Here is a 115343-nt window from a genome sequence, read left to right on the forward strand (position 1 = left end):
GCAGTGGCAGGACGACGTCCGGGTGGTGCTGTTCGTGCGCCTCAAGGACGGCGTAACGCTGGACGAGGCACTGCAACAGCAGATCCGCCAGGTGATCCGCGCCAACACCACACCGCGCCATGTACCGGCGAAGATTGTCGCGGTCACCGATATTCCGCGCACCATCAGCGGCAAAGTGGTGGAGCTGGCCGTACGCAATGTGGTGCACGGCGAGCCGGTGAAAAACACCGATGCGCTGGCCAATCCGCAAGCGCTTGAGCAGTTTCGCAATCGGGTCGAACTTCGCGACTGAAGCCTGTCAGTCCATCAGTCCCCACTCGCCGGTCGATGGCGGTGGGGACGGCATGGTGTCGGCATGCAGCTTCAGGCGCAGGCGCAGGTTATTCACCGAATCTGCGTTTTTCAGGGCTTCGTCTTCATCGATCACCCCTTCTGCTACCAGCGCGAACAGTGCAGCGTCAAAGGTCTGCATGCCCAGTTCCGCCGATTTTTCCATGATGGTTTTCAGCTCGCCAAAGTCATTGCGCCGGATCAGGTCGGCAATCGTCGGCGTACCGAGCATCACCTCGGCGGCGGCCCGTCGCTGACCGTCCCGGGTTCGCACCAGACGCTGGGAGACGAACGCCTTGAGGTGGTTGCCCAAGGCATGCAGCAATTGCGGCCGACGCTCTTCGGGGAAGAAATTGATGATCCGGTCCAGCGCCTGATTGGCGTTGTTGGCGTGCAACGTCGACAACACCAGATGCCCGGTTTCGGCGAAGGCCAGCGCATGCTCCATGGTCTCGCGATCACGGATCTCCCCAATCAGCACCACGTCTGGTGCCTGGCGCAGAGTGTTCTTGAGCGCAGCGTGAAAGCTGCGGGTATCGACCCCGACTTCTCGCTGGTTGATGATCGATTTTTTGTGGCGATGGATGTATTCCACCGGATCCTCGATGGTGATGATGTGCCCGCTGCTGTGGCGATTACGATGGTCGATCAGCGCCGCCAGCGACGTGGACTTTCCCGAGTCGGTGGCGCCGACGAACAGGATCAGGCCTTGCTTGAGCATCACCGATTCGAGCAATACCGACGGTAGCTTCAGGTCTTCGAACCGGGGAATGTCGAGTTTGACGTTGCGGATCACGATCGAAACGTCGTTGCGCTGCTTGAAGATGTTGACCCGAAAGCGGCCGATCCCGGTACGGGAAATCGCCAGGTTCATTTCCAGATCCCGGTCGAACTCCCGGCGCTGCTCGGCGTCCATCAGGGAAGCGGCTACAGTCGCCACTTCGCCTGGCTTGAACGGATGTTCGCTCAGGGGCATCAGCACGCCGTCAAACCGCGCACTCGGCGGTGCGCCCGTGGACAGGAACAGATCCGAACCGTGACGGCTCGCCAATTGTTTGAGCAATGCGTCGATTTCCATGGCCAAAAGCACCTGCGAAGCTTTCAATGAACTTAAGACCGTGCGTCGTGACGCGACGGGCCTTACAGCGTCTACCGCACTAGGATAGTAGACGCCGCCTCACCGACCGACGCCCAGGATTGATGTGATGAACGCTGTACCGAACACCAACGACGCCCAGACCTTGATCGCCCGAACCGACTGGAACCGCAGTCCGCTCGGCAGCGCCGATACCTGGCCGCAGAGCCTGCGCACCGCGGTGGATATCGTGATTCACTCGCCGATGCCAATGCTGCTGTTGTGGGGCCCGCAGCTCACCCAGATCTACAACAACGGCTTCGCGGTGCTGGCCGGCAACAAGCATCCGCACGCTTTCGGACAGCCGGCGCACCAGATATGGCCGGAACTTCGAGACTTTACCGACCCGATTTACAGCGCCGTCCTACAAGGCCAGGTACGAACCTACAGCGAACGCCGCTTCACCCTGCAACGGGACGGCAAGGATTCCGATTTCTGGCTCGACTTGACCTACAGCCCGATCCGCGATGAAAGCGCGCAAGTGGCCGGGATTCTGGTTACCGCCATCGAAACCAACGAACGCCGACGCATCGCACTGGAACTCAAGCAGCGTTCCGAAGAAAGCCTCAAGGCGCAAAAACAGACCGAAGAACGGCTGCAACTGGCACTGGCGGCTACCGACGCGGTTGGCACCTGGGACTGGGATATCGGCCAGGACCGTTTCATCGCCGACGCGCATTTTGCCCAATCGCATGGTGTCGATCCGGCAATGGCCAGTCAGTTGCCGATCAGTGAATACCTGCAAGGCGTGCACCCTGAAGACCGCGCACTGATCGCCCGCAGCATCAAACACTGCATCACCCATGGCACCGAATACGCCGAGGAATATCGCCTGCTGCAAGCCGATGGCGAAGTGCGCTGGGTGTTCGCCCGGGGACGCTGCTACAAGGATCATCACGGACGGCCGATGCGTTTCCTCGGCGCGGCGCTGGACCTGACCGAGCGCAAGCACACCGAGCAGGCGCTGCGACAGAGCCAGACCGAGCTGCAACTGATCATCAACGCCATGCCGATCCTGATAAGCTACGTCGACCACGAAGAACGCTTTCGCCTGAACAACGCCGCCTACCTGGACTGGTACGGGCTGACCCCGCAGGAGCTGTACGGTCGCACGATCCGCGAAGTGATCGGCGAAGAGGCCTATTTCCTGCGGGCGCCGTACATCGCCGAAGCCCTGGCCGGCCGCTCCTGCTCGTTCAGCCTGTACACCCCACACCGCGACGGCAGCCAGCGCCATGCCCTGATGAATTACCTGCCGCGTCACGGCGCGGACGGCGCGGTAAACGGTTTCTATATCTTCGTGATCGACGAGACCGAACGTAAAAAGACCGAAGAAGCCCTGCGCAATCTCAATGAAACCCTTGAGGAGCGCGTGAGTGCACGCACCGAGCAACTGGCCCAGGCCAACCAGCGTTTGCAGAACGAAATGTTCGAACGCGAACGCGCCGAAGATGCCTTGCGCCACGCGCAGAAAATGGAAGCGGTCGGCCAGCTCACCGGCGGCATCGCCCATGACTTCAACAACATGCTGACCGGGATCATCGGCAGCCTCGACCTGATGCAGCGCTACATCGCCAGTGGCCGCGCCGATGAGATCGGCCGCTTCACCGACGCAGCCGTGTCCTCGGCCAACCGCGCAGCGGCGCTGACCCACCGCCTGCTGGCGTTCTCCCGGCGTCAGTCGCTGGATCGCAAGACCCTCGACGTCAACGAGTTGATCCACTCGCTGGAAGACCTGATCCGCCGCACCAAAGGTGATCCGATCGAGCTCAGGTTGCGCCTGGCCGACAACGTCTGGCCGGTCAGCACCGATGTCAGCCAACTGGAAAACGCCCTGCTCAACCTGGTGATCAACGCCCGCGATGCCATGCCCGACGGCGGCGAACTGCTGATCGAAACGGCCAACGTCTACCTCGACGGCAACGACATCACCACCCTCGAACCGGTCAAGGCCGGGGATTACCTGATGCTCGCGGTGAGCGACAACGGCACCGGCATGACGCCCTCGGTACGTTCCAAGGCGTTCGATCCGTTCTTCACCACCAAACCGATCGGCCAGGGCACCGGGCTCGGGTTGTCGATGATTTACGGCTTTGCCCAGCAATCGGGTGGGCACGTCAGCCTCGACAGCCTGCCGGGTCAGGGCACCTGCGTGCGCCTTTACCTGCCCCGTTTGTATGCACTGGAACCGGAGCGGCCAGTCATCGAAACGGTCACCGAGACCCCGGCTGTCGCAACCGGCGAAACCGTGGTGGTGGTCGAGGACGATCCGGCGGTGCGCATGCTGGTCATGGACCTGCTCAAGGAGCTGGGTTATCGCGCCCATGAAGCCGAAGACGCCAAGGGTGCCTTGCCATTGCTCGAATCCGACCTGCGGGTTGACCTGCTGGTGACGGATGTCGGTCTGCCGGGCATGAACGGCCGGCAATTGGCGGAGATCGCCCGTCAGCATCGTCCGGGGCTCAAAGTGTTGTTCATGACCGGTTACGCGCAGAAAGCCGCCGAGCGTCAGGGCTTCCTCGAGGACGGCATGGACATGGTAGCCAAGCCGTTTTCCATCGAGCAACTGGCCGGCAAGATCCGCACGATGCTCAGCCAAACCCCGTGACTTGAGGCATAATCCGCGCCCCGCCGTCACCCCGCTACAGGTATTGCACGATGAAAGCCCAAGCCCGCCACATTCTGGTCAAGACTGCCGATGAGGCTGAAAAACTCAAACAACGCATCGCCAACGGTGAAGCGTTCGATGTGCTGGCGAAGAAATTTTCCACCTGCCCGTCCGGCAAGCGCGGCGGCGATCTGGGTGAAGTGCGGCCAGGGCAGATGGTCGGCGCGATCGACGCGGTGATCTTCAAGAAACCGCTGCGCACGGTGCACGGGCCGATCAAGAGCAAGTTCGGCTATCACTTGGTGCAGGTGTTTTACCGCGACTGAAGGTCTGGCTTGCCCGCGGACCGATTGCGCAGCAATCGGCCATCCGCCACTTATCTCGGGATCAGCGCTCCAGGCACTTGAATCACCTGGCTCGCTAACAGATGCCCGGCCTGCGCCGCTTCTATCGGGCTCCCCCCAAGCAAGCGACTCGCCAGATAAGCCGCACTGAACGAATCCCCCGCCGCCGTGGTGTCCACTACCTTCTCGACCTTCTGTGCCGGCACTTCGAACGCTTCCCCGTCACAACGGATCAGACAGGCTTCGGCACCACGCTTGAGCACCACTTCCGGCGTACCGATCTGCGCGTACGCTGCAAACACCGCATCACAGTCCTCGAAATGGAACAGCGCCTGCTCGTCGTCCACCGTCAGCAACGCCAGATCGACATGGGGCAACACGCTGCGATACGCCGCTCGCGCCACCTCCACTGAAGCCCACAAGCGTGGCCGATAGTTGTTGTCGAAAACGATCCGCGCGTCACGCTGGCGGGCTTGGATCAAGGTCTCGATCAGTCTCTCCCGACCCTGAACGCCGAGCACCGCCAGCGTGATACCGCTGAAATACAGCACGTCGTAATCCGGCAGCGCCGCCAGAATCGGCGCGGCCGCCGGCGTGGTGAAGCAGTCGCGCACAGCGGCTTCGTTACGCCAGTAAAGGAAGCGACGCTCCCCGGCAGCATCGGTCTGGATGCAATACAGGCCCGGCAGGCGACCGGGCAAGCGCTGAACCAGATCCAGGCCAATGTTTTCATCGACCCAACTGCGGCACATGGCGTCACTGAAGCTGTCGTCGCCCAGCGCAGTCACGTAATCGACCTGCGCCTTGTCGCCCATGGCGCGGGCCAGATAGACCGCCGTGTTCAGCGTGTCACCGCCGAAGCTCTGTTGCAGACTGCCATCGGCACGTTGCTGGAGTTCGATCATGCATTCGCCGATCAGAGCGATGCGCGGGGTGTTCGGACCCAAGGCACTGAGCATGTTCATCAGAAACAGGTTTCCATGGTTTCGATCACCGACAGTTGTTCATCCACCAGCAGCCCAACGCGCCACTTGTCAAAGGTCAGGCACGGGTGCGAAGTGCCGAAGGAAATAATGTCGCCGACGCGCAATTCCACGCCCGGTGCCACGGTCATGAACGCGTGCTGGTCCATCACCGCCGTCACCTTGCAGGCGCCGACATCGTCGCCCACTGCTGGCAGCACGCCGGTCTTGTAACGCAGCAAGGGCACCGGCATCCCGGCATCGAACGCCACGTCACGCTTGCCCAGGGCAATCACCGCAAAGCCCGGCTCCGGCAGCGACTGCACGTGGGCCCAGACTTCCAGCGCCGGGCGCAGGCCTTCGTGCAGGTCGCTGCGACGGTCGAGCACGCAGCACTGCGCCTCTTTATAGATGCCATGGTCGTGAGCCACATAACTGCCTGGGCGCAACACGCTGAGGAAACGACCGCCCGCGTTTTGCGCTTCGAACGATTCGGCGATCAGGTCGTACCACGCCGAACCCGATGCGGTGATGATCGGTTTGGCGATGGCGAACGCGCCGCTGTCCTGCAACTGCACCGCCAGTCGCACCAAAGAGGCCGCAAATTCACGGATACCGCTGACCGCATGATCGCCGTGGATCACGCCTTCGTAACCTTCGATGCCGGTCAGGGCCAGCGCCGGTTGCGCGCCGATGGCCTTGGCCAGTTCGATGACTTCCTGTTCGCTGCGGCAACCGCAACGGCCACCGACCACGCCGTACTCGATCATCACGTTCAGCCGCACGCCACGGGACGCAAAGTAAGCGCCCAGATCGGCGACGTTGTCCGGGTGATCGACCATGCAATAGAAATCGAAGCCCGAATCGGCCGCCAGCAGATCGGCAATCAACGCCATGTTCGACGTGCCGACCAGTTGGTTGGCCATCAGCACCCGGCGTACGCCGTGAGCGTAAGCGGCGCGGGTCTGGGTGGCGCTGGCCAGGGTGATGCCCCAGGCGCCGGCGTCGAGCTGACGACGAAACAGCGCCGGGGTCATGCTGGTCTTGCCGTGGGGCGCGAGTTCGGCGCCGCTGTCGCTGACGAATTTCTGCATCCAGCGGATGTTGTGCTCCAGCGCTTCGCGGTGCAGCACCAGCGCCGGCAGGCTGATGTCACGCACCAGTTGTGCGCCGAGGGCGGCATCGCCCTTTTCCACGGCAGCAGTGTTGTTGGCAGTCGTCATGGTCGAACTCTCCTCACAGTCGCGCCCGCAGGCAGGCGCGGTTATTCGTTGATTCGCCGGGCGAGGCTGTTGGCGCTCTCGATCAAGACCCGGCGATAGTCGTTGTAATGGGTCTTGGCATCGGCGCGCGGGGCGACGATGCACAGGGTGCAGATGGCAACGCCTTGAGGGTCTTTGACCGGGGCGGCGAAGCAATGGGTGAAGGTGTCGGCGACACTGTCGAAGGAGAAGAAACCGTCGATGCCGGCCTGACGGATTTCCGCCAGAAACGTTTCCATCGGCAGGCGTTCGCCACCGGGCAGGATGAAGTCGTCGGGGTCGATCAGGTCGCTGATCTGCTGATCGCTCAAGTGCGCCAGCAGCAGACGTCCGGAGGCGGTCCACGGGATCGGCGCGTTTTCGCCGATATCGGAAGAAATGCGGAAATGCCGCTCGCCCTCCTTCATCAGCGCCACCGTGTATTTGCGCCCGTTGAGCAGGCACATTTGCGCGGTTTCCCGGGTCTGGCTGACGATCTCCTGCAAGGCGTGATCGGCCTCGCGACTGAGGTCGAAATGACGCAAATGCGCCTGGCCAAGGAAGTACAGCTGACGACCGAGATAGACGTGACCGTCCTTGCCCACCGGTTCCAGAATTCGTCGTTCGAGCAACGAGGCCACCAGTTCGTAGACCGTGGATTTCGGGCTGCCGATACCGTTGGCGATATCGTTCGGACGCAGTGGCTGGCCGATTTCCTTGAGGAAATCGAGGATATCGAACGCCCGGTCCAGACCGCGTGCCCGGCGCTTGATGGTGTCTTCGGTCATTTCTGTGGTTCCCATAAAAGATGCCGGGATGGTAACTGGCCCTTGGCGTTGTGTCAGTTGGATCGCAGCCCTCACCCCCCGCCCTCTCCCGGAGGGAGAGGGCGCCTGGCCGCATCGCTGCATGACTAGCTGACAAACGATGGACTCTGCATCGATAGAGATCAGTCCCCTCTCCTGGGGGAGAGGGCTAGGGTGAGGGGGCTACGGCCTCAGCAACGCCACATCTCTCAAGCCTTTTTCTTGTACGCAATGCAGTCGATCTCGACCTTGCAGTCGACCATCATGCTCGCCTGCACACAGGCCCTGGCCGGCGCGTGTTCAGGCTTGAAGTACTCGCCGAAGACCTTGTTGAAACTGCTGAAATCCCGCGGATCGTCCAACCACACGCCGGCGCGTACCACGTCTTCCAGGCCATAACCGGCCTCTTCGAGAATCGCGATCAGGTTCTTCATGGTCTGGTGGGTCTGCTCGACGATACCGCCCACAATGATCTCGCCATCCACCGCCGGCACCTGCCCGGAAACATGCAGCCAGCCATCGGCCTCGACAGCGCGGGCGAATGGGCGCGGCTGGCCGCCAGCGGCGGTGCTGCCGGTGCCGTAACGAGTAATGCTCATGGGTGTTTCTCCTGATTGAAAAAGTGAAAAGTCAGAACCGCGTGCTTTTGAGAAATTCTGCCAGCCGCGGCGATTGCGGACGCTCGAACAGTTCCTTGGGAGGCCCCTGCTCTTCGATGCGCCCCTGATTCATGAAAACGATCTTGTCCGAGACCTCGAAGGCAAAACGCATTTCGTGGGTCACCAGCAACATGGTCATGCCGTCCTCGGCCAGGCCCTTGATCACATTCAGCACCTCGCCGACCAGCTCCGGGTCGAGGGCCGAGGTGACTTCGTCGAACAGCATCAGGCTCGGGTTCATCGCAATCGCCCGGGCAATCGCCACGCGCTGCTGCTGACCGCCGGACAACTGCCCGGGAAAGTGATTGCGCCGCTCCAGCAGGCCGACCCGCTCCAGCCATTTCTCGGCCAGGACCACGGCTTCGTCCTTGTGCATCTTTTTGACTTTCAGCAGGCCGAGCGTGACGTTTTGCAACGCGGTGAGGTGCGGGAACAGGTTGAATTGCTGGAACGCCATGCCGGTCATCGCACGATGACGGGCGATGACTTTTTCCGGGTGGCGCACGCGCTTGCCGTTGAGTTCGTCATAGCCGATGGATTCGCCGTCGAGCAGGATCTGCCCGCCCTGGAACTCCTCGAGCATGTTCACGCAGCGCAGCAGCGTGGTCTTGCCCGAGCCGCTGGAGCCGATCAATGTCACCACGTTGCCGCGCTGCATGCTCAGATCGACGCCCTTGAGCACTTCGACCGCGCCGTATTGTTTATGGAGGCCACGGATGTCCAGCAAGGGCTGAGCGTTCTGGACGTTGGAAACTTGAGCTTGAGTCATGGCAGGGCCACCCGCTTTTCAATGTGCCGGCCGAGTAATTCGATGCCGTAGTTGATGACGAAGAACAGAAAACCGGCGAACAGGTAAAACTCCAGGGTCATGAACGTCCGGGCGATGATCTGCTGGGTGCTGAGCAACAGCTCGGCCACGCCGATCACCGACAGCAAGGTCGAAGCCTTGACGATTTCCGTGGACGAGTTGACCCAGGTCGGCAGGATCTGCCGCAGCGCCTGAGGCAACAGCACGTAACCGAGGGACTGATAGAACGTCAGGCCGATGGCCTTGCTGGCTTCCATCTGCCCGCGTGGCAACGCCTGCAATGCGCCGCGCACAATCTCGGCGACGTGGGAGCCGCAAAACAGCGTCAGACCCAAGGCACCCGCCTGAAATGCGCTGATCTGCCAACCGAGCGCCGGCGCCATGTAGAAGCAGGCCAGCACCAGCACGAACACCGGGGTGCCGCGAATCAGGTCGACGTAAAAGCGGAACGGGGCGCGCATCCAGAACTTGCCGTAGGTCAGTACGAGACCGGCAAACACACCGATGACCGTGCCGAACAGGATGGCCAGCGCCGACACCTGCACGCTGGTCAGAAAGCCTTGCCACAAGGCTTCGCGGGCAATCCACAACTCATGCAACCAACTGGGGGATTCGTACATCGCAGCCTCCTATCGGCGAATTGCCAGACGCTGCTCCAGGTAACGCAGCAGCATGGCAATGAGGTAACAGGCCGCGACATACAACGCCGTGGTCACCAGCCAGGTTTCGATCACCCGGTAGCTTTCGACGTTGATCTTGCGCGCGTAATAGGTCAGCTCGGGCACCGCAATCGCAGCGGCCAGCGAGGTGTCCTTGAACAGCGAAATGAAGTTGTTCGACAGCGCCGGCAGCACGTTGCGCAACATCACCGGCACGGTGACGTAGGCCTTCACCTGCCACTCGCCCAGACCAATGGCCAGCCCCGCTTCACGCTGGCCCTTGGGAATGCTCAACAGGCCACCGCGGAACACTTCGGTCAGGTAGGCCCCGGCATACAGCGACAGGGTGATGATGAACGACGGGATCTTGTCCAGCCGGATCCCCAGGCTCGGCAGCGCAAAGTAGATCAACAGAATCAACACCAGAATCGGCGTGTTACGGATCACCGTCACATACACCGATGCCAGCACCCGCAAGGCGCGATGCCTGGACAGCAAGGCAAACGCCATCAGCAGGCCGATCACGCAGCCGATGGCGATCGACACCAGCGCCAGTTCCAGGCCCAGACCGAGCCCCGCCAGCAAGGTGTCGAAATCGCGCCACACGGCGGCAAAGTTCAACTGATAGTTCATGGTCGGCAGTACCTTGAGCGGGGCGCATCAGGGCGCCCCGCTCTCACGGGATCATTTGAATTCGACAGGGAAACCGATGGCGGGCGATGGCAGATCCACGCCGAACCATTGCTTGAACGACGCGGCGTAGGTCGGGAATTCAACGCCGGTCATGGCTTCATGCAGGGTGGTGTTGACGAAGTTCAGCCAGTCCTGATCGCCGCGTTTGACGGCGCACGCGTAGGTTTGCGGGCTCCAGGCGTAGGTCGGGCTGCGATAGCGGCCAGGGTTCTGCACCATCAGGTATTTGACCGATGACTGGTCAGTGGCGGCAGCATCGGCGCGGCCGGAATTCACTGCCTGATACATCAGATCGACGCTGTCGTACTGATCGACCTTGGCCTTGGGCAGCGCCTGATGCACCAGCTCTTCGGCGTACACGTTCTGCAGCACCGCGACGGTCACGCTGTCGCCGGCGGCCTGCAAGTCTTCGATTTCCTTGTACTTGCTGTTGTTCGGCAGCAGCAGACCGACGCCCTCGCGATAGTAAGGCAGGGTGAACGCCACTTGCTGCGCACGGCTGGCGGTGACGGTAATGAACTGGCAGCTCATGTCGACCTTGTCGGTCAGCAGGTTGGGAATCCGCGCATCGGACGACTGCACCACGAACTCGACCTTGCTCGGGTCATTGAACAGACCTTTGGCCACCATCCGGGCGATGTCGATATCAAAGCCCTGCAACTTGCCGTCCGCGCCCTGGAAGTGCCACGGCGCATTGGTGCTGCCGGTGCCCACAATCAGTTTTCCACGGGCCAGGACGCTGTCGAGCTTGCTGTCGGCCGCCTGGGCCATACCCATGACAGCGGACGAAGCCGCGAGAACAAAAACACACGCTTTGAACAAGGAAGGTCGGCGATGCATGGCAAGCACTCCAGGAAGTTGTTTATTCCGCTATACCGGAACTCGGTTTGTTACTACGGAATAGACAGCAGAAAGTGTGCCACAGGATTCAAGGGGAATCTGCAAAGGATTGAATTGTGTTTTGAATCAAAGGGATGGAAGAAACCTGCGAAACGCTGCAACGAACATTGATTAATCACTTCGCTACTTTGCGCCACACATGGCGGGTATCCGGGCCACATCCTGGTGCGCGATGCACGATTGGGCGCGGGCTGCACCTGTCAACTCTGACAGTTGCAGCAACGGTCGCGACTCCCCTAACGTCGTACTGTCCAGCACATCGAATAAAGGAGGTTCCGATGACGACACCGACTCGATATTCAGCATTGCCTCCGACGTACCGGAAGGTCTTGAAAGCCCGGCGCCTCGTCGTCCTGTATTTCTTCAACGAGCACTGCGGTGCCTGCGTGTCTTCCGGCCCGGTTTTTCTCGAGATCGCCAAGCCCTTTCGGCCCTGGATGGATATCTTCATGCTCGATACCGCACAGTCGTGTCGACATCCGGATGTCACGGGCACACCGACCGTGTTGTTCTACAAGGAAGGCGTTCTGGTCAAAAAACTGAAAGGCATCGGTTCGGAAGAATCCCTCCTTCAAGACTTCACCCAATTCCTCGGCAAAACCAGACACTTCGCTGTACCGCGCAAATCGGCCCATGACCTGAACTGGCTGCGTCACACCCTCCGCACCCTCTGCACCGTCCACCGCGCAAAACGGTGGAACCTTTCCTCAAAGTGCCGTCAGGCCTCACGCACCAGCAACACCCGCGTCACGCGACGCTCTTCGACCGCCATCACGGTCATGCCCCAGCCTTCATGCTCCAGTCGATCACCTTTCATCGGCAGGCGATCCAGCAGGCTCATCACCAGCCCGGCCAAGGTCTGGTAATCCTCGGTCGGCTCGGCGCAAAAACCGGTGTGTTCGCGGATGCGGGTCAGGTTCAACGCACCGTTGACGATGAACCCGCCCTGCTCCTCGACCACATCGGGGCCGGCGATTTCACTGGCGTCCGGCAGTTCACCGGCAATCGATTCGAGAATGTCGGTCATGGTCAATACGCCGACGAAGTCACCGAATTCGTTGACCACAAACGCGATGTGGGTCGACGCCGCACGCATTTGCTCCAACGCATTGAGGATCGAATAGCTGTCCAGCAGATTGACGGTCTTGCGCACCAGGTGTTCAAGGTTCGGCTCGTTGCCGGCCAGATACTCCTTGAGCAGCTCCTTTTTGTGAACGAAGCCCAACGGCTCATCCACCGCACCGTTGCGAATCAACGGCAGACGAGAGTAGGACGAATGCATCAGTCGCGTACGAATCGCCGCAGCGTCGTCCGCCAGATCAATGTGATCGACATCCGCACGGACGGTCATCAGTGTGCGGATTGACCGCTCGGCCAGTTGCAGCACGCCGCTGATCATCACCCGTTCGCGACGGTCGAACAGCTCCGCGCTTGGCGCCTGACCATCGTCCAGCAAGTCGGAAATCTCCTCGCCCACCTCTTCCACCGCCAGTTTACGGCCACCCAACAGACGCATCACCGCGTGCGCCGTACGCTCACGCATCGGGCGCAAGCCTTGCATCGAGCGCTTGCGGCGAGCACGGGCGATCTGGTTGAACACCTCGATCAGGATCGAGAAACCAATCGCGGCGTACAGATAACCTTTCGGGATGTGGAAACCCAGGCCTTCGGCAGTCAGGGCGAAACCGATCATCATCAGGAAGCCCAGGCACAGCATGATCACTGTCGGGTGTGCGTTGACGAAGCGGGTCAGCGGCTTGCTGGCAACGATCATCAGGCCGATGGAAATGATCACCGCAATCATCATCACCGCCAGTTCATCGACCATGCCCACGGCAGTAATCACCGCATCGAGGGAGAACACCGCATCGAGCACGACAATCTGCGCCACGATGGGCCAGAACAGCGCATAAGCGGTGTTGGTCGAACGCTCGCCGACGTGGCCCTCAAGCCGTTCGTGCAGTTCCATGGTCGCCTTGAACAACAGGAACACGCCACCGAACAGCATGATCAGGTCACGGCCGGAGAAGCTCTTGCCGAACACTTCGAACAACGGTGCCGTGAGGGTGACCAGCCAGGAAATACTCGCCAGCAGGCCAAGACGCATGATCAGCGCCAGGCTCAAGCCGATGATTCGCGCACGATCGCGCTGATGCGGCGGCAGCTTGTCCGCCAGGATCGCGATGAACACCAGGTTGTCGATACCCAGCACCAGTTCCAGCACGATCAGTGTCAACAAGCCCAGCCACGCCGTGGGATCCGCTAACCATTCCATATTCTGTCTCTATCTCTCTTCAGTGATTTCAGGCTGCCGGGCACGGCAAAGTGCGGCGCGAAAGCTCGAAGGCTGCGCCATCAACGATAGTCGGGAGTCGGAAGACTGGATGCTGCGAGTGCGTCAAGACCGCGCCATGGCGCGAAGGGAACGTTGTTCTTTGAGTAGAACTGGGAGGCTCCGAGAGGGTATTCATGCAAATCCTGAATGAAAAAAGGCCTTGAAGCGTACAGGCTCAGATGACTTTTCCTACAGCTGGAAATCATTTCAAAATCTGTACGCCTTCGCCGTCGCCTCAGGATTCCGGGTAGATCGCGGCGAGAACCCGTTCGGCATTCGCACCGCAACTCATGCCTTCGGGCCTGGATTGAATACTGTCGATCACCTCCAGCAGCCGCGCCTTGCTTTGGGCCAGATGCTGCTGCATGACTTCGATCTGCTCGACCTTGCGCGTCAGGCCTTCCACCAATTCTTCGTGCTTGAATTCACCGGTTCCGGCGGCTGGCAGCAACTGCTTGAGTTCTTCCAGGGAAAATCCGGCCTGCTGGGCACTGCGGATAATGTTCAGGGTTTGCAGCACTTGCGGCGGGTAACGCCGGTAGCCATTGCCCAGCCGCTCCACTTTCGGAATCAGGCCCTGGGCCTCGTAGAAGCGAATGCTCGAAGCGCTCAGCCCGCTCCGTTGCGCCAATTCACCGATTTTCATTTCAGCCTCGATTTGCCTGCTTGACATTAAAGTTGACTTTAAGCTTAGCCTTTCTCCATCACTGATGAGGAGTCAAGCAATGTCGCCCTTCCAGATTTTGAAACTGCCCAACGGTCAGACCGTCGGCAACCGTATCGCCAAAGCCGCCATGGAAGAAAACCTCGCCGATCGTGACCAGGCTCCCTCCCGCGAACTGTTTCGCCTGTATCAAGCCTGGGCCGACGGCGGCGCCGGCTTGCTGCTGACCGGTAATGTCATGATCGACCGCCGCGCCATGACCGGCCCTGGTGGCGTGGTGCTCGAAGACGAGCGGCATCTGGACCGTTTCCGTCAATGGGCCGAAATCGCCCGCAGTGGAGGCGCACAAGTCTGGGTTCAGCTCAACCATCCCGGCCGCCAGACCTTCGCCAATATGGGCCAGCAAGCGCTGGCGCCGTCGGCGGTGGCATTGGAAATGGGCTCGTTCTCGAAGCTGTTCGCCGAGCCCAAGCCAATGACCGAGGACGACATTGAAGAGGTCATTCAACGTTTCGCCAGGAGTGCCGCGCTTGCCGAGAAAGCCGGTTTCAGCGGTATCCAGATCCACGCTGCCCACGGCTATTTGCTCAGTCAGTTTCTCTCGCCACTGACCAACCGCCGCACCGACCGCTGGGGCGGTTCGCTGGAAAACCGTGTGCGCCTGCTGCTGTCGGTGATCGAGGCTGTGCGTCAGGCCGTTTCACCACAGTTTTGCGTGGCGGTGAAACTCAACTCCGCGGATTTCCAGCGCGGCGGCTTCGACACGGACGATGCCCGTCAGGTGATCGAATGGCTCAACGAACAGCCAATCGACCTGCTCGAGCTGTCCGGTGGCAGCTACGAAGCGCCGGCGATGCAAGGCGAAGCCCGCGACGGACGCACCCTGGCCCGTGAGGCGTTCTTTCTGGAGATGGCCAGTGAACTGGCCAGAGTGGCCCGCATGCCAGTGATGGTCACCGGCGGTATCCGGCGCCTGCCCATCGTCGAACAAGTGCTCGACAGCGGTATCGCCATGGCCGGCATCGCCACTGCGCTGGCCATCGAACCGAGTCTGGTCAAACACTGGCGCGAAGGCCGCCACAGCGAACCACAACTGCCGCCGATCCGCTGGAAACGCAAACCGCTGGCCGCACTGGCGAACATGGCCGTGGTGCGTTTCCAGATGGCCCGCCTGAGCCGGGGTCGCCAGCCGCATCCCGAAGTGTCGGCACTCTGGGCGCTGATTCGCGACCGGTTGTATCTCAGTCGCCGCACCCGGCAGTACCGTCAGGCGATGGATGTATAAACCCTAGCGTCCGGCAAACCGCAGGCGAGACAGCTGACGCAAATCCCCTTCGACGTAATAGTCGTTGGTCCAGCTGTCATTCGCCGCCAGCGGCTGCACCTGCTTCAACGCCAGTTTTTTCGCGAAATAGCGGAAGCGGTAATGCTCGTAGAAGCGCAGCAGCTCAAGGCCGTAACGGTCCGCCAGTTCGGTGTCGCCGCGAATGATCAGGTAGTTCTCGTCATTACCGTTGCTGGCCGAGGTGCTGAGGTTGTGGCTGCCGCTGATGATGGTCGGGCTGTCGCTGGTGAAGTCGGTGACGATCGCCTTGGTGTGCACCAGCAGGTTGCCTTTCTGGCCTTTCATGTTCTCTTTCAGCCAGCCCTCCAGCCCGGTGTTCAGCAGCGCGGTGGCGGCGAACTCAGCGGTTCGGTCAGCGTGAAACCCGGTGATGCGGCTGACCGTGTTTTGCAGGCCGTAACGCAGGATGTCGTCGTGAGGCTGACCGAGCAATGCGTTGAGGATCGCGTCGGGCAAGGCGAATGCCGTGACGAACAGCACGTCTTTCCTCGCCGCGTTAATGATGTCGACGAACTCGCGCAGATCGGCACCACCACTGCGCGGCGAGAACCCGGCAAACAGCGGTTGCGCCGGGTTCATCGGGTTGTGCTGGGTGATCCAGTCCCGGGTGGCACCGACATCCGCCGGCGTTGCCCAGACCTGCTCGAACGTCTGCAGATAGCTGGCCGCGACAACGGTGTCGTCCAGCACATGCACCACGTTGGCCTGACGATAAACACCGTTGGCGGTGAAGTTGGTGCTGCCGCAAAGCACGGCCTGGGGCTGCCGCTCACCGCCGGCGATGCGACTGAGGACGATGAACTTGTTATGGAAAATGTCGTGGGTGACCCGGCCGCGTTTGCTGGTTTCCGGCAATTTGACGAGGCTGGCCTCGTTCATCGTGGTGTCTTCGTCATCGGGCCGGGCGTGATACAGCACCCGCACCTGTACGCCGCGATCGAAGGCGGCGTTCACCGTGTCGATGATGGCTTGCAGTTGATACTCGTAGATCGCGATGTCCAGCGCCCATTCGCCATCGGTCGCACGTTCGATGAAACCCTGCAGCCGTCCGAGAAGACCGTTCTCCAGCCATTGCCGCGCCGCATCGGGCCAGGCTTCGATCGGCATGTTCTTGTTGGCGCTGATCTGTGCATCGAGATCGGGAAACTTGCGCTGGAACGCCTGACTGGCAGCCACGGCGCGGTTGAAGATCACGCTCTGGTTGGTCGGGTGTCCGTCATCCGAGGTGATGCTCAGCTCAAGTGACTCCCCCAGCACCGGCGCATCGGCCGTGCCGTAGGCCAGGTGCACGCGGTAATGCATGGTTGTGCCCGGATTGACCGCGTAATCGGCCCAGCGAAATTTCTGCAGCGGCGCGATGTCACTGGGCGTGGCGTGAAACTGCGCGAAGGTGTGTTCCTTACCGGGAAAGGTCAGGCTGTTGAACAGAAACTGCCACGGCCTGTCGCCCTGCTGCTTCTCGATGGCAAACCCCAGCAGGCCTTTGCGGCGGGGTTCGGCAAGATCCATTGCCAGCAGCACGCCGTTGGTGCCGGCGTAAGCCTTTACGCGAAAATCGTCCTGAGGATTGGCAACCAGTACGCGCATGATTCACTCCTTGTGATGTGGGCTGGATGCAGCATAGACCTCAGACAGACAGCAGGTCGTCGATATGCCGGTAATCCGCTTCCAGTGCAGTCGCCAACTGCTTCGCCCTGCCCAGCCTGATCGGCCCGCGTTCGATATCGATCAACAGGCCCGGACAGGCCAGCACCGGCAACCCCGACCATTCTTTCAAGCGCCCATCGGTCAATACCAGTAGACGCTGTTGTTCGGCCGGGAACCGCTTGCGGCGTACCGTCAGCCAGTGCTCGGCCTCGTTCAGCGCCGCCAGCAATGGCGTGCCGCCTCCCGCTCCCAAGTCATCGAGCCACACACGCAGTCCGCTGGAAGCTTTCAAACCCTGCACCTGCCATTTCGGCGCCGCGCCACTGGCAGTCAGCAAGGCGAGTCGCGCCCGTTGCCGGTAAGCATCATCGAACAATTGCGCGAGCACGCCTTTGGCATCGCTCAATGCTTGATGACGTCGGGTCGAGGCCGAGGCGTCGACGATCACCAGCCACAGCTCATGGGGTGTGCGGGTGCGCAGTTGGAACAGCAGATCCGCGCGCACTTTCGGGCGGCCATTGAGCAATGTTCCCGGCCAGTTCACCGAACCGCTGCGAGCGGCATGACGTTTGCCCTGTCGGCCGTTATCGAGGCGCCCGGCGCGAGGTCTGGCATTCGCCCCCGCGTCGGATCGGGGGCGAATGCCTAAGGCTTTTTTTGTAGGTGTGGCGGCCAGGTCGGCACTTCGCGGCGCGCACCGGTGGTGAGGGCCGGCGCCGGCATTTCACCCCATTGCCCCTGCCCTTCACTCGGCTCGAGCTGAGTGCCGGATGGCGATTGAGCCGGTGGTTGCGCATTGGGCGAAGACTGTTCCCGGCGACGATGACGCAAGGCAAATTCAGCGACGGCATCGATGTCCTGCTCGCCGATGGCTTCGGCCCCGCGCCAGGCCGCATGCGCCCGGGCGGCACGCAGCCAGACCAGATCGGCACGCAAACCGTCAACGCCTGCCGCAAAGCAGCGCTCGGTAATCTGTGCCAGCGCTTGATCGTCAAGAGGAATGTTTGCCAACGCATTGCGAGCGTTTTCGCAACGCTCGCGCAGGGCGTGTTGCTCGGTTTCCCACTGCCCGCAGAAAGCCTGCGGGTCGCTGTCGAAATCCAGCCGACGGCGAATGATCTGCCCGCGCTCGACCGGCGCCGTGTGACCGCTCAGGGCGACGTTCAGACCAAAGCGATCGAGTAATTGCGGCCGCAGTTCGCCTTCTTCCGGGTTCATCGTGCCGATCAGCACGAACTTCGCCGAATGCCGATGGGAAATACCGTCACGTTCGATCAGGTTGGTGCCGCTGGCCGCCACATCGAGCAGCAGGTCCACCAGATGATCCGGCAGCAGATTCACTTCATCGACATACAGCACACCGCCGTCAGCCTTGGCCAGTACGCCCGGGGAAAACTGCGCACGACCGTCGCTCAACGCCGCATCCAGATCCAGCGTGCCAACCAGCCGCTCTTCCGTCGCCCCCAACGGCAAGGTGACGAACTGACCGCTGGCCAGCAAATCCGCAAGGCCCCGGGCCAGAGTCGACTTGGCCATGCCGCGGGGGCCTTCGATCAGCACGCCGCCGATTTTCGGGTCGATGGCCGTCAGGTACAACGCCAGCTTCAGATCCTCGGCGCCGACCACGGCGGAGAGCGGGAAATGCGGGGTGTCGGTCATGTTCAGTCTCAGCTCTCTTCTTCTATATCCAGCAGCAGATTTTCCAGCGCTTCCTTGTAAGCACCGGGTTCCTGCCACATCCCGCGCTGCTGCGCTTCGAGCATGCGCTCGGTCATGTCGCGCAGCGCGTGGGGATTATGCTCGCGCACGAACTCGCGGGTCGCCGGGTCCAGCAGATAGGCATCGGCCAGCAACGCGTACTGGTGATCGTCGATCAATTGCGTGGTGGCGTCGAAGGCAAACAGGTTGTCGACCGTCGCCGCCAATTCGAACGCGCCTTTATAGCCGTGACGCTTGACCCCGTCGATCCATTTCGGATTCGCCGCTCGGGAGCGAATCACACGGTTCAGTTCTTCTTTCAGCGTACGGATCTTCGGCAGATCCGGCTGACTGTGGTCGCCGTGATAACTGGCCGCCGCTTCGCCGCGCAGACTTTCCACGGCAGCGAGCATGCCGCCCTGGAACTGGTAATAGTCGTTGGAGTCGAGCAGGTCATGCTCGCGGTTGTCCTGGTTCTGCAGCACAGCCTGCACCTGGCTCAGGCGCTGGACAAATTGCTCGCGGGCGGCGGTGCCTTCATCGGAACCGCCGTAAGCGTAGGCGCCCCAGTTCAGGTAGACCTCGGCCAGATCCTCGCGAGTTTGCCAGAGGCGACCATCGATAGCGCCCTGCACACCTGCGCCATAAGCGCCGGGTTTGGCACCGAAGATCCGCCAGCCGGCCTGGCGCCGGGCGGAGTCTTCATCCAGCCCCGACTGACGCAGCGCCTCACGTTCGGCGCGGACTTTGGCGGCCAGCGGATTAAGGTCGTCCGGCTCGTCCAGTTCCGCCACGGCTTGTACGGCAGCGTCGAACAAACGAATCAGGTTGGCGAACGCATCGCGGAAAAATCCGGAGACCCGTAACGTGACATCAACCCGAGGCCGGTCGAGCAGGCTCAGCGGCAGAATCTCGAAATCATCGACCCGCTGACTGCCCGTGGCCCACACCGGGCGCACGCCCATCAGCGCCATGGCCTGTGCGATGTCGTCACCGCCGGTGCGCATGGTCGCGGTGCCCCAGACCGACAAACCGAGCTGACGCAGGTGGTCGCCGTGATCCTGCAGGTGTCGCTCCAGAATCAGCGTGGCCGACTGGAAACCGATTCGCCAGGCCGTGGTGGTCGGCAGATTGCGCACGTCCACCGAGTAGAAATTGCGCCCGGTCGGCAACACGTCGAGGCGACCGCGACTCGGCGCGCCGCTCGGGCCGGCCGGGACGAATCGGCCGCTCAACGCGTCGAGCAAGCCGTGCATTTCGGCCGGGCCGCAGGCATCGAGGCGTGGGGCAATCACTTCGCGCAGGTTGTCGAGGATTGCACCGACTTCAACCCAGCGCGGCTCCTGTGGGAGCGGGCTTGTCCCCGGGCGGCGATCCGACGAAAGCGGTATGTCAGTGAAAGGGATATTGACTGACACGACGCCTTCGCGGGCAAGCCCGCTCCCACAGGTATTGTGCAAGGCTTGACTTTGGTTGAGTGTCTGCTCAATCAATTGCGCCGCGAACAGCTCCAGACGCTCGCGGGTATCCCCCGCCGTGCGCCAGACTTCATCGCTCAGCGCTTGCAGTTCCATGGGACGCGGGCCGGCCCAGGGATCAGCAAGCGCACAATCCAGCGGATCAAACCCCAGTTGAAACGCTTTGGCCAACGCCCGCAACAGACTCGACTGCGCCCCTTTGCCATCGCCACGCGGGATGCGCAGCAACGCGAGCAAGGTATCAATACGTAAACGCCCGGTCGGCGACTCACCGAAAATATGCAGACCATCGCGGATCTGCGACTCCTTCAAGTCACACAGATAGGTATCCAGACGCGGCAGCCAGATCGCCGCGTCGGCATCGCTGTCGAGGGCGGCATCCAGTTGCAGTTCGCGATCGATCTGCGTGTCACGCACCAGTTGCAGAATGTCGCGCTGCAATTCCCGGGCGCGGCGCGGATCGAGCAACTGCGCTTCGTAATACTCGTCCGCCAACAGTTCCAGATTGCGCAACGGGCCGTAGGTTTCGGCACGGGTCAGCGGCGGCATCAGGTGATCGATGATCACCGCCTGAGTGCGACGCTTGGCCTGGGCGCCCTCGCCCGGGTCGTTGACGATGAACGGATAGATATTCGGCAGCGGCCCGAGCAGCGCGTCCGGCCAGCAATTCTCCGACAGACCCACGCCCTTGCCCGGCAGCCATTCGAGGTTGCCGTGCTTGCCGACGTGGATCACGCCGTGGGCGCCGTAGGTCTGGCGCAGCCAGAAATAGAACGCGAGGTACGCGTGCGGCGGCACCAGATCCGGGTCGTGATACACCGCGCTCGGGTCGACCTGATAACCCCGCGCCGGTTGAATGCCGACGAAAGTCAGGCCAAAACGCAGACCGGCAATCATCATCCGCCCGTCACGGCACATCGGATCGTGTTGCGGCGAGCCCCAACGCTCCAGCACCGCTGTTCGATTGACTTCGGGCAGTGCGTTGAACATCGCCAGGTAATCATTCATCGCCAGGCTTTGCTGGCACGGGCGCTGATCGAGGGTATCGAGGTCGTTGCTGACGCCGCCGAGCAGTTGCCGGATCAGTTCAGTACCGCTGTCCGGCAGGTCGGCCGGCAGCGGATAACCTTCGGCCTGCAACGCCCGCAGGATATTCAGCGCGGCGGCTGGCGTGTCGAGGCCGACGCCATTGCCGATGCGTCCGTCCCGGGTCGGGTAGTTGGCGAGGATCAGGGCGATGCGCTTTTCAGCGTTCGACACCCGCGCCAGATCGACCCAGCGCCGCGCCAGTTCAGCCACGAAATCCATGCGCTCGGGCTGGGCCCGATAACACACCACGTCGGACTGACTGCGCTCGCTGCGCCAGGCCAGATCCTTGAAGCTGATCGGCCGGCTGATGATCCGACCGTCGAGCTCAGGCAACGCGATGTGCATCGCCAGATCCCGCGGACCGAGGCCCTGCTCGCTGTCGCGCCAGCCGGGCTCGTTGTCCTGGGCGCAGATCGCCTGAATCACCGGTATGTTGCGACGGAACGGGCGCAGATGCGGCGCTTCCGGGCTGGACTGGGCGAAACCGGTGGTATTCAAAATCACCGAGGCTTCGACCTCATCCAGCCAGTCCTCGACCACCGACAGGCAGCCGGGCTCTTTCAAACTGGCCACGGCGATCGGCAGCGGATTGAGACCGGCCGCCTGAAGCCGTTGGCAGAACACGTCGATAAACGCCGTGTTCGCCGCTTGCAAATGCGAGCGATAAAACAACACCGCCGCCACCGGTTGACCAGGCCGCCAATCGGCTTGCCAGTCACTCAGTGCGGCGGTGTTTTTGTTCGGGTGATAAATCGCCGTGCGCGGCAGCGTTTGCGGCTCGCCCCACACGTAATCCCGCGCCAGCCAGCGATTGGCCAGACAGCGAAAGAAATCCAGCGCATTGCCCATGCCGCCCTGACGCAGGAACTGCCAGAGCCGGTCACGATCCTCGGCGCCTACGGTGCTCAAGTCACTGAGCTCCGGGTCGGGACGGTCATCGCCCGGCACCAGAATCACCTGCACGCCACGCTCGGACAACTCGACCAGTCGCTCGACGCCATAGCGCCAATAAGCAATGCCGCCATGCAGCGAGATCAGAATGACCTTGGCGTGGCGCAGCACTTCATCGACATAGAGGTCGACCGACGCATGGTTCTGCACCTGCATCGGGTTGGCCAGGCGCACGCTCGGGTAATCCTCGGGCAGTTGCTGCGCCGCTTCGGCGAGCAGCGCCAGGCTGGAATCGCCGCTGCACAGGATCACCAACTCGGCGGGGGTTTGTCCCAGGTCGGCAATGTTGTCATCCGACACGAAACCGCCGGGCTGGGTCCTGAGCAGGTGCATGGCTTAAACGCTGAGCGCGGCGCGCAGTTGCGCTTCGAGTTGAGCGGCATCCAATTCCTGACCGATCAACACCAGACGCGTCACGCGCGCCTCATCGGCGCCCCACTGACGGTCGAAGTGCTTGTCGAAACGCGTGCCCACGCCTTGGATCAGCAGACGCATCGGCTTGTTCGGAATCGCCGCGAAGCCTTTGACCCGCAGGATGCCGTGCTGGACCACCAGTTGCGTCAGCGCATCGAGCAGCAGGCTTTCGTCGGCTTGCGGCAGTTCGATGGAGATCGAGTCGAAGGCGTCGTGATCGTGGTCATCGTGATCGTCATCGCCTTCACCGTGGTGGTGATCGTGATGGCTGTGGCGGCTGTCGATGTGTTCTTCGGAACCGGCACCGAGGCCGATCAGCACGTCCAGCGGCAGGCGACCGTTGCTGGCTTCGATTATTTTCACCGCTGGCGGCAGTTCTTCGGCGACTTCCAGACGCACACGAGCGAGGTCTTCAGGACTGGTCTGATCGGCCTTGTTGAGGATCACCAGGTCGGCGCTGGCCAGTTGGTCGGCGAACAGTTCGTGCAGTGGCGATTCGTGGTCCAGGTTCGGATCGAGTTTGCGCTGGGCGTCGACCTGATCCGGGAACGCGGCGAAGGTGCCGGCGGCCACGGCCGGGCTGTCGACCACGGTGATCACCGCGTCAACGGTGCAGGCGCTGCGGATTTCCGGCCACTGGAAGGCTTGCACCAGCGGTTTTGGCAGGGCCAGGCCCGAGGTTTCGATGAGGATGTGGTCAAGGTCGCCGCGACGGGCCACCAGTTCACGCATCACCGGGAAGAACTCTTCCTGAACCGTGCAGCACAGGCAGCCGTTGGCCAGTTCGTAGACGCGGCCGGTGGCTTCTTCTTCGGTGCAGCCGATGGTGCATTGCTTGAGGATTTCACCGTCGATGCCCAGCTCGCCAAACTCGTTGACGATCACTGCGATGCGGCGGCCCTGAGCATTGTCGAGCATGTGCCGCAGCAAGGTGGTTTTGCCCGAGCCAAGGAAGCCGGTGACGATGGTGACGGGGAGTTTGGCCAGTGTTTTCATCGGATGCCCTTTGGCAAGGTGGCGGGCATACGGGACGAGACCGGCAACGCGGGTGCGTGCCTGGAGAGTTCGCCACCGGATCACCCCGCCCGGTTGAAAGTGAGAATCTGTGACGAGGCAGGTCTCCTGGCTGACGGTGTTCGGGCCTTGGCCCGGGGTTCGCTGCGCCTTCCCGCTGGCTCTGGATTGAGTTGGCAGTGGCGTGGCAGCGAACAGCACCGTTCACAGTTGCGGGGGCAGCCGCGGCTTGGACCGCGTTCCCTTCTTAGCTTCGGCGTGGGCCGAAGAACCTCGAAAGCGCAAGGCTACGCATGGGTTCGTGATGGGTCAATGGTTGGTGCTTTTTGGTTTTGTGGGCATATCCGTTGCTGCGGTAACGGCTTCTTATGGTTTCGCTCTTACAGCGACTCACTTTTCCAAACGCCGAAAAGTAAGCAAAAGGCTTTTGCCCCGGCGTACGGCACTTCGCCTAGGCTCAGTGTTCCCTCGCTACGGTGTCCATCAGGGGGCATCGCCTACGGTTTGCTTCGCTGCACCTCCTCTCGATGTATGCGGCTTCGCCGCACGGCGCTGCGCGCCTACCCCCTGATGGACACCTCCGCTCGGCCTGCCGAAGGGGCTAAAGATCAAGAGCCAGATCAAGAGCCAGATCAAGAGCAAAGGCCAGATCAAGAGCCCCTCACCCTAGCCCTCCCGAAACGTCGGACCGCCCGTAGGGAGAGGGAACCGACCGAGTTGATTGGGAGAGTTGTGCCGACTTGCAATACCGAGTCGAACTCAGGCTTTGAAAAGCACACCAATCGGCCCCCTCTCCCACTGGGAGAGGGCTGGGGTGAGGGGTAAACCCACAACAAAACCAAAGCCGAACACGCCCTGCTCCCCCCACTCAAACGATGAGCGTTAGCTCGAGTAAAGCTTTTGATCGCAGGGCCCGTCGGCAGGCTGAGTGGAGGGATTGATCCGGGGGTGGGAGCGCAGCGACCGTTTGGCGAAGCCAAACACATCGAGAGGAGGTGCAGCGAAGCAAACCGTAGGCGATGCCCCCGGATCAATCCCGGAGCGAAGGAACCCAAGCCACAGCGAGGGCCGTACGTCAGGGTAAAGCCTTTTTGGTTACTTTTTTCTGGGCCGGCATTCCGGGCGTTTGGAAAAAGTGACCCGCCGTAAGGGCGGAACCCTAAGTGGCCGTTACCGCAGCAACGGATCTGCCCAAAAATTGACTATATTCCCCAACCCATGGTCTCCTACACAACTTGTTACGGGTGCCCTTCACAGGGTGAAACGGGAAACCGGTGAATCATGTGCTTTACTCTAAAGCCATGTCAGTCCGGTGCTGCCCCCGCAACGGTAAGCGAGCGAAGCGTCAGATCCACTGTGCCCAAGGGCATGGGAAGGTGACGCTTGCAGGTCGGCCAGACGCCAACCCCTCGTGAGCCCGGAGACCGGCCCGCAACACACAGTACGCATCTTGCGTCACTGAACATAACAAACCCGCGGTGGGCGGGCGCTGTTCGAACCTCTGCGTGCCCGACTCGCAGGGGTTTTCATGCGCTCCATTCACCCGCTGACACTCCAGAGGGAAGCGCCATGTCGATCATCAGCAGCACCGGCAGCAATACGGACAAAATCTCCAGCACCACCACCCTGAGCCAACGCCTGACCGCTGCGATCTTCGCGTCGATCCTGGGCGCAAGCCTGGTCTACTTCGCCGGTTTCTCGCACATTGAAGCGGTGCACAACGCCGCGCACGATACCCGCCACAGCGCTGCGTTCCCGTGCCACTGAGACCTGACGACATGATCAAGCGTATTGCGCAGACCGCAGGTTTCACCGGACTTCTGGCTGCCCTGCTGTTGACCTTGCTGCAAAGCTTCTGGGTTTCGCCACTGATTCTTCAAGCCGAAACCTACGAGAAATCCGAACCGGTGGCCGAAGTCCACGAACACGCCGCCGGCACCGCCGCTCACACCCACGATGCCGAAGCCTGGGAACCGGAAGACGGCTGGCAGCGTGTGATGTCCACCACCGGTGGCAATCTGGTCGTAGCCGTGGGTTTCGCTCTGATGCTGGCCGGCCTGTACACCCTGCGTGCGCCGACCAAGACCTCACAAGGTCTGCTCTGGGGTCTGGCCGGTTACGCAACTTTCGTGCTTGCACCGACCATGGGCCTGCCGCCTGAACTGCCGGGCACTGCTGCAGCTGATCTGGCGTCGCGCCAAATGTGGTGGATCGGCACCGCCGCATCGACCGCTGTCGGCCTGGCGTTGATCGCGTTTGGCGGCAACTGGCTGCTGAAGATCCTCGGTGTGGCGATCCTTGCCGTCCCGCATGTGATCGGCGCACCGCAACCGGACGTGCACTCGATGCTCGCCCCGGAAGCACTGGAAGCCCAGTTCAAAATCGCTTCGCAGCTGACCAACGTCGCGTTCTGGCTGGCTCTGGGCCTGATCAGCGCCTGGTTGTTCCGCCGTAAAAGCGAAGGTCAGTACCACGCATGACCGATGACAGCGCAGCGCCGACCTTCGTGGTCGGCCTGGGCTGCCAGCGCGGCTGCCCGGCCAGCACGCTGCGCGCCTTGCTTGACCAGGCCTTGCAGGCGCATCGGATTGACCTTGAGAAGGTCAAGGCGCTGGCCAGCATCGACCTCAAGCGCGATGAACCCGGCCTGCAAGAACTCGCCGCCCAACTGGCGCTGCCGTTGCTGTATTTCAGCAGCGAGGAACTGGCCAGTTATCAGCAACGCTTGAGCCACCATTCACAGATCGCCTTCGAACGCACCGGTTGCTACGGCGTGGCGGAAAGCGCTGCACTGGCGCTCGCCGAACAACTGATTCAAGCACCGGCGAAACTGCTGATTCCCCGGCAAAAGTACGCTCAGGCAACTCTCGCATTGGCCGGCGCGGCGTAAATTCCCGATAATCCTCGCTTTCGATCATGAGCATTCTTCATCTGAAGTGCTTCTGAAGCCCTACCTGCCCTACTTTCACAGGATCCATCGATGACCGTCTACTTCATCGGCGCCGGCCCCGGCGACCCGGAATTGATCACTGTCAAAGGCCAGCGGCTGATCCGCAGTTGCCCGGTGATCATCTACGCAGGTTCGCTCGTGCCGACGGCGGTGCTGGAAGGTCATTGTGCTGAAACCGTGGTCAACAGCGCCGAACTGCACCTGGAACAGATCATCGAGCTGATCAAGACCGCACACGCCATGGGTCAGGATGTGGCGCGGGTGCATTCAGGTGATCCGAGCCTGTATGGCGCCATTGGCGAGCAGATTCGTTATCTGCGCGAGCTGGATATTCCGTTCGAGATCATCCCCGGCGTAACCGCCACCGCCGCGTGCGCCGCACTGTTGGGCGCCGAACTGACCCTGCCGGACATCTCGCAAAGCGTGATCCTGACCCGCTACGCGGACAAGACCACGATGCCTGTCGGCGAGGAACTCGGCAATCTGGCGCAGCACGGGGCGACCATGGCGATTCATCTGGGGGTCAATCATCTGGAGAAGATCCTCGCCGAGCTGCTGCCGCATTACGGCGCGGATTGCCCGATCGCGGTGATTCACCGGGCGACGTGGCCGGATCAGGACTGGGTGGTCGGGACGCTGGAGGACATTGCCGAGAAGGTGGCGGCCAAAGAGTTTCGGCGTACGGCATTGATTCTGGTGGGTCGGGTGCTGGGCAGCGATCATTTCAGTGAATCTTCACTGTATCGCGCGGGGCATGCGCATCTTTACCGCCCATGACGACCCCATCGCGAGCAGGCTCGCTCCCACAGTAGACCGCACTTCCCAGTGGGAGCGAGCCTGCTCGCGATATGGGCGCTGAATTTCTGACATAAAAAAACGGCGCTCACGGGGCGCCGTTTTTTTTGTCTCGCAGCGAACACCTTAGTAGTAGGCGTTTTCTTTCTGCGTGTGGTCGGTCACGTCGCGAACGCCCTTGAGCTCCGGAATGCGCTCGAGCAAGGTGCGCTCGATGCCTTCCTTCAGGGTCACGTCCGCCTGGCCGCAGCCCTGGCAACCGCCGCCGAACTGCAGCACGGCAATGCCGTCTTCAACCACATCAATCAGGCTGACCTGACCGCCGTGGCTGGCCAGCCCCGGGTTGATTTCGGTTTGCAGATAGTAGTTGATGCGCTCGTTGATCGGGCTGTCGGCGTTGACCATCGGGACTTTGGCGTTCGGCGCCTTGATGGTCAGCTGGCCGCCCATGCGGTCGGTGGCGTAGTCGACGACAGCATCATCGAGGAACGCTTCGCTGAACGAGTCGATGTAGGCAGTGAAGCTTTTCAGCCCCAGCGCGGTGTCCTCAGGTTTCTCTTCGCCCGGCTTGCAATAGGCAATGCAGGTTTCGGCGTACTGGGTGCCAGGCTGGGTGATGAAGACGCGGATGCCGATGCCCGGGGTATTCTGCTTGGACAGCAGATCGGCCAGGTAATCGTGGGCGGCGTCGGTAATGGTAATAGCGGTCATGGAAACTCCTCGCAGGCTTGAGGCGGAGTTTACGCCAATCGGCGCGCGGCACAAAGTCCCAGTATTTTCGTAGGAATAGTTCACAATCGCCTAATCCGCAGGTTTGCCGTCGATACGCGCTCTAAGCCATTGATAACTGCGCTTTTCCACCCAGTGATAACTCAGCCAGGAACCCACGCCAATCGCCACGGCACACAGGATGAACATCAAATAGGGGTTGATCCCGAAGCGATGGGCCACAAATCCGCCAGCAGACAGCACCAGAACATGCATCAGATAAACCGAGTAGGAACAGTCGCCCAGCAGCTTGAGCACTCGGTTGCGTTCAACACGCCGCTCCAGCGCCATACACGCCATGACCAGCACCGCGCTCGGCATCCCCCAGTTCAGCAGCCGGGGCGATGGCGGCAGATAATAGATCGCCAGTAACGCCGCGCCGATCCCCGCCAGCGGCATCCACAAACCCTGTCCGATCCAGCCCTTGCGATACAGCATGCCGATACCGATCCCGAGCAGAAATTCATAGACGATATCCGAGCGATAAAACTCGCTGACCCAGCCAAACCCGGTCCAGGTCTGGCACACCGCAAACAACAGCGCCGCGACCACCAGCAAACGGACTTGCAGTCGAAACAACAGTGCCCAGGCGAACAACACGTAGAACAGCATTTCGTAATTCAGCGTCCAGCCGACATTCAGGGTTGGGTAGATCCCGTAGCCGCCGGGGTTTTCGGTCGGGATGAACAGCAACGACAGCAGCAAATGACTCCATTCCACCGTCTGATCCGGCAGCAGCGGCCGGGCAAACACCACCAGCAGCGCCATCAGCACGGTGTAGAGCCAATACGCCGGGACAATACGGAACAGTCGATACAGCAGAAACCGCGCAGGCGGCAGCGACCTGCCCTCAGTGGACAGGAAGATCACCAGCCCGCTGATCACGAAAAAGATATCGACACCCACGGCCCCCTTGTCGATGAACAACTGCCCTATCGGCCCGCGCGCCTCGAAGTCGAAGAAAATCTGCATGAAGTGATGGCAGACCACCGCCCACGCGGCGAGCGCTCGCAGGGCCTGCACTGAAATCAACATCGATGGCGCTCCCGATCCCTTACTTCACAGGATTGGGACAATCGCCATCGCTCAAACGATCAAAGATTCTCGTACCGGTTCATGTCCAGCACGCCCTCTTCCACCGGGTCGGTTTCATGGATGTACTGGCTAAGATCGTGGAAATAGAACCAAAACTGCGGATGGCTACGGCGGATACCCCAGCGCTCGACGATTTTCTCGAACTGCGGCGCATCCTTGGCGCTTTCCATGGCATCGACAAACGCCGGCACTTGATCTGCCGGGATGTTGAACATGAAATTCGGATAACTGCTGAGCACGCCCGGATAAATGGTCAGGGTGTCGAGCCCCGGCTGATAGCGCAGCGACTCGCCCAGCAGGAACGCCACGTTGCTGTGGGCCCGGTTACGCAGCAGGCTGTAGACCTCACGCTGGCCGCTGCGGGTTTCGATGCGCAGCATCGTCGCTTCCGGCAATTGATCGATCACCTTCAGCCCCGCCGCCGGACGCGCCGTCAGGCGGCTCAGCGCCTGCTCGGCGTTTTGCAGCGCCGGGTCGATGTTCGGCCGCGAACAGTAGGCATCCACGCAGCGGTTGATCGGATCGGGCCGTGCGTTGAGGTCACCGTAACGGGCAAGCAGCTGCATGGCGAAATCGTGTTTCGGGTCTTTCTCGTCGAGTTTCAGCGCAGTCGGCTTGTCGTCGTCGATAGACTCGTAATCCAGCCACATCTTGAACTGGCCGCTGCTCTGGTACCAATCGTCGAGGTAATCCTCGCGGGAATCGGCCGGCATCAGGCGCAGGAAGTTCTGCTCGGCGCCGTTGCGGATCAGGTCGAAATACAAGCGGGTCTGCGCCTGATGAGAGACGTTGCCGAACACGTCGAAATTCACCGCCAACTGGTAATAGGTGCGTTCGAGCAACGGATAGTCGAACAGCCACATCGTCTGTGGCACCTCGCCAATCAGGCCCTTGGTCACCGAAGCGCTGTCGAAGTGGCGGAAGATACTCAAGAGTGCGTTGTCGTTGCCCGCCCACAGGGTCGACCAGCTCGGCGCCGGCAGTTCGGCGTAGCTGTCACGGCGCAAGGCTTCGTACTTGTTGCGTTTGTTGCGGTAGTCGTGCCACAGACTCAGGACGCTGCCGACATCGTCGTTCTGCCCCGGCATGGCCAGCAATGGCGTGGCCTGGCCGCGATAGTTCGGGTCGGTGATGTACAGGTCATGTTCCGGCGCCTGGAACAGCGCCCAGAAGTTGTCGCGGATCACGTCGGTTGCGATCTGCCCACGGCACACCGGGCCGCGAATGAACGTGCGCACGAAATATTCGGCGTTATCGAGCATGAACTGATAACGCGCCTGCGCCGGAATCGCCTCGAAGGTGGCGAACGGATTGGCCCGGCTCTGCGGTCCGTAGCCCGGCAGCGCATGCACCTGCCAGTTACCGTTGTAGAACAGGCTCTTGACCCGCGCCATCTTCGCCGCGCTCAGCGGATAGGTGATGTGGGTCTTGTGCACGATCACGCCCTGCACCGGCCACAGACGGTAATACACCTGGGTGCCCGGATCGTCGTTCGGGCGACGGGTGGCAATCAGATCGATCGGCTGACCGGTCGGCGTGCGTGAACGCACCCACTGGAAAAAATGCCCCGGCTCGCCGTCCTTGAAGTAGATGTGCGCCAGGAACCAGTGTTCGAACAGCCAGCGTCCGACCAGACTTTCACGCGCGCCGGGCTGATTCAGCAGGTTTTCCCACTGGACGATCTGCAGCGCCTCTTTAGCGCTAGGCGCCAGGCCTTGCTCATCGATCGGCGCGCCGGACGCCAGCCAGCGTTGCAGCGTCTGGTATTGCTGGTCGGTCAGGCCGGTCACCGCCAGCGGCATGCCTTCTTTCGGATGGGCGCCGGCATAGCCGTCGAATTCGGCAGGCATCGCGCAAAGGTTCTCGCGGTTGAGGCCCAGCACGATTTCTTCCGGCAGTTTGGCGTTGGGTGTCAGCGGCGTTTTGTGTCCCAGCTCCAGCATGCGTGCCATCAGAGCGGCCTGGCTGCCTTGGGCGTCGAGCACCGAATAAAAGTCTTTTTGCTGCCAGGCGCGTTTGCCGAAGGCGTCATAGAACAACCGGGTGGTCGGTGCAGCTTGGGTGCGCTCGCCATCGTAGACCGGCATCTTGCTCGCGCCACGGGCCGCGCCTTCGCCACTGCCCAGGTTCAGCTGACAGGCGGAGTCGTAGCACGCATGGCAGGCCACACACTTCTCGGTGAAGATCGGCTGAATGTCGCGGCTGTAAGAAATAGCGGGAGAAATCGAGGGTTGCTGCGCAGCGGCGCCCCAGCTTAAGAACAGCAAGAAAATGCTGACGACGCGGTACGACATGTCCCTGATCCTGATCCTGAATAAAAACGCCGCGATTCTACCGTTATGACGCCCGTACCAACATGAGCGATATTCATGCAAAAGCCGCACATGCTCTAAATCGGCGCAGGTTTGTTATGATCCGGCCCCTTAGTCATGGTCTTTTTCGAGTAGCCCCAATGTCCGATCGCAGCGTCCGCCTTCAAGCTCTCAAGCAAGCTCTCAAAGAGCGCATCCTGATTCTCGACGGCGGCATGGGCACGATGATCCAGAGCTACAAGCTCGAAGAGCAGGATTATCGCGGCAAACGCTTCGCCGACTGGCCGAGCGACGTCAAGGGCAACAATGACCTTCTGGTCATTACCCGTCCCGACGTGATCGGCGGCATCGAGAAAGCCTACCTGGATGCCGGTGCCGACATCCTCGAGACCAACACCTTCAACGCCACCCAGATCTCCATGGCCGACTACGGCATGGAAGAACTGGTCTACGAACTCAACGTAGAGGGCGCCCGTCTGGCGCGCAAGGTCGCCGACGCGAAAACCCTCGAGACCCCGGACAAGCCGCGTTTCGTCGCCGGCGTGCTCGGCCCGACCAGCCGCACCTGCTCGCTGTCGCCAGACGTCAACAACCCGGGCTATCGCAACGTCACCTTCGATGAGCTGGTGGAAAACTACACCGAGGCCACCAAAGGCCTGATCGAGGGTGGCGCCGACCTGATCCTGATCGAAACCATCTTCGACACCCTCAACGCCAAAGCCGCGATTTTCGCCGTGCAAGGCGTGTTCGAAGAACTGGGCTTCGAATTGCCGATCATGATTTCCGGCACCATCACCGACGCCTCCGGCCGTACCCTGTCGGGCCAGACCACCGAAGCGTTCTGGAACTCCGTGGCCCACGCCAAGCCGATTTCGGTCGGTCTGAACTGCGCCCTCGGCGCCCGCGAACTGCGTCCGTACCTGGAAGAGCTGTCGGACAAGGCCAGCACCCACGTATCCGCCCACCCGAACGCCGGCCTGCCGAACGAATTCGGCGAGTACGACGAACTGCCGGTGGACACCGCCAAAGTCATCGAAGAATTCGCCCAGAGCGGTTTCCTCAACATCGTCGGCGGTTGCTGCGGCACCACCCCGGGCCACATCGAAGCCATCGCCAAAGCCGTCGCCGGCTACGCGCCACGGCAGATTCCGGACATTCCCAAGGCTTGCCGCCTGTCGGGCCTGGAGCCGTTCACCATCGACCGCAGCTCGCTGTTCGTCAACGTCGGCGAGCGGACCAACATCACCGGCTCCGCGAAATTCGCCCGTCTGATCCGTGAAGACAACTACACCGAAGCCCTGGAAGTCGCCCTGCAGCAGGTCGAGGCCGGTGCCCAGGTGATCGACATCAACATGGACGAAGGGATGCTCGATTCGAAGAAGGCCATGGTGACCTTCCTCAATCTGATTGCCGGCGAGCCGGACATTTCCCGCGTACCGATCATGATCGACTCCTCGAAATGGGACGTGATCGAAGCCGGCCTCAAGTGCATTCAGGGCAAGGGCATCGTCAACTCGATCAGCATGAAAGAAGGCGTCGAGCAGTTCATCCACCACGCCAAACTGTGCAAGCGCTACGGCGCGGCAGTTGTAGTGATGGCGTTCGACGAAGCCGGCCAGGCCGACACCGAAGCGCGCAAGAAAGAGATCTGCAAACGCTCCTACGACATTCTGGTCAACGAAGTCGGCTTCCCGCCGGAAGACATCATCTTCGACCCGAACATCTTCGCCGTGGCCACCGGCATCGAAGAACACAACAACTACGCTGTGGACTTCATCAACGCCTGTGCCTACATCCGTGACGAGCTGCCGTATGCCCTGAGTTCCGGCGGCGTGTCCAACGTGTCGTTCTCGTTCCGCGGCAACAACCCGGTGCGCGAGGCGATCCACTCGGTGTTCCTGCTGTACGCGATCCGCGCCGGCCTGACCATGGGCATCGTCAACGCCGGTCAGCTGGAAATCTACGACCAGATCCCGCAAGAGCTGCGCGACGCCGTTGAAGACGTGATCCTCAACCGGACGCCGGAAGGCACCGACGCCCTCCTCGCCATCGCCGACAAGTACAAGGGCGACGGCAGCGTCAAGGAAGCCGAGACCGAAGAATGGCGCGGCTGGGACGTCAACAAGCGTCTGGAGCATGCGCTGGTCAAGGGCATCACCACCCACATCGTCGAAGACACCGAAGAATCTCGTCAGTCGTTCGCTCGCCCGATCGAAGTGATCGAAGGTCCGCTGATGTCCGGCATGAACATCGTTGGCGACCTGTTCGGCGCCGGCAAAATGTTCCTGCCGCAAGTGGTGAAATCCGCCCGCGTGATGAAACAGGCCGTGGCCCACCTGATCCCGTTCATCGAACTGGAAAAAGGCGACAAGCCGGAAGCCAAGGGCAAGATCCTCATGGCCACGGTAAAAGGTGACGTGCACGACATCGGCAAGAACATCGTCGGTGTGGTGCTGGGTTGCAACGGCTACGACATCGTCGACCTTGGCGTGATGGTGCCGGCAGAGAAGATCCTGCAGGTGGCCAAGGAGCAGAAGTGCGACATCATCGGCCTGTCCGGCCTGATCACTCCGTCGCTGGATGAAATGGTCCACGTGGCCCGCGAGATGCAGCGCCAGGACTTCCACCTGCCGCTGATGATCGGCGGCGCGACCACCTCCAAAGCGCACACGGCGGTGAAGATCGAGCCCAAGTACAGCAACGACGCGGTGGTGTATGTCACCGACGCCTCCCGCGCCGTGGGCGTGGCGACGCAGCTGCTGTCCAAGGAACTGAAAGCCGGTTTCGTTCAGAAGACCCGCGAAGAGTACATCGACGTCCGCGAACGCACCGCCAACCGCAGCGCCCGCACCGAGCGCTTGAGCTATGCCGCCGCGATCGCCAAGAAACCACAGTTCGACTGGGCCTCTTACACGCCGGTCAAACCAACCTTCACCGGCACCCGTGTGCTGGACAACATCGACCTCAACGTTCTCGCCGAGTACATCGACTGGACGCCGTTCTTCATCTCCTGGGACCTGGCCGGCAAGTTCCCGCGCATCCTCGAAGACGAAGTGGTCGGTGAAGCCGCTACCTCGCTGTACAAGGACGCCCGCGAGATGCTGACCAAGCTGATCGACGAGAAGCTGATCAGCGCCCGTGCCGTGTTCGGCTTCTGGCCGGCCAATCAGGTGCACGACGACGATATCGAACTGTACGGCGATGACGGCAAGCCATTGGCCCGCCTGCACCACCTGCGCCAGCAGATCATCAAGACCGACGGCAAGCCGAACTTCTCCCTGGCCGACTTCGTTGCGCCGAAGGACAGCGAAGTGACCGACTACGTCGGTGGTTTCATCACCACCGCCGGGATCGGCGCCGAAGAAGTGGCCAAGGCCTATCAGGACGCTGGCGACGACTACAACTCGATCATGGTCAAAGCCCTGGCCGACCGTCTGGCCGAAGCCTGCGCCGAGTGGCTGCACCAGCAGGTGCGTAAAGAGCACTGGGGTTACGCCAAGGATGAGGCCCTCGACAACGAGGCGCTGATCAAAGAGCAATACTCCGGCATCCGCCCGGCCCCAGGCTACCCGGCGTGTCCGGATCACACCGAGAAGGCCACGCTGTTCGCCCTGCTCGACCCTGAGGCCCAGGAAATGCGCGCCGGCCGCAGCGGCGTGTTCCTGACCGAGCACTACGCGATGTTCCCGGCGGCAGCGGTCAGCGGCTGGTACTTCGCCCATCCGCAGGCGCAATACTTCGCCGTGGGCAAGGTCGACAAGGATCAGGTGCAGAGCTACACCTCGCGCAAAGGCCAGGAACTGAGCCTGACCGAGCGCTGGCTGGCGCCTAACCTGGGTTACGACAACTAAGCAGAAGCCTGATCAAAAGACCGCAGCCTGCCCCGCAGGCTGCGGTCTTTTTTCATGGGTTGACTATGCTTGTCTGACACACACGGCAGACGAGGGATTTATGGACGATCCAGTCGACAACAAGCCACCCACCTTCTGGCAGATGCTGCACAGCGTCATGGCGGCGGCGTTCGGGGTGCAAAGTGGCAAGAACCGGGCAAGGGACTTCACCCATGGAAAGCCCAGCCACTTCATCTTTCTGGGCATTGCGTTCACGGCAGTGTTCGCCCTGACGCTGTTTGGCATCGTGCAACTGGTGGTGCATCTGGCAGGCGCGTGACCGGGCTCAGTGCATCAGGGTTTGAAAATCGAACGGGTAGCGGTACGAGGCCGGGCGGCCCTTCGCCGAGAGCTTGCGAAAGTGCACGCCGTAGTCCGGCAACGCGCCCATGGCCAGCATTCGGCGGGCATGATCCTTGTCGATCAATTGCAACAAGGGAATCTGCCGGTCGCGACCACCGTACTGGTTCAAGTCGACACCCTGCGCATGATCGTGCACCTCTACCAACGCCCAGCCACCGAGAGTGAAATGGCCGCCGAGCAAGGCGCTCAAACGCCCGTCGACCAAGGCCTGCAACGCTGCGTGCGACGTATTGACCGCGCTGAACAGAACGTCTTTGCCAGGCACTTTCCCGATTTCTGAGACCGCTCGCATCGCACCGAAGGCCATTTCGTCGTTGGCGGCCCACACCAATGAGATCCCGGGGTAACGAACGAGCAACTGACGGGCCTGCTCATAGGCCCGTTGCTGCGTCCAGCCGCCGTAGACCAGTTGCCGCAAACGGACTTCAGGGTGCTCGGCCAGCGCCCGTTGCATGCCTTTCTCGCGCAACTGTGATGAGGGGGTGATCTTCAGGCCGGAGAACGCCAGCAATTCGATGCTGCTGCCGGGGGCGACAGGTGGATGCAGACGAATCAACTCCTTCATCAACAGATAACCGCCCTCCTCGTCATTGGGCACGAGGCTGCCGATCCGGTCGGCCCGGTCCCCGACCAGCGCTTGCTGATTGGGGGTCAGCGAGGTATTGACGATAAACAGCTTCACTCCGCTATGGTTGGCCATGCGCAGGATCTGTGGCGCGATGTATTGCTCATTGGCGAACATCAGGTAATCGGGGCGATCGGGCCCCTGCAGGGCTGTCCGCGCCTGGGCCAGGGTCAGCTCGGGCTGGCGCTCTGAATAGAGAATGCGCAGGTCGACTCCCAGATCCCGGGCGGCAGCCTGCATGAATTGCGAATAGCTGACCCAGAACGCTTCATGGGTGGAGCCCGGATTCAAAAACAACACAGATTCCGCCCGCGCGCCGGTCCCGAAGGCCAGGCTCAGCAACAGCAGACTGATGTGGAGAAACTTGAACATGAAGCATCCGGGCCCCGGAAAAAATGGCCGCGCATTATAGCCATTCAATCGCCGGCCATTAGCGCCTGATCCCGTTTTTTGTCCGACAATCGTCGGAAACAGGCCCGGAGGGGTCGTTTTATTGATGACTGACCCAAAACACCGCTGTGCCCACGACCAGAATGATCAGGAACAGAATGGCCCACGCATCGACACTGCTATCGCTTTTCCTTGCCTTGGTTGGATTGCTCATTGCATCGCCTCTTGTCGGTTTTATCGGTGATTGCAGAAAGACTCGACCACAGTTAAGACGATGATTGTCCGCACGACAAATGTGGGTTAGTTGACACTCGTTCCTGTTAGGCGATTTGGTTCTTTACATATACTCAAACATCACTTTTGCGCATAACTGCAAACGGGTATATTGCCCCGGCTCCATTAAGGAGTGCGCGGCCGTGCGCGCGTAATTGCCGAGGCACCATCGGACTCCAGCAAGCGAAAACGCAGCGTTTTCCGAGTAGCCCAAAGCCTGAGAACAGGACTTATATGTACGTATACGACGAGTACGATCAGCGGATCATCGAGGACCGCGTCAAGCAGTTCCGTGATCAGACCCGACGCTATCTGGCAGGTGAGCTGAGCGAAGAAGAATTCCGCCCCCTGCGCCTGCAAAATGGCCTTTACATCCAGCGTTTCGCGCCGATGCTGCGGGTGGCGGTGCCTTACGGCCAACTGACCTCGCGTCAGGTGCGCATGATGGCGAAGATTGCCCGCGACTACGACAAGGGCTACGCCCACATCAGTACCCGCCAGAACGTGCAGTTCAACTGGCCGGCAGTCGAAGACATCCCGGACATCCTTGCGGAACTGGCCACCGTGCAGATGCACGCGATCCAGACCAGCGGTAACTGCCTGCGCAACGTCACCACCGACCAGTTCGCAGGTGTGGCGTTCGATGAGTTGATCGACCCGCGGCCATGGTGCGAAATCGTTCGTCAGTGGACCACGTTCCACCCGGAATTCGCCTACCTGCCGCGCAAATTCAAGATCGCCGTCAACGGCTCGACCTCCGACCGTGCGGCCATCGAAGTCCACGACATCGGACTTGAACCGGTGCACAACGCCGCTGGCGAGCTGGGCTTCCGCGTTCTGGTCGGTGGCGGTCTGGGCCGTACTCCGGTCGTTGGCGCGTTCATCAACGAGTTCCTGCCATGGCAGGACCTGTTGAGCTACCTCGACGCGATCCTGCGGGTCTACAACCGCTACGGCCGTCGCGACAACAAATACAAGGCGCGGATCAAAATCCTCGTAAAAGCGCTGACTCCAGAAGTCTTCGCGCAGAAAGTCGATGCCGAGATGGAACACCTGCGCGGCGGCCAGACCACGCTGACCGAGGCCGAAGTTCATCGCGTCGCCAAGCACTTCGTCGACCCGGACTACAAGGCGCTGAGCAATCATGACGCCGAACTGGCCGCCCTCGACAAGGAACACCCGGGCTTCGCCCGCTGGCGCACCCGCAACACCCTGGCCCACAAGAAGCCGGGCTATGTGGCCGTGACCCTGTCCCTGAAGCCGACCGGCGTTGCACCGGGCGACATCACCGACAAGCAGCTCGATGCCGTCGCCGATCTGGCGGACCGCTACAGCTTCGGTCAACTGCGCACCTCCCACGAGCAGAACATCATTCTGGCCGATGTCGAGCAGAGCCAGCTGTTCACCCTGTGGGGCGAGTTGCGTGAAGGCGGTTTCGCCACGCCGAACATCGGCCTGCTGACCGACATCATCTGCTGCCCTGGCGGTGATTTCTGCTCCCTGGCCAACGCCAAGTCGATCCCGATCGCCGAATCGATCCAGCGCCGTTTCGACGATCTGGACTACCTGTTCGACATCGGTGAACTGGACCTGAACATCTCCGGCTGCATGAACGCCTGCGGTCACCACCACGTCGGCCACATCGGTATCCTCGGGGTGGACAAGAAAGGTGAAGAGTTCTATCAGGTCTCCCTCGGCGGCAGCGCCAGCCGTGATGCGAGCCTGGGCAAGATCCTCGGCCCGTCTTTCGCCCAGGAAGACATGCCGGACGTGATCTCCAAACTGATCGACGTGTACGTGGAACAGCGCACCGAAGACGAGCGCTTCATCGACACCTACCAGCGTATTGGCATCGACCTCTTCAAGGAACGCGTCTATGCAGCGAATCATTAAGAACAACGAGGTCGTCGACGAAACCTGGCACCTGCTGCCCAAGGATTTCAACATCGACGAGATCAGCAACTGCGACGACCTGATCGTCCCGCTGCAGCTGTGGCGTGAACACAGCCGCATGCTCAAGGCCCGCGACGGTGGTCTGGGTGTGTGGCTGGACGCCGACGAAGAAGCCGAGGAAATCGGTGACGACGTGAATGAGTTCCAGGTCATTGCCCTGAACTTCCCGGCGTTCACCGATGGCCGCAACTACTCCAACGCCCGCCTGCTGCGCGACCGTTACGGTTTCAAAGGCGAACTGCGAGCGATTGGCGACGTGCTGCGCGACCAGTTGTTCTACATGCGCCGCTGCGGTTTCGACGCCTTCGCCCTGCGCGCGGACAAAGACCCGTACGACGCCCTTGAAAGCCTCAAGGACTTCTCGGTGACCTATCAGGCCGCCACTGACGAACCGCTGCCGCTGTTCCGTCGCCGGTAAATCCCCGGGGCATAAAAAAACGCCGGTCATTCGACCGGCGTTTTTTATGCCCGCTTTACCAGAACCGTTGCTGGGTCAGCCGGCTCCACCAGTTCAACAGCACACGATCCAGCGAACCGCTGGCCGCCATGCCGATGCGCTCCTGCAGGCTTTTGCGCTCGGCGTAGTGCAGGTGATAGACCTCGGACTTTTTCGCCCGGTCCGCCAGGTACTCGTCACTGGTCTTGAGCTCGTCCACAAGTTGCTTGTCCAGCGCCGCGAGGCCGAGCCAGACTTCACCGGTGGCGACTTCGTCGATCGCCAGCTGCGGGCGATAACGGGCAACGAAGTTCTTGAACAACTGATGGGTGATGTCCAGGTCTTCCTGGAATTTCTCCCGGCCCTTCTCGGTGTTTTCGCCAAACACGGTCAGGGTGCGTTTGTATTCGCCGGCTGTCAGCACTTCAAAATCGATATCATGCTTTTTCAGCAGGCGATTGACATTCGGCAACTGCGCAACCACGCCGATGGAACCAAGAATGGCGAACGGTGCGCTGATGATCTTCTCGCCAATGCACGCCATCATGTAGCCGCCGCTGGCCGCCACCTTGTCGATGCACACGGTCAACGGCACGCCGGCTTCACGGATACGCGCCAGTTGCGACGACGCCAGGCCGTAGCTGTGCACCATACCGCCACCGCTTTCCAGACGCAGGACCACTTCGTCGTTGGGTGTGGCAAGCGTCAGCAACGCGGTGATTTCATGGCGCAGGCTCTCGGTGGCGGACGCCTTGATGTCACCGTCGAAATCCAGCACGAACACCCGGGATTTGCTTTCGGGATTCTTCTTCTGTTTCTTCTCGGATTTGGCCTCGCCCTTGCGCAGGGCCTTGAGCTGATCCTTGTCGAGCAGGCTTTGCTCCAGGCGTTCACGCAAGCCTTTATAGAAATCGTTGAGCTTGCTGACCTGCAACTGGCCCGCGGCTTTGCGCCGGCCCTTGCTGCGCAACGCTGCAAAACTCGCCAGCACCACCAAAATGGCGATGACCAGTGTGACGGTCTTGGCCAGGAAACTGGCGTATTCAGTCAAAAACTCCACAGTGACTCCTTCAAACGATGCGCGGTCGTGAAACACACGCGGGAATTGGCTCCAGCATACCCATGCACCGGCCGGTCGGCCAGCCGTGAAACCTCTGGCAACAAGGCTGGAACGGGCATTTCAAACAAGCGTATGTTTTTTCATTGACAGCTCACCATCATCCCCATAACCTCGCCACAACCTTCAACGTACCGGGATGACGCGGACGTGGGCAGCATCTACTTGATTCGACATGGCCAGGCCTCCTTTGGTGCAGACGACTATGACGTCCTGTCGCCGACCGGTGTTCGCCAGGCAGAAATCCTCGGCCGTCACCTGGCCGAACTCGGAATCAGCTTCGACCGCTGCCTGTCGGGCGATCTGCGTCGTCAGCAGCACACGGCCAACAGCGCGCTGGAACAGTTCGCGGCTGTCGGCCTGCCGGTTCCGGTTCTGGAAATCGATTCAGCCTTCAACGAATTCGACGCCGACGCCGTGATCCGCGCCCTGCTGCCGGCCATGCTGCCCGAAGAACCCGAAGCACTGGAGATTCTGCGCAACGCCGCACAGAACCGTGGCGAATTCCAGCGCATCTTCGCCCTGATCATCGAGCGCTGGCTCGCCGGCACCTACGACACACCCGGCCTGGAAAGCTGGCTGGGTTTCGTCGAGCGGGTCCAGGCCGGTCTGCACCGAATACTCGAACAAGCCGACAACACCCAGAAAATCGCGGTGTTCACTTCCGGCGGCACAATCACCGCCCTGCTCCACCTCATCACTCAAATACCTGCGCGACAGGCCTTTGAACTGAACTGGCAAATCGTCAACACCTCGCTCAACCAGCTGAAGTTTCGCGGTCGCGAGGTGGCGCTGGCTTCCTTCAACAGTCATGCACATCTGCAACTGCTGAAGGCCCCGGAACTCATCACGTTTCGCTGAGTCCGGATTACTGTGACCCTGCTGCAATCAACCAAAAAGGATCGAACCATGACCTCCGTAGCTGATGCCGTAAAAGCAATGCAAGCCAAGTTCAACCCAGCCGCCGCTGCCGGTCTGGATCTGGTCTTCGGTTTCAACATCACTGACGAAGACAAGCAATACGCCCTGATCGTCAAAGACGGCACCTGCGACATCCAGGAAGGCGAAAACCCGGACGCCAACTGCACGCTGGTGCTGGACAGCGAAACCCTCAAAGGCATCGTCAGCGGTGAAACCGACGGCATGCAGGCCTTCATGGGCGGCAAGCTGCGCGTTGAAGGCGACATGATGCTGTCGATGAAACTGTCCGAGCTGTTCCCGGCGTAAGTCGGCAGCCAGACTGCGAACAAATCCCGCCCCTGTGGCGGGATTTGTCGTTTCAGGCACTCGAACCGGCAAACGACGCTGCCAGCAACTCCTGTGTATACGGATGCCGCGCCGAGCAGAACAACTTGTCCGTTTCCCCTCGCTCCACCACCTCGCCGTCCTTCATCACGATCAGATCGTGGGCCAGTGCCCGCACCACCGCCAGGTCATGACTGATGAACAGATAGGTCAGGCCGTGCTCCTCCTGCAATCGCCGCAACAGTGCGACGATCTGTTTCTGCACCGTGCGATCCAGCGCCGAGGTCGGCTCATCCAGCAGGATCAGATCCGGCTTGAGTACCAGCGCCCGGGCGATAGCGATGCGTTGCCGCTGCCCGCCGGAAAACTCGTGGGGATAGCGATGGCGTGTCGCCGGATCGAGGCCCACGTCGCGCAAGACATCGATCACGGCCTGTTCACGCTCCCGCACGTTCAAGTCACTGTGCACCTGCAAGCCCTCGGCGATGATCTGCTCCACGCACAAACGCGGACTGAGGCTGCCGAACGGGTCCTGAAACACCACTTGCAGACGCTTGCGCAACGGCCGCAATTGTTTGCCGCTCAAACCCTCCAGCGCCTCGCCTGCGAAGCGGATGCTGCCCTGGGCGTCGATCAGCCGCAGAATCGCCTGACCCAGCGTGGACTTGCCCGAACCGGACTCACCGACAATGCCCAGCGTCTTGCCCCGCTGCAGGTTCAGGTTGATGCCATTGACCGCGTGCAGATACGCCTTGGCCCGCAGCCATCCGCCACCCAGTGGAAAACGCACATTCAGATTGCGAACCTCAAGCAAATCCTCCGCGGCATCACGGCACAGTGCCGCGCCACCAGGTTCGGCATTAAGCAACTCGATGCTGTAGGGATGCTGCGGTGCGCGGAACAATTGCTCGCAGCTTGCCTGTTCGACGATTTCGCCCGCGCGCATCACCGCCACTCGCTGGGCGATGGTGCGCACCAGATTCAGGTCGTGACTGATGATCAGCAGTGCCATGCCCAACCGCTGTTGCAGTTCCTTGAGCAGCAACAGAATCTTGCGTTGCACCGTGACATCGAGGGCTGTGGTCGGCTCATCGGCGATCAGCAATTGCGGTTCGCACGCCAGCGCCATGGCGATCATCACCCGCTGCCGCTGCCCGCCGGAGAGCTGATGCGGATACGCCTTCAGCCGTTCGCGCGGACGTTGAATGCCGACCAGTTCCAACAGTTCCAGAATCCGTTTGCGCGCCGCCGCGCCCGCCAGGCCTTTGTGCAGCGCCAGGCTTTCGCCGAGTTGCCGCTCGATGCTGTGCAACGGGTTGAGCGAACTCATCGGCTCCTGAAAAATCATCGCGATGCGGTTGCCGCGCAGTTGCCGCAAATAACGCTCGTGCACACCCAGCAACTCTTCACCGCCATAACGAATGCTGCCGTCGATCTGCGTGATGTTCGGGTCCAGCAGTTGCAGAATGCTGTGGGCCGTCACCGACTTGCCGGAACCGGACTCGCCCACCAGCGCCAGGCATTCACCCGGACGAATGTCGAGATCGATACCGTGCACCACTTCCTGGCCTTTGAAGGCGACCCGCAGGTCGCGTATTTCGATCAAATGTTCACGCATATCAAGTCCTGGGGTCGAAGGCATCACGGCAGGCTTCGCCGATGAAGACGAGCAATGAAAGAATCAGCGCGAGCGCAAAGAATGCCGTCAGGCCCAGCCACGGCGCTTGCAGATTGGTCTTGCCCTGGCCGATCAGTTCGCCCAGCGAAGCACTGCCGGCGGGCATGCCGAAGCCGAGAAAGTCCAGCGCCGACAACGTGGCAATTGCCCCGGTCAGAATGAACGGCAGGTACGTCAACGTCGCACTCATGGCATTGGGTAGAATGTGTCGCACGATCACCTGTGCATCGCCGACGCCCAGCGCCCGCGCTGCCTTCACGTACTCCAGGCCCCGGCTGCGCAGGAACTCGGCGCGCACCACGTCCACCAGGCTCAGCCAGGAAAACAGCGCCATGATCCCCAGCAGCCACCAGAAATTCGGCTCGACGAATCCGGACAGAATGATCAGCAGATACAACACCGGCAGCCCCGACCAGACCTCCAGCAAACGCTGCCCGATCAGATCGACCCAGGCGCCGTAATAACCTTGCAGGGCACCGGCTGCGATACCGATCAGCGCACTCGCGGCGGTCAATGACAAGGCAAACAGCAACGAAACCCGCGTACCAAAGATCACCCGTGCCAGCACATCCCGCGCCTGATCGTCGGTGCCCAGCCAGTTTTCGCCGGAAGGCGGGCTCGGTGCCGGTTCGGTCAGGTCGTAATTGACCGTGTCGAAACCGAACGGGATCGGCGCAAACCACATCCGTCCGCCCTGCCCCTCGATCAGTTCACGCACCTGGGTACTGCGGTAGTCGGGCTGGAACGGCAGCTCGCCGCCGAAATCCTGCTCGGTGTAGCGCTTGAACGCCGGGAAATACCACTCGCCCTGATACGTCACCAGCAACGGTTTGTCGTTGGCGACCAGCTCGCCGCCCAGGCTCAGGCCGAACAGTGCGAGAAACAGCCACAACGACCACCAGCCGCGCCGATGAGCCTTGAACCGCGCCCAGCGGCGCTGCCCGATGGGAGAAAGTGTCAGCATCAGGCTGCCCTCGCGGAAAAGTCGATACGCGGATCGACCAGCGTGTAACACAGGTCGCCCAGCAGTTTTATCAAGAGCCCGAACAGAGTGAAGATGAACAGCGAACCGAACACCACCGGGTAATCCCGCGACACCGCTGCTTCGTAACTCAGGCGGCCGAGGCCGTCGAGGGAGAAAATCACTTCGATCAAGAGCGAACCACCGAAAAACACCGTGACCAATGCCTGAGGCAATCCAGCCACCACCAACAGCATCGCGTTGCGAAACACATGCCCGTACAGCACCTGCCGCTCACTCAGGCCCTTGGCCCGGGCGGTGACCACGTACAGCCGCGAGATCTCGTTGAGAAAACTGTTTTTGGTCAGGATCGTCAGCGTCGCGAATCCGCCGATTACCAGCGCGCTGACTGGCAGCACCAGATGCCAGAAGTAGTCCGCCACCTTGCCCCACAGCGACAGCTCGGCGAAGTTGTCCGAGACCAGCCCGCGCACCGGAAACCAGTCCAGCGCCGTACCGCCGGCAAACACCACGATCAGCAGCAGCGCAAACAGAAACCCCGGCATCGCATAGCCGATGATGATCGCCGCGCTGCTCCAGACATCGAACGCCGAGCCGTTGTGCACCGCCTTGCGGATGCCCAGCGGAATCGACACCAGATAAGTGATCAGCGTCGCCCACAAACCCAGCGACAGGGTCACCGGCAGCTTCTGCCAGATCAGTTCGGTCACCGACGCGCCTCGAAAAAAACTCTTGCCGAAGTCCAGTTGCGCGTAGCTCTTGAGCATCAGCCACAGACGCTCACCGGCACCTTTGTCGAACCCGTACTGGCGCTCGATCTCGGCCACCAGTTTCGGGTCCAGGCCACGGGTCGCGCGGGACTCGCCGCCAATGCTTTCGACATGACTGGCACCCACCGCGGCACCGACACCAATCCCCTGCAATCGAGCGATGGCCTGCTCGACCGGGCCACCGGGTGCGGCCTGCACGATCACGAAGTTCACCAGCAGAATCGCCAGCAGGGTCGGCACGATCAGCAGCAGTCGTCGCAGGCTATAACCCCACATGTGCGTACTCCTTTTGCTGTTGCTGCATCTGCGTCGAGGTCAGCGCGGTCGGGCTGATTTCCCACCAGGTGTCGAGTCCGGCGTCGTACAGCGGCGCAATTGCCGGGCGACCGAAACGGTTCCACCACACCGTGGAAATGCCCGGAGGGTAGTAATTGGGAATCCAGTAATAGCCCCACTGCAGTACCCGATCCAGGGCATGGGCGTGGCGCAGAAGACTTTCGCGACTGTCGGCCTGCACCACGCCTTCGAGCAGCGCATCCACCGCCGGGTCGCGCAGCACCATGTAGTTGTTGGAGCCCGGATCATCGGCACCGTCGGAGCCGAAATAGTTGAACAGCTCGCGCCCCGGCGCCTGACTGACCGGGTAACCGACCACGATCATGTCGTAATCGCGGCTGCGCACGCGGTTGGTGTATTGCGCGGTGTCGACCTGACGGATATCGAAGCCGATGCCGATCTGCGCCAGGTTGCGCTTGAACGGCAGCAGCAGGCGTTCGAATCCTTTCTGGCCGTTGAGAAAGGTGAATTGCAGCGGTTCGCCGGCGGCATTCACCAATTGATCGCCACGGGGTTTCCAGCCGGCGGCCTCCAGCAATTTCAGCGCCTGCAACTGTTGCGCACGGATGTTGCCACTGCCATCAGTGCGCGGCGCTTCGAACACCTGGCTGAACACCTCATCGGGGATCTTGCCGCGCCACGGTTCGAGGATTTTCAGTTCTTCGGCATCCGGCAGCTCGGTGGCCGACAACGCGCTATGGGAAAAGTAACTGCGCTGGCGCAGGTACAGGCTGCGCATCATCTGCCGGTTGCTCCATTCGAAATCCCAGAGCATGGCAATTGCCTGCCGCACCCGGCGATCCTGAAACATCGGTTTTTGCAGATTGAACACAAACCCCTGGGCGCCTTGCGCAGCACCGGGTGCGAGGTGTTCGCGCAGCAACTTGCCCTGCTCCAGCGCTGCGCCGGCATAACCGATGGTGTAACTGGTGGCGGAGAACTCGCGGTTGTAATCGAAGCCGCCGGCCTTGAGCACTTGTCGTGACACGTCAGTGTCGGCAAAGAACTCCACGCTCAATTGATCGAAGTTATAAAGCCCGCGAGTGATCGGCAGATCCCAGGCCCACCAGTCCTTGACCCGCTGGAATTTCACGCTGCGCCCGGCATCCACCGCGCTGACTTTGTACGGCCCGCTGCCCGGCGGAATCTCAAATCCGCCGCCATCAGCGAAATTGCGTGTACGCCACCAATGCTCGGGCAACACCGGCAATGTCGCCAGATCCAGCGGCAAAGTTCGGCTCTCGTTGTTCTTGAACATGAAACGCACCTGGGTCGGCGACTCGACCTGCACCTCGTCGACATCACGAAACTGCTGGCGATATTTGAGGCTGCCCTGAGTGGTGAACAGTTCGAAGGTGAAGCGCACGTCTTCGGCAGTGATCGGCGTGCCGTCCTCGAACCGTGCCTTGGGGTTGAGGTAAAAGCGCAGCCAGCGCCGGTCCGCGTTCAGCTCCATCCTCTGCGCGACCAGACCGTAGACGCTGTAAGGCTCGTCCTTGCTGCGATAGGCCAGCGGCGCATACAGCCAGCCGTCGATATCCGCGACACCTGTGCCTTTGTCGATGTAGGGAATCAGGTGATCGAACGGACCGCTCTCCAGCGAAGAGCGGCGCAAGGTTCCACCCTTGGGCGCGTCGGGGTTGGCGTAAGCCAGGTGCTGGAAATCCGCGGCGTATTTCGGCGCTTCGCCGTAGACCGTGAGGGCGTGTTGGGGCTGCGCAAATATCGCCGGGCTCAGCAGAAGACATACGCCCAGCAAAGTGAGTCTGGAAAACATGGGCAGATCCTTTAACCGCGTGCCTGCCTGTCTGTGATGTGCAACAGGCCGGCATTTTTTATAGGGCCGGTTTTAGAACGATGGGTTACTAAAACCGGCCATGTCTGGTCACTCTCAGAACTTGTAATTGACCCGCGTGTACAACGTGCGGCCAAACGGGTCGCCATATTTCGGGTCGTAGCCGCTCTGGAACGTGTAGGTCTGATTGCTGAAGGGCGGCTCGCGGTCGAACAGGTTTTTCACCCCGAGAGTCACCGCCAGAGTCTTGCGCCAGGTGTAGGTGCCGGCCACGTCCCAGACGTTGTACGAACCGACGTAATCGTGAGTCTCGCGATCCGAGTCGTGGTAACCGCTGGTGTAGCGGTTGGTCAGGCTCGCGCCGAACGGGCCATGGCTCCAGCTGCCGGTCAGGCTGTGACGCCAGCGGGCCACCGCGCCGGCCGACGCGAAGTCACCCCCGCGAAAATCCCCGAGCTTGTCGATGAAATCGCCCTTGAGCTGCTGCTGATACTCATAACGGCTGACATAAGTCCCTTGCAGACCGATGCCGAAGTCACCGAAGGACGTGCTCGGCAGGCGATAGTCGAAACTGACGTCGACGCCGTTGGTCTTGATCTTGCCGAGGTTGGCCAGACCGGTGACGACATGATCGATAGAGCCGTCAGGCTTGCGGATCAAACGCTCCGGATACAGTTCCGGGTTCTCGAACACCGCGGATTCGGGGAATTCGGCGATCTGATTGGCGATGCTGATCCACCAGAAGTCCAGCCCGGTGGTCAGGCGATCAAACGGCTGATAAACAAAACCGAGGGTGACGTTGCGCGCGGTTTCCGGGCTAAGGTCAGTATTGCCGCCCGTGGTGCGGTTGAACTGCTGGGCGCAGTCGCGGTTGGCAATCCCGCCGTTGCTCGGATTGCCACCGGCACACAGGCGCGGGTCGTTGTAATTGGCGTTGGTGAAGGTGGTGAAGTTCGGGTTGTAGAGTTCGTACAGCGACGGCGCACGAAAGCCTTCGCTGTAGGCGCCGCGCACCACCAGTTCCTTGAACGGCTGGAAGCGGAACGAGTATTTCGGATTGGTGGTGCTGCCGAAATCGCTGTACTTGTCGTGTCGCACGGCGGCGGACAATTCCAGGCTGTCGAACACCGGCACATTGACCTCGGCATATTGTGCCGAGACGCTGCGATCCCCTGACACACTGCCGTTCGGGTCGACGCCAAGGCTCTGCACATCCCCGGCAAATGCGGCGAAGTCCTGATGGAAATCTTCCTTGCGGTACTCGCCACCCAGCGCCAGCGCCGAAGGACCGGCGCCAAACCAGTCACCGATCTCGCGGCTGACACGGCCATCAATCGCCTTCACCCGGCCCACGGCGGTTGCGTAATCACCGTCCACAGCGTTGGCCGCCAGCAATGCTGAACCGGCAGCCGTCTGCGGACCGAACGGGTTGATCACGCCGTTGGCGATCCCCTGGCTGACCGCACGGTCGTTCACGTATCCGCTGCGAATCGTGTTGACCACTTTGTTCTGGTTGTACGACGCGCCGAGGTTGTAATCCCACCCGACCAGCGTGCCGTCGAAGCTCAACAGCAGGCGCTGACCGGTGTTGTCATCCTCATGCTGACGGGCGCCGACCGTCGTTTCGCGCCAGTTCACGTCCACCGGTTGCGTCGGGTCGAGGGCGAAACCACTCGGCCCTGGCGTGATGCCGTTACCCGGATAGAACGCAGTGCCGGGATTGACCTGATTGCCCATCAAAGTGCCAGGGCCGATCTGCGTCCGGTTTTCGTTGCGCGCCCAAAAGTATTCGAGGCTGACGTTGTGATCGTCCGACAGCTTGCCAGTGGCCTTGGCGAAGGCCGAGGTCTTCTCGGTTTCCGGCACCAGATCGAGGTAGTTCCAAAGGCTCTGACGGCAAATACCGTTGCGCGACAACAGCCCCGGCGCATTGCAACCGGAACCGGCCAATGGGTTGGTGGCGTTGCTGCCCTGGCTCCAGTTGGCGGGCGACGCTGTGCCCGAGGTGTAATCCAGACCGCGCCCCGGCTGATAGTTGTAGGTGTAGGCGCGATCATCGGCCGCAAGGCGCTGCTGCTTGTCGTAGCTCACGACGCCGAAGACGTTGAAGCGATCGTCCTGCAAATCACCGAAACCCCAACTGCCGCTGAAGTTGCGGCTTTCACCGCCGCCGGCATGAGTCGGCGTGTCGTAGTGGGTGCTGATCTGACCTTCGGTGAGGCTGGTCTTGGTGATGAAGTTGATCACCCCGCCAATCGCATCGGTGCCGTATAGCGCCGAGGCGCCATCGCGCAGCACTTCCACCCGGTCGATGGCGGCGAACGGGATGGTGTTGAGGTCGACGCCGGAACCGTTGATGGCGTTGGTCGCGTTGTTGCTCAGGCGTCGCCCGTTGAGCAGCACCAGGGTTTTGTTCGGGCCAATGCCGCGCAAGTCCGCATAAGACGCGCCGCCACTGCTCGACCCCACCGAGCGCCCGGAACCTACGGAAGACTGGTTGGCAGAGATCCGATTGACCAGTTCTTCAGTCGTCGTCACACCTTGCTTCTGCAATTCTTCCACCCGAAGAATGGTCACTGGCACGGCGGTTTCGGCATCGACCCGGCGGATCGCGGTACCTGTGACTTCGACCCGCTGCAATTGGGTGGTCGGCTCGGTTGCCGTGCTGTCTGCAGCCACGGCCGGTAACGTGTTGATTGCCAGCAGCAAGGCCAGACTCAAAGAGGATTTAACGGGTGAAAAATGGATCATGAACAGCCATCCCTGCGTTTTGGTTTATGCAGGGATGTGCGACGAGTGTCGGGGATTTATAGAGCCCGATTTAGACCGTTGAATGCTGACGTTATGCCAAAAGCAGCGTGATGACAGGCTTCATGCAATCGCCAGGGAGGGCCGCTTATCCCCCAAAGTGATAACTCACATCCAGCCACCACTGTCGCCCGTACGGGTCGTAGTTGCCGGTCGGGTAATACGGCCAGCCTGCGGAGTCGTCATGCTTGACCTGATTGAGCACGTTGTTCACGGTCAGCCCGACGCTCGCCCGCTCGTTCAAGCGATAGCGCGCACTGGCGTTGAACACCGTCCATGGTGACAGACGCCCGTCGCCCGCGCCGTTGGTGACGGAGCCATAGCGAATGCCCATCAGGGTCGCTGTGGCCTTCTGGTAATCCCAGGTCAGGCTGGCGTTGACCTTGCTGCGCCAGTCGTAGTTGGTGCGCGAGGTGCGCCAGTCCTGGGTCGGGGCTTCGTCCGATTCCTTGTAGTAATGCGAGAGCACCAGGGTGTAGCCCAGCGCCGAACTGAACGCACCGTACTGCCCGGCGCCCCAGCGGATGTTGCTCTTGAAGTCCAGGCCGCTGACCCGTTCGCTCGCCGCGTTGATCGCATTCACCCGTACCCGCTGCAACTGATTGGGATCGATGGCGGCATTGCCGGGATTGCGATCGACACGAGCGAGAGTCGATTGGCAGTTGGCCGAGTTGATGTCCTGGGTGCCATTGCGGCATTCGTTCTCTTGCTGCAACAGGCGGTTTTCGTCGACGGTGGTCAGCAGGTCATCGATCTCCACCCGCCAGAAGTCAGTGGAGAAATCGAAGTTGCGCGACGGCGACCAGACGAAGCCGTAGGTCCAGGATTTGCCGCGTTCGGATTGCAGATCCGCCGTGCCGCTCTGGGTGTAATCGACCCGCCCGCGATCACACGCGCCCTCCACGCCCTGGCTGCAACCGTAATAGTCGATCTGCGCCGGGTAGTAACCGTTGCTGTCGGACTGATAGATGTAGTTCAGGTCCGGGGCGCGGAAACTGGTGCCGTAACTGCCGCGCACCAGCAGGCTGGTCACCGGCCGCCATTCCAGGCCGAGGTTGTAGGTTTTCTGTTGTTCGGTGCGGCCGCTGAATTTGTATTGGTCCCAACGCCCTGCGGCTGTCGCCAGCACCGTGTCGGTGACCGGAATGCTGAATTCGCCACCGGCCGCGTATCGTTTGCGAGAGCCGCCGGAGCTTTGTGCCGGGGTCACGCCGTAGAAACTGCCGTCGTTGAGGCTGTCATCCGGGTCGATGCGGTATTCCTGTTTGCCCGCCTCCAGCACCCCGGCGAATCCCACCGGGCCAGCCGGCAGGTCAAACAGATCGCCATTGACCGAGGCGTTGTAACTGGTGGATACCGACTTGCTGCTCTGGGTCAGATTGCCGCGAAACTGCTCCCACTCCTGGGTTGTCAGTGGCCGGTCGAGGCGCGAGGCATCCGGCGCGAACACCGGGTAGCCGCCACGGGTACCGAGTTGCGGTCCGAGGTAGAAATCCTGGATCGACGACAGCGGCGTATAGCGTGTGGTGCGCACGCTTTTGTATTCCGAGCGATTGACCGCCAGATCATAGTGCCAGTCGGTGTCGGCGATTTTGTCTGAAAGCCCCAGGGTGCCGGTCCATGAGGTGTCGCGCCACTTGCTGTTGTTGCTGGTACGCCCGCCGATTTCCTCTTCACCGAAACGCCGGTACCAGCGCTCCAGATTGCCGCTGTTCTGGTTGATGAAATCCGGCGAGGTGAAGCTCGGGCCGCGTGTGTTGTTCTGGATGTGATCGAGGCCGTACATCAGGTCGGCGAATACCTGGCCGCTGTCGCTGAAATGCCAGGTGCCACGGGTGTAGCCGTCGTAGTTTTCCTTTTGCGTCTGGATCGTCCAGTAATCGTTGTACATCTGGTCGGTGCGGCAGCGCCCGGCGCTGTTGAACAGCTTGTTGTCGAACGTGCCCTGATACGCGCCGCAGCCCGGTCCCAGGTAACGGTTGTTGGTCAGATCGCGACGGTAACCGACATCCGCCAGCGGCCCGCTCTGCATGAAGCCGCGATCATCGGCCCAGATCGGGTCGCGGTTGGTCAGCTCAAGCCCGAACAAGCCATCGAAGTCGCCCCAACTGCCGCCGCCGCTGATCTGCAAGCGCTGGTTATCACCGCCGCCGCGCTCGCTGGTGCCGCCCTTGAGGTTGACGTCGACACCATTCATCTTGTCCTTGAGGATGATATTCACCACCCCGGCAATCGCGTCCGAACCGTAGATCGCCGAGGCGCCGCTGCTGAGCACTTCAATGCGGTCGATGATCGCCGACGGAATGTTCGCCAGGTTGGTGAAGTTGACCTTGCCATCGTACGGCGTCGGGTAATCGGCGACCCGCCGGCCGTTGATCAGCACCAGCGTGTGGTTGGGGCCGAGGCCGCGCAGGTTGAGGGCGCTGGCGGCCGGCTGCCAGGTGTTGCCGTAGTCTTCGCCCTGGGTCATGCCGGTGTTCTGGGTTTGCGTGGCGAGCGCGTCGTAGACGTTCTTGTAGCCCCGCGCTTCCATTTCTTCGTGGGTGATGACGTTGACCGGCGTCGCACCATCGCTCTGCGCACGGGCGATCCGCGAGCCGGTGACCGTGACTTTTTCCATGCGGTAATCGGCGCTGCTGGCGGGCGCCTCAGCGGCGGCTTTCACGGGCACGGCGCTCGGCGTCTCGGCCTGACGAATGCTCAAACCCTGAGTGCCCTGCTCGACTTGCAGGCCGCTGCCGGATAACGCCTTTTCAACTGCCTGCCTGCCACCCAACGCACCCCGTACCGCACTGCTGCGCTTGCCCTGCACCAGATTCTGGCTGAAGGAAATCGGCACGCCGGTCTGACGCGAGATATCCAGCAGTACCTCGTCGAGCGCACCTGGGGCGATATCGAAAGTGAACACCTGAGCGGCGTCTTGCGCCAGAACGGCGCAAGGAGCGATGCCCATCGCCAGCGCGGCGGCCAGCGTCAGGCGGGTTGATTGTTGTTTGAATGAGAACATCGAAGGGCTTCCCTGTTGAAGGCGTCTGCAGGGAATGAGCAGCAGGCCGGCGCTTTTTATAGGGGGACGGATAGACCGGGAAGTTATGGTTTTATAACCGTGCTTCGATGCTCACCCAGTACGGGTTGTGCCAGGTCACGCGAATCGGCAGCGAGCGTTCGAGCAACTGCAACGTTCGGTCGCTGTCGTCCAGCGAATAGAGACCGCTGAGGTGCAGACCAGCAACGTCGGGGCTCAGGTGCAGGATGCCGCGACGGTAGCGGCGCAGGCTGTCGATGACTTCGCTCAAGGGGCGGTCGCGCACTTCGAGTCGGCCCTGAACCCAGGCACTTTCCTGCCCCTTGCTGCGTTCCAGCGCGAGGATTTCCCGGCCGTTGAACAACAGACTCTCGCCCGCCTCCACCACCTGCCGCGCACCGCTGGCAGTGACCACTTCGACTTGCGAATGCAGCATCACCAGCCGCGTCGAATCCTCTGCACGCTGCACCAGGAATTTCGTCCCGAGCGCACGCATCCGCCCATGCCCGGTTTCGACGACAAACGGCCGGGTCAGATTTTTCGCCACATCGATCAGCAGCTCACCGCTGCGCAGGTCCAGCAAACGCTCGAGACTGTTGAAGCGCGGCACCACGCGGCTGCGGGCGTTCAGCGTCAGGGCGCTGCCGTCCTCGAGTGTGAATTGACGTCGCTCGCCGGTACCCGTCGACAACTCGCCAGCCTCGGGCAACCAGCCATAACGTCGCCCGAGCAAACCGGCCAGCACCGCGACGGCGAGTACGCTCAGGCTACCGCTGATGAATCGGCGACGACTGCTGGAGGGAGCATTCAGGCTGTGCAGCACACTTTCACGGGGCAAACCCCGCAGGTTCGCATGGCGCAAAAGGTTCAGCCCGCCGCCCATCTGCTCGATGATCTGCTGATGCCGTGGATCCGCCGCACGCCAGGCTTCGAACGCTGCACGTTCCTGAAGGCTGACGTCCCCCGACTGCAACAGCGCCATCCATTGCGCCGCTTCATCGATCAATGTTTCGTCCGGCCTCATGCCTGCATCGCCTGATAGCAACGCTTGAACGCCTCGACCATGTATTGCTGCACGCGGCTGGTGGACACGCCGAGGCGTTCGCCGATTTCGCTGTAGGTCAGGCCGTCGAGTTGGTGGTAGAGAAACGCCGCCTTGGCCTTGGCCGACAGGCCGTTGAGCAAGCGATCCACCGCCAGCAGCGTTTCGATCACCAATTCCCGTTCCTCGGGCGACGGATGCACCGGCTCCGGTGCCAGCGCCAGGCTTTGCAGATAGGCACGCTCCAGATCCTGCCGGCGCCAGCCTTCATAGACCAGACGCCGGGCAATCGTGGTCAACAGCGCGCGGGGCTCGCGAATGGCCAGCGGATCGGGCAATGCCAGCACTCGCAGAAAGGTTTCCGAAGCAATGTCCTGTGCACTGTGCGGGCAGCCGAGGGTACGGCTGACTGCGGCGCACAACCATCGGTAGTCCTTTTGGAACATTTGCCCGATGAGCTGGTAATGCGGGTTGTGACTCCCCATGCCTTACTCCCTGAAAACGGGCTCCACCCGCTGCGAAAATCCATGGATACGCCGGGATCGTCCGGCGTTGATCAGGGTTGCGACTGTGCAATAGCGTCGCCGACATTTGAAGTAATAAAAAAACAGGATAAGCAAACCATTGAGCATAAGACGTTTTATCGCCCCGGCAACATTGGCTGACACAACGTTGATCTCGATCAGTGGCGCGCGCCACGCCACTCTCTAACCTTGCGCCTCCATCGATAGCCACGGACGGCTCACCGGGAGCCTGCGGCTGATCCTTCAAGGAAGAGCAATCATGCGATCACTCAACATCATTCTTTTGTCTTCGGCGTTCAATGGTCTGACCCAACGTGCCTGGCTGGACCTGCGCCAGGCGGGCCATTCGCCCAGCGTGGTGCTGTTCACCGACGAAACCACCGTGTGCGAACAGATCGAAAACAGCGGCGCTGACCTGGTGATCTGCCCGTTCCTCAAGGACCGTGTCCCCCACGCGTTGTGGAGCAACCTGCAGCGTCCCGTGGTAATCATTCACCCCGGCATCGTCGGCGATCGCGGCGCCAGCGCGCTGGACTGGGCGATCATGCGCGAGCTGCCGTCCTGGGGCGTGACCGCCCTGCAAGCGGTGGAAGAAATGGACGCCGGCCCGGTCTGGGCCACCTGCGAATTCAACCTGCCGGCCGGTCTGCGCAAATCCGAGCTGTACAACGGCCGGGTCAGCGACGCAGCAATCCGTTGCATCCGCGAAGTGGTGGAAAAATTCATCGACGGCTTTGTCCCCATGCCTCTGGATTACGCCGATCCCAAGGTTCGCGGCTGCCTGCAACCGAACATGAAACAGGATGACCGCACCTTCAGCTGGCACGACTGCTCGCGCTTCATCAAGCGCTGCATCGACGCGGCGGACGGCCAGCCCGGCGTGCTCGCCAGCCTCGCCGGCGGGCAGTATTACGTGTACGACGCCCACCTCGATCAACGCACCGGCATCCCCGGCGAGATCCTCGCGGTACACGACGACGCCGTGCTGGTAGCCACCGGTGATCACAGCCTGTGGATCGGCTCGCTGCGACGCAAACCGCAACCGGGCGAGGAAACCTTCAAGCGTCCGGCGCGGCATGTGCTGGCCGGGCAACTGGCGCACGTACCGGTGCTGGACTGGTCGATTGCCAACGCTCCGTTCAGCGATGAGGCGTATCAACCGATCCGTTACCGCGAATCCGGGCAGGTCGGCGAGCTGACCCTGGAGTTCTACAACGGCGCCATGAGCACCGAGCAGTGCCAACGCATGGTCCAGGCCCTGCGCTGGGCCAAATCCCGCGATACGCACGTGCTGCTGATCAAGGGCGGACGCGGCAGCTTCTCCAACGGTGTGCACCTGAACGTGATTCAGGCCGCCGAAGATCCGGGTGCCGAAGCCTGGGCCAATATCCAGGCCATCGATGATGTGTGCGAAGAATTGCTCAGCGCACGGCAACTGGTGGTCAGCGGCGTCACCGGCAATGCCGGCGCGGGCGGTGTGATGCTCGCCCTGGCGGCTGACATCGTGTTCGCCCGTGCTGACATCGTGCTCAACCCGCATTACAAGAGCATGGGCCTGTACGGCTCGGAATACTGGACCTACAGCCTGCCCCGCGCCGTCGGCCCGGCCATGGCCGAACAATTGACCCAAGCCTGTCTGCCGGTCAGCGCTGCTCAAGCGTTGCAACTGGGCATGGTCCAGGAAATCGGCCCGCGCTGCCCGGACGAGTTTGGTTTGTGGTTGCTGCAACGGGCTAATTCGGTACTGACCGATCCGACGTATGCGGCGGTGCGTGAGCGCAAGCTGCGGGTCGATCACGAGTTGATTCGCCGGTGCCGCGAAAGCGAGCTGCAAGAGATGCAGGAAGACATGCTGTACAACCGCAATCAGTTTGCCGAGAAATGCCGCAACTTCGTGTACAAGCGCAAGACTTGCTGTACGCCGGCGCGGTTGGTGGAGGATTGGGCGCGGGTGGTTGAGACCGATCTGGTCAGTTGATCGGCGGTGCCTGCTTTTCCCCTCACCCTAGCCCTCTCCCCCAGGAGAGGGAACTGATCCGGGGATATTGACGAGATACATCGACTTGGAATATCTGCTTTGAATCCATAATCGACTCGGTCTTTCAGGTCGATGTATAGCGCAAGACAACTCGGTCGGTCCCCTCTCCCTCGGGGAGTGGCTAGGGTGAGGGCGCTTTTGACTTACAATGCCGGCACCTCAATCTCCGGCCCGCCCATGGACATCGACCTCGCCCGCACCTTTCTGGAAATCGTCCGCCACGGCAGCCTCGCGGCGGCGGCCGAGAAGCTGTTCGTCACCCAGACCGCCATCACCGCCCGCGTACAAAAGCTCGAAAGCCAGTTGGGCAGCACGCTGTTCGTGCGCAACCGCGCCGGCGCGCGCCTGACCGCCAATGGCGAGGCCTTCGTGGTCTACGCCAATCAACTGGTGCAGACCTGGGAAGCCGCCCGCCGCGACCTGCCGCTGCCCGAGGGCTACGACAACGTGCTGCACATCGGTGGCGAGGTCAGCCTGTGCAACCCGTTGATGCTCAGCTGGGCCGCCGAACTGCGCGAGAAAATCCCCAGCCATGCCCTGCGCATGGACATCCGCGACGGCGAGAACCTGCTGCGTCAGCTCGAACTCGGCGTGCTCGATGCCGCGCTCGTCTACCAACCGGAATACTGGCCGGGCCTGCAGGTCGAGCAAGTGCTGGAAGAGAAGCTGATTCTGGTCCGGACACCCAACCGCCCCGCCCCCTACGTGTACATCGATTGGGGCGAAGACTTCCGCCGCCAGCACGACGCCGCACTGCCGGAAAAAGCCAAGGCAGCCCTGAGCTTCAACCTCGGCCCGCTGGCACTGCAATACATTCTGGAGAACGGCGGCAGCGGCTATTTCCGTACCCGTGTCGTTCGCACCTACCTGGAAAGCGGCGCACTGGAAACCGTCACCAAAGCGCCGGAGTTTGGCTATCCCACCTACCTCGTGTACTCCCGCGACCGCGACTCGGCGATCCTGCAACAGGCGTTCGATCTGCTGCGCGAAGTGATCGAGGCCGATGACGACTGGTCGCAGCGCTGGAACCCGTTGAGCTGACGACCGCTATGCACCGGAGCATGGCAGTTGTGACCTCAAGGTAGACCCAGCACAAACGGCGGGATCGGCTAATCTGCCGGGATAACGACAATATCCGCAGGTGACCGCAGTGAGGCAGACCACCGAGGCATTTCGCAGCCGCTACCGTGCGGCGATTCATCCGCTGTACAACCCGTGGCTGCACGGTGCGTTCGTGCTGCTGTTCGGCATGCTGGCCATCGGCGCGTTCTGGAGCAGCGTGAAGCAAATTCACCCGCTGGAATGGCTGACGGTGCCGCTGACGTTGCTGTTCTTCAACTTCGGCGTATATGGGGTGCACCGCCATCTCGGGCATCACAAGAAAGCCTTCGCCAAGATGTTCTACGCCCGCCATGCCGGCGACCATCACAGTTTCTTCACCCCCGGCCACATGACCTGGGACAGCGCCCGCGACTGGCGGGTGATCCTGTTTCCGGCGTGGCTGATCGTGGTGCACACACTGGTGATCACCCTGCCCTTCTGGTGGCTGTTTGCGCAGGTCAACGCCAACGTGGCCGGGCTGTTCGGTGGCTGCATGGTACTGGGTTACCTGACCTACGAGGTGTTCCACGCCTGCGAACACTTGCCGGAAAAACATCCGCTGAGTCGCCTGCCCTGGATTCGCCAGATGCGTCGTCTGCACGAATTGCATCACCGGCGTGAACACATGCAGGAGCGCAATTTCAACATCGTCCTGCCGTTGATGGATTACCTGTTCGGCACCCTCTACCGGGAACCGGAACCCATCCCCCTCACCGATTCGAGAACGCCCATGACCCGCATGCAGCATCCGATCGATATCACCGGCGACCCGATTGCCGTACTCGCCTACGCCGCCACGGTCAGCCGTTGGCCTGAGTGGCATCCGTCCTCGCTGAGAATCGACGGTCCCGCCGGCCCGCTGCATGCCGGCGGGCGTTTCGAGGAAGACATTCATGCCGGCGGCCGCGAGGGCCATTTGAGCTGGGAAGTCACCGAGTATCTGCCGGGACGGCGCTGGTGTGCCCGGGCACAGGGCGATCATGGACTGTCCCTGCGGCTGACTTATGAATGCTCGGCCGCAGGCGAAGGCACGGCCTTCGTGCGCACCCTGGAATACCGCTTCGACAGTCTGGGCATGCGCATCGCCAATCGGCTGTTGCTCAAACGCCGCATCGAACGCGAGTCGGCGGCCTCGATGCTGGCCCTGCGCGACATGGCCACCCGACATCTGGCACTGGCAGGAGCTCACGTGTGAAGCTGCGCCATCTGATCCTGCTGCTGGTGATTTTGATTCTGGCCTTCCTGTTGCTGATGCCGACCAACGTCGAGCCTGTGGCGTGGAAGCCGCAAGTCGCCCCATCATTGACTGATGGGATCTACGCGGACAACCAACGCCTCAAAAGCGCGAAACAGGTCGGCCCGGGCGGTATCGAAGGCCCCGAAGCGCTGCTGCTGGAGGATGACTTTCTGATCACCGGCCTGCATGACGGGCGCCTGCTGCGCACCAGTCTCGACGGCCAGCAGCGCCAGGTGCTCGCCGATACCGGCGGGCGTCCGCTGGGTCTGGCGCGACACCCCAACGGCTTGCTGGTGATTGCCGATGGGGTCAAGGGTTTGCTGTCCCTTGATGCCCAAGGACGGCTGACCGCGCTGACCACTGAAGCCAACGGCCTGAAGTTCGGCTTCACCGACGATGTGGCCATCGACAAGTCCGGGCATTACGCCTACTTCAGCGATGCCAGCAGTCGCTGGGGTTACGGCCATGACGGCGAGGCGATCATCGAGCATGGCGGAGACGGTCGCTTGCTGCGTTACGACTTCCAGACCGGCAAGACCAGCGTTCTGCTCGACAAGCTGGAGTTCGCCAACGGCGTCACCCTCGGCCCGGATGACGCCTATGTGCTGGTCAACGAAACCGGTGCCTACCGCATCAGCCGCTATTGGCTGACCGGCCCCAACGCCGGCACCCACGATCTGTTCATCGACAACCTGCCGGGGCTGCCGGACAACCTCGCGTTCAATGGCCGGGACCGCTTCTGGGTGGCGCTGTACACGCCGCGCAATCCGCTGCTCGATGGCACCGCCGGGCATCCGTTCGTGCGCAAGATGATCGTGCGGGCGATGATGGTTCTGCCCAAACCGGTGGAGAAACGCGGCTTTGTCCTCGGGCTGGATCTGAACGGCAAGGTCATCGCCAATCTGCAGGATGCCAGCAACGGCAATTACTCGCCGATTACCACCGCTCGCGAGTATGGCGACTGGTTGTATTTCGGCTCGCTGAAAGCCACGCACATGGCGCGGATGCCGCTGGATGCAGCCTTGGAATGAAGCTCTGGAATGTGTGCTGAAACGAGGGGTGCCATCGCTGAAAATCCAGCGATGGCAGACGGTCAGTTGCTGGATCGATCAAATTTTTCCGGATCCTCATCTTCCGGCACATCCGTGATCTTGCGCTCCTCCTCAGGATGGCGAACGGTATACGCCGGACTGTTGGGTTCGGGATGCGTGGGAACCGGGTCGAAAGCGCCCTGCTCTTCACTGGGGAACTTGTCGTTGGGGAGCTTGGGTTTGTTCATAAGGCACCTCGCAAAGAGTCGCTGCGTGAAGACTCTGTACATTCGAGGTGCCGTCGTGGCTGTCGTTCCAGTCGGGCACCATCGAAAATCAATGGTGCGACTGACGGTCAGGATCGAGCCTGCAATTGCTCGACGATCTTGTCTTTGACCTGCAGACGTTTCTCTTTGAGTTTTTTCAGTGTGTCATCGCTGGGGGCGTCCGAGGTCGCCGTCTCGGCCTTGACGACTTCGGCGTCCGCCTGGGAATACTTGTTGATCAGTGCATCCAGATGTGGATCCGCGGTGCGTCGTTGCTGGATCTCTTCCTTTGTGAGTTTCAAGTCCTGTAACAAATCATGGGTCACCGGCATGGAACACCTCCGTCAGTTGATCGGCAGCCAACACGACCGATTGCGCTGGCCAGTTATCAGAATGGCCTTGGTTGTACCCTTCTGTCGACCACCTGTCAGACCAGCGGTGGCCGTTCGTCGCCTTGGGCACAAATGCGATAAAACCTTTGATCGGCACATTCCCTCCATTGAATAACGCTCACAAAAACCTGCGTGGAGAAACACCAATGGACGGATTCAAACTGCGTCATCTCTTTCTGGCAGTTGCCTTGAGTACCGGCATGGGCTCAGCCTTCGCCGCGACCGACAACGACTTTGTCGATAACGCGACAGCTGGCGGCATCGCCGAGATCGAAGCCGCTCGTCTCGCCCTGGAAAAGAGCCAGTCGGCGGACATCAAGGCATTCGCCAACATGATGATCACCGACCACGGCAAGGCCAACGATGAGCTGGCTACCATTGCCAAGTCCCACGACATCAAGGTTCCGGACTCCACCACCCTGGTGAAACAGGCCAAGGAAAAAATCCTCGACATGCGCGATGAATCCTTCGACGCCGCCTACGCCAACAATCAGGTGAAAGCCCACGAAGAAGCCATCGAGCTGTTCAAGAAAGAAGCCAACACCGTGACCGACGACCAGGTCAAGGGCGCCACCGAGCTCAAGGGCTTCGCGCAGAAAATGCTGCCTGGCCTGGAAAAACACCTGGCAGCCGCCAAGGAACTGCAGGCCAAACACCCCTCCAAATAAGCGCAAGACACGCAAAGAGGCCGCCTCCACTGGACGCGGCCTCTTTTTATTGGGTCATCCACAAGTGCGAAAAATCGGCGTTGCCGGCCACGCCAACTAGAGTTAACGGGGCTTTCCCTGCACCGGATCAAAAATATCCTCACAGAAACGAACAACTATTTCGAACGGCCAGGGTCATTCACTTCGCGCCGGTCATTTTCCGAAGAGCCGGCCCCAATTCGCAATGGAGCACAACGCACATGGCAGCACTGCAGAACAGCACACTCGATGCGATGAAGAACAAACAGACACAACTGTTGAGCGAATGGGTCAACGGATTGCAGGCCAGCGGCACCACCCGCAACCTCAAGGAACATGACATACAGCAACAGACCAGCGAATTCCTGCAACTGGTGCTCAGTGGTCTGGAAAACGGTAACGGCACCAACATTGCCGCCCCCGGTTGGGAGGCCATCCGCCAGTTCCTCGAAAAGCTCTCCCACAGCCGCGCCCTGCTCGGTCAGGATTCGCAGCAAACCGCCAATTTCATTTTCTCGCTCAAAGGCCCGTTGTTCGCCCTGCTGCAGAACCATTATCAGGACCAGCCCGCCCTGCTCGCCGAACAGCTTTGGGAAATCTCCGAACTGTTCGATGCCTTCGGCCTTTACACGATCCGCACGTTCCAGAAGTCCCGTGAAGCGGTGATCAAGCGTCAGCAGGAAGAACTGCTGGAGCTGTCCACGCCGGTGGTCAAATTGTGGGACGGCGTACTGGCGCTGCCGATGATCGGCACCCTCGATTCGCAACGCACTCAGGTCGTCATGGAATCGCTGCTGCAACGCATCGTCGACACCGGTTCGGAAATCGCCATCATCGACATCACCGGCGTGCCGACCGTCGATACGCTGGTCGCCCAGCACCTGCTCAAGACCGTCACCGCGATCCGCCTGATGGGCGCCGACTGCATCATCAGCGGCGTGCGTCCGCAGATAGCCCAGACCATCGTGCACCTGGGCCTCGACCTGCAAGGCGTGGTGACCAAGGCCAATCTGGCCGATGCGCTGAAACTGGCCTTGACCCGTCTGGGCATCACCCTCACCAAGACGGTCTGAACAATGGAACGTATCCCGATTCTTCAGATGGGTGACTTCCTGCTGGTGACCATCCAGGTCGACATGCACGACCAGCTCGCCCTCACCCTTCAGGACGATCTGTCCGAGCGCATCAGCAAGACCTCCGCGCGCGGGGTGCTGATCGATATCTCGGCGCTGGACATGGTCGATTCGTTCATTGGCCGGATGATCGGCACCATTTCCGGCCTGTCGAAAATCATGGATGCCGAAACCATGCTCGTCGGCATGCAGCCGGCGGTCGCCATTACCCTGGTCGAACTCGGTCTGTACCTGCCAGGCGTCAGTACCGCGCTGAACGTCGAGCGCGGCATGAAACTGCTGCAGGAACGAGTACGCCAGCAATGACCGTGCGCAGCAGCGGTACCCAACCGATCAACATCGAGCAGGACGTGGTGCTGGCCCGGCAACAGGCGCGCAAACTCGCCACCGAATGCGGCATGCGCCTGATCGACCTGACCAAACTGGTGACCGCCGTCAGCGAGCTGGCGCGCAACACCATGGTGTATGGAGGGGGTGGCGACATGGACTGGCAGATCCTCGATGACAACCACAAGGTCGGCCTGCGCCTGACCTTTCGCGATGAGGGCCCGGGCATTCCCGACATCAAACTGGCGATGACCGATGGCTGGACTTCCGGCAGCGGTCTGGGCCTGGGCCTGACCGGGGCCAAGCGACTGGTGGACGAATTCGAACTGGACACCGAGCCCGGCAAAGGCACCCGCATAACGATCACCCGATGGACATGAACATCAGCGGGTCATTGACCCAGGTGTTGGTGATCGAAGACAGCAGCCAGATCGGCCATGTCCGGCGTACGGCCCAGCGCCTGGCCGAGCAACACGGTTTTGGCGAAAGCGATGCCGGCCGCGTGGCGCTGGTGGCCACGGAGCTGGCGAGCAATGTGCTCAAGCATGCCGGACACGGCGAACTGCACCTGCGTCTGTTGCCGCGTCAGAGTGACGACGGCATCGAGATGATCGCGGTCGACCGGGCGCACGGCTTTGATCTGGATGCGTGCATGGCCGATGGCTTTTCCACCGGCGGTACTCAGGGCATCGGCCTGGGCGCCGTGGCACGCCAGGCCGATGTCTTTGATGTTTTTGCCGACCATCGCGGCGCGGTTCTGCTTGCTCGTTTATACCCGCGCAGCGACCGGCAGGTGGATATGCCGTATGGTGTCAGCCAGCACTCGCTGCACAACGACCCGGCCTGCGGTGATGTCTGGCATCTGGCATTCCACGGCGCTGACGTCAGTGCTCTGGTGGTCGACGGTCTGGGTCATGGCGAAGACGCCGAGTGTGCGGCCCGGGCCGGAGAAAAAGCCTTTGCCCTGAATCCGTTCGGTGCGCCGACGGTCCTGATGGAAGACATGCACCGCGAGATGATCGGAACCCGTGGCGGCGCTGTGGCATTCGCGCAGTTTCACGCCGATCGGGCCAGTCTGGCGTTCACCGGTGTCGGCAACATCGGTGCCTGTCTGATCGCCTCCGACAAGTCCCGCGGACTGGCCTCGCATCCGGGCATCGTCGGCGGCCAGTACCGAAAAGCCCAGCCTTTTGACTATGCTCACGTGAACGGACATCTATTGATCATGTATAGCGACGGCTTGCAGTCCCGCTGGAACCTGCAGGATTACCCCGGTCTGGTGCATCGCCATCCCGCCGTGATTGCCACCGTCCTGCACCGCGACTTCTGCCGCGGGCGCGACGATGTCACCGTACTGGTCGTTGCCCTGGAATCCGCCCATGACTGAGTCTCCGATCTTGACCAACGCCGAACAGGCAGAACTGATCGCACGATTGCAGAGCGAAACCGCAGCGCTGCGTGAAGAGCTCGACGAAACCAATCAGGGCGTGCTGGCCCTTTACGCCGAACTCGACACTCAGGCCGAACAACTGCGCCAGGCCTCTGACCTGAAAAGCCGCTTCCTGTCGTACATGAGTCATGAATTCCGCACGCCGCTGGGCTCGATCCTGAGCATCAACAGCCTGCTGGCCGACGAGCTCGACGGCCCGCTCAGCCCCGAGCAGCACAAGCAGGTGGCCTTCGTCAGCACCGCAGCCCGCGAGCTCAGCGACATGGTTGACGACCTGCTCGATCTGGCGAAGATCGAGGCCGGTCGCATCAGCATTTCTCCGGCGTGGTTCGACATGTTCGACCTGTTCGCGGCTTTGCGCGGGATGTTCCGGCCGATTGTCGACGCCACGGCGGTGGACCTGATTTTCGAAGAACCGGTGGGCTTGCCGCGCCTGTACACCGATGACAAGAAACTGGCGCAGATCCTGCGCAACTTCATTTCCAACTCGCTGAAATTCACCACCCGTGGCGAAGTCCGGGTCTCGGCACGCCTGGAAGGTCAGGACAAAGTGCGATTTGCGGTCAGCGACACCGGCATCGGCATCGCCCCTGAACTGCACGGCACCCTGTTCGAAGACTTTTCGCAGGTCGATTCACCGTTGCAAAAACGCCTGCGCGGCACCGGTCTCGGCTTGTCGCTGTGCAAGCGCTTCGCCGAATTGCTCGGTGGAGAGGTGGGTGTCGAAAGTACACCGGGCGTGGGTTCGAGCTTTTTCGTGATCATTCCATTGGCGATTGCCCAGGAGAACGTCGATGAAACATGACATCCGTCTGTTGATCGTCGATGACAACGTCGCCACCCGCTACGCCCTGCGCCGACGCCTGGAGCGCCACGGTTACGTAGTGCTCGAGGCCGGCACCGGCGGTGAGGGTCTGGCCCTGATCGCCAGTCAGTCGCTCGATGCGCTGATTCTCGACGTCAATCTGCCGGACATGAGCGGGTTCGACATCGTTCGTAAACTGCGCACCGACCCGGGCACCGCCCTGCTCCCGGTGATTCACGTGTCGGCCGCGTCGATCCAGACCGGCGACATCATCACCGGCCTCGACGCCGGGGCCGATGCTTATCTGATTCACCCGGTCGATCCCGATGTGCTGCTGGCAACGTTGCGCACCCTGCTGCGGGTGCGCGACACGGAGAACGCCTTGCGCGAAAGCGAGGCGCGTTTCCGGGAGATTTTCGTCAACATCTCCGCGCCCATCGCGGTGCTCGACGCCGACCTGAAAGTCCACGAGTGCAACCACGCCTTCTCCCAACTGATCCAGGACAACCGCGACCCGCAGACCCTCAGCGAGTGCTTCGCCGAGGATCAGGGCGCGATCCTCGACGAACTGCGCCTGCGACTGGTGGATGGCGAGCGCTGGAAAGGCACGCTGAACATGCGCGTTCAGGGCGAGATACGCGAGACCGAATGGCAGATTTCGCCCTATCGGACCCCCAAACTGAGCCTGGTGTTCGTCGAAGACGTCACCGAGCACCGTCACCGCGAACGTTCGCACCTGGCGCAACTGGACGACACCACCACGCAACTGGCCAAGGAAGTCGCCGACCGGGTTCGCGTTGAATCGCAACTGCTGCAAGTACAGAAAATGGATGCGCTGGGCAAGCTCACCGGCGGCATCGCCCATGACTTCAACAACCTCCTGACCGGGATCATCACCAGCCTCGAGCTGATTCAGAAACGTGTTGCCGATGCCCGGACGGACAAGGTGCAGTTCTACGCCGAAGCGGCCCTGAGCTCGGCGAGGAGCGCGGCCTCGCTCACCCATCGTCTGCTGGCGTTTGCCCGTCAGCAACCGCTCGACACCCGTCCGGTAGACATCAACAAACACGTCCGCTCGCTCGAAGAATTGCTGGTGCGTACCATCGGCGAACGCATCGCCCTCAAGCTCGAATTGACCACCAAATCTGCCATCGCGCTGGTCGATCCGATCCAGCTCGAAAGTGCAGTGCTCAATCTGGTGATCAATGCCCGGGACGCATTGCCACGGGGCGGCAATATCTGGGTCAGCACTTACGCGGCGTATTCCCACGGCGACCCGAACCTCGCCGATGGTTCCTATGTGGCGCTATCGGTGCGCGATGACGGTACCGGCATCGAGCACAACGTGATCGACAAGGTGTTCGAGCCGTTCTTCACCACCAAACCGCTGGGCCAGGGCACCGGGCTGGGTCTGTCGACGATCTACGGTTTCGCCCGTCAGTCCGGTGGCGATGCGCACATCCGCAGCGTGGCGCGACGTGGCACCGAAGTGACGATCATGCTGCCGGCCACCAGCGATCCGACCGCTGTCGATCTGACCCCGGTGACCATTGATCCGCAAGGCTCGGGCGAACATGTGTTGATCGTCGAAGACATGCCGACGGTACGCCTGTTCGTCACCGAAGTGCTGGAAGACGCCGGTTACCGCTGCACCCAGGCCGCCGATATCGAAACGGCGCTGGAGCGCTTGCAGAACGACTCGTCGATCGACCTCCTGCTGACCGACGTCGGTCTGCCACGCATGACCGGCCGCGAACTGGCGGACGTTGCACGGGACTGGCGCGAAGCGTTGCCGATCCTGTTCATGACCGGTTACGCAGAAACCGCGATCAACCGGCAAGTGTTCCTCGGGGCCGGCATGGACATGCTGGTCAAGCCGTTCCAGATCAGCGAATTGCTGGACAAGGTACGCCGCACGCTCGACGGCACCTGATACACCGCCATCGCGGGCAAGCCCGCTCCCACAGTTTTTTGTGCCGTACACAACTTCGTGAACACATCAGACTCTGTGCGAGCGGGCTTGCCCGCGATGAGGCCCGCCCAGGCGACGCAGTTATCGGTTCAAGGCACGGGCTAGAAACGGCGCAGTCCGGCTCTTCTTGCTCGCCGCCACTTTCTGCGGTGTCCCGGCCACGACGATCTTGCCGCCCTGGTCTCCGGCGCCCGGGCCGATGTCGATCACCCAGTCGCTCTGCGCCACCACGCGCATTTCATGCTCGACCACGATCACCGTGTGCCCTGCCGACACCAGCGTATCCAGTTGTTCCAGCAAGCGGTCGACGTCTCGCGGGTGCAGGCCGGTGGTGGGTTCATCCAGCACATACAACGTTGCGCCGCGCTGATTGCGCTGCAGCTCGGTGGCCAGTTTGATCCGCTGTGCCTCACCCCCGGACAATTCGGTCGCCGGTTGCCCGAGGCGCAGATAACCAAGGCCGATATCGCGCAGCACTTCCAGTGAACGACGGATCGCCGGTTGCTCGGCAAACACCGTTACCGCCTCGTCCACGGTCAATTGCAGCACCTGCGCGATGCTCAAGCCCTGCCAGAGGATGGCCAACGTGTCGGGGTTGTAACGTGCGCCATGGCAGGTCGGGCACGGCGCGTAAACGCTGGGCATGAACAGCAACTCGACACTGACAAAACCCTCGCCCTCGCAAGTCGGGCAACGGCCCTTGGCAACGTTGAAGGAAAACTGCCCGGCGTCGTAACCCGCCGCTTTCGCCTCGTCGGTCGCGGCGAACAACTTGCGCACGTTGTCGAACAGCCCGGTGTAGGTCGCCAGATTCGAACGTGGGGTACGGCCGATGGGTTTCTGATCGACCTGCACCAGACGTTTGATCGACTCCAGCCCGGCGCTGACCTGGCCGGTGCTGGCAGTCGGGGTATCGTCTTCCAGATTGAGTTCCTCCGGCTCGGCATCACTGGCGCTGCGCCCGAGCTGCGCGCCGACCAGTTCCAGCAGCGCCTGGCTGACCAGGCTCGATTTGCCGGAACCGGAGACGCCGGTGACCGAGGTGAAACAACCCAGTGGAAATTCGGCGCTGAGGTTATCGAGATTGTTGCGGGTAACGCCGTCGAGCTTCAGCCAGCCCGACGGTTTGCGCGCGGCGCGTGTGGTGCGTTGCTGTTCGGCGAACAGATAGGCGCGGGTCTGCGACTGCTCGATCGCTGCCAGCCCCGGCGGCGGGCCGCTGTAGAGAATCTGCCCGCCCTTTTCACCCGCCGCCGGGCCGACATCGATCAGCCAGTCGGCGCGGCGCATGGTGTCCAGATCGTGCTCGACCACAAACACGCTGTTGCCGTCGGCCTTCAGACGCTGCAACGCCTCGAACAGCGACTCGCCGTCAGCCGGGTGCAAGCCCGCGGAAGGTTCGTCGAGCACATAGATCACGCCGAACAATTGCGAGCCCAGTTGGGTGGCCAGTCGCAGGCGTTGCAGCTCGCCTGACGACAGGGTCGGCGTGCTGCGCTCCAGCGCCAGATAACCGAGGCCGAGATCGGTCAGGGTACTGACCCGCTCCAGCAGGTCCTCGGCGATGCGCTGCGCCGCCAGGCGTTTTTCCAGCGACAGGTTGGGGGTGTGGCGCACGTCCGGTGCGTGGGTGTGGCCGCTGGCGCCATGGGCTACGCGCTGTTGCCGGGCTTCGCGGGTCTGGCTGTGCGTCAGGGTTTCGCCGGGCTCATCGACCTGTTCCAGCCAGCTCGCGTCAGCTACCGGCTTCAAGACCTCAGCGACTTGCAGCAGCGACATACGCGACAACTCGCCGATGTCATGGCCGGCAAACGTCACCGACAGCGCCTCGCGTTTGAGGCGCTTGCCATCGCACAACGGGCACAGGCTGCCGAGCATGAATTGCGACACGCGCTTCTTCATCAGCGCACTTTGCGAATGGGTGAAGGTGTGCAGGATGTAGCGCCGGGCACCGGTGAACGTGCCTTGATAACTGGGCTCCATCTTGCGTTCGAGGGCGACGCGGGTTTCTTCCGGCGTCAGCCCGGCGTACACCGGAACCGTTGGTGTTTCCTCGGTGAAGAGGATCCAGTCGCGCTGCTTTTTCGGCAGCTTGCGCCAGGGTATGTCGACGTCGATGCCCATGGTCACCAGGATGTCGCGCAGGTTCTGCCCCTGCCAGGCCAGCGGCCAGGACGCCACGGCGCGCTGGCGGATGGTCAGATTCGGATCGGGCACCATCAGCGCTTCGGTGACTTCGTACACCCGCCCCAATCCATGGCACTCCGGGCAGGCGCCTTGCGGCGTATTCGGCGAGAAGTCCTCGGCGTACAGCATCGGCTGACCCGCCGGGTAACTGCCGGCGCGGGAGTACAGCATGCGGATCAGGCTCGACAGCGTGGTGACGCTGCCCACCGACGAACGCGTGCTCGGCGTGCCGCGTTGTTGCTGCAGGGCCACGGCCGGCGGCAGGCCCTCAATGGAATCGACGTCCGGCACGCCGACCTGATCGATCAACCGCCGCGCGTAGGGCGCCACCGATTCGAAATAGCGGCGCTGCGCTTCGGCATATAAGGTCGAAAACGCCAGCGACGACTTGCCCGAACCGGACACCCCGGTAAACACCACCAGCGCATCCCGGGGAATATCGACGTCAACGTTCTGCAGATTGTGTTCGCGGGCACCGCGCACCCGGACCATGCCGGCGGCGGAACTGGAGCTGCGCTTGGAAGTCATCGGCCAACCTTGGTCTGAAGAGAAATGGCTCAGGCACTCAGCACCGCACGGATCATTTGCAACAACGCCTCGGGCCCGTAGGGCTTGCCGAGCAAATGGGTGTCCGGGCTGAGCTGGTGATTGCGCGAGATGATGTCGCGGGTGTGGCCGGAGGTGAACAGCACGGCCACCGGCGGCATTTGCACCTTGGCCCAGGCGGCGAGATCGGAACTTTTGATCAGCCCGGGCATGACCACGTCGGTAAAGATCAGGTCGACCCGGGCACCCTCCAGCAGCATTTGCATGGCCGTGTCGCCATTGCCGGCGATCAGCACCCGGTAACCTTCCTCGCGCAACAGTTCGACAGCGGAGGTGCGCACCGCTTCGTTGTCTTCGACCACCAGAATGGTCTCGTTGCCGCCCGCCTGTTGACGTTGCGCGCCTGGCGTTTCATCGAGCATCGGTCGCAAGCTGCGCGGAAAATACAACTGCACCCGCGTGCCCTCGCCGACGTGGCTGTCGATCTCGACATGCCCGCCGCTCTGTTTGACGAAACCGAACACCATGCTCAAGCCCAGGCCCGTGCCCTGGCCGTCAGCCTTGGTGGTGAAGAACGGTTCGAAGACCTGCTCCAGCATGTGCGGGGCGATGCCGACGCCGCTGTCACTGACCGAAACCCGCACAAAATCCCCCGGCGCGATGCCCTTGCCGGCGCAGAACGTCCGATCCAGTGACGTATTGGCGGCGCCGAGCACGATCGTGCCCTCGCCTTTCATGGCATCCCGGGCGTTGATCGCCAGATTGAGAATAGCGTTTTCCAGTTGATTGCGGTCGACGTTGATGTGCCACGGTTCCTCGGGCAGTTGCACATCAATCTGAATGGTTTCCCCCAGTGCCCGTTGCAGCAATTCGCCGACGCCTTCGAAGATCTGCCGAGGATCGCACACTGCCGGCGACAGCGGCTGGCGCCGGGCAAACGCCAGCAGTTGCGAGGACAGCTTGGCCCCGCGCTCCACCGCCGCCAGCGAGGCGCTGACCCGGCGTTGCACGTTGGCATTGTCCGGTTCATGACGGGCCAGCAGGTGCAGGTTGCCGGCGATCACTTGCAACAGGTTGTTGAAGTCGTGGGCCACGCCGCCCGTGAGGCCGCCGATGGCTTCGAGTTTCTGCGACTGACGCAATTGCTCTTCGGCGGTGAGGCGCGCCTCGACTTCATCCGCCACACGCTGTTCGAGGTTGCGGGTGAACTTGAGCAGGGATTCTTCGGCGGTCTTGCGCTCGTGAATGTCGATCAGCACGCCGGGGAAACGGAACGGCCGGCCCTGCTCGTCAAATTCGCAGGCGCCGCTGGCGAGTACCCACAGACAACTGCCATCGGCACGCACCACTCGGTATTCGGCGTTGTAGGGCTCGCCGGTACGTACCGAATTCTCCACGCACTCCCGTACCCAATTGCGATCGTCCGGGTGAATGTGCGCTTCGGCGATATGCTGCGGCAGGTTGGTCAGGTCTTGATCAGGCGGGTAGGAAAATGTCCGGGCGAATCGCTCGTCGGCCGACAGCACGTTGTTTCTGACGTCCCAGACAAACGAGCCGAGCAGCGCCCCGGCATTCAGCGCCAGCCGAACCCGTTCATTGTCGGCGCGGTAGGCGTCTTCGGCAGCCTGACGCAGACGTTCGGACAGCACCAGCTCGGTTGTCTCCACCACCATCGCCATGACGCCGGCCGGAACCCCGGCATCGTTGGCCACCGGGCTGTAATAAAGGTCGAGCCAGACATCTTCGGGCACGCCATCGCGCAACAGCACCAGCACCTTGTTGCGGTACTCCAGGGTGCCGCCTGCCAGGCAGGTGTCGACCACATGCCGATTGAAGTCGGCGACCTCCGGCCAGCCCAGCTCCACCGGCACGCCGAGCAGGTACGGGTGGCGGCCGCCGGCGAACCGCGAGTAGGCATCGTTGTAGATCATGTAGCCGGCACGGCCCCAGAGCATGACCATCGGCAACGGAGACGCGAGCATCAACTGCACCGTGCTGCACAGGCTGGCCGGCCAGGATTCGAGAGGGCCCAGATCGGTCCCGCTCCAGTCGAACGCACGGATTCGCCCGGCCATCTCGCCCTGCCAGCCGTCACAACCGTGACTATCGGATAAAAACTGCATCGATTGACTCAATGTCCTGTGGTTTTCGACCGATTTCGCAACGCCCTCTGACGCCACGCCCGTGTGTTTCGAGCATCGAGAGGCCTCATTGGTTTCATTAGAGGTATAGCCGATTTCGGACCCAGCCAAGACTCAGACTTCGATCAGGTGTTTGAGCGGGTGGTAGCCGCTCTTCATCTTCGCAGCGACGTCGAGAATCGCCTTCTGGATACCGTCCAGGTGCATGCAGGTCAGCTCGATGGCCGCGCTCTGATTACCGGCCTCGATGTACTCGATCAGGCGCAGATGCTCATCGTCGCGACAGGCTTGGTGGCTGTCGTCGTCCAGCGCGGCGGCGTACAGCGAAGCGCGGGAAATCAGCTTCTGGAACCAGTCGAGCAGCACCGGGTTGTTCAGGCTGCGGGCCAGTTTGAGGTGGAACTCGCCGAGCAGGTGAATCAGCCGTTCGTGGTCACCGGCCGCGTGGGCCTCATCTTCCAGCAGCAGGTGTTCGCGCAGGTCCTGCATCGCGGCGCAATCCTTGCGCCGGCACAGCTCGGTGACGATGCCGATCTCGATCAGGCGCCGGGTTTCGAACAGCGAACGGATTTCTTCATCACTGGGCAACGACACCGACGCACCTTTATTGGGCTCGGTGGTAACCAGTCCGTCGGCCTCCAGTTGCTTGAGTGCCGCGCGAACCGACGTGCGGCTGACATTGAACAATTCCGCCAGCGACGCCTCGCCCAGCTTCATCCCCGGACGCAGCGAACGCTTGCTGATCGCCTCGTAAACCCCTTGGTAGACGCGGTCGACCGTGGTTTCCGTTTTTTTCTCGGTCATTTGAAAACTCCTTCAATGCTGGCAACGCTGCCCGACGAACGACTCAGTCAGGTAAATGGGGGGTTGCGCCAGCAGATTAATCCGGGCATCTCTAAATTGCATTCAGATATTGCATACAATAATTAGAGAATTGCACCATTGCGGGTCAACCAATAGCCATTGAAGTGCGCAACGTATCCAAGCGGTATTCTGATGACCCTGGCGATCCGGCTGGCGGGCGAAACCGTGAACCACCTGCCGCCGTTCAAGCGTCGGGTCAACACAGTGTTCCAGAGTTACGCGCTGTTTCCGCACATGAGTGTCGCGCAGAATATCGCCTTCGGCCTCGAGATGCAGGGTCTTCTTCGTCACCCACGATCAGGAAGAAGTGTTGACCCTGTCCGACCGGATCGCGGTGATGTCTGCCGGCAAGATCCTGCAGATCGGCACCCCGACCGACATTTATGAGCGTCCGCAGCACCGGTGGCGCTGGAATGTCGGCGAATGATGGCGCTGAACATCGGCCAGTCACGGGAGATCATTTTTGGCGAGGTGTTGATGGCCCATGTGCGCGACGAGTTGATCGACCCGAAAACCCTGTACATCGATCAATTGGGGCTCGATGCGATCGGTTGCATGGGCGGGCATGGTTATGCGCGAACCCGGGATTATTTCGATCTGCCAACCCGCACGTTGCAGGCGTGGACGGAGGCACCGGGGGGTGGCGAGCGGTTCTGGCCACAGCGCTGATCAGTGGAAGTCGCGGCTCTGTACACGGATGCCGTTGAGCAGCGGAGTCAGATCACTCAGGCGTCCGGCGATCAGGTGCCGCACCTCGCCTTCGCGCTCCCAGCGGCCGTCAACCTTGAGCAGCTGCGAATCGACCAGCACCTGACGCTGGCGCTCGGCGAGATCGCGCCAGACCACCACATTGACGTTGCCGAACTCGTCTTCCAGGGTCACGAAAGTCACGCCGCTGGCAGTGCCCGGACGCTGGCGGCCGGTCACCAGCCCTGCCACGCTGACCGGTCGCCCGTGCTCGACCTCCAGTAATTCCCGGGAACTGCGACAGCGCCGCGCCCGCAATTCGTCGCGCAACAGCGTCAGCGGATGCGGCCCCAGCGTGGTGCCCAGCGTGGCGTAATCGGTGAACAGGTCTTCGCTGACACTCGGCGTGGGCAGCCGCACATCCGGTTCTTCCTGACTCGGCAATCCGGCAAACAACCCGAGCTGTTTCTGCACCCCGGCCACCTCCCAGCGCGCCCGATGGCGGTGACCGGCCAGGCCGCGCAACGCCCCGGCATCCGCCAGCAGCGCCTGGGCCCGACTGTCGAGCCCGGCCCGTTCGCCCAGGTCGGCGACATCGGCAAACGTGCCCCTCGTCCGAGCGCTTTCAATGCTGCGCGCATCTTCCTCGCGAAAACCCTTGATCATCCGCAGGCCCATGCGGATCGCCGGTTGTGCGCCAACAATCGGCTCCAGACTGCAATCCCAGTCGCTGGCGCGCACGTCCACCGGGCGGATCTGCAAATGATGCCGGCGCGCATCCTGAAGAATCTGGTCCGGGCTGTAGAAACCCATCGGCCAGCTGTTGATCAGCGCACAGGCAAACGCCGCCGGTTCATGGCACTTGAGCCAGCAACTGGCATAGGTCAGCAAGGCAAAACTGGCGGCGTGGGACTCGGGAAAACCATAGCTGCCGAAACCCTTGATCTGCTCGAAGATCTGCGCGGCGAATTCCGGGCTGTAGCCGTTTTTCTTCATGCCGGCCGCCAGCCGTTCCTTGTGCGGTTCCAGCCCGCCGTGGCGTTTCCACGCCGCCATGGAACGGCGCAACTGGTCGGCCTCGCCGGGGCTGTAGTCGGCGGCGACGATGGCGATCTGCATCACCTGTTCCTGAAACAGCGGCACGCCGAGGGTGCGCTTGAGCACCACCTCCAGCTCCGGGGACGGATAGGTTTCCTTTTCTTCCTTGTTCCGGCGGCGCAGGTACGGATGCACCATCCCGCCCTGGATCGGCCCCGGCCGGACGATGGCCACTTCGATCACCAGGTCGTAGAAGGTTTGCGGGCGCAGGCGCGGCAGCATCGACATCTGTGCCCGGGACTCGATCTGGAACACGCCGATGGTGTCGGCGCGGCTGATCATGTCGTAGGTCGGGCGATCGTCAGGCGGGATGGTGGCCAGGCTCAGGTCCTGATGGCGATGGCGGCGCAGCAGGTCGAAACAACGGCGAATCGCGCTGAGCATGCCGAGGGCGAGGATATCCACCTTGAGCAGCCCGACCGCGTCGAGATCGTCCTTGTCCCACTGGATGATCGTGCGGTCGGCCATGGCGGCGTTTTCCACCGGCACCAGGGTGTCCAGCGGTTGCTCGGAAATCACGAAACCGCCGGGGTGCTGCGACAGATGCCGGGGAAAACCGATCAGTTGCCCGGTCAGGCTCAGCACCCGGTGCAGCAGCGGACTTTCGGGGTCGAAACCGCCTTCGCGCAGGCGCTCCAAGGGCGGCGTTTCATCGCTCCAGTGGCCGCAGCAGTCGGCCAGCGCATTGATCTGGTCCGGCGGCAAGCCCAGCGCCTTGGCCACGTCGCGGATCGCGCCGGAAGCGTGGTAAGTGCTGACCACCGCCGTCAGCGCCGCACGACGACGGCCATAACGACGAAACACGTATTGCAGGACTTCTTCCCGGCGTTCGTGCTCGAAATCCACGTCGATGTCCGGCGGCTCGTTGCGCTCCCTCGACATGAAACGCTCGAACAGCAGCGTGGTGCGGTCCGGGTCGATCTCGGTGATGCCCAAGGCAAAACACACCGCCGAGTTGGCCGCCGAGCCCCGGCCCTGGCAGAGAATCTTCTGCTCCCGGGCGAAGCGCACCACGTCGTGTACGGTGAGGAAGTAGCTTTCGTAGCCGAGCTCGGCGATCAACTTCAGCTCATCATCGATCTGCTTGAGCACCTTGGGCTGTGCGCCTTTCGGCCAGCGCCAGGCGATGCCTTGCTCGGTCAGGTGGCGCAGCCAGGAACTGGCGCTGTGCTCTTCAGGCACCAGTTCTTTGGGGTATTGATAGCGCAACTCGCCCAGATCGAACGTGCAGCGGCGAGCCAGTTTCACCGACTCGTCCAGCAAGGTCTGCGGATACAACTCGCGCAACACATCGAGGCAGCGCAAATGCCGTTCGCCGTTGGGATGCAGACGCAATCCGGCTTCGGCCACCGGGACGTGATGGCGGATCGCAGTCATGGTGTCCTGCAAGGCTCGCCGGCCACGGGCGTGCATGTGCACATCACCACTGGCCACGGCGGGGATCTGCAGTTCATCCGCCAGGCTCAGCAACGCGGTCAACCGCTGCTGATCGTTCTGCCCGCGATGCAACTGCACCGCCAGCCACAGCCGCTCGCCGAAAGTCTGCTTCAGCCAACGGCCCTCTTTCATGTCATCGACCGCCTCCGGCACCCACAGCACCAATAGCCCCGGCAGCGGCTCGCTGAAGTCCTCGCGCAGTATTTGATACTGGCCTTTCTGGGTGCGCCGTCGAGCCTGGGTGATCAAGCCGCACAACGCCTGATAACCCTCGATGTTCTCCACCAGCAACACCAGTTTCGGGCCGTTTTCGATGCGCATCTCACTGCCGATAATCAGCGGCAGCTCCACAGATTTTGCCGCCTGCCAGGCACGGACGATCCCGGCCAGGGTGCATTCATCGGTGATCGCCAGCGCCTGATAGCCATGTTTTTTCGCCCGCTGGAACAGCTCCAGCGCACTCGAAGCACCACGCTGAAAACTGAAGTTCGACAGACAGTGCAGCTCGGCATAACCCAGATTCACGCGAACCAGCCCTGCAGCCACAACGGGCCGCCCTCACCCACTGCCCGGTACGCCCAGCCTTGCTGGCCAGCGCGGTTCTGGATCAGGTAATAGTCGCGGCGCACGTCATCACCGTCCCACCAGCCGGACTCGATGCGTTCCGGCCCCATGAGGATGCGTGCCGAACCTTCGGGCACCGACTGCGGCTCGCCCAGCAACCAGCCCGGACGCTGCACGCCCGGCAATGCAGGGCAACGCTGTTTGTCATCGGCGTTCTGCCACGCGCACTCCGGGCGATGATCGGCCTGAAAGCGCAGGCCCTGCACCGCCTCATCCCCCAGCCGCGCGCGTAGGCGTTCGCGCAATTGCTCCCAGGGCAAGGTCTGCTGCGGGCGCTCGTCGAACAGTTCCTGAAACTGCGGCACGAAACTCGGCAAGTCTTCGGCGCGCAGACGAAAACCGCGCACCGGGGCTTCGACCTGCACCTGCTCCAGTCGGCCACGGGCCAGTTCAAAGAGCATCGCCGGATCCCGCTCGGCGCTGAGCAGGCCGACCTTGATCAGCGTGTCCGGCAGCCCCGCATGTTCCAGATGCAGATCGAAGCGCTGCACGCCGCTGTCGCGGCCGCACAAAAACGCCGCCAGATCGGATGTCAGGCGGCGCAACGGGAACAACAGCGCCTGATGGGACTGCACGTCGAAGTTGAGTTCGATACGTACGTCGAAGCGATCCGGCGGCAGGTAGAACGCCAGCGCCAGCGGCCGTGCGCCGAACAACGTGTCCAGATGCTTGAGCATCGGCGCCTCGAAACGCCGGGCCAGGGCCTGACGCGGCAGGCTCTGCACCTGATGAAGGTTGCGCAGGCCCATCCGCGACAGCGCCGTGGCCACGCTCGGCTCAAGCCCGACGCGGTCGACCGGCAGTTGCCCGAGGTGATGGCACAGGGCTTCACCGTCGGGCACCACCAATCCGTCGTAGGCGTTGGCCAACACCCGCGCCGCCACCGGATTGGGCGCGGCAACGATGCGGTGCCGAAAGCCCAGCTCCGTCAGTTCCGTGCGCAACCGTGCTTCGAACTGCGCCCAGGAACCGAACAGCCCGAGGCTCGATTCGATCTCGAACACCACGGTGCGCGGGTAATGGACGCTGACCTGGGCGCTGAAACGATAGGCCCAGGCGGCGAGAAACTGCTGCCAGTGCTCGACCTCGGCCGAATCGTAATCGACGGTGGCGAACCCTTTGCTCATGGCTTGCGCGGCGGTCATCGACTGACCCGGACGCAAGCCCAATGCCCGCGCTGCCGGGTTGACCGCTTGCAGCACCCGGCGCTGGGCCGGGCCGCTGAGCAGCGCCAACGGTTGCTCGGGATCGGGGCGCTGACGCAACACGGCGTCGAGGGCCAATTGCGGGAACAGAATGCAAACCCAGCGCATGGCGACCTCAATGCCCCACGGCGAAGGCAATCGGTGCGCTGCGCGCCAGTCCGCCCCGGCACTTGAGCACGCGCAATTGCGCCGGGCGCGCATCAATGGCGATGCGCAACGCGGCTGGCGACGGGTTGACCGCTTCGCTCAAGGGCCGCCACGCGAACGCCAGGGTCTGGCCGGTTTCCGCCGCCACCTGCAAACGGCGCAAGGCGCGGTCATCGGCCTTGTGCGGCCAGCACAGCACCGCGCCGCAACTGCCCGAGCGCAGGCATTGTTCCGCCGCCCACAAGGCATCGCGTTCGCTGGCCCGGATCACCGACAACTGACGCAGATCGACCCCGGCATTGGCCCAGGCCTGCGGGTACGGCACGAACGGTGGCGCCACCAGCACGATGCGCTCGCCCGCCGCCGACAGTCGCGCCAGGGTCGGCCACACCAGTTGCAGCTCGCCGACACCGGGCCCGGCCAGGAGGATCTCGCTCAGCGCCGCTTCCGGCCAGCCGCCACTGGGCAAGGCCGCGTCCAGCGCGGCGTGCCCGGTGGGTTGCGGGCTGGCGGCCGGTGGCGCAGGCCGGCCCTTCCAGACCTGGCCGCCATTGAACAGCGTATCCAGCGCAACGACGGCACCCATCAGCCTTGCCTCACCAGACCGCAGAACACGCCTTCAATGGCCAGGTCCTGATCGTCACGTACCACAATCGGCTGGTACGCCGGGTTGCGCGGCAACAGGCGAACTTCATCACCGATGCGCTCGAAGCGTTTGATGGTGACTTCACCGTCGAGCCGCGCCACCACGATCTGGCCGTTGAGGGCCTCGGGGTTGCGCCGCACGCCGACCAGATCGCCGTCGAGAATGCCGTCCTCGATCATCGAGTCGCCCTGCACCCGCAGCATGTAGTCGGGCGTACGGGAGAACAGCGCGGGATCGAGCATCAGGCGATTGTGGATGTCGGCATCGGCGCCAATCGGGGCACCGGCAGCTACCCGGCCGAGCACCGGCACGTCGAGCAGTTCCGGCCGCGGCGGCTGCCCGAGCAGGCGAATGCCCCGGGCCTGATGCGGATTGACCTCGATGAACCCGGCTTCGGTGAGCGCCAGCACATGCTTGCGCGCCACGCTGCGGGAGGCAAAACCAAAAGCCTCGCTGATTTCAGCGAGGCTTGGGGGCTGACCGTGTTCGGCGATGCGTTCGCGGATAAAGGTCAGGATGGCGGTACGGCGGGGAGTCAGAGTCTTCATGGAGTACATTTGTACCCTTGTGGGAATTTCCTGACAAGCACCGCCAGTCAGCTCAAACCGTTCTACGCCTACACCGTCAACGCGGCGCGGACCATCGGCCTGGAGCAACAGATCGGCCCCCTGAGCCTGCTGCCCTTGAGCAGCCACGCGATCCCCCTGCGACGGTCGTGGCCAGTGTCAGTAAGTCTTTCTGAGCCCCGGTTGATTGCGGTGAGCCTAAGGTTTGAGTTGCGCCAGGTACCGCCATGGATAGATCCCGCGTTGATGACCATCGCTGAACACCAGTTGCAGGCCGTAGCCCTGAGCGTTCAATTCGATGACCCGCACACGCGGGTCAACCATTGGCGGCGAACCCCGCAGGCGAAACGCCCGGCACTGCGAGCACGGGCACTGGCGGCGCAGTTCGGCATGGTCGAGCAACTGCTCGCGGCCATCCGGCCAGCTCAACCGCAAGCGGTGTTCACTTTGAGAATTACCGACCGACAGCGGATTCATTGCAGCTGACCCAAGGCAATCCGCACGGCTTTTCGCACTTCCGGGTCGCCGTCGTCCTGCGCGGCCTGCAACGCTGCCACGGCGCCGCGATCATTCAATTCGCCCAGCGCCAGCGCCGCTTCCTTGCGCAGGTTGCTGATGCGATGACCGAGGGTTTCGATCAAGGCGTCGAGGGCCGGTGCGTAACGCAAACGGCCGAGGCTGCGGGTGGCGCGCAGGCGCACTTGCCAGTAGTCGTCGGCCAAGGCTTCGATCAGCGCCGGCCCGGCGTCGGTGTGGCCGACCTTGCCGAGGGTGGTCGCGGCTTCTTCGCGTACTTGCCAAGCGTGGTCCTGCAAGGCCTGACGCAACGCAGGCAGCACGTCAGCGTCACTTGCCAGACCCAGGGCGCCGGTGGCGGCGCGGCGTACTTCGGTGTCCGGGTCATCACTCGCCAGGCGGGCCAAGGCTGGCAACGCGTCGAGTTGCTTGAGCCAGCCGAGCACGCCGACGGCTTCGCGACGGACACTGGCGTCGGCATCGTTCAACGCCTGAATCGCGGCAGGCGCAGCGCCGGGGAAACGCAACTCGCGCAAGGCCCGGAACGCGGCAACCCGCACGCCGGTGTCGGCATGGGCCGTCCACGGCAGAATCACCCTGCCCGCCGCTTCGGTCTTGAGCAGGCTCAGGCTCTGCGCCGCTGCGGCTTGCACTGCGGGCGACGGATCCGTCAGCGCCTGGCACAGCGCTTCAACCACCGGCTCGTCTTCCCAGGCCTCCAATAAGCGCGCCGCTTCGGCACGCACTTCTTCGGCGGGGTCTTCAGCCAACCGCTCAACCAGCCAGAGCAGACCGTCCGGCTCTTCGAGGTCAGCCAGATCAATCAGGGCAATCCGCCGTACACCGGCGTCATCGGCCGTCAGGCGCGGTTGCAGGGCGAGAATGGCGTCGTTATCGGTCACAGCAAAAAATGAGGTCACAGGGCAAATCTCGGCAAAGAGTTTTCGGGAGGCAAACCGAGCGGATTGAGGCGCGGCAGCGGTCGGTCGTTGTCGTGGCGCAGCAGGTCGAGGCAGTGGCGTTTGAGGCGCGAGAACGCGTGACTGGTGACCAGTTCAGTGGTGCGGGGGCGCGGAAAGTCCAGGCGCAGGTCTTCGATGATCCGCCCCGGCCGCGCGCTCATCACCAGCAAGCGATCGGCGAGGAACAGCGCTTCGTCGATGTCATGGGTAACGAACACCACCGTGGTGCGAATTCGCGTCCAGATGTCCAGCAGCAGTTCCTGCATGTTCAGTCGGGTCAGCGCATCCAGCGCGCCGAAGGGTTCGTCCATCAGCAACAGGCGTGGCCGGTTGACCAGCACCCGGGCGATTTCCACCCGTTGCTGCATGCCGCCGGACAGTTGATCCGGCCAGCGTTCGGCGAAGCCTTCGAGGCCGACCAGTTTGAGGATGTCGTCGGCGCCACGAAGGCGCTCGGCCTTGCCGATGCCGCGCATCTTCAGGCCGAAGGCAACGTTGTCGCGAACCGTGCGCCACGGGAACAAGGTGTGATGCTGGAACACCATGCCGCGTTGCGGTGACGGGCCGGACACTTCGGCGCCGTCGACTTTCAACTGCCCCCCGTGAGGTTGCAGATGCCCGGCCAGCGCGCCGAGCAAGGTCGATTTGCCGCAACCGGACGGGCCGAGAATGCACACGAACTGGCCCGGCTCGATCTGGCAGTCCAGGCCCTGCACCGCTTCGAACGCTTGCCGGCCTTCACCGAGGACGATGGACAACTGGCGGATGTCGATCCGCCCTTCCGGGGTTTGCATCACGCTCATCAGGCTTTTCCTCGTGGTCGGTGCCAGGGCGTGAACAGTCCGCCCAGGCGTTTGATCAGCAGGCTGCTGCCCATGCCCAACACGCCGATCAACAACATGCCGACCACGATGTCGGCGTAGTTCTGGATGGTGTAGGACTCCCAGGTGTAGTAACCGATGCCGAACTGGCCGGAGATCATTTCGGCGGTCACCAGACAGAACCACGAGGTGCCCATGCCGATCGCGAGCCCAGTGATGATGCTCGGTGCAGCGCCCGGCAGGATCACTTCCAGCAGGATCGCCCGACGCCCCGCCCCGAGGCTTTTGGCCGAGGCGATCAGGCGCGGGTCGACGCCTTCGACGCCGTGCACGGTGTTGAGCAGGATCGGGAACAGCGCGCCGGTGAAGGTGATGAACACCATCGACAATTCCGACGACGGGAACATCAGGATCGCCAGTGGAATCCACGCCACGGCGGGGATCGGGCGCAGCACTTCCAGTGGCGGCAGCAGCAGGTCTTCGGCCCACTTTGAACGGCCGATGGCCAGGCCCAGGGCGATGCCGATCACCAGCGCCGCGAGGTAGCCGGCGAACACCCGGCCGAGGCTGGCGGTCAGGTGCTGGATGAGCTTGCCGGAGTCGCCCAGGCCGAGGGCGGCTTGGATCACGGCCAGCGGGGTTGGGACGTTGGCGAAGGTGACCAGGCCGAGGTTCCAGTGGTGGCTGGCGGCTAGTTGCCAGAAGAGCAGGCAGAGAAGCAATGAGGCGGCTCTCGATGTCCAGCGTAGGGTGGGTGACTTCATGGATCGGGTTTCCAATTGTGGAGCTGTGTTGTGGCTGAGATTACCCCCTCACCCCAGCCCTCTCCCCCAAGGGGGCGAGGGGGAAAGGGAGCCGATCTTCAAGCCTTTCAAGACCTGAGTTCGGCTCGGTATTTCAGGTCGGCGTAGCTCCAGCAAACACCTCGGTCAGTCCCCTCTCCCTCCGGGCGGTCCGACGTTTCGGGAGGGTTAGGGTGAGGGGCTCTTGATCTTCAATCAGCGCGCAGCCACGGCCTGGGTCGTGGCATCGGTGAAATCGAACACTTTCCCGCCCTGCGCCGAAGCAAATTGCTGCGCCTGCCCCTTCAACAAAAACGCGCTGAGCCGTCCCTTCGCATCACTGGCAAACCACGCCTGCTCCGCCAGCAACTTGATCCCGCTGTCACTCGCCTGGGCGTACATCGCACGGATGTTCTTGCCTTCCGATTTCAGGCCGGCCAACGCGGTAAACGCCTCTTCAGCCGAGGCATAACGCCGGACCTTGTCCTCCCCCCGCACCCAGATTTCCGCAACATGGCTGAAATCGCTGATGGTTTTTCCAGTCACCGTATCGACAGACTTCAGCGGCGTCTGCGCGTAGTTGGCCAGTTGCGCGGTGTAATCCAGACCGGAAGCCTTGAACGCTGCACGGATGTACTGATCGTCGATAAAGGTGTTCAGATCGAGTCCACGATCGGCTTTCTTCAGCAGCTTCAGCGTGTCGATGGCGGTGCCCACAGCCTGGCGATATTCCGGTTTCCAGCTCAGATCACGGGTCTGCACGCCGAGCGGGCCGTGGAACAGGTAATTGACCTCGGCATCGACGCCAGTGACCTTGGCAATCAGCTCGCTGTACTTCTCAGGTTCAGCGGCCAACAGTTGATTGGCCTCGATGCTTGCACGCAGGTAGGCGACGACGATTTCCGGGTACTGCTTCGCGTAGGCCTGATCCACCAGCGCACCGTGGAAGGTCGGCGCATTGGCCTGGGCGCCGTCGTAGATCTTGCGGGCGAAGCCACGGCTCGGGAACAGTTCGGCGAACGGCACGAAGTCGGCGTGAGCGTCGATCTTCCCGGCCTGCAACGCGGAACCTGCGACCTCCGGCGGCTGGGCGATGATGTTCACATCCTTCAACGGATCCCAACCCTGCTCTGCAACGGCACGCAGCAACATGCCGTGGGCGGTGGAGGCGAACGGCACGGAAATGGTCTTGCCCTTGAGTTCGCTCAGCGACTGCACGCCCGACGCGCTCGGCACCACGATGCCGTTGCCGCTGCCCTTGATGCTGCCCGACAACACGCTGATGAACAGGCTGTGTTTGCCGGCGGTTTCAAACGCCACGCCGTTGAATGCACCGGGGAAATCGGCCATGGCGCCGAAGTCGAGTTTGCCGGCGACCATCTCGTTGGTCAGCGGTGCGCCGCTGCTGAAGTTCTTCCACTGCACGTCGTATCTGGCGTCCTTGTAGGCGCCATCGTGAGGCAAGTATTTGTCGAGCAGACCCAGCTCGCGAATCAACAGGCCGCCGGCGGCGCAGTTGATGGTGGTGTCCTGGGTGCCGATGGCAATCCGGATGGTTTCGGCCGAGGCCGACAGGGTGAACGAAGCCAGTACCAGACCGGCGATTGCTGCACGCAACATGGTTGAATCCCCTCGAATCATTTATAGGATGTTCGTCTCCGCCGCGATCAGGGCGCGGTGGGAAACGAGGGGTGTTGGGTGAATCCAGCGTCCGGGGTTTACGGATGGCTATAGGCTCGCCACAAATCCCCTGTGGGAGCGGGCTTGCTCGCGAAAGCGGTGATTCAGTCAATAGTGATGCCAGCAATGCCGGCCTCTTCGGGAGCAAGCCCCCTCCCACAATGGATTTGGGGTCACCGCAGGAGATACGGGATGTCGACTTTGACGGCACCGGTCGGGCAGTCCTTTTCGCACGGCATGCAGTACCAGCATTCATCGAAGGCCATGTAGGCCTTTTGCGTGGCCGGGTTGATCGCCAGCAGGTCCATCGGGCAGACGTCGACGCACACGGTGCAGCCCTTTTCGGCGATGCATTTGTCCTCGTCCACGGTGACGGGGGCATTGGAGCGGAAGAAAATTTCCTGGGCTTGATAGGCCATGGTTCGGACTCTCTCTAGTGATGCCTCAAGCGGCGAAAGCGCCAACCCGCAAACGGTCGTAGGCCTGCATTTCCTCGGCGTCGAGGGGGATGATGTAAGGCTCGACGGCTTTCTTGAAACTGGTCATGCGCCCGTCTTCGCCCTTCTTCAGGTGGCAGTGGCAGAACCATTCGCGGTCGTCCCGTTGCGGGTGATCGACGCGATAGTGGTACAGGCCCCAGCGGCTTTCGGCGCGGAACAGCGAGGCGCGGGCAGCCATTTCGGCGCAGTCGCGGATCACGCTGGTTTCCATGGCGCGCATCAGTTCGTGGGCGTTGTTGGCCTTCATCTCGTTGAGATCGCGCTCGATGTCGCTGAAGCGTTGCAGGCCGATTTCCATCTTCTTCGTCACTTTCGGCGGCTGCAGGTAATCGTTGACGAAGCGCCGCAGCTTGTACTCGACCTGCGCCGGCGGCAGACCGTTTTCGCGATCCAGCGGTGCGTAGACCCGGGCCTTTTCCTTTTCGATCTGCTCGGCATCCAGCGCGGAGAACTCGCGCCCGGCGACAAACTCCGCCGCGTTGTTGCCCGCAAACCAGCCGTAGGTGAACGCGCCAAGCATGTAGTTGTGCGGTACGGCGGCCATGTCACCGGCCGAGTACAAACCTTTCACCGAGGTCTCGGCCCGCTCGTTCACCCACACGCCGGACGCCGAATGACCGCTGCAAAAACCGATTTCGGAGATGTGCATCTCGACCATCTGCGTGCGGTAGTCGGTGCCGCGATTGGCGTGAAACTGGCCGCGACTCGGGCGTTCGTTGCTGTGCAGGATTTCCTCGATGTTCTGGATGGTTTCCTCCGCCAGGTGATCGAGCTTGAGGAACACCGGGCCGTTGCCGCTTTCCAGTTCCTGGTGGAATTCCCACATCATCTGCCCGCTCCAGTAGTCGCACTCGATGAAGCGTTCGCCCTTGTTGTTGGCGGTGTAGCCACCCAACGGACCGGTGACGTAGGCGCAGGCCGGGCCGTTGTAGTCCTTGATCAGCGGGTTGATCTGGAAGCACTCGAGGTTCGCCAGTTCAGCCCCGGCGTGATACGCCATTGCGTAACCGTCGCCGGCGTTGGTCGGGTTTTCGTAGGTGCCCATCAGGTAACCCGAGGACGGCAGACCGAGTCGCCCGGCCGCGCCGCAAGCGAGAATCACAGCCTTGGCCTTGATCACATGGAAGTCGGCGGTGCGGCAGTCAAACCCCATCACACCGTTGACGGCGCCCTCCTCGTCGGTCAGCAAACGGGTGCAGACCAGTCGGTTGGTGATGCTCACCCGCGCACGCTTCAACTGGCGATACAAGACTTTCTTGATGTCGTGCCCTTCCGGCATCGGCAGCACGTAGGCGCCCATGTGGTGAACTTTCTTCACCGCGTAATCGCCGGTTTCATCCTTCTCGAACTTCACGCCCCAGCGGTCGAGCTGTTCGATGGTTTCGAAACTGTGCGTCGCGTAGGCGTACACCGCTGCCTGATTGACGATGCCGTCGTTGGCGATGGTGATTTCCTTGGTGTACTGCTCGGGTGTGGAGTGGCCGGGAATGATCGCGTTGTTCAGGCCGTCCATGCCCATGCTGATCGCGCCGCTGCGCTTGACGTTGGCCTTGTCGACCAGCAGCACGCGCAGGTCCTTGTTCTTTTCCTTGGCCTTGATCGCCGCCATCGGGCCAGCCGTACCGCCGCCGATCACGACGATGTCGTATTCCTGCTCTAAGGTGTTGCGGGTCATGGTCAGGCCCCTTTTTGCCGGTCGATCCGCAGGCGGTACTGGAACGCATCGCCACGGTAATAAAGGTGTTCGAAGTCCAGCGGCCGGCCGTGGGCGTCGTGGGTCAGACGTTCGATACGCATGATCGGCGAGCCGGCCTCGACGTTCAGCGCCTGGGTCAAGTCGCTGTCGGCCAGCACCGCGTCGATGGCCAGATCCGCGTGGCCGAGGGCGATGCCGCAGTCGTTTTCGAGGATCAGGAAGATGTCGCGGGTCACCAGATCGGCCTTCTCCAGCCGCTCGCCGACGGCTTTGGGCAGGTAGGTGATTTCCAGCGAGATCGGTTCGCGGTTGATCAGCCGTACACGTTTGATCTGCGCGACGATTTCGCCTTCGGCGACCTGCAAACGCTCGGCAACCAGTTTGTCGGCGGCGATGAATTTGAAGCTGCGCAGGCGGTTGATCACCTCGTAGCCACGACCGGTCATGGACTCGGCAAGGCCTTGCAGGGTGCTGACGTTCTGGAAGGTCTTGGGTTTGGCGACGAAGGTGCCTTTGCCGTGGATCTTGAAGATCAGCCCTTCTTTCTGCAGATCGCCCAGGGCCTGGCGCACGGTGATGCGGCTGACCTTGAACAGCGTGCCGAGCTCGCTTTCGGACGGCATCTGGCTGTCTTGCGGGTATTCGCCGTCAAGAATGCGGGCGCGCAGAACGTCGCGCAGTTGGGTGTGCAGCGGGACGCTGCCCAGGGAGAGAACGTTATCGGTCATCACGGGATCACTTGTTATAACGAGTTATGACGTGATCTTAGAGACGTTATGACAAGCTTGAGAAATACCGAATGAGCATAAGGTTAGATGCACCTTCAGTGGCGCTTGAGGATTTGATCCATGACCCAATCGGTCTTCAGGGCCTCTGCGGCAACGGCCGGATGCTGCGACTCACCGCGAATCTGCGCGTTCATGCCCAGTACGTGGTGCCACTGGATGTGTTCGTGATGAGGGATTTCCAGGCTGATCTTCTCATCGGCGTGCAGCTCGACCGGATGCTCGTCGAACACAGAGAAACGAATCCGCCCTTGGCTGCCAATGATCTCGACCCGATCCTCGCGCCGGTCCGCGACAAAGCTCCAGCAGCCCATGCCCAACGCGCCGGAAGCAAACCGCCAACTGGCGCTGACTGCATCTTCCGCCGCGTACAACCCGGCCTGACGCGCCGTGAAACCGGCGACTTCAACGATGTCGCCAAGCAGGTACTGGAACAGGTCGAATCCATGACTGGCCAGATCCGCGAAATAGCCGCCACCGGCCACCGTCGGATCGGTGCGCCAGTTTGCGCTGCCGTCCAGATCCTTGGGCGATGGCGCCTTGGTCAGCGTCCAGCTCAGGTGCCGCACCTCACCGATGCGCCCTTGTTGCAACCATTGCCGAACCTGCTGGAAACGCGGCAGCGAACGGCGGTAATAGGAAACGAACAGATGCAAACCGGCGTCGGTAAACACCTGCTGCATTTCGCGGCTTTGCCCGACGTTGAGCGCCATGGGTTTTTCCACGCAGCAATGCTTGCCGGCGGCGGCAACTTTCAGGCTGTAGGCGTGATGGCTGTCGGGGGGCGTGGCGATGTACACCGCGTCCACCCCGGGATCGTTGATCAGGGCATCGACGTCGGTGTACGTCCGGGCGATGCCGTGGCGCGAGGCGTAATCGCTCACCGCTTCGAGACGTCGCCCCATCACCGCCACCAACGCCGAGCCGGGGGCCTTGTAGAAGGCCGGCCCGCTCTTGCGTTCGGCGACGCTGCCGCAACCGATCATGCCCCAGCGCACCACGTTCATCGCCATTCCTTGAGCCTCGCCATTGCTTGGGTCTTAGACGATACGCAGTGCGCGCAGATCGAGGTGGCCGTTTTGCAGCGGCGGGCACCAGTAGTAGCCGCCGGTGATCGGCCGGCTGATGCGGTACAGACCGTCGGTGATGCCGTCTTCCAGACCGCTCATGCGGCGCAGTTGCGCTTCAAAGGCGTCGAGGGAGAAACCGAACGCGAGGAACATCAGGCCGGCGCGGTCGCCTTCGATCCACGGCATCGAACGGCGCACGACGAACGCTTCCGGGGCGAAGCTTTCCTGGGCGGTGCGCTTGACGTGGGCGGACACCGGGGCATCGTCGATCTCTTCGTTGTCGCTCAGACGACGGCCCATGATGTTGTCCTTGTCCTCGGCGGACAGTGCATGGAAACCCTTGAGGTCGTGCTGCCACTGCTGGATCGCGGCAAAACTGCCGCCGACCAGACCGTCGGCGCCTTCACTTTGCAGTGCGGCGGCGATGGCGGCTTCGTCGTGGGGGTTTTCGGTGCCGTCTTCATAACCGGTGAGGTCATGGCCGTCCTTGTGGCGGAAGGCTTCCTGCATCTGCACCAGGCGCAACGCCGGGGCCAGGGCGGCCTCAAGCGCAGTGCTGCGGTTGAGCAGATCGCCACGGTCGACGCCGTGCAGCCACACCCACAGGGCGTGCTGGGTCGACGGGTTTTCCACGCCAACGCCGGTCAGCGCCGGGAAGCTGCGCAGGCCATCGATGGTCACATTCAGGGCCTTGGCCAGGGATTCACCGAAACCGACCACCGCCGACTTGCCGTCCACCAGATTCAGCAGGTTGTCGATCGCCTGCGGCAATGCTTCAACCGAATCGAGGGCGAAAAACAGGTGACGTGCTTGCGGCGGTACAGGGGTGGCGAGGATGCCCGGCTGGTAGTAACTCATGTCGACTCCTTGGAAAGAGCGCGGAGTTTAACTGTAGCCGGAGGATTTGTGTGGGATCAGATGACGCACTCATTGCGCCACGCACTCGGGCTCTTCCCCGTCCAGCGCTTGAACGCCCGGCGAAAGCTGCGCACGTCGCTGTAGCCGACTTCCTCGGTGATGCGCTCGATCGGCATTTCGGGATTGGCCAGCAGACTCATCGTGCGCGCCTGGCGCACCTGCTCCAGCAACGCTTCGAAAGTCAGCGAGTGCTCGGTCAGGCGCCGGCGCAAGGTGCGGCTGCTCATGTTCAGGTCACCAGCAATCTTTTCGATGTGGCTGCCCCGGCTCAAGTCCCGGGCAATCGCCCGCTCCACAGCCTGGATCAGATCGAGTTTCTGATGAACCTGCGCCGCCTCCAGCTCCAGCAACTTGACCGCCTGACGCAGCGCCAGCGAATGATGATTGGGCAAATTCACATCCAGCCACTTCACGTCGATCAGCATGCGGTTGTGCAGGCAGCCGAAGCGCACGTCCGGCCCCAGCAGCCGCCGGTATTCATCGACGTAATCCGGCGCCGCGTGGACGAACTCCACGGCAATCGGTTGGAACGTCTCGCCCACCAGTGCCCGGCCGTAAACCAGCAGGCTGGCGTAAAACTCTTCGACGGCAAATATCTGCACCTCAGCGAACGGCAAGCGGCATTCCACGTCGACGTGCACCTGCTCACCCATGACATCCACGCTGATCACCACGATCCCGCCGGAGGTGTGCTGATGACGAATCCCCAGATCGAACGCATCGCGCAGGTTCTTGCACAGCGACAGCACATGCCCGAGCAATCCGAGTGTGCCCAGCACGTTCTGCGCACCGACCCACAGGCCCAATCCCTGATTGGGCAAGGCCTTCAGCGCACGCTGGATCATGGCCACGGCCTGGCGATAGGAAATGCGCTGCGAAGGGTCCTGCAGATCCTCGAAAGTAAAACCCAGGCCACGGCACAGGCTTTGCGGCTCTATGCCCTTGTTCGCGGCGACTTCAGCCAGGGTCTGCAGCAGAAATGGCGACACCAGCGCCAGATCGAAGGTGGGGTCTTGGAGTTTTGCGTTCATGGGGGCTGACATTCCGGATCACGCTGAATTGTTATTTTTGTAACCGGTTATGTCGAAAGAAGTTAGCACAGGGTTGGCGGACTGTCCGCAGAAGTCCCCTTCCGTGTCCGCCAATACCCTGCCCCGTCGTGCGCCAAGGGCTTATTTCTATAGTGGCCGGACGTCCTGCGTGCCGGCGTTGCGCCCAAACACAATAATAATGAGGACGGACATGACCCCGAACCGCGCGACATTCCCTGTGCGACTGGCGCTGAGCCTGCTTGGCGGCGCCACCGCCCTGCCGGCCCTGGCCACCGAAGCCGGCGTCGACAACATCGGCCCCGGCACCGACGGATTCTTCATGCTGCCGCTGGAAGTCGACAGCCTTCCGGAGAACATGGTCGCCTTCAACCTCTACTACAACCACTACAAGTCGACGAAGCTCAATATCAGCTCACTCGGCGGCAAAGTGCCGAACGTCGAGATCGAATCCACCGCCGTCATCCCGCGCATCGACTACCTGAGCCCGGTGCGGGTGTTCGGTGGACGTCTGGCCGGTTACATCGCCCAGCCGTGGCTCAAGCAGGAAGTCTCGGTGTTCGGCCTGAGCGACACCCGCGAGGGCATGGGCGATACCACCATCGCTCCGATCATCCTGTGGGACATGGGCAAGAACCTGACCCTCGGCGCCGCCGTGGAAATCACCGTGCCCACCGGTGAGTACAGCGTCGATCGCCTGGCCAACACCAGCAACAATTTCTACACCTACAAACCGCTGTTCTCCTTCACCTGGCTGCCGACAGACAAGACCGAAATCTCGATGAAGACCACCTACAGCTTCAACGAGAAGAACAAGGACACCGACTACAAATCCGGGCAAATCTTCCACTTCGATTACTCGGCCAGTTACAAGATCACCGACGACCTGATGCTCGGCCTCAACGGCTATTACCTCAAGCAGACCACCGACGACAAACAGTTCGGCCACACCGTACAGTTCGCCGGCCAGGACGTTGATGACGGCGTACGCGGCAAGGTGTTCGCCATCGGCCCGGCGCTGCATTTCACCTTTCTCAAGTACGCCAGTGCGGAGATTCGCTGGGCCAGGGAGTTCGACGTGGAGAACCGGCCGGAAGGGGATATGTTGTGGGCGAAGGTGAGTATTCCGTATGCATTTTAAGTAAAAGAACCGCAAAAAAAGGGCGGCCAAACGGCCGCCCGAAGCGTACTGCACGAGAGTCCTTTTACAACGTCAGCTGTCCCCGCTCCTCCTCGGTCAACTGCTGTTTCGCCTGTTCGTCCAGCACCCCGGCGCCCAGCACCTGCACCGGGCTGTCGGGGTTGTAGCCCGGTGTTGGTGCGCGGCTGGCGCCGTCGCGGGTCGGGGCCAGTTGTTCGTTGCCGAAGCTGAGCACCTGTACGGTGAACACCGAAGCCTGATTCTGGCGTGACGCAGCTTGTTGCTGACGAGCGACATCTTCCGCTGCCTGGGTCGCGGATGACGCAGCGGAGCTGGCCGAGGTGATCGCCCCGGTGTTGACCGCCGCCACAACCGGCACGCCGGTCGCCTTGCCCTGCACCGAAATGTTCGCGGCATTGACCACTGTCAGCGCAGCGATGTTGACGTTGCCCGACACGCGAATCCCCGCTTCGCCGGCATCGATGGTGCCCAGCGGCGCGATCAGGTCGATGTCCCCCGGCTTCACTTCGGCAATCGGGTTGAGCGTGGCGATACCGGCGCCGGTGCTCGGCACCGATGGCGACAGGGTCACGTTGCCCCAGGTGTCGTACACACGCTTTGGCGGGGTGTAGACCACGGTGGTTTTCGAACCGCGACCGGCGTTGATGTCGCCTTCGGCGGACCAGCCAAGGATCGAGCCGCCAAACGTGGTCATGATTCGGCTCTGTCCGAGCAGAATGCTGCCCTGTGAATAGAGCTGAATGTTGCCCGAACCCTGAGTGATGATCCCCGCCGTCGATGGCGGCGCCGCGCCCTCAATGCCGAACACCTGACCACCGCCCGGCGTGAGCATCTGGATATCACCACCGAACAGCGTCTTGACCCCGGCGCCACCGTAGAGCGTGATATCGCCGTCATAACGGATCGCGTTACCGGCCACATCGGCAGTCGGGAACAACGCAGCGATTGCGTTGCGACCGCGCAGGTAACTGCCTTTGCGTGGACCATCGGCGTCGTTGTATTCCAGGCCTGCGGCACGCAGTTCGGCGAAGTACACCTGACGGGCGAAGATCGCCTGCTCGGTACCTGGCAGTGCAGCGAAGAAGGACTGCGCCTGCTCTGCGTTGCCGCTGAAGCCGTAGCCGAGGGTCAGCCAGCTCTGCAACTCCTCGAGGTAGGTCTTGACCACTTTGCCCGGTTGGCCGTTGAGCGGTGCGTTCGGGTCGGCGAAGTTCTGCGGGCTCAGATAACGGGCGATGAACCGTGAGTAATCCGGCCCCTGAGCGCCGGCGCCGGCCTGCATCACAATGCTCGCACCCGAACGATGATCGCCTGCGGCTACCGGTCCGATGCTGGTGATGCCGGCGCGATCCTCCATCAGAATATTGCGCCCGGCGTTGATATCCAGAAGACCCGGCCCCGCGATATCGAAGCTGCTGTACAGGATGTCGCGACCGGCGGAGATCCGCGAAACATCATGCTGGTTGGTGTGAATCAGCAGGTTGCCTGACGATGAAATGGTTTCGTTGTTCCAGCCGATTTCCGACGGTGCCGTTGCCGGTTGGCCCAGGTGGGTGCCGGACGCCACGATATCGCGCCCGGCCAGCATCCAGACAGGCGCAGCGCTTTCGTACCAGGTGCGCAGCGAGGTGCCGAAACGCAAGGTTTCGCCGCTGCGAATGCCCACCAGATCGCCGGTCATGGCGTAGAAGCGCGCGGGTGCCTGAACGCCGCTGGTTCCCGAGTAACTGTCGGCACCGAATGCAAACAACGGATAACGCACGTTCAGGCTCGGGGCAATGCCGTCGCTGTTGTAGTTGCTTGTGACCGGCCTGCTGGAACCGTATTGCGCATAACCGGTAAACGCCGGCGCGAACGGCGTGGCGATGGCGGACAGACTGGCGCCAGACTGGTTGATCGCGTAGCCGCCGGCGTAGATCGAGTTTGCGGCCAGCAACTCCAGTTGCCCGTCGCGGGAAGGGGCCAGCACGATCGAGTAAGCCGTCGCGGCGGAAAACCCGCTTGCCCGGTAAGTGGCCGAAGGGCCGGCATAGATGGAGCCCTGCCCCGCTACCGCGCGCAGGATCGAGGGGTACACGAAACGTCCGTCAGTGGGCGAGGTGTTGCGGCTGGCCAATGGGCCCTGGGTGTCGGTTTCACCCAGCTGTGTGCCAGGTGTCAGGTTGCCCCCCGCCGAGAACAGATCGATGGCCGTGTGATCGGTCCACAACGAGAAACCGGCCAATCCGCCACCGTCATGGGCGACGCCACTGGTATCGGTGAACGGTGTGGAGTTCTGCAGGCGCACCCTTGCCGGGTCGACCGCACCGCCCAGCACCAGATCGCCACGGGTAGTCAGGCGCATGCCGGAGTCGCCCGGGATCAGCACCAGGCCACCGGACGCGCTGCCAAGGGTCGAGGTGAACGGATCGAAGGCCCGGGTTTCACGAGGGTCCTGGAGGGAAGTGTAGGCACCGTATTGCAGATTGATACCGCCCAGCGCACCGCCCGACAGTTGCGCCGCACCCCGCAGGTTGATCAATGCCCCCTGCAGATCATGATTCGGTGCTCCCGTACCGCTTTCCCCTGCCCGTGCCTGTAATGACGGGTTCAACGTGCCGCCGATCTGAATGTCCATGTCGCCGCCACCGGTCAGTTGCAGGCGGCCGTCGCTGCCCACCCTGCCGGTGCTGCCCACCGCCACGATCAGCCCTTGGCTGCGTGGATTCAGGCTGCTGTCACCCAATGGCTTGAGCATGCCGCCATCGCCTCCGGCGCGCAGGCTGACGTTGCCGCCGCCCAGTGCGCCGAATCCGGTGAACCCCACCAGATAGGGGCCGGTGTCAAAGTCCGGGTCGGGCAGTGGCTGCGTGGCATAGCTGCCGAAGTTGATCCACCAGGCAGTCGGCACGTCGTTGTTGCCCGTCCCCTGTCGCCACAACCAGTTACCCACGGAGACACTGGAAACCTGTTCGCGCAGGTTCGCATCCCGAATGAATCCGCGACGCCCCAGGGTATCCCCCGAGACCGAGCCACCCGCACTGATCGTCAGGTTACCGCCCAGCTCCGGGTACCAGGCCTGATAAAGACTGTCGCTGCCGCCATTGACCCACTTCTCATAATCGGCGCCTTTGCTGCCGAGCACTGAACCGTTATCCGTGAGGGCACCCCGGCGCTGATTGAAGCGTGGATCGATATCCCGGGACTGAGTGCCCGCGGTGTAGACGCCAAAGGGCGAATCCATGCTCAGGTCACCGGCGGCCATCAGGTCCAGATCGCCGGTGCCGGTGCGTAACACGCTGAACATCTGGGTGTGCGGTGAAACGGTGATACCGCCCTTGTTCGGTGTGCAGGAGTTGGGGTCGGCATCGCACCAGAACAGCTCGTCATCCGTGACCGGTGTTCCCGGCGGCATGCCGGCGATGTTGTCCACCGCCCACAGGAACCTGGCGGGCGCGATGCAGGCACCCGGCAGGATGTCACACAGGTACAGTTCGTCATCGCTCACGACCTCCCCGGCCGGATACCCCATCGGGTTGCCCTCGGCCCAGGTGGTGTCGAGTTTTTTCTCCACCACTGTCAAACCGTAATGGGTATCGGCCAGACGCAGGTTGCCTTCACGGGTCAACGGCTTCACTGCACGGCTGTCGGCGGCCTCCAGGTCAGACCCGGCCACCACCCGCATCGACCAGGACGTACTGCCCGATGGCAGCATGCTCGCCACGGCCCAGTTGCTGCCTTGCTGCGTGGTGCCGGAATAGCCGCGCAGCTCGATGAATGCGGTGCCGGTGGCCAGTACGACATCGGTCATGGACGGAATCAGCGAACCGCGCTGCAGCGCCAGTGCACCGCTCAATGTCACCCCCGCCGTCTGATTGTCCGCACCGACCGTACCCGGCAACGGCACGCCCTTGGGCCAGAGCATGGCCTGCAACGCAACCGCACCGTTCAATCGGGTACCGGCCCCCAGACGGCTGCCGGCAGGCAGGATCACGTTGTCGCTGAGCAGCGTACCGGCGGCGTACAGCAGATTGCCCGATGCGTCATGCACCGCGCCGGACAACACCGTGCCGGCATTGAGCGAATAGGGGCCAGCCAGCGTCGCCTGCGTCGGCAGCAATGTGCCGCTGACCAGGGTCACGGCTTGTATCGGCAAGTCGTAATTGAGCGTGGTGCCCGCCGGGAACCGCGTGCCCTCGGCCAGCGTTACGCCGGTGCCCGGCACGATCAGGTCACCGCCGAACGGCTGCACGCCCGGTAACAGCTTCCAACCGGCATCGTCGACCGTTTCCGGCGGTGGTGCGAAGCCATCGTTGAGGCTGCCGTAAATATCGAGATTGCCACCGGCACGCATCACCAGGCTGCCGGACTCGCCGGAACCATAGACCGAGGTTTTCTCTGTGTGCCGATTGAGGCTGGCATATCGGTAGCGCGACAGGTCGATATCGCCTTCCACCACCAGATCGCCATCGGCGGTTTGGCTGGCAATCTCGACCCCGGGACGCAAATGGAACATGTCGGCATAGGTCGCGTTGTTCAGCCCCGCCAGTTTGCGTTGCAGCAAGTCGCTGTTGCTCAGCGCGGCACTGATGAATGTGCTGCTGTCGCCATCGATGCGATCGAACAGCGCCTGATCGATCACTTGATAAGGGCGGCCGCTGGCCGCCGGATCGGCGCCGTCACGGGCATCGGTATAACGACGCATGCCGTTGAGGCCGATGGAGCGTGCCCCCTGAATGCTCAGCGCTCCGCTGGCATCGATGGCAATGTCGCCAACGCCCAGGCGCGGCGCATTGAGTTCCAGCGTGCCGCGCGCCACCCCGTCGTTCTGCCCCGGCAGTTTGCCAACGGTCGCGTCGGTGCCGTGGCGCAAGTCGAACCGGGTGCCAGAGGCCAATGTCAGCAATCCTTCGCCGGAATTGAGCTCGACCACGGCGCGGTTCGGTGCGTCGATGATCTTGCCGTAGCTGTCGACCCGCAGAATCCGGCCATGGGCGTCCAGCACGGCATTGCCGGCGAGTGTCAGACCGTTCTTGCCGGACAGCCGGATGCTGCCGACCCGCTCGCCACTGGCATCGATCAGACCGGCAACCGAAAGGCTGCCATTGTCCACCGAGACATTGATTTCACCGGCCTTGAGGCCGTCGCCGATCAGCAGGCTGCCCTCTTTGAACTGGAAACTGCGGCTGCCGAACACGTGCCCGGCGTTCAGACGCTGGTTGAGCGCCGCGAATTGCCCGTTCAGATCACCTCCCAGATGGCGGGCGCGCAGATCCACACCGGCGGCCTTGTACGGCACCAGCGTGCCGCCAGCATCGTAATAACCGCTGCTGGCGCCGAGGATCACTCCCTGCAGATCAACCACGCCCGCATTCTCGGCCAAGGCGACCGCACTGAGATGGCCGGCCTGATTGTTCTGCGCCGACAGATCGATCCGCGAGCCAGCCGCCTGGCGAATATTGCCGCTGTGGCTGAAAAGCGACACGTCGCCGCCCCAGCTGTATTTCTTCACATCGTTGAACGGCAAGGTGCGTCCGGCCAGATCCAGTTGTGCGTCGGCGGTCAGCGTCAGGTCATTTTCCGCCTTGACTATCAGCTTGCCGCTGGCCAGCGCGATACGGCTCTCGAGCACCACGTCATGGGCATCGAGTGTCAGTTGCGCGCCCAATGCATTGGCCGCTGCGGAAACACCGGCGCCCTTCAGGGTCAGGCTGTCGCCGGCCTTGAGCGAGTTGACCGAAGCCGCTTCACCGGTCAACAGCGGTGTGCGCAGATTGAGGTTGCCGCCGGTGTAAGCGTATCCCTTCAGTGGATCGTAGGCGCCCTGCTCCTGGTACACCGCGAGGCTGCCTTTGTGGTTGGCGGTAATGCGTTCGCTGGCCGTCAGATTCACGTTGGCGAAGCCCAGTGCCAAACGATTGTTCTGGTCCAGCCCGCTCGGTTGCGGGTTCGGGCCGTAGCCGAATTCGATACGTTGTGCCTGGATATCCAGCATGCCGCGACCGGTCCCGGCGCCGCCGCTGACCACCGCACCCGGCGCCTGGGGCGCACCGTTCCAGATCAGACTGGCGGTGCGCAGAGTTGCCACATCCGCAGCCTCTCCCAGGCCGTAGATCGCCGGCGTCGTCAGCACCAGGTTCTGTAGCTTGCTGCTGCCCGTCTGTGGGTCGAGCGTATCGAGCGTCACGCTGCCAAAGAAATTGAACGAGTCCCGAGCCGTCAGGCCGAGGGATTCCAGTGCCGGCGCACCCAACCGGGTATCGCCCTGAAGCAGACGGTCGAGCACACGCTGGCTGAGTGTCAGGCCGACCGGTACACGTCCCGCACTGTCGGACAGTGCCTGAGCGTTCCCGACGTTGACCGCGCCGACCGCCAGGCTCAGGTGTCGGGTGCCGAAACCCACTGAATCCGCCAGTTCGAAGCGATTGTCGGTGGCCGCGGTGATGCTGCCTCGGGAATACAGCGATGTCGCCGCCGTGCACGGCTCGACTGCGCAGGTGCCGATGCGGATGCTGCCCGCGCCATCGGTTCCGACCGCCTTCGCCGGCGCCAGCATCGTGGTCCGGCCGTTGGACACCAGCAACACGCTGCCAGCCCCGGGTTGATAGACAAATCCGGCAGTGGTGTCGTAAGGCACGTCACCGCGATCCAGTGTGTTGATGCCTGCCCCCGCCTCCAGGGTGATGCCTGCGTCAGTCTTCTGGGTTCGCAGCAGTACCTCCGGTGCAGACAGCACCGCGCCTTCACGCAGGACGATGTGGTTGGAATTGCTGCTGCCGAAAGAAACGATATTGCCGCCAGAGCCATAATCCACTGTCGGCACGGCACCGATGGCCAGGCGTCCGGCCTCCAGGTTATTGAGACTGTCGGCATACAGCGAAACGCCGCTGAAATCCTTCGTGCGTGGTCGGCCCGCTCCCAGCACTTCGAGGGCACCGCCCGAGGCGCGAATGACAGCGGTTCCCGTCACGCCGCCCTCAGCAGGCTTGAACAGCACCTGGCCGTTGAAGTCCAGCGCGACCTCTCGATCTGCACCGCTTTCAAAGCGCAGATCGAGGGTTTTTCCATCCATCGGCGCCAATGCCCGTGGTACCCCCCGACGTGCGGCATCGCTCTTGATGAACGCAGTGAAGCCGGTTTCGTTGTATTGCGAATAACGGCGCAGGACATCGGCCGACGTCAGGATGATCGCACTGTCAACGCTGTCGCGCAGTCCGGTATTGGCAATCGACATCCGGCCGCTGGCAGCCCATGAGCCGTTGCGCATCGGCAATGCGCCGCTTCCCGGCGCTGCCGCGACCTGACCATTGACCTCGACCCGGAACGCACCGGGCAACAGCGCGAACGTCGATGGCAGCAAGGTATAGGTTCCGGCCGCCAGGCCCGGCACGCCGACGCCGAGGGTGATGCGTTGGCCGACACGGGGATCGACCGCCCCCGCTTCCGCGAGCACTGGTGCATAAAGGCTTTGATCGCCCGGCACAATCGCGTAGACCGGGTTGCTCGCCAGCCCCGGCAGGCTGAACGTGCCGTCGCTGGCGTTACGCACCAGCGGGTTATAGCGCGCATCGGTGGAGCCGCCGCGACCCGAAATGAACCCGGCACCGCGCAGATCGCCACCGCCGGAAAGATCGATCACTGCACCTTGTGCCACATCCACGTATTGCGACTGCAGGGTCACCCCGGCCGAGAGGCCGGCGATGCCTTTCAACAGCACGGAGCTGGCGTTGTAGCGGTAGTCGATGCCGTCAGTGGTGCCACCGTAAGGCATGACCAGCCCGGCGCCGCTGACGGACGTAAGGCTGCCGGGCAGCAGATGGATTTCGCGGGTCAGCACCGACCTGGTGCTCTCGCCCAGCGTGATCAGGCCCAGCGGCGCACGCAGTACACCGCCCTGCTCGATACGGCTGGCGGCCAGCGTCAGTTCGCCGAACACCGAATACGGCAATGCGCTCGGCGCCGCGCCCTGCGCGAGGATCCGCAACGTGCCGTCGGAAGGCGCCGTTTCCTGCTGGAAACCGGCCCTGACCCGGGCCCTGGCACCGGACACCGGATAGATCTGTGCCGCGCTCAAATTCAGGTCGCCCGCCGCCCACAGCTCGGTCAGCGGTTGTGTGGCCGAGGCCAGAAAACGCATGTCGCCCTGGCTGGCAAGCGACACCTGCGCAAAACCTCGGCGACCGACCTGCACCGCCGGCGCATTGAGTTGCACGATCGAACCCAGAGTGCCAAACGAAAGGCTGTTGCCGATATCCAGCAGGTTGGCCGACGCACTGAACTGCGCTGCCGACAGATTCGGGGTCGGTGCGTTCATGACCCTTGGACGAATGAACGCGTTGGAGCCGTAATAGACCCCGGGCCCCAACAGGCGCAGAGAAGGTGCGAAAAGGTTGATCCGGGCATTGTCTTTCGCGTGTTCGGCCAGAGACAAGGCACCGGCATACAGGCTCAGGCTCTGGTTGAAATGCAGGTCGACATCGCCATCGAATGAAATCAGTCCGTTGCTCAGCAGCCCGAGATTATCGAAACCGCCGCTCATCAAGGTGTCGGCACTCAATCGTGTGCGTCCGTAGACCAGGGCCGGTGCCGCGTCTCCCGGTTTCAGGCCGGCCGCCAACGGCGATTCCACCGCCCCCTGGCCGATCACGATTTCCCGGGGCAGACGCACCTCGTCAGCGGCTTCACCGATGCGGTACAACGGGGTTTCCAGGGCAATGTCCAGTCGACCGCCGGCGGCGCCGGCACCACCGGCAGCGGCCCGCAACCGGCCGTCGATGAACAGGCCGCTGTAGGAACTCAGGGAAATCCTTCCGCCATCGGTGGCGACCGCCGTCGGCCCCTGCCCGGCGATATCCAGCACCGCCGCGGCACCGGAGGCGTCCAGGCGGGCGCCATTGCGCACGATGACGTAAGCATCGGCAGAGGTGGCAGTGGCTTTCTTCGCATCGAGCTCACCGCCGATGACGATGCTGCCACCCTTGCCGACCAGACCGTAGACGCGCCCCAATGCATCCACCGCCGTAGCGGCACGCGCGGCCACGTCCAGTACGGCGTGCTCGCCGATCCAGATAGAACGGTTGTGCGCCTGTCGCGCAGCTTCTTGCTGGCTGTCGGCAGGGTCCACCGAACCGAACTGCTGCTGGCGAATATCGATCGTACCGCCCCAGGCATTCAGCTCACCGTCAACGGTGATCTGTCCGGGCCCGCGCAAGCCGATTCGCTGGCCAGGATCGACGCTGATCCGTGAGCCGGTGCCGACAACCAGCGTGGACTTGACCGGATCGAGCAGATTGGGATTGCTCGATCCGGCCTGCAACGACAGGCTGGCGCCGCCGCGCTGAGTCAACACAGCCTTGGTCGGGTTCTCCTGGAACAGCGCCGGCGTCCACAACTCCAGCGCCGTGCCTGGATCGACGCCGCTGACCCGGTCCGACGCCTGAGCACCGAAACGATAGACCGGCATCGTGACGTCGATCCGTGTGTCATCGACCACGCTCAGCCCGTTCAGACCGATGATGTTGTAAGCCGAAAACCCTTTCTCGAACAGGCTCGGTGACAACTGCAGGGTCGAATCGGCGAGTTTTTCGTCCGTCTTGCCGATCAGTACCTTGCCGGCTTGCACCAGCAGCGTGCCGCCACCGCTCACACCGTAGCCGCGCACGTCGCCGTCAAGACGCAGTGTCGCCGCGTCCGCAACAGTGTTGGCGCTGGACTCCAGCGTCAGGCTGCCACCCTTGCCGTCCCAGGTCTTGCCGTTGGCCAGCACCGCGCCGCCGGACGAAACGTCCAGCAGACTGCCGGCCTGGACATCGATATCGCCGCTGCTGCGGATCGAAATCAGCCCCCCGTTCAAGTAGGCCAGGCCCGCAGCGTCATCCGGGTTGGTGGACAGGTTGCTCCACACGCCACGGGTATCGAGTTGCACACCCTTGGCCACGGCCACCCGGGTCGGATGGCCCGCAGGCGCGGTGATCCGGGTATCGGTCGTGGCGTTGGTCTGCAACTGATTGAGCACGTTGCCCAAGTGCAGGCTGCCGCCCCGGGCGATCAGATCGGCACTGACCTGCACATCCGGGCCATACAGGGTGATGTCGCCTCCGGTGTCGACCGTCAGCGCCTGATTGACGTCGATACGGTCCCGGGCCGCAACCTTCAATGCACCCAGGTGCCATCCATTGAGCTGATCGGCATCGAGGAACAGCTTGCCCTCGCGGCTCTCGGACACCGCCGAGAGCACATCCGGAACACCGTCATCGATGGGTTTGTCAGCACCGATCTGCACTTGATCGAGCAATGGATTGAGGCCGTACAACAAGCCCCCGGCCGACGCGACATAGGCCGGGTCGTAACTGCCGACGATCAGTTGTCCGCGCCGCGCCAGTGCGGTCTGGCTCTGCTCGTAACCGTCGAGTACCGCACGCGGCGTCCGGGTCTGGCGTTCGCCCTGATAGACCTCCCCGAGCATCTGCCCATCGAGCAGCGCATTGCGGGTCGCGATCACCAGTTGTCCGGCATCGCGGCCCACGGTGTAACCCGATTCCTGGCGACGGGGCGGGGCAATCAGCGGGTTGAAGTAATAGTCGGTCTGGCCCCAGCGCTCGCTGCTGTCTTCGTAACCCTTGTACAACCCGGTGTAGAGAATATCCCCCGGTGCCCGCGAGACTTCGTACAGACGCCCATCGGCACCGCGCAGCCAGCTCTGACGGATCTCTCCGCTTTGCACATCCAGGGTGCCGCCGGACAAGTTGATCAACGAGCCTTTTTCGGTCACCACATCGTTGCCGGCAAAACTGACCATGCCCCCCTGCGCCATCCACTCACCAATACCGTGGCCCTGGGTGCCCAGATAGCCGCCGACTTCCAGCAGTCCGCCGGCGGTGTACCAACGGTCGGTTGCATAGCCGTTGGTGCCGGCCGGCACGTACACCAGTTCGCGCACATCGACCCACACATCATTGCTGTTGAGCGCGCCCTTCTCGCGGTTGACCGACGAATCGCGCTGCTCGTTGCCCTGCACGTTGATCTTGATGTTGTTGGATTCCATGGCGACCTTCACGCCAATGGCCCCCGACACATCGATCAGCGCACCGTTGCGTACCAGGCTGCGAAGCCCCGCCGTGACAGCGACCTGCCCGCCGGTGGCCAGAGTGATCGAGCCGTTCTGGAACTCGACACTGCCGCCACTCTGGATGTCGATGCGCGACTGGTCGCCACGCACCCTGTTGTTGGCGTTGACACCGGTCAGCGCGGCTTTGTGCTGGCTGTCCAGCGCCGTCAGGTCGCTGCTGTCGAGCAGAATCGCCGTGGCACTGCCCTGCCCCAGCGTCACGCGGCCGCCGGTATCAGTGGCCGGATTGAGCATGTGAAGGGTGCCGCGGGTCGACACGGAGGTGCTGGCCAGCAGCACACCGTTCTGCTGTACATCGTGGCCGGTCAGGGTGATGTCACCGGTGGCCGCCTGGATCAAACCGTTGTTGCTGACCTTGCCGGCGCTGCTGTCGGCCTTGAAGCCCGGGACGACTTCGTTGCCGAAGGTGGTGGAAAAACCATTGCCCTCAGTGCCCGAGCCTTTGCGGATATAGAAACGATCGCCAGCGCCGAGGACGGTCTGCCCCTTGGCGGTGCCGATGTGGCCGTCGTTCTGCACCTCGCTGCCCAGCAGCAACGCATAGCCGCCGGCATCGGTGGATGTGGCGGGAGCATGCGTCTGAATCGATGCACCGCGCTCCACCAGGACCTTGCCGGCGGCTTCAGTGAAGGTCGGCTGACTGCCGCTGCTGTCGAAGTACAGACCGCGATCCCGGAACTGGATATCGGTGATATTGGCTGCCGCCGCCACCAGGTTGCGCACATTGACCTGGCTGGTGCCACTGAACACGATGCCGTTGCGGTTGATCAGCATCACCGTGCCGTCACCCTTGATCTGGCCCTGGATCTGGCTTGCCCGCGCGTTGGGGTCGTTGATCCGATTGAGCACCGCCCAGTTCGACTGCTGGGCGAACTCGACCGTGGTGTTGCGTCCGACGTTGAAGGTTTCCCAGTTGAGGATCGCCTTGTCGGCGGTCTGCTCGATCCGCACATGGGTCTTGCCATCGACCTGGGTCTGCTGCGGCCCCTTGGCGTTCTGCCAACCCTGGGTGAGGCTGTTGTCGACCTTCAAGCCCCCTTCGCCCAGACCGTCCGGCACCCATTGGACGGAACCGGATGCCACGGCGCGTCCGGCAGCCTGAGCGGCCTGCTGCGCAGCAATCGCCGCCACGGTGTTATTGAGTGTCTGCAACGAACGCTGCAATTGCTGGCTGGCCTTCTGTTGCTGCGCCAGAGGCGGCGTCATTCCCGGCAGACCAGCCGCGCCGGAACCCGGACGTGCGGCGGATTGCTGTGCGGCGCCCTTGGCGGCAAACCAGCCCGAGCTGAACGCTGTCTGCGCGTGCGCGCTGCCCGCCACCAGGCACAACGCCACGGCCTGCGCCAGAGGCTTGAGCAACCACAGCGCCGGGTCCACGGCATCACGTCGGGAAGATTGAACGTCGGTAAGGCGGCGGGATGGGCGAGCAAGCATCACTACGAGATCCTTTTGATGGCCACAGGTCGGCAACAACCTGCTGTTACGACATAGGCGGTTGGCGGGGGCCGCGACCGAACGGATGTCACACAAACTTCATGTTTTGCGAGTAACGGCGCCCGCAGGCAAAAAAATGGCAGCCCCGGAAGGGGCTGCCATTCGAACGGCGGACTGCGGACTGCGGATGAAACCTTACAGAGGACGGCCGATGCCGTTGCAAACGCTGGCGTTGTTGATGTTCAGGTTGTTGCCGGTGGAGTTGGTGATGAAGTTGGCGGTCACAGCATTTTTCCAGTTGGTCGGAACCACGCTGAAGCCGTGAGCGATGGTTGCAGCGGCATTGCCCGGCACGCTGTAGTGAGTGGTCAGGAAGGCTTTGACGTCAGCCGCCACGGAGGCGTCCTTGTAGCACTGGCCGAAGATGAAGTTGGTGTAGGCAGCGATCGGGTAACCGCTGGTTGGGTTGGCAACCACTGGAGCCCATTGCGCCGGGTTGGCTGGCGCGGTTGGCAGTGCGACCGAAGACAGCGCGGTCGTGACGTTGGCCGGCGTCGGCTGTACGCCGTTGACGCGAGAAACCACGGCGTTGCTGCTGGCGTTCACGCCGTCCGGGCCGACATAACCGATGGAGCCGTCAACGGCGTTCACGGCAACAGCGACGTCAGCGGTGTTGGCCACACCGACGAAAGTCGATGGCAGCGCAGTACCGGCTGGCAGCAACGAGTTGGCGAACGTGGTGTTGACCGAGAACTTGCCCGGGCAAACGTTGTTCAGGTGACGGGTGAGGATTTCCGAAGTGCCGCTGGCAGTGCTGCGATACACAACGCGGATCGGCGTGGCATCAGAGTTGCCCAGCAATTGGCCCCAAGTGGTCGCAGTACCGGAGAACACATTGCAGAGCTGGGCGCTGGTCAGGTTCAGAGCCGTCTGGCCGGCTTTTTTGTAAGGGATGGCAACCGAAGTGGCGACCGACGGCAGCTGGATCAGCGGGCCGTACGAAGCACCGAAGTTGGTGTTGTAGGTGCTGATTTCCGAAGCGCTGAGGATCGAGTCGCTACCGGCGAAGTGCACCGAACCGGTGGTGCTGAACAGCGCCGAGTTGTTGGTCAGGAAAGCGGTCTTGCCAGTGCCGCTACCGGTACCGACGTAGCTGAAGTTGGCTGGCAGGATGCTGTTGCTAGAGCCTTTGTACAGAGCGGCAGGCAGAGTCGCGCCACCACCGGTTACGTTGGCGGCCATGGCCTGGGCGGAAGCCAGGGCAGCGACGGTCAGGGAAGCTGCGATCAGAGTGCGCTTGAACATGAAGAATCTCCTTTTCAACGTTGGTTGTGAACACAGGTTTTCAGGGGACTTGCATGACACTGGGAAGACTCACCGCCGACCTTCGCAAGCGGGGTCCGTGGTTAAGTCGCACTGAGAAATTCGCAGTTTCCGGTGACAGATAAAGGAAAAAACCTCGGGAGGTGCAGGCTGATTTTCGAGGGATTTTCTCGGGTGTTTGCGCCGTTGTGCGGAGTGTCTGCGGCAAGCTTTTCGGGGGGATCGGCCACAGCCCTTGAAGGGCCGTTGCAGATGACAGAAAGGAGAACCCGAGGATGGCTGGATCGAGGCTCGGGTGATGGAGAATCCTTTGCAAAAATGCTGAATTATTTATCGCTTTGACTGGCCCTATCGCTGGCAAGCCAGCTCCCACAGTGTTCGGTGTTGTTAATGCAATTTTCTTCCCAACACAAAAACCTGTGGGAGCTGCGGTGCGACGATTCGACTTGCCAGCGAAGGGGCCGAAGCAGACAACATCAAACCAACAGACACACCCCTACTGCACCAACTGGTTGATCTCGATGATCGGCAACAGCACCGCCATCACGATCACCAGCACCACCCCGCCCATCACCACGATCATCAGCGGCTCCAGCAACGCGGTCATACCCATCGCCCGGCGCTCGATATCACGGGACAAGGTTTGCGCTGCACGCTCGAGCATCGGCGGCAGCGCGCCGGTTTTCTCACCGCTGGCGATCAGGTGAATCAGCACCGGCGGGAACACGTTCTCCACCTTCAGCGCTGCCGCCAGGTTGACGCCCTCGCGCACCTTGGCGGTGGCCTCATTGACGCTCAGGCTCAGACGATCATTCGACAAGGTCTGCCGCGCCGCTTCCAGCGCCCGCAACAACGGCACGCCGGCGCCACCGAGAATCGCCAGCGTCGAGGCGAACCGTGCGGTGTTCAACCCCAGCACAAACCGCCCGATCAGCGGCAGCTTCAACACCCGATGATGCCAGCTCAAACGCGCCGCCGGGTTACGCAGATACAAGCGCCAACTCCAGAACGCAGCGGCCATGACCCCTGCACACAACCAGCCCCAGGCGCGAATGAAATCACTGGCATTGAGCATCGCCAGCGTCAGGCCCGGAAGATCCTGCCGGGCCTGGGAAAACGCGCTGACCACCTGCGGCACCACATAACTGAGCAGGAAAATCACGATACCAATCGACACCAGCCCGACCACGCCCGGATAGATGAACGCGGTGAGAATCTTGCCGCGCAGGTTGTTACGTTCCTCGATGTAATCCGCCAGCCGTTCCATCACCTGCGCCAGATCCCCGGACTCCTCACCCGCCGCAATCAACGCCCGGTAAATCTCCGGAAAATCCCGAGGCCGCGCCGCCAGCGCTTCGGCCAGACGCATGCCGCTGCGCACATCGGCGCGCACGGCGCTGAGGGTGTGGGCGATGTGTTTTTTCTCGGCCTGTTCGACCGTGGCGCTCAGCGCCGCTTCCAGCGGCAGACTGGCACCCAGCAGGCTCGACAGTTGCCGGGTGGCCCATGCCAGATCGTTATCCGACAGCTTGGCGCTGAACAATCCACCGCCGCCATGTTGGGAGACGTTGCTTTCCCTCTCCACCGACAACGCCGTCAGGCCACGACTGCGCAGCACGCCAAACGCGGCGCCCTGACTGTCCGCCTCCAGATGCCCGGATTCGATCTTGCCGCTGGCATCGGCGGCCTCAAAACGATAGCGATTCATCAGGCGTCCCGTGTCACACGAAGGATTTCTTCCGGCGCCGTAGTACCGCTGCGAATCCAGCGTTCGCCGTCCTCGCGCAGGCTGAACATCCCGGCCTTGCTCGCCGCCGCACGCAACGCCTGTTCCCCTGCCCCTTGGTGGATCAGCGTGCGGATGTCGTCATCGATGCAGAACAATTCATGAATGCCGGTCCGGCCGCTGTAACCGGTGTGATTGCACGCCGCGCAACCGACCGGGCGCCAGGTGCCGGGCGTCGCCGGGTCTTCTTGTTTGCACTGATTGCACAACCGTCGTACCAAGCGCTGGGCCAACACACCGAGCATCGACGAAGCCAGCAGAAACGGCTCGACGCCCATGTCGACCAAGCGGTTGACCGCCGACACCGCGTCGTTGGTGTGCAACGTTGCGAGTACAAGGTGACCGGTCAGCGAAGCCTGCACCGCAATCTGCGCGGTTTCCAAATCGCGGATCTCGCCGATCATGATGATGTCCGGGTCCTGACGCAGAATGGCGCGCAACGCGAGGGCGAAGGTCATGTCGATCTTGGCGTTGACCTGAATCTGGCTGATGCCCGGCAGATCGTATTCCACCGGGTCTTCCACGGTGAGGATGTTGCTGGTGCTCGCATCCAGCCGCGCCAGCGCCGCGTAGAGACTGGTGGTCTTGCCGCTGCCGGTCGGGCCGGTGACCAGCACGATGCCGTGGGGCTGGCGGATCAGGTGATCGAGTTTGGCCAGCACCTGCGCGTCCATGCCCAGGGTCTCCAGATGCAGGCGCCCGGCCTGTTTGTCGAGCAAACGCATCACCACCCGCTCGCCATGGCCGGTGGGCACGGTGGAAACACGAATGTCGATCGGTCGCCCCGCTACGCGCAGCGCAATGCGGCCGTCCTGCGGCAGGCGTTTTTCGGCGATGTCGAGCTGGGCCATGATCTTGATCCGCGACACCAGTGCACCGTGCAAGGCCTTGCGCGGCGACACCACGTCGCGCAGGGTGCCGTCGACCCGGTAGCGCACCACCGAATGGGTTTCGAACGGTTCGATGTGAATGTCGCTGGCCTCGTCCCGCGCCGCCTGGGTGAGCAACGCGTTGATCATGCGGATCACCGGCGCGCCATCCTGGGTGTCGAGCAGGTCGGTGATTTCCGGCATGTCCTGCATCAGGCGGTCGAGGTCGACTTCGTTTTCCGCCGCACCGACCACCGCCGCCGCACTGCCGGTGTCGGCGTAGGCAGTGGCCAGCAGGCCGTCGAGTTCGTCATCGCGCACCCGCTCAAGCCTGGCCGCGCCGAACTGCCGGCGCACCTCGCTGATCGACCAGCCCGGCGTCGACGGGCACACCGTCAGCACGCCGTCGCGCAGCAGAATCCGCTGCGCCTTGGCCCAGGCATAAGGCAATGCGCTCATTGCAGCGGCACCGCTTTGATAGTCGCGCGGGGGCCGGACACCGGTGCCGGCACGCCTTGGGCGGTGGCGGGCAATTGCGGCGCCTGCATGTCCGGCATCGCCCAGCTGCGCTCCGGTTGCAGACCGCCCTGGGCGCGGCGCATGAAGTCATAGCGGTTAAGCGTGATGCTGCGCCCCGCCGCGCTGTCGCGGATGATGTACGGGCGCAGGAACACCATCAGGTTGGTCTTGGTGATCGAACGGCGCTCGTTGCGAAACAGCGCGCCGATCCCCGGAATGCTCGACAGCCACGGCACCGCGTCATTGCTCTGGCTGTAGCCGTCCTGCAGCAGACCGCCAAGCACCATGATCTGCCCGTCATCAAGCAGGATGCTGGTGTCGAGTGCGCGTTTGCTGGTGACGATCCCCGCGGAGTTGGCCGCCGCCGAAGCGCGTTCGTCGATGCTGCTGACTTCCTGATAGATGTCGAGCTTCACCGTGCCGCCCTCGGAAATCTGCGGCCTCACGTTGAGCTTCAAGCCGACTTCTTCCCGGGTCACGGTCTGAAACGGGTTGTTGCTGTTGCCACCGCCACCGGTGACGTAGCTGCCGCTGACAAAGGGGATGGTCTGGCCGACGAAAATGCTCGCCGCTTCGTTGTCCAGGGTCAGCAGGTTCGGTGTCGACAGCACGTTGGTGCCGCCCTTGCTCTTCAGCGCCCGGGCCAGCACTTTCAGGTCGAGGATCTTGCCGATCCCGGGGATGTCGACGGTGCCGTTGACGTAGCCAAGGTTCAAACCTTTGGGCAACACGTCGACACTGGTCTTGCCGTTGACGTTGATCCCCGAGCCACCAAGGTTGGCCCCACCGATCACGCCGTTGCCGGCCAGATTGCCGGTCTGCCATTGCACGCCGAACTCGCTGGCATCGTCCTCGCCGACTTCGACGATCAGGCTTTCGATCACCACTTGCGCACGGCGCTGGTCGAGCAGATCGATGACTTCGCGCAGGTTGCGGTACAGCGGCTCCGGCGCGGAAATCAGCAAGGTGTTGGTGGTCGCATCCGCCTGAATGGTCACGCCGCCAGCGCTGAACGCGACGTTCTGTTCGCTGCTCTGCGCATTGCTGCTGCCGCTGGTGGCGCTGCTGCCCTGGGCATAGCTGCCGCCGGTGCTGCCGTTGTTGGTGGTCGAAGTGCTGCCGTTGGTTTGCGTGCCGCTCTGGCCGTTCTGCCCGCCGCCCGAGTTGGTGGAGCCGCCCATCGCACTGAGTACTGAGCGTGCACTGTCGCTGGTGCCGCTGTCGCTCTCGCCGGTCAACAAACCGCGCAAGGTCTGGGCCAGTTTGCCGGCCTGGGCGTTGCGCAGATACACCACGTGCAGGTTGCTCGGGTTGCTCTGGGCGTTGTCGAGTTTGTAGATCAGATTGCGCGCCAACTCGGTGCGCTCGGGGCTGCCGGCGCGGATGATGATGGTGTTGGAGCGCGGGTCGCCGATCACTGCGATTTTCTGGGTCGGGTCATTGCCCGGTGCATCAAGCAGGTCGGCGACCATCGGCGCGATGTCGGCGGCGATGCCGTTCTGGATCTGTACCACGTCGGTGTCGATGGCGCTCGGCGTATCGATGCCTTGAATCAGTTGCGCGACCCGCGTGAGGTTCTCGGCGTAATCGGTGACGACAATGGTGTTGTTGCCCGGATAGGCATTGATCGGATTGTTCGGCGACACGATCGGGCGCAGCACCGGGATCAGGTTCACCGCGTTCTCGTATTGCAGGCGGAACGTGCGGGTGAGCATGCCGTTGCCCGCCGGTTTGTCGGCGCTGTAGATCGGCCCGCCGAGCAACTTGGCGTCGGCCTCCGGCACCACCTGCGCCACACCGCCGACATCGACCACGCTGAAACCCTGCATGCGCAGCGCCGCCAGCAGCATGTCGTAAGCCTGATGCGCCGGCACCTGGCCTTCGGAGACCAGCGTCAGATTGCCCTTGACCCGAGGATCCACCAGAAACTGCTGACCGGTGGAGCGGGACAACGCCCGCACCACCGCTTGAATATCGGCATCGACAAAATTCAGCGTCACCGGTTGATCGCCCAACGGATTGGCCGGCAACGTCGTGCCCCGCACCACCCCGCCGCTGCGGGCGCGCTCGGTGATGTTGTGCAATGGCTTGGGCGCCGGTCTGACCTGAGCCTGCGCCCGCTCGCGGTCGAGCACCGCGTCGCCGCTGCGCTGGGTGTTGGCCAGCGGCCGGCCGAGTTCGCTGTCCACCAGCAGCGGCGGTTGATTCGGTGGCGTGGTGTTGCTGCATGCGCTCAATGCCATCAACAGCATCGGCAACGCCATGCGTTTGGATCCTGACCCCTTCATGAAGCTTCCTTAGCGCCCAGCGCCTGATCCATGCGTACGGTGCCCGACAGAGTGCCGGCGGTGTCATCGGTTGCGGTGTCGTCAGTGCGTTGCAGGCGCGCCTCGACCACTTGCAGTGAAAAACGGCGGGGCTGGATCAACAACCAGTCGAGGACGGCGTCGGCGGGGGCTGCGTCGAAGGTCAACTGCCACCCTGCGGACGCGGCCGCCAGTTGGTAATGGCCGCCCAGTCCGCCAGCCTGCAAGGTCTGTTGCAGCGACTGCTCCAGGTTCTGACCGTCCGGACGTACGCTGACGTCGCGCAACAGCACTTCCAGCGCTTCGGCCTGGGCGCGCAGCTTCGGGGTTTCGACCTGCGAGGCGGCGATCTTCTTCAGCGGCGGCTGAATCAGCACCACCCACACAAATAGCCCCAGCAACAGCGCCGCCATGCCGCCGACCATGCGTTTTTCCCGCACGGCCAACGGCTGCCAACGGGCCTGCAACTGAGCATTGAAGCGCTGCCAACCGGCGCGGTATTTCGCCACCGCTGGGCTATTCATCTTCGGCTCCGCTGCTGTCGTCGTTGTCAGCGACAGCGGCCACCTCGCCGGCCGGGCGCAAGACCCAGCCGTCCTCATCGGCGCTGACACTGATTCCTGCCTGGGCCAGCGCCGCCTGCCAGTCCTTGTCGTTACCCGAGCGCCGGGCCTCAGGCAGCAGACGCAGTTGCAGCACACCGTCGACGAACGCCAGACGCTGCACCGTGCCCGCCATGAACGGCATACCGCTGCCCGCCTGCAACACCAGCCGACTGAAATCCTGACCCGGCGCGTCCTGCGCGCCTTGCTGGCGCGCTGCGATTTGCTGACGGGCCTGTTGCAGCGGATTGAGGATCACCGGCAACTCGGGGAACGCCTGCTTCACCCGCTGCGCCATCTGCGCCTTGATCAGTTGCCCTGCCCCGGCCTCGCGGGCGGCGTACAGGTTCAAACCGATCACCCAGACCACCAGCGCCAGCGCAGACAAACCCACCGCCCGTCCCCAGCCCCGACCTTCGGCACCGGGTTGCTGAATGCCGCCGTGCAGGCCCCAACTCGGTAATGGCCCGGACCAGCGTTGTGCGTCGGCCAATGTCGACTGCACCGCCTGCGGCGCGCCCTCACCGATCCAGTGCGCAGGCAGGGCAATTTCCATCAACCACGCTTCATCGATCAACGGTTGCACCTGCGCCGAGTCCGGCCCCTGACGCAACAACAAATGATCGCCGAGCAGTTGCCCGACGCCGCCGGCCATCACCGGCAAGCTGTAGGCCGCCGGGTACAGGCCTTTCAGGTTCAACCCGGTCTCGTGCAGCAACTGCCCGAAGTATTGCAAGTCCCGGCGCGGCAACCAGGCAATCTGCACCTGCCCCGAAGCGTCGCGCGGGCCATGGGCGACGTGCATCGTGGTGATGTCGCTGAGCATCAGCGCCTGCGCGGCGCACTGCACGGCGGCGGCGGTTTTGCTGGTGGTCAACGGCGGCAGGTTGATGCTCGCCAGCAGGCTGTCGGTCGGGTGCAGGAAACACACCAGCGGCAGCTTCGGCAGTTTGCGCAGCCGTTGACGATCCTGGCGAGTGACCTTGCCGTGGCGGTCCAGCCACGCGCAGTCCAGCTCACTGTCGAGATTGAGTTCCGCCAGTGGCGGCAAACTTAGGCGCAAGTGGTTCATACGCCCACCCGCGACCAGATCACCTGGGGCAAACGATCCTCGCTGCGATGCAGCAACGCATCGAGGCTGACCCGCCGCTGATCGCGCCGCGCCTGCCCACGCAGCCGAAACCAGTCACTGGTGATCCCGACCTTGACGCTGGTGATCTCCAGTTGCGGCAAGCGCAGGCGATTGACGAAATCCCCGCGATTGATGAACCAGCGCCCGGCGTCGCGTTCATTGATCAGTGCCTGCGCCCGCTCCAGCGACAGCCCCGGCACATAAGCTGCCAGCACCGGTGCCGTGGCGGTGTTGCCGTTGAGCCAGGTGGTCGCCGGAATCACCGTCAGGTACGGCGCCAGTTTCATCAGCACCGCATCGTTGACCCCGTCGACACTGCGCAGGTCTTCAAGATTGCGCAGCATCGGCAAGGTTGGCGATTGCGGTTTGCGCGAGGCAGACGGCGACGTGCTGCGGCCGCTGTCGAAGGTGTTTTTCGTCACAGGTTTATCCGTCAGTTGTGCATTGAGCAGATGCGGATACGAGCCGATCACCCGCTGACTGATGCGACGACTCAACGCGTCGCTGATACCGATCAACCCACACAGGCGCTCAAAGGCCTGAACCTGGGCGTCGTCGATCCGTTCGTTGGCCACCAGATTGCGCAGGTTGAACTTGCCCTGCTCATCCTCCAGCCGCCCTTCGAAACCTTGAGTGTTCAACTGCAGCGCCCAGGGTTGATCGAGTCGGGTCAGCGGATCGCGTTGCCGCGCATCCCACAACAATTGCCGGCTGATCTCCAACCCGCCGTGCAGCACCCAACGGCCCTGCACGCGCAATTGTTCGGCTTCCAGCGCCCGGGTCGAAACGCTCTGACGCGTCAGCATCCCGGCGGCGATCACCGCGACCACCGCCGCGATCAGCAGCGCACTGATGATCGCCATCCCCTGCTGGTTCGATTGGTAGTTCATGACCGGCCTTACAACTGCCAGGAACCGATGTCGGCATTCACGCCGTCGCCGTCAGGCTGGCCGTCGGCACCGAGGGAAAAGATGTCGATCTCGCCGTTGGCACCGGGATTGAGGTACTGATAAGGACGACCCCACGGGTCATTCGGCAGGCGCTCCAGGTATGAGCGCCAGTTGGTGTTCTTCGCATCGGCCGGCCGCTCCACCAACACTTTCAGGCCCTGGCTCTGGCTCGGGTAAGTGCCGTGATCGAGGCGATACAACTTCAGCGCCTGCATCAACCCGCCAATGTCCTGCTTCGCCGCCGTGGCCCGCGCCTGATCCGGCCGGTCGAGCACCTTGGGCACCACCATCGCCGCCAGAATCCCGAGAATCACCACGACCACCATGATCTCGATCAGCGTGAAACCCTGCTGCCCACGGGGCATCCGGCTCGGTCGACTGGGCTGTTTGAACTGCGCGATATCCATCTCGTCATTCCCTGGCTTGATTCGATTCGACGCGCAGTGTTGCAAGAAGATATGTCAGGGATGTTGAAAATCCTCGGGAGTTTCCGTCGTCAAGCCGTCAAGCACGGGCGTTAGCGTCAAGGGCTGCCCAACAGCCCGAGCCCCCGATGCGCACCCCCTCTCCGCAAGCCGGATTCACCCTGATTGAAGTGCTCGTCGCGCTGGCGATCATCGCCGTGGCCATGTCCGCCGCCGTGCGCGTGGCGGGGTTGATGACGCAGAGCAGCGGGATCTTGCGGGATCGCTCGATTGCGATGATTGCGGCGCAGAATCGGATGGCGGAATTGCGGCTGGAGGGGCGGTTGCCGATGGGGTTCAAGGCGATGGAGTGTGATCAGGGGCGGTTGTTGTTGCGGTGTGAGCAGGTGATTGGGGGGGCGGAGAATGGGCGGTTGTTGAAGGTTGGGGTGCAGGTTTTTGATCGGGGACAAGAGCGGCCCCCTTTGGCTCGGCTTGAAACGTTGCTCAGTCGCCCGGAACCCCCCTAGCCCGCTCAAAAACGTCAGGCACGATGTATAAGGAACAGATCGGGATCCTTGAGGACCTCGCGCCTCAAATCTCCCGATCTTCACTCACAACCATTGAATCAATTTTCTACTGTTGAACCACTGAAAATGTTCTGGAAGCTGACCAAGGACCGTCAGCAACGGCCGCAATCATGTGTGCACCCAGAGCAAGCTCACTTAAAACCAGTAACCAATGGCCTGCTGTGTCAGCAGGGACAGTACCTTTCAACATTGTTCCATCGAACACTTTGACGTTCGTCCCTGGTTCCGAGTGACCTGCGACTGTCACACTGGTATCAGAGGTTTTTCCGTTTTGAGGTACTTCACCCTTGGAATCCCTGATAGAAACGATCACGGGTGCGGTGGCATTGGACTTGGATGTAGACATATCAGTAACTCCGTTTCGTGAGATTGTTTTGACGGAGTGATTCAATCGTGGACCGCAGGAAGCGTCACCTGTCAGATCTGACAGGTATTCGGATGTTTACGACCAACGGTCATTTCTCTTGTATTCGTTTTTCACCCTGCTCGATCACTGGGTGAGCAGCTCAAAGACATGACGGTGACGCGATGGAGCGGTGAATGTCCGGATGCGCCTTCAGAGCCAAATAGCGACGACGTTATTAAGGATGCCGCGATGCGGTACCGGGAATTTTTATATAGGTCCCTGTTCGGGAAACAGAGGCTTTCACAGCACCCACCGATTTGATCCTGTACCGTTTCACCGGCCCGTCGATAGCGTCCGCCTTGACTTGGCTCATGGTCAAAGCCAACTTGTAATGCAGCTCGAGCACGCTATCGTTTCCCAGCTCTTTGAGATAGCTGTATGGCACGTCCTGAAAATATTCCCCGTCATTTATCCATTTCTGATTTACCGACGCGCC

87 protein-coding genes, 3 pseudogenes and 2 riboswitches (2 of these 92 cut by a window edge) are annotated in these 115343 nt (G+C 62.2%); of the genes and pseudogenes, 30 read left to right on the plus strand and 60 right to left on the minus strand.

Features of this window, described 5'->3' with window-relative positions; genetic code table 11:
* Positions 1–292, plus strand: the 3' portion of a protein-coding gene (locus J5M72_RS13775) for an acetoacetate--CoA ligase (protein ID WP_207865831.1). It extends 1664 nt beyond the left edge of the window; 292 of the gene's 1956 nt are visible here — the last part of the coding sequence; the start codon falls outside the window, past its left edge; it ends in the stop codon at positions 290–292.
* A gap of 6 nt (positions 293–298) precedes the next feature.
* Here J5M72_RS13775 and J5M72_RS13780 read toward each other — a convergent pair whose 3' ends face one another.
* Positions 299–1408, minus strand: a complete 1110-nt coding sequence (locus tag J5M72_RS13780; RefSeq protein WP_169430585.1) for a PilT/PilU family type 4a pilus ATPase — start codon at positions 1406–1408, stop codon at positions 299–301.
* 127 nt (positions 1409–1535) lie between these two features.
* Between J5M72_RS13780 and J5M72_RS13785 the strand changes: the two genes are divergently transcribed.
* Together J5M72_RS13785 and J5M72_RS13790 are read left to right on the plus strand one after the other, a co-directional pair.
* A complete protein-coding gene (locus J5M72_RS13785) occupies positions 1536–4073 on the plus strand; it encodes a PAS domain-containing protein (protein WP_207865833.1) in 2538 nt (845 codons plus the stop codon).
* Positions 4074–4123: 50 nt separating this feature from the next.
* Positions 4124–4399 (plus strand): peptidylprolyl isomerase, encoded by a 276-nt coding sequence (locus tag J5M72_RS13790; RefSeq protein WP_169430587.1) that lies wholly within the window; start codon positions 4124–4126, stop codon positions 4397–4399.
* 50 nt (positions 4400–4449) lie between these two features.
* Here J5M72_RS13790 and J5M72_RS13795 read toward each other — a convergent pair whose 3' ends face one another.
* The 8 genes from J5M72_RS13795 to J5M72_RS13830 form a co-directional block, all read right to left on the minus strand.
* Positions 4450–5382 (minus strand): sugar kinase, encoded by a 933-nt coding sequence (locus tag J5M72_RS13795; protein ID WP_207865834.1) that lies wholly within the window; start codon positions 5380–5382, stop codon positions 4450–4452.
* Entirely contained in the window at positions 5382–6602 is a 1221-nt protein-coding gene (locus tag J5M72_RS13800; protein ID WP_207865835.1) for an amino acid deaminase, read from the minus strand. The genes J5M72_RS13795 and J5M72_RS13800 overlap by 1 nt, the downstream gene beginning before the upstream one ends.
* Before the next feature lie 41 nt (positions 6603–6643).
* Complete coding sequence (locus J5M72_RS13805; protein WP_192565011.1) at positions 6644–7408, minus strand: IclR family transcriptional regulator; 765 nt, start codon at positions 7406–7408, stop codon at positions 6644–6646.
* Positions 7409–7635: 227 nt separating this feature from the next.
* Complete coding sequence (locus J5M72_RS13810) at positions 7636–8025, minus strand: RidA family protein (protein WP_007912330.1); 390 nt, start codon at positions 8023–8025, stop codon at positions 7636–7638.
* Between the two features lie 31 nt (positions 8026–8056).
* Positions 8057–8854: an amino acid ABC transporter ATP-binding protein gene (locus J5M72_RS13815; RefSeq protein WP_134020291.1), complete on the minus strand. Its 798-nt coding sequence runs from the start codon at positions 8852–8854 to the stop codon at positions 8057–8059.
* The gene (locus tag J5M72_RS13820) at positions 8851–9513 is read right to left on the minus strand and encodes an amino acid ABC transporter permease (RefSeq protein WP_065260531.1); all 663 of its coding nucleotides are present in this window, start codon (positions 9511–9513) and stop codon (positions 8851–8853) included. The genes J5M72_RS13815 and J5M72_RS13820 overlap by 4 nt, the downstream gene beginning before the upstream one ends.
* 9 nt (positions 9514–9522) lie before the next feature.
* A complete protein-coding gene (locus J5M72_RS13825) occupies positions 9523–10185 on the minus strand; it encodes an amino acid ABC transporter permease (RefSeq protein ID WP_007960243.1) in 663 nt (220 codons plus the stop codon).
* A 51-nt stretch (positions 10186–10236) separates the two neighbouring features.
* Positions 10237–11085 (minus strand): transporter substrate-binding domain-containing protein, encoded by an 849-nt coding sequence (locus J5M72_RS13830; RefSeq protein ID WP_085695951.1) that lies wholly within the window; start codon positions 11083–11085, stop codon positions 10237–10239.
* A 338-nt stretch (positions 11086–11423) separates the two neighbouring features.
* Here J5M72_RS13830 and J5M72_RS13835 point away from each other — a divergent pair.
* Positions 11424–11852 (plus strand): annotated as a pseudogene (locus J5M72_RS13835) (thioredoxin family protein); the annotation flags it as partial.
* An 11-nt stretch (positions 11853–11863) separates the two neighbouring features.
* On the opposite strand, the gene J5M72_RS13840 reads toward J5M72_RS13835, so the two are convergent.
* Both J5M72_RS13840 and J5M72_RS13845 read right to left on the minus strand, forming a co-directional pair.
* The gene (locus J5M72_RS13840; RefSeq protein WP_169430592.1) at positions 11864–13420 is read right to left on the minus strand and encodes a TerC family protein; all 1557 of its coding nucleotides are present in this window, start codon (positions 13418–13420) and stop codon (positions 11864–11866) included.
* 295 nt (positions 13421–13715) lie between these two features.
* Positions 13716–14126 carry a MerR family transcriptional regulator gene (locus J5M72_RS13845; RefSeq protein ID WP_169430593.1) on the minus strand — a complete coding sequence of 137 codons (411 nt, stop codon included), beginning with the start codon at positions 14124–14126 and terminating at the stop codon, positions 13716–13718.
* Positions 14127–14205: 79 nt separating this feature from the next.
* Between J5M72_RS13845 and J5M72_RS13850 the strand changes: the two genes are divergently transcribed.
* Positions 14206–15429: an NADH:flavin oxidoreductase/NADH oxidase family protein gene (locus tag J5M72_RS13850; protein WP_207865837.1), complete on the plus strand. Its 1224-nt coding sequence runs from the start codon at positions 14206–14208 to the stop codon at positions 15427–15429.
* Positions 15430–15432: 3 nt separating this feature from the next.
* On the opposite strand, the gene J5M72_RS13855 is transcribed toward J5M72_RS13850, so the two are convergent.
* From J5M72_RS13855 to cobW, 5 genes are all read right to left on the minus strand, one after another.
* Positions 15433–17076 carry a phospholipase D-like domain-containing protein gene (locus tag J5M72_RS13855; protein ID WP_207865839.1) on the minus strand — a complete coding sequence of 548 codons (1644 nt, stop codon included), beginning with the start codon at positions 17074–17076 and terminating at the stop codon, positions 15433–15435.
* Positions 17077–17116: 40 nt separating this feature from the next.
* A complete protein-coding gene (locus J5M72_RS13860) occupies positions 17117–17680 on the minus strand; it encodes a VWA domain-containing protein (protein ID WP_347709521.1) in 564 nt (187 codons plus the stop codon).
* Positions 17681–17781: 101 nt separating this feature from the next.
* Positions 17782–18795: an AAA family ATPase gene (locus J5M72_RS13865; protein ID WP_207865841.1), complete on the minus strand. Its 1014-nt coding sequence runs from the start codon at positions 18793–18795 to the stop codon at positions 17782–17784.
* A gap of 8 nt (positions 18796–18803) precedes the next feature.
* On the minus strand, positions 18804–22685 hold the full coding sequence (gene cobN / locus J5M72_RS13870; protein WP_207865843.1) for a cobaltochelatase subunit CobN: 3882 nt from the start codon (positions 22683–22685) through the stop codon (positions 18804–18806).
* Between the two features lie 3 nt (positions 22686–22688).
* A complete protein-coding gene (gene cobW / locus J5M72_RS13875; RefSeq protein ID WP_064597024.1) occupies positions 22689–23762 on the minus strand; it encodes a cobalamin biosynthesis protein CobW in 1074 nt (357 codons plus the stop codon).
* Positions 23763–23860: 98 nt separating this feature from the next.
* A riboswitch (cobalamin riboswitch) is annotated at positions 23861–24071 on the minus strand.
* Positions 24072–25005: 934 nt separating this feature from the next.
* Positions 25006–25228, plus strand: a riboswitch (cobalamin riboswitch).
* Positions 25229–25349: 121 nt separating this feature from the next.
* Here cobW and J5M72_RS13880 point away from each other — a divergent pair.
* From J5M72_RS13880 to cobM, 4 genes are all read left to right on the plus strand, one after another.
* Positions 25350–25547, plus strand: a complete 198-nt coding sequence (locus J5M72_RS13880) for a CbtB domain-containing protein (RefSeq protein WP_016983301.1) — start codon at positions 25350–25352, stop codon at positions 25545–25547.
* Positions 25548–25558: 11 nt separating this feature from the next.
* A complete protein-coding gene (locus J5M72_RS13885) occupies positions 25559–26260 on the plus strand; it encodes a CbtA family protein (RefSeq protein ID WP_207865844.1) in 702 nt (233 codons plus the stop codon).
* On the plus strand, positions 26257–26670 hold the full coding sequence (locus tag J5M72_RS13890; RefSeq protein WP_207865845.1) for a cobalamin biosynthesis protein: 414 nt from the start codon (positions 26257–26259) through the stop codon (positions 26668–26670). The genes J5M72_RS13885 and J5M72_RS13890 overlap by 4 nt, the downstream gene beginning before the upstream one ends.
* Before the next feature lie 90 nt (positions 26671–26760).
* Entirely contained in the window at positions 26761–27507 is a 747-nt protein-coding gene (gene cobM / locus J5M72_RS13895) for a precorrin-4 C(11)-methyltransferase (RefSeq protein ID WP_207865846.1), read from the plus strand.
* Between the two features lie 144 nt (positions 27508–27651).
* Here cobM and nfuA read toward each other — a convergent pair whose 3' ends face one another.
* The 3 genes from nfuA to J5M72_RS13910 all read right to left on the minus strand — a co-directional run bounded on the left by nfuA (position 27652) and on the right by J5M72_RS13910 (position 31682).
* Positions 27652–28236 carry a Fe-S biogenesis protein NfuA gene (gene nfuA / locus J5M72_RS13900; protein ID WP_007959519.1) on the minus strand — a complete coding sequence of 195 codons (585 nt, stop codon included), beginning with the start codon at positions 28234–28236 and terminating at the stop codon, positions 27652–27654.
* Positions 28237–28326: 90 nt separating this feature from the next.
* On the minus strand, positions 28327–29328 hold the full coding sequence (locus J5M72_RS13905; RefSeq protein ID WP_207865847.1) for an acyltransferase: 1002 nt from the start codon (positions 29326–29328) through the stop codon (positions 28327–28329).
* A gap of 59 nt (positions 29329–29387) precedes the next feature.
* Positions 29388–31682 carry a fatty acid cis/trans isomerase gene (locus J5M72_RS13910; RefSeq protein ID WP_207865848.1) on the minus strand — a complete coding sequence of 765 codons (2295 nt, stop codon included), beginning with the start codon at positions 31680–31682 and terminating at the stop codon, positions 29388–29390.
* Between the two features lie 158 nt (positions 31683–31840).
* Here J5M72_RS13910 and metH point away from each other — a divergent pair, with 158 nt between their 5' ends.
* Both metH and J5M72_RS13920 read left to right on the plus strand, forming a co-directional pair.
* A complete protein-coding gene (metH, locus tag J5M72_RS13915; protein ID WP_169430604.1) occupies positions 31841–35551 on the plus strand; it encodes a methionine synthase in 3711 nt (1236 codons plus the stop codon).
* Positions 35552–35651: 100 nt separating this feature from the next.
* Positions 35652–35870 carry a DUF2970 domain-containing protein gene (locus J5M72_RS13920; protein WP_065257810.1) on the plus strand — a complete coding sequence of 73 codons (219 nt, stop codon included), beginning with the start codon at positions 35652–35654 and terminating at the stop codon, positions 35868–35870.
* A gap of 6 nt (positions 35871–35876) precedes the next feature.
* Here J5M72_RS13920 and J5M72_RS13925 read toward each other — a convergent pair whose 3' ends face one another.
* Entirely contained in the window at positions 35877–36950 is a 1074-nt protein-coding gene (locus J5M72_RS13925) for an ABC transporter substrate-binding protein (RefSeq protein ID WP_207865849.1), read from the minus strand.
* A gap of 525 nt (positions 36951–37475) precedes the next feature.
* On the opposite strand from J5M72_RS13925, the gene J5M72_RS13930 reads away from it, so the two are divergent.
* The gene (locus tag J5M72_RS13930; protein ID WP_169430606.1) at positions 37476–39134 is read left to right on the plus strand and encodes a nitrite/sulfite reductase; all 1659 of its coding nucleotides are present in this window, start codon (positions 37476–37478) and stop codon (positions 39132–39134) included.
* Complete coding sequence (locus J5M72_RS13935; RefSeq protein WP_096819964.1) at positions 39118–39612, plus strand: DUF934 domain-containing protein; 495 nt, start codon at positions 39118–39120, stop codon at positions 39610–39612. Before J5M72_RS13930 ends, J5M72_RS13935 begins: the two co-directional genes overlap by 17 nt.
* Before the next feature lie 55 nt (positions 39613–39667).
* Here the strand turns inward: J5M72_RS13935 and sohB are convergent, their stop codons facing one another.
* Positions 39668–40690, minus strand: a complete 1023-nt coding sequence (sohB, locus tag J5M72_RS13940) for a protease SohB (protein ID WP_207865851.1) — start codon at positions 40688–40690, stop codon at positions 39668–39670.
* A gap of 207 nt (positions 40691–40897) precedes the next feature.
* On the opposite strand from sohB, the gene J5M72_RS13945 reads away from it, so the two are divergent.
* Positions 40898–41608, plus strand: a complete 711-nt coding sequence (locus tag J5M72_RS13945; protein ID WP_169430609.1) for a histidine phosphatase family protein — start codon at positions 40898–40900, stop codon at positions 41606–41608.
* Between the two features lie 48 nt (positions 41609–41656).
* Complete coding sequence (locus J5M72_RS13950; RefSeq protein WP_007959502.1) at positions 41657–41974, plus strand: SCP2 sterol-binding domain-containing protein; 318 nt, start codon at positions 41657–41659, stop codon at positions 41972–41974.
* 52 nt (positions 41975–42026) lie between these two features.
* Here the strand turns inward: J5M72_RS13950 and J5M72_RS13955 are convergent, their stop codons facing one another.
* The 8 genes from J5M72_RS13955 to J5M72_RS13990 form a co-directional block, all read right to left on the minus strand.
* The gene (locus J5M72_RS13955) at positions 42027–43610 is read right to left on the minus strand and encodes an ABC transporter ATP-binding protein (RefSeq protein WP_207865854.1); all 1584 of its coding nucleotides are present in this window, start codon (positions 43608–43610) and stop codon (positions 42027–42029) included.
* A gap of 1 nt (position 43611) precedes the next feature.
* A complete protein-coding gene (locus J5M72_RS13960; RefSeq protein ID WP_207865856.1) occupies positions 43612–44634 on the minus strand; it encodes an ABC transporter permease in 1023 nt (340 codons plus the stop codon).
* Positions 44634–45698 carry a microcin C ABC transporter permease YejB gene (locus tag J5M72_RS13965; protein WP_207865858.1) on the minus strand — a complete coding sequence of 355 codons (1065 nt, stop codon included), beginning with the start codon at positions 45696–45698 and terminating at the stop codon, positions 44634–44636. The genes J5M72_RS13960 and J5M72_RS13965 overlap by 1 nt, the downstream gene beginning before the upstream one ends.
* Complete coding sequence (locus J5M72_RS13970) at positions 45685–47535, minus strand: extracellular solute-binding protein (protein WP_207865860.1); 1851 nt, start codon at positions 47533–47535, stop codon at positions 45685–45687. Before J5M72_RS13970 ends, J5M72_RS13965 begins: the two co-directional genes overlap by 14 nt.
* 114 nt (positions 47536–47649) lie before the next feature.
* A complete protein-coding gene (locus J5M72_RS13975; protein ID WP_207865862.1) occupies positions 47650–50304 on the minus strand; it encodes a TonB-dependent receptor in 2655 nt (884 codons plus the stop codon).
* 145 nt (positions 50305–50449) lie between these two features.
* Entirely contained in the window at positions 50450–53368 is a 2919-nt protein-coding gene (locus J5M72_RS13980; protein ID WP_207865864.1) for a TonB-dependent receptor, read from the minus strand.
* Positions 53369–53459: 91 nt separating this feature from the next.
* Positions 53460–54410 (minus strand): FecR family protein, encoded by a 951-nt coding sequence (locus tag J5M72_RS13985; protein ID WP_207865866.1) that lies wholly within the window; start codon positions 54408–54410, stop codon positions 53460–53462.
* The gene (locus tag J5M72_RS13990; RefSeq protein ID WP_169430617.1) at positions 54407–54913 is read right to left on the minus strand and encodes a sigma-70 family RNA polymerase sigma factor; all 507 of its coding nucleotides are present in this window, start codon (positions 54911–54913) and stop codon (positions 54407–54409) included. The genes J5M72_RS13985 and J5M72_RS13990 overlap by 4 nt, the downstream gene beginning before the upstream one ends.
* 298 nt (positions 54914–55211) lie before the next feature.
* Here J5M72_RS13990 and J5M72_RS13995 point away from each other — a divergent pair, with 298 nt between their 5' ends.
* The 4 genes from J5M72_RS13995 (at position 55212) to J5M72_RS14010 (ending at position 60359) form a co-directional block, all read left to right on the plus strand.
* Positions 55212–56930, plus strand: coding sequence for a hydrogenase maturation protein (locus tag J5M72_RS13995; protein ID WP_169430618.1), 1719 nt, complete (start codon positions 55212–55214; stop codon positions 56928–56930).
* A 237-nt stretch (positions 56931–57167) separates the two neighbouring features.
* A complete protein-coding gene (locus J5M72_RS14000; RefSeq protein WP_207865954.1) occupies positions 57168–58031 on the plus strand; it encodes a LysR family transcriptional regulator in 864 nt (287 codons plus the stop codon).
* 109 nt (positions 58032–58140) lie between these two features.
* The gene (locus J5M72_RS14005) at positions 58141–59286 is read left to right on the plus strand and encodes an SRPBCC family protein (protein WP_207865868.1); all 1146 of its coding nucleotides are present in this window, start codon (positions 58141–58143) and stop codon (positions 59284–59286) included.
* Positions 59283–60359, plus strand: coding sequence for an SMP-30/gluconolactonase/LRE family protein (locus tag J5M72_RS14010; protein WP_207865870.1), 1077 nt, complete (start codon positions 59283–59285; stop codon positions 60357–60359). The genes J5M72_RS14005 and J5M72_RS14010 overlap by 4 nt, the downstream gene beginning before the upstream one ends.
* Before the next feature lie 62 nt (positions 60360–60421).
* Here the strand turns inward: J5M72_RS14010 and J5M72_RS14015 are convergent, their stop codons facing one another.
* Together J5M72_RS14015 and J5M72_RS14020 are read right to left on the minus strand one after the other, a co-directional pair.
* On the minus strand, positions 60422–60607 hold the full coding sequence (locus J5M72_RS14015; protein WP_207865872.1) for a hypothetical protein: 186 nt from the start codon (positions 60605–60607) through the stop codon (positions 60422–60424).
* Positions 60608–60714: 107 nt separating this feature from the next.
* Positions 60715–60957 carry a DUF465 domain-containing protein gene (locus tag J5M72_RS14020; protein WP_039768852.1) on the minus strand — a complete coding sequence of 81 codons (243 nt, stop codon included), beginning with the start codon at positions 60955–60957 and terminating at the stop codon, positions 60715–60717.
* Between the two features lie 206 nt (positions 60958–61163).
* On the opposite strand from J5M72_RS14020, the gene J5M72_RS14025 reads away from it, so the two are divergent.
* The 7 genes from J5M72_RS14025 to J5M72_RS14055 all read left to right on the plus strand — a co-directional run bounded on the left by J5M72_RS14025 (position 61164) and on the right by J5M72_RS14055 (position 67351).
* A complete protein-coding gene (locus J5M72_RS14025) occupies positions 61164–61685 on the plus strand; it encodes a DUF4142 domain-containing protein (RefSeq protein ID WP_207865874.1) in 522 nt (173 codons plus the stop codon).
* A gap of 239 nt (positions 61686–61924) precedes the next feature.
* Complete coding sequence (locus J5M72_RS14030) at positions 61925–62776, plus strand: STAS domain-containing protein (RefSeq protein WP_169430623.1); 852 nt, start codon at positions 61925–61927, stop codon at positions 62774–62776.
* Between the two features lie 3 nt (positions 62777–62779).
* Positions 62780–63142 carry an STAS domain-containing protein gene (locus tag J5M72_RS14035; RefSeq protein WP_011334518.1) on the plus strand — a complete coding sequence of 121 codons (363 nt, stop codon included), beginning with the start codon at positions 62780–62782 and terminating at the stop codon, positions 63140–63142.
* Positions 63139–63543, plus strand: coding sequence for an anti-sigma regulatory factor (locus tag J5M72_RS14040; RefSeq protein ID WP_039768856.1), 405 nt, complete (start codon positions 63139–63141; stop codon positions 63541–63543). The genes J5M72_RS14035 and J5M72_RS14040 overlap by 4 nt, the downstream gene beginning before the upstream one ends.
* A complete protein-coding gene (locus tag J5M72_RS14045; RefSeq protein WP_169432656.1) occupies positions 63540–64550 on the plus strand; it encodes an ATP-binding protein in 1011 nt (336 codons plus the stop codon). The genes J5M72_RS14040 and J5M72_RS14045 overlap by 4 nt, the downstream gene beginning before the upstream one ends.
* Complete coding sequence (locus J5M72_RS14050) at positions 64543–65418, plus strand: ATP-binding protein (RefSeq protein WP_169430624.1); 876 nt, start codon at positions 64543–64545, stop codon at positions 65416–65418. Before J5M72_RS14045 ends, J5M72_RS14050 begins: the two co-directional genes overlap by 8 nt.
* The gene (locus J5M72_RS14055) at positions 65408–67351 is read left to right on the plus strand and encodes a response regulator (protein ID WP_207865876.1); all 1944 of its coding nucleotides are present in this window, start codon (positions 65408–65410) and stop codon (positions 67349–67351) included. The genes J5M72_RS14050 and J5M72_RS14055 overlap by 11 nt, the downstream gene beginning before the upstream one ends.
* Before the next feature lie 120 nt (positions 67352–67471).
* On the opposite strand, the gene J5M72_RS14060 is transcribed toward J5M72_RS14055, so the two are convergent.
* From J5M72_RS14060 to J5M72_RS14070, 3 genes are all read right to left on the minus strand, one after another.
* Positions 67472–70105, minus strand: coding sequence for an excinuclease ABC subunit UvrA (locus tag J5M72_RS14060; RefSeq protein ID WP_207865878.1), 2634 nt, complete (start codon positions 70103–70105; stop codon positions 67472–67474).
* Between the two features lie 29 nt (positions 70106–70134).
* Entirely contained in the window at positions 70135–72246 is a 2112-nt protein-coding gene (locus tag J5M72_RS14065) for an ATP-binding protein (protein WP_169430627.1), read from the minus strand.
* A gap of 132 nt (positions 72247–72378) precedes the next feature.
* Complete coding sequence (locus J5M72_RS14070) at positions 72379–73068, minus strand: GntR family transcriptional regulator (RefSeq protein ID WP_207865880.1); 690 nt, start codon at positions 73066–73068, stop codon at positions 72379–72381.
* 152 nt (positions 73069–73220) lie between these two features.
* On the opposite strand from J5M72_RS14070, the pseudogene J5M72_RS14075 reads away from it, so the two are divergent.
* Together J5M72_RS14075 and J5M72_RS14080 are read left to right on the plus strand one after the other, a co-directional pair.
* A pseudogene (locus J5M72_RS14075) lies at positions 73221–73531 on the plus strand (spermidine/putrescine ABC transporter ATP-binding protein); the annotation flags it as partial.
* A pseudogene (locus tag J5M72_RS14080) lies at positions 73525–73797 on the plus strand (flavin reductase family protein); the annotation flags it as partial. The pseudogenes J5M72_RS14075 and J5M72_RS14080, both read left to right, overlap by 7 nt.
* Here the strand turns inward: J5M72_RS14080 and J5M72_RS14085 are convergent.
* The 15 genes from J5M72_RS14085 to J5M72_RS14155 all read right to left on the minus strand — a co-directional run bounded on the left by J5M72_RS14085 (position 73798) and on the right by J5M72_RS14155 (position 90299).
* On the minus strand, positions 73798–76896 hold the full coding sequence (locus J5M72_RS14085; protein WP_207865882.1) for an error-prone DNA polymerase: 3099 nt from the start codon (positions 76894–76896) through the stop codon (positions 73798–73800). It lies immediately after the preceding pseudogene.
* Positions 76872–78287 carry a DNA polymerase Y family protein gene (locus J5M72_RS14090; protein WP_207865884.1) on the minus strand — a complete coding sequence of 472 codons (1416 nt, stop codon included), beginning with the start codon at positions 78285–78287 and terminating at the stop codon, positions 76872–76874. The genes J5M72_RS14085 and J5M72_RS14090 overlap by 25 nt, the downstream gene beginning before the upstream one ends.
* Before the next feature lie 7 nt (positions 78288–78294).
* Complete coding sequence (gene imuA, locus J5M72_RS14095) at positions 78295–78912, minus strand: translesion DNA synthesis-associated protein ImuA (protein WP_207865886.1); 618 nt, start codon at positions 78910–78912, stop codon at positions 78295–78297.
* The gene (gene lexA / locus J5M72_RS14100; protein WP_207865956.1) at positions 78912–79529 is read right to left on the minus strand and encodes a transcriptional repressor LexA; all 618 of its coding nucleotides are present in this window, start codon (positions 79527–79529) and stop codon (positions 78912–78914) included. The genes imuA and lexA overlap by 1 nt, the downstream gene beginning before the upstream one ends.
* A 207-nt stretch (positions 79530–79736) precedes the next feature.
* Positions 79737–80015, minus strand: a complete 279-nt coding sequence (locus J5M72_RS14105; protein ID WP_207865888.1) for a DUF971 domain-containing protein — start codon at positions 80013–80015, stop codon at positions 79737–79739.
* Positions 80012–80974, minus strand: a complete 963-nt coding sequence (locus J5M72_RS14110; protein ID WP_207865890.1) for a HEAT repeat domain-containing protein — start codon at positions 80972–80974, stop codon at positions 80012–80014. Before J5M72_RS14110 ends, J5M72_RS14105 begins: the two co-directional genes overlap by 4 nt.
* A complete protein-coding gene (locus tag J5M72_RS14115; protein WP_207865892.1) occupies positions 80971–81819 on the minus strand; it encodes an ABC transporter ATP-binding protein in 849 nt (282 codons plus the stop codon). Before J5M72_RS14115 ends, J5M72_RS14110 begins: the two co-directional genes overlap by 4 nt.
* On the minus strand, positions 81819–82601 hold the full coding sequence (locus tag J5M72_RS14120; protein ID WP_207865894.1) for an ABC transporter permease: 783 nt from the start codon (positions 82599–82601) through the stop codon (positions 81819–81821). The genes J5M72_RS14115 and J5M72_RS14120 overlap by 1 nt, the downstream gene beginning before the upstream one ends.
* 234 nt (positions 82602–82835) lie before the next feature.
* Positions 82836–84239: an ABC transporter substrate-binding protein gene (locus J5M72_RS14125; RefSeq protein WP_207865896.1), complete on the minus strand. Its 1404-nt coding sequence runs from the start codon at positions 84237–84239 to the stop codon at positions 82836–82838.
* A gap of 233 nt (positions 84240–84472) precedes the next feature.
* The gene (locus J5M72_RS14130; protein ID WP_003225615.1) at positions 84473–84718 is read right to left on the minus strand and encodes a ferredoxin family protein; all 246 of its coding nucleotides are present in this window, start codon (positions 84716–84718) and stop codon (positions 84473–84475) included.
* Positions 84719–84743: 25 nt separating this feature from the next.
* Positions 84744–86474 (minus strand): fumarate reductase/succinate dehydrogenase flavoprotein subunit, encoded by a 1731-nt coding sequence (locus J5M72_RS14135; protein ID WP_207865897.1) that lies wholly within the window; start codon positions 86472–86474, stop codon positions 84744–84746.
* Between the two features lie 2 nt (positions 86475–86476).
* A complete protein-coding gene (locus tag J5M72_RS14140; RefSeq protein WP_169430637.1) occupies positions 86477–87223 on the minus strand; it encodes a GntR family transcriptional regulator in 747 nt (248 codons plus the stop codon).
* A gap of 95 nt (positions 87224–87318) precedes the next feature.
* On the minus strand, positions 87319–88287 hold the full coding sequence (locus J5M72_RS14145; protein ID WP_207865899.1) for a Gfo/Idh/MocA family oxidoreductase: 969 nt from the start codon (positions 88285–88287) through the stop codon (positions 87319–87321).
* A 33-nt stretch (positions 88288–88320) separates the two neighbouring features.
* Complete coding sequence (locus J5M72_RS14150; RefSeq protein ID WP_207865901.1) at positions 88321–89208, minus strand: Dyp-type peroxidase; 888 nt, start codon at positions 89206–89208, stop codon at positions 88321–88323.
* A 56-nt stretch (positions 89209–89264) separates the two neighbouring features.
* The gene (locus tag J5M72_RS14155) at positions 89265–90299 is read right to left on the minus strand and encodes an AraC family transcriptional regulator (protein ID WP_207865903.1); all 1035 of its coding nucleotides are present in this window, start codon (positions 90297–90299) and stop codon (positions 89265–89267) included.
* 211 nt (positions 90300–90510) lie between these two features.
* On the opposite strand from J5M72_RS14155, the gene J5M72_RS14160 reads away from it, so the two are divergent.
* Positions 90511–91458, plus strand: a complete 948-nt coding sequence (locus J5M72_RS14160) for a transporter (RefSeq protein WP_207865905.1) — start codon at positions 90511–90513, stop codon at positions 91456–91458.
* Between the two features lie 64 nt (positions 91459–91522).
* On the opposite strand, the gene J5M72_RS14165 is transcribed toward J5M72_RS14160, so the two are convergent.
* The 9 genes from J5M72_RS14165 to gspG form a co-directional block, all read right to left on the minus strand.
* Positions 91523–104020 (minus strand): filamentous haemagglutinin family protein, encoded by a 12498-nt coding sequence (locus J5M72_RS14165; RefSeq protein WP_207865907.1) that lies wholly within the window; start codon positions 104018–104020, stop codon positions 91523–91525.
* Between the two features lie 195 nt (positions 104021–104215).
* Entirely contained in the window at positions 104216–105325 is a 1110-nt protein-coding gene (locus J5M72_RS14170) for a substrate-binding domain-containing protein (protein ID WP_169430643.1), read from the minus strand.
* Positions 105326–105839: 514 nt separating this feature from the next.
* A complete protein-coding gene (gspF, locus tag J5M72_RS14175) occupies positions 105840–107051 on the minus strand; it encodes a type II secretion system inner membrane protein GspF (protein ID WP_207865909.1) in 1212 nt (403 codons plus the stop codon).
* The gene (gspE, locus tag J5M72_RS14180; RefSeq protein WP_207865911.1) at positions 107051–108457 is read right to left on the minus strand and encodes a type II secretion system ATPase GspE; all 1407 of its coding nucleotides are present in this window, start codon (positions 108455–108457) and stop codon (positions 107051–107053) included. The genes gspF and gspE overlap by 1 nt, the downstream gene beginning before the upstream one ends.
* Complete coding sequence (gene gspD, locus J5M72_RS14185) at positions 108454–110805, minus strand: type II secretion system secretin GspD (protein WP_207865913.1); 2352 nt, start codon at positions 110803–110805, stop codon at positions 108454–108456. Before gspD ends, gspE begins: the two co-directional genes overlap by 4 nt.
* Positions 110802–111347 carry a type II secretion system protein GspM gene (gene gspM / locus J5M72_RS14190; RefSeq protein WP_207865915.1) on the minus strand — a complete coding sequence of 182 codons (546 nt, stop codon included), beginning with the start codon at positions 111345–111347 and terminating at the stop codon, positions 110802–110804. Before gspM ends, gspD begins: the two co-directional genes overlap by 4 nt.
* Complete coding sequence (gspL, locus tag J5M72_RS14195; RefSeq protein WP_207865917.1) at positions 111340–112497, minus strand: type II secretion system protein GspL; 1158 nt, start codon at positions 112495–112497, stop codon at positions 111340–111342. Before gspL ends, gspM begins: the two co-directional genes overlap by 8 nt.
* Positions 112494–113447 carry a type II secretion system minor pseudopilin GspK gene (gene gspK / locus J5M72_RS14200; protein ID WP_207865919.1) on the minus strand — a complete coding sequence of 318 codons (954 nt, stop codon included), beginning with the start codon at positions 113445–113447 and terminating at the stop codon, positions 112494–112496. Before gspK ends, gspL begins: the two co-directional genes overlap by 4 nt.
* An 8-nt stretch (positions 113448–113455) precedes the next feature.
* Positions 113456–113914: a type II secretion system major pseudopilin GspG gene (gspG, locus tag J5M72_RS14205; RefSeq protein ID WP_085610505.1), complete on the minus strand. Its 459-nt coding sequence runs from the start codon at positions 113912–113914 to the stop codon at positions 113456–113458.
* Positions 113915–114060: 146 nt separating this feature from the next.
* Here gspG and gspI point away from each other — a divergent pair, with 146 nt between their 5' ends.
* Entirely contained in the window at positions 114061–114441 is a 381-nt protein-coding gene (gene gspI, locus J5M72_RS14210) for a type II secretion system minor pseudopilin GspI (RefSeq protein WP_207865921.1), read from the plus strand.
* Between the two features lie 106 nt (positions 114442–114547).
* Here the strand turns inward: gspI and J5M72_RS14215 are convergent, their stop codons facing one another.
* Positions 114548–114847, minus strand: coding sequence for a hypothetical protein (locus J5M72_RS14215; RefSeq protein WP_169430650.1), 300 nt, complete (start codon positions 114845–114847; stop codon positions 114548–114550).
* 235 nt (positions 114848–115082) lie between these two features.
* Positions 115083–115343, minus strand: partial view of a hypothetical protein gene (locus J5M72_RS14220; protein ID WP_207865923.1) — the end only. The gene runs 2121 nt beyond the window's last position; only the last 261 of its 2382 coding nucleotides appear in the window; its start codon lies beyond the right edge, outside the window; its stop codon occupies positions 115083–115085.

This window comes from Pseudomonas sp. 58(2021), assembly GCF_017491585.1.
Lineage (GTDB): Bacteria > Pseudomonadota > Gammaproteobacteria > Pseudomonadales > Pseudomonadaceae > Aquipseudomonas > Aquipseudomonas fluorescens_BT.

Coding starts and splice junctions, on each gene's coding strand:
- J5M72_RS13780 (WP_169430585.1), bottom strand. CDS start 1,408: ATGGAAATCGACGCATTGCTCAAACAATTGGCGAGCCGTCACGGTTCG.
- J5M72_RS13785 (WP_207865833.1), top strand. CDS start 1,536: ATGAACGCTGTACCGAACACCAACGACGCCCAGACCTTGATCGCCCGA.
- J5M72_RS13790 (WP_169430587.1), top strand. CDS start 4,124: ATGAAAGCCCAAGCCCGCCACATTCTGGTCAAGACTGCCGATGAGGCT.
- J5M72_RS13795 (WP_207865834.1), bottom strand. CDS start 5,382: ATGAACATGCTCAGTGCCTTGGGTCCGAACACCCCGCGCATCGCTCTG.
- J5M72_RS13800 (WP_207865835.1), bottom strand. CDS start 6,602: ATGACGACTGCCAACAACACTGCTGCCGTGGAAAAGGGCGATGCCGCC.
- J5M72_RS13805 (WP_192565011.1), bottom strand. CDS start 7,408: ATGACCGAAGACACCATCAAGCGCCGGGCACGCGGTCTGGACCGGGCG.
- J5M72_RS13810 (WP_007912330.1), bottom strand. CDS start 8,025: ATGAGCATTACTCGTTACGGCACCGGCAGCACCGCCGCTGGCGGCCAG.
- J5M72_RS13815 (WP_134020291.1), bottom strand. CDS start 8,854: ATGACTCAAGCTCAAGTTTCCAACGTCCAGAACGCTCAGCCCTTGCTG.
- J5M72_RS13820 (WP_065260531.1), bottom strand. CDS start 9,513: ATGTACGAATCCCCCAGTTGGTTGCATGAGTTGTGGATTGCCCGCGAA.
- J5M72_RS13825 (WP_007960243.1), bottom strand. CDS start 10,185: ATGAACTATCAGTTGAACTTTGCCGCCGTGTGGCGCGATTTCGACACC.
- J5M72_RS13830 (WP_085695951.1), bottom strand. CDS start 11,085: ATGCATCGCCGACCTTCCTTGTTCAAAGCGTGTGTTTTTGTTCTCGCG.
- J5M72_RS13840 (WP_169430592.1), bottom strand. CDS start 13,420: ATGGAATGGTTAGCGGATCCCACGGCGTGGCTGGGCTTGTTGACACTG.
- J5M72_RS13845 (WP_169430593.1), bottom strand. CDS start 14,126: ATGAAAATCGGTGAATTGGCGCAACGGAGCGGGCTGAGCGCTTCGAGC.
- J5M72_RS13850 (WP_207865837.1), top strand. CDS start 14,206: ATGTCGCCCTTCCAGATTTTGAAACTGCCCAACGGTCAGACCGTCGGC.
- J5M72_RS13855 (WP_207865839.1), bottom strand. CDS start 17,076: ATGCGCGTACTGGTTGCCAATCCTCAGGACGATTTTCGCGTAAAGGCT.
- J5M72_RS13865 (WP_207865841.1), bottom strand. CDS start 18,795: ATGACCGACACCCCGCATTTCCCGCTCTCCGCCGTGGTCGGCGCCGAG.
- cobN (WP_207865843.1), bottom strand. CDS start 22,685: ATGCACCTGCTCAGGACCCAGCCCGGCGGTTTCGTGTCGGATGACAAC.
- cobW (WP_064597024.1), bottom strand. CDS start 23,762: ATGAAAACACTGGCCAAACTCCCCGTCACCATCGTCACCGGCTTCCTT.
- J5M72_RS13880 (WP_016983301.1), top strand. CDS start 25,350: ATGTCGATCATCAGCAGCACCGGCAGCAATACGGACAAAATCTCCAGC.
- J5M72_RS13885 (WP_207865844.1), top strand. CDS start 25,559: ATGATCAAGCGTATTGCGCAGACCGCAGGTTTCACCGGACTTCTGGCT.
- J5M72_RS13890 (WP_207865845.1), top strand. CDS start 26,257: ATGACCGATGACAGCGCAGCGCCGACCTTCGTGGTCGGCCTGGGCTGC.
- cobM (WP_207865846.1), top strand. CDS start 26,761: ATGACCGTCTACTTCATCGGCGCCGGCCCCGGCGACCCGGAATTGATC.
- nfuA (WP_007959519.1), bottom strand. CDS start 28,236: ATGACCGCTATTACCATTACCGACGCCGCCCACGATTACCTGGCCGAT.
- J5M72_RS13905 (WP_207865847.1), bottom strand. CDS start 29,328: ATGTTGATTTCAGTGCAGGCCCTGCGAGCGCTCGCCGCGTGGGCGGTG.
- J5M72_RS13910 (WP_207865848.1), bottom strand. CDS start 31,682: ATGTCGTACCGCGTCGTCAGCATTTTCTTGCTGTTCTTAAGCTGGGGC.
- metH (WP_169430604.1), top strand. CDS start 31,841: ATGTCCGATCGCAGCGTCCGCCTTCAAGCTCTCAAGCAAGCTCTCAAA.
- J5M72_RS13920 (WP_065257810.1), top strand. CDS start 35,652: ATGGACGATCCAGTCGACAACAAGCCACCCACCTTCTGGCAGATGCTG.
- J5M72_RS13925 (WP_207865849.1), bottom strand. CDS start 36,950: ATGTTCAAGTTTCTCCACATCAGTCTGCTGTTGCTGAGCCTGGCCTTC.
- J5M72_RS13930 (WP_169430606.1), top strand. CDS start 37,476: ATGTACGTATACGACGAGTACGATCAGCGGATCATCGAGGACCGCGTC.
- J5M72_RS13935 (WP_096819964.1), top strand. CDS start 39,118: ATGCAGCGAATCATTAAGAACAACGAGGTCGTCGACGAAACCTGGCAC.
- J5M72_RS13950 (WP_007959502.1), top strand. CDS start 41,657: ATGACCTCCGTAGCTGATGCCGTAAAAGCAATGCAAGCCAAGTTCAAC.
- J5M72_RS13955 (WP_207865854.1), bottom strand. CDS start 43,610: ATGCGTGAACATTTGATCGAAATACGCGACCTGCGGGTCGCCTTCAAA.
- J5M72_RS13960 (WP_207865856.1), bottom strand. CDS start 44,634: ATGCTGACACTTTCTCCCATCGGGCAGCGCCGCTGGGCGCGGTTCAAG.
- J5M72_RS13965 (WP_207865858.1), bottom strand. CDS start 45,698: ATGTGGGGTTATAGCCTGCGACGACTGCTGCTGATCGTGCCGACCCTG.
- J5M72_RS13970 (WP_207865860.1), bottom strand. CDS start 47,535: ATGTTTTCCAGACTCACTTTGCTGGGCGTATGTCTTCTGCTGAGCCCG.
- J5M72_RS13975 (WP_207865862.1), bottom strand. CDS start 50,304: ATGATCCATTTTTCACCCGTTAAATCCTCTTTGAGTCTGGCCTTGCTG.
- J5M72_RS13980 (WP_207865864.1), bottom strand. CDS start 53,368: ATGTTCTCATTCAAACAACAATCAACCCGCCTGACGCTGGCCGCCGCG.
- J5M72_RS13985 (WP_207865866.1), bottom strand. CDS start 54,410: ATGAGGCCGGACGAAACATTGATCGATGAAGCGGCGCAATGGATGGCG.
- J5M72_RS13990 (WP_169430617.1), bottom strand. CDS start 54,913: ATGGGGAGTCACAACCCGCATTACCAGCTCATCGGGCAAATGTTCCAA.
- J5M72_RS13995 (WP_169430618.1), top strand. CDS start 55,212: ATGCGATCACTCAACATCATTCTTTTGTCTTCGGCGTTCAATGGTCTG.
- J5M72_RS14000 (WP_207865954.1), top strand. CDS start 57,168: ATGGACATCGACCTCGCCCGCACCTTTCTGGAAATCGTCCGCCACGGC.
- J5M72_RS14015 (WP_207865872.1), bottom strand. CDS start 60,607: ATGAACAAACCCAAGCTCCCCAACGACAAGTTCCCCAGTGAAGAGCAG.
- J5M72_RS14020 (WP_039768852.1), bottom strand. CDS start 60,957: ATGCCGGTGACCCATGATTTGTTACAGGACTTGAAACTCACAAAGGAA.
- J5M72_RS14025 (WP_207865874.1), top strand. CDS start 61,164: ATGGACGGATTCAAACTGCGTCATCTCTTTCTGGCAGTTGCCTTGAGT.
- J5M72_RS14030 (WP_169430623.1), top strand. CDS start 61,925: ATGGCAGCACTGCAGAACAGCACACTCGATGCGATGAAGAACAAACAG.
- J5M72_RS14035 (WP_011334518.1), top strand. CDS start 62,780: ATGGAACGTATCCCGATTCTTCAGATGGGTGACTTCCTGCTGGTGACC.
- J5M72_RS14040 (WP_039768856.1), top strand. CDS start 63,139: ATGACCGTGCGCAGCAGCGGTACCCAACCGATCAACATCGAGCAGGAC.
- J5M72_RS14045 (WP_169432656.1), top strand. CDS start 63,540: ATGAACATCAGCGGGTCATTGACCCAGGTGTTGGTGATCGAAGACAGC.
- J5M72_RS14050 (WP_169430624.1), top strand. CDS start 64,543: ATGACTGAGTCTCCGATCTTGACCAACGCCGAACAGGCAGAACTGATC.
- J5M72_RS14055 (WP_207865876.1), top strand. CDS start 65,408: ATGAAACATGACATCCGTCTGTTGATCGTCGATGACAACGTCGCCACC.
- J5M72_RS14060 (WP_207865878.1), bottom strand. CDS start 70,105: ATGACTTCCAAGCGCAGCTCCAGTTCCGCCGCCGGCATGGTCCGGGTG.
- J5M72_RS14065 (WP_169430627.1), bottom strand. CDS start 72,246: ATGCAGTTTTTATCCGATAGTCACGGTTGTGACGGCTGGCAGGGCGAG.
- J5M72_RS14070 (WP_207865880.1), bottom strand. CDS start 73,068: ATGACCGAGAAAAAAACGGAAACCACGGTCGACCGCGTCTACCAAGGG.
- J5M72_RS14090 (WP_207865884.1), bottom strand. CDS start 78,287: ATGCGCTGGGTTTGCATTCTGTTCCCGCAATTGGCCCTCGACGCCGTG.
- imuA (WP_207865886.1), bottom strand. CDS start 78,912: ATGGGTGCCGTCGTTGCGCTGGATACGCTGTTCAATGGCGGCCAGGTC.
- lexA (WP_207865956.1), bottom strand. CDS start 79,529: ATGTACTCCATGAAGACTCTGACTCCCCGCCGTACCGCCATCCTGACC.
- J5M72_RS14105 (WP_207865888.1), bottom strand. CDS start 80,015: ATGAATCCGCTGTCGGTCGGTAATTCTCAAAGTGAACACCGCTTGCGG.
- J5M72_RS14115 (WP_207865892.1), bottom strand. CDS start 81,819: ATGAGCGTGATGCAAACCCCGGAAGGGCGGATCGACATCCGCCAGTTG.
- J5M72_RS14120 (WP_207865894.1), bottom strand. CDS start 82,601: ATGAAGTCACCCACCCTACGCTGGACATCGAGAGCCGCCTCATTGCTT.
- J5M72_RS14125 (WP_207865896.1), bottom strand. CDS start 84,239: ATGTTGCGTGCAGCAATCGCCGGTCTGGTACTGGCTTCGTTCACCCTG.
- J5M72_RS14130 (WP_003225615.1), bottom strand. CDS start 84,718: ATGGCCTATCAAGCCCAGGAAATTTTCTTCCGCTCCAATGCCCCCGTC.
- J5M72_RS14135 (WP_207865897.1), bottom strand. CDS start 86,474: ATGACCCGCAACACCTTAGAGCAGGAATACGACATCGTCGTGATCGGC.
- J5M72_RS14140 (WP_169430637.1), bottom strand. CDS start 87,223: ATGACCGATAACGTTCTCTCCCTGGGCAGCGTCCCGCTGCACACCCAA.
- J5M72_RS14145 (WP_207865899.1), bottom strand. CDS start 88,287: ATGAACGTGGTGCGCTGGGGCATGATCGGTTGCGGCAGCGTCGCCGAA.
- J5M72_RS14150 (WP_207865901.1), bottom strand. CDS start 89,208: ATGAGTTACTACCAGCCGGGCATCCTCGCCACCCCTGTACCGCCGCAA.
- J5M72_RS14155 (WP_207865903.1), bottom strand. CDS start 90,299: ATGAACGCAAAACTCCAAGACCCCACCTTCGATCTGGCGCTGGTGTCG.
- J5M72_RS14160 (WP_207865905.1), top strand. CDS start 90,511: ATGACCCCGAACCGCGCGACATTCCCTGTGCGACTGGCGCTGAGCCTG.
- J5M72_RS14165 (WP_207865907.1), bottom strand. CDS start 104,020: ATGCTTGCTCGCCCATCCCGCCGCCTTACCGACGTTCAATCTTCCCGA.
- J5M72_RS14170 (WP_169430643.1), bottom strand. CDS start 105,325: ATGTTCAAGCGCACTCTGATCGCAGCTTCCCTGACCGTCGCTGCCCTG.
- gspF (WP_207865909.1), bottom strand. CDS start 107,051: ATGAATCGCTATCGTTTTGAGGCCGCCGATGCCAGCGGCAAGATCGAA.
- gspE (WP_207865911.1), bottom strand. CDS start 108,457: ATGAGCGCATTGCCTTATGCCTGGGCCAAGGCGCAGCGGATTCTGCTG.
- gspD (WP_207865913.1), bottom strand. CDS start 110,805: ATGAAGGGGTCAGGATCCAAACGCATGGCGTTGCCGATGCTGTTGATG.
- gspM (WP_207865915.1), bottom strand. CDS start 111,347: ATGAATAGCCCAGCGGTGGCGAAATACCGCGCCGGTTGGCAGCGCTTC.
- gspL (WP_207865917.1), bottom strand. CDS start 112,497: ATGAACCACTTGCGCCTAAGTTTGCCGCCACTGGCGGAACTCAATCTC.
- gspK (WP_207865919.1), bottom strand. CDS start 113,447: ATGAACTACCAATCGAACCAGCAGGGGATGGCGATCATCAGTGCGCTG.
- gspG (WP_085610505.1), bottom strand. CDS start 113,914: ATGGATATCGCGCAGTTCAAACAGCCCAGTCGACCGAGCCGGATGCCC.
- gspI (WP_207865921.1), top strand. CDS start 114,061: ATGCGCACCCCCTCTCCGCAAGCCGGATTCACCCTGATTGAAGTGCTC.
- J5M72_RS14215 (WP_169430650.1), bottom strand. CDS start 114,847: ATGTCTACATCCAAGTCCAATGCCACCGCACCCGTGATCGTTTCTATC.